The organism is Streptomyces halobius, assembly GCF_023277745.1.
GTDB classification, from domain to species: Bacteria; Actinomycetota; Actinomycetes; order Streptomycetales; family Streptomycetaceae; genus Streptomyces; species Streptomyces halobius.
Genome location: NZ_CP086322.1, coordinates 5742748 through 5857047 on the forward strand (window position 1 = coordinate 5742748; position 114300 = coordinate 5857047).

The window sequence follows — 114300 nt, forward strand, 5'->3', positions numbered from 1 at the left end:
CTGTCCCTGGAGTACGCGGTGCTGGACTTCGAGAACGACTACCGGCCGGAGAAGTGGACGCCGGTCGACTCGGTGGCCTGGCTCAAGGCGATGGCCTGGGACCTGCGCGGCAATATGCAGGAGGAGATCGACCGCTCCCTGATGACCAGCCGCTTCACCCCGGAACAGATCGCCCAGCTCTACCCGGAGTACCCGTACAAGCGGAACCGGCCGATCGTCGAGGGCGGCACGGTCGACCCCGCCACCAAGCAGTTCCGACCCAAGGGCACGGCCGCCAACGCCCCGTCCGGTATCGGTGACGCCGCCTCCGGCCTGCAGTCGCAGCTCTCCTCGCTGTCCAAGACCCTCGACGACGTCCCGGCCCTGCTCGGCCCCAACGGCAGCGGCATCGGCTCCAACTCCTGGGTCGTCGCCGGCAAGCACACCACCACCGGCAAGCCGCTGCTCGCCAACGACCCGCACCTGGCACCCCAGATGCCCTCGATCTGGTACCAGATGGGCCTGCACTGCCGTACCACCGGCCCCCAGTGCAACTACGACGTCTCCGGCTTCACCTTCTCCGGGATGCCGGGCGTCGTCATCGGCCACAACCAGCACATCGCCTGGGGCATGACCAACCTCGGCGCGGACGTCACCGACCTGTACCTGGAGAAGATCAACACCGAGGGGTACCTCTACGACGGCAAGCAGCGGCCGTTCATCACCCGCAAGGAGACCATCAAGGTCGCCGGCGGGGAGAGTCGCGACATCACCGTCCGCGCCACCAACAACGGGCCGGTCGTCTCCGACCGCGACGACGAACTGTCCCAGGTCGGCAAGGACGCACCGGTCGGCAACGCCGCCCCGGACCGCGGTGACGGCTACGCCGTGTCGCTGCGCTGGACCGCGCTGGACCCCGGCAACTCCATGGACGCCGTCTTCGAGATCAACCGCGCCTCGGACTGGAACGGCTTCCGCAGGGCCGCCCAGCACTTCGAGGTCCCGTCCCAGAACCTGATCTACGCCGACACCAAGGGCAACATCGGCTACCAGGCCCCGGGCCGGATCCCGGTCCGCGCCAAGGGCGTCGACGGCACCTACCCGGCGCCCGGCTGGGACCCGAAGTACCGGTGGACCGGCTACATCCCGCAGAAGGCCCTGCCGTACGAGTACAACCCGGAGCGCGGCTTCATCGTCACCGCCAACCAGGCCGTCGTCGACGAGGCCAAGTACCCCTACCTGCTCACCAAGGACTGGGGCTACGGCTCCCGCAGCCAGCGGATCAACGACCTCATCGAGTCGAAGATCAAGGACGGCGGCAAGGTCTCGACGGATGACATGCAGACCTTCCAGAAGGACAACAGCAGCGAGATCGCCCGGCTGCTGACGCCCTACCTGACGAAGATCGACATCAAGGACAAGTACATCCGCGAAGCCCAGCAGCTGCTGGAGGGCTGGGACTTCACCCAGGAGCCCGACTCCGCCGCGGCCGCCTACTTCAACGCGGTCTGGCGCAACACCCTCAAGCTCGCCTTCGGCAACAAGATGCCCAAGGAACTGCGGGTCGAGGGCCAGTGCCTGAACGTCCGCCCGGCCAACGAGACCGGCCCCGCCGACGATCTCCAGGAGCTGGTCCGCGAATGCGGCGAGCGGGCCGGCGACAGCGCCCAGCCCGACGGCGGCGACCGCTGGTACGAGGTCGTCCGCAACATCCTGGACGACCCCGACAACGCCTGGTGGAAGACCGAGGGCTCGCCGCGCGCCCGGACCGGCGCCAAGACCGGCGACAAGAACCGCGACGAACTGCTCGCGCACGCCATGCGGGACGCCCGCTACGAGCTGACGTCCAAGCTCGGCAAGAACATCGACACCTGGAGCTGGGGGCGGCTGCACCAGCTGTTCCTGAACAACCAGACCCTGGGCACGGACGGACCCGGCCTCCTGCAGGGCCTGTTCAACCGCGGCCCGTGGAACCTGGGCGGCGGCGAGGCCGCGGTCGACGCCACCGGCTGGAACGCCGCGGGCGGCTACAAGGTCACCTGGGTCCCGTCGATGCGGATGATCGTCAACCTCGCCGACCTCGACAGGTCCCGGTGGATCAACCTCACCGGCGCCTCCGGGCACGCCTACCACGACCACTACGACGACCAGACCGACAAGTGGGCCAAGGGCGAACTGCTGCCGTGGGCCTTCAGCGAGAAGGCGGTCAAGAAGGCGGCCAAGGACAAGCTGACGCTGTCGCCGTGACCCTGTGACGGCGTCACAGCCGCCACGCTGTAACGCCGTCACACACGCCATCGGGCGGGCCGGAAGTTCTCTCCGGCCCGCCCGATGGCGTTCCCGGCGTACACGACCTGTTGTCAGGCCCCGTGCGACCCGCTGTCAGGTACGGCCCGCTGTCATCAGGCCCCCATGAGGTCCTCGCCCGCCCGCGCGAAGCGGAGCACCCCCGACGGCGTCACGGCGGCATGCACATGCTGATCGTGCGGCTCGGCCGGCACCTCGTCCAGCACCTCGGAGTCGTACAGCAGCACCACCAGCGACGCCTGCGCGACGGACCGCTGCAGCCGGGCCAGCACCCGGTCGTACGAGCCGCCGCCGCGCCCCAGCCGCACCCCGTGCCGGTCCACGGCGAGGCCCGGCAGCAGCACCACATCCGCCTGGGTGACGGCCTCCGGGGACAGCCGCTCGCCGTCCGGCTCCAGGAGCCCCCAGCCCGCCCGTACGAGCCGCTCGGCGCCCTCGTAGAGCGCCCAGTCCAGATCGTTGTCCGGCAGCAGTACGGGCAGCAGCACCCGCACCCCGGCGGCCCGCAGCCCTTCCAGCAGGGGGTGGGTGGAGGGTTCACCCTCTATCGACACATACGCGGCAACCGTCGGAGGAGTGCCGGGCCGCGAGGTGCTGTGCGGCGGAGCGGCATACCGGGCCAACTCGTCCAGCTCCAGTGTCCGGCGGGCCAGCGCCTCCCCGGTCGCCCGGACGACATCCGGCGGCAACGCTCTCCTCACCTCCAGGAGATCCCGCCGCAACCTGCGCTTCCTATCGTGAACAACGCTCACCGTGGACCCTTGCTCCGCTCTCGTGCTCTATTCACCGGGACCTCATCATCCTTCCGATAGGGCCGGTTATGGTGGCGCGCATGACCCCATCGCACACGCGGATCAGCAAGGCTGTCATCCCAGCAGCCGGTCTCGGCACCCGCTTTCTCCCCGCCACCAAGGCGACCCCCAAGGAGATGCTCCCGGTTGTCGACAAGCCCGCCATCCAGTACGTGGTGGAGGAGGCGGCCGCCGCCGGGCTCCTGGACGTCCTGATGGTGACCGGCCGCAACAAGCGCCCCCTCGAAGACCACTTCGACCGGAACTACGAGCTCGAAGAGGCCCTGCACCGCAAGGGCGACGCCTCCCGCCTCGCCCGGGTCCAGGAGTCCAGCGACCTGGCGACCATGCACTACGTACGGCAGGGCGATCCCCGAGGTCTGGGCCACGCCGTGCTCTGCGCCGCCCCGCACGTCGGCGACCAGCCCTTCGCGGTCCTCCTGGGCGACGACCTCATCGATCCCCGCGACCCGCTGCTGCGGCGCATGATCGAGGTGCAGGAGGAGCACGGCGGCTCGGTCATCGCCCTGATGGAGGTCGACCCGGCGCAGATCCACCTCTACGGCTGCGCGGCCGCCGCCCCCACCGGGGACGACGACGTCGTCAAGGTCTCCGACCTGGTCGAGAAGCCCGCCCCCGGAGAGGCCCCCAGCAACCTCGCCATCATCGGCCGCTATGTCCTCGACCCGGCTGTCTTCGAGGTGCTGCGCAAGACCGAGCCCGGCCGCGGCGGCGAGATCCAGATCACCGACGCCCTCCAGACGCTGGCCTCCGATCCCTCCCTCGGCGGCCCGGTTCACGGCGTCGTCTTCAAGGGCCGCCGCTATGACACCGGCGATCGTGGCGACTATCTGCGTGCCATTGTCAGACTCGCATGCGAACGTGAAGACCTGGGTCCGGACTTCCGGACCTGGCTTCGCAGTTATGTGACCGAGGAGATGTAAGACGTTGAACGGCACCACCGGCCAGACCAGCCACCAGGACCGCGTCTGGTCGGTGGCCGAGCACCTCGACGACGTCCTGTCGAAGATCCGCCCGCTGGACACGATCGAGCTGCAACTCCTCGACGCCCAGGGCTGCGTCCTGGTCGAGGACATCACCGTCCCGGTCGCCCTGCCGCCCTTCGACAACAGCTCCATGGACGGCTACGCGGTCCGCGTCGCCGATGTCGCGGGCGCCACGGAGGAGTTCCCCGCCGCGCTCACCGTCATCGGCGATGTCGCAGCGGGCAGCGGCGAGCTGCCGGCGGTCGGCCCCGGGGAGGCCGCCCGCATCATGACCGGCGCCCCGGTACCGCCCGGCGCCGAGGCCGTCGTCCCCGTCGAGTGGACCGACGGCGGCACCGGACAGGGCCCCGCCGCCACGATGCGCCACCACAGCGCCGCCCCCCAGGACGCCACCGGCGAGGTCCGGGTCCACCGTCCGGTCGCCGAGCGCGCCCACATCCGCGCCCGCGGCAGCGACGTCCCGGCGGGCGAACCGGCCCTCGCGGCGGGCACGGTGCTCGGTCCGTCACAGATCGGTCTGCTCGCCGCCATCGGCCGCGGCACCGTCACCGTCCGCCCCCGCCCCCGGGTCGTCGTGCTGTCGACCGGCAGCGAACTGGTCCAGCCCGGCGAGCCATTGGGCCCCGGCGAGATCCACGACTCCAACAGCTTCCAGCTCACCGCCGCCGCCCGGGACGCCGGAGCCATCGCCTACCGCGTCGGCGCCGTCGCCGACGACGCCGAAACGCTCCGCGCCACCCTGGAGGACCAGCTCGTCCGGGCCGACATCCTCGTCACCAGCGGCGGCGTCAGCGTCGGCGCGTACGACGTCGTCAAGGAGACCCTGGCCGACCTCTCCGCAGCCGAAGGGATCGTGGAGTTCCGCAAGCTCGCCATGCAGCCCGGCAAGCCCCAGGGCTTCGGCCTGATCGGCCCCGACCGCGTCCCGCTGCTTGCGCTGCCCGGCAACCCCGTCAGCTCCTATGTCTCCTTCGAGCTCTTCGTACGCCCCGCCATCCGCACCCTGATGGGGCTCCCCGACGTGCACCGCCCCACGGTCCGCGCCGAGTGCGCCGAGGCCATCGCCTCCTCCCCCGAGGGCAAGCGGCAGTTCCTGCGGGGCTCCCACGACCCCGTGACCGGCCGGGTCACCCCCGTCGGCGGCGCCGGTTCCCACCTGATCAAGGCCATGGCGCACGCCAACGCCCTGATCATCGTCCCCGAGGACACCACCGAGGTCGCCGAGGGCAGCGCGGTGGACGTCGTCCTGCTCGGGTAGCCGTCCGTCGCTGCGGGTACGGTGTCGTCCCACAGGCGCGGCACGGTCCACAGCAGGAGAACGATGAGCAGCGGCCAGCAACACCTCACCCACCTCGACGCGACGGGCGCGGCCCGGATGGTGGACGTCTCCGGGAAGGACGTCACCGCCCGCACCGCCCGCGCCCGCGGCCGGGTCCTGGTATCGCCGCAGGTCATCGAGTTGCTGCGGGGCGAGGGCGTGCCCAAGGGGGATGCGCTGGCCACCGCCCGGATCGCCGGCATCATGGGCGCCAAGCGCACCCCCGACCTGATCCCGCTGTGCCACCCCCTGGCCGTCTCCGGCGTCAAGGTCGACCTCACCGTCACCGACGACGCGATCGAGATCATCGCCAGCGTCAAGACCACCGACCGCACCGGCGTCGAAATGGAGGCGCTGACCGCCGTCTCCGTCGCCGCCCTCACCGTCGTCGACATGATCAAGGCCGTCGACAAGGCCGCGGTGATCTCCGACATCCGCGTCGAGGAGAAGACCGGCGGCAAGTCCGGCGACTGGAGCCGCTCATGACTCCCGCCCGCGCCCTGGTCGTCACCGCCTCCAACCGCGCCGCCGCCGGTGTCTACGAGGACAAGGGCGGCCCGCTGCTCGCCGAGGGCCTGGCCGCCATGGGCTTCGAGGTCGACGGCCCCCAGGTCGTCCCCGACGGCGACCCGGTGGAGGCCGCCCTGCGCCAGGCCGTCGACGCCGGCCGCTACGCCGTCGTCCTCACCACCGGCGGTACGGGCCTGTCTCCCACCGACCGCACCCCCGAGGCCACCCGCCGGGTCCTGGACCACGAGGTCCCCGGCATCCCCGAGGCGATCCGCGCCGCGGGCCGGGCGAAGGTCCCCACCGCCGCCCTCTCCCGCGGTCTGGCCGGCGTCGCCGGCACCACCTTGATCATCAACCTGCCCGGCTCCACCGGCGGCGTCCGCGACGGCCTCGCGGTCCTCGCCGGCCTCCTCCCGCACGCCGTCGACCAGATCCGCGGTGGCGACCACCCCAGACCCTCCGGGAGCCCGAGCTGAACGCGCCCTGGCCGGTGGTCCTGACGGATGGTGATGTCACCCTCCGCCCGATAAGGCTGCGCGACCAGCGGCCGTGGCGCGAGGTCAACCGCCGCAACCGCGACTGGCTGCGCCCCTGGGAAGCGACCATCCCGCCGCCCCCACCGGGCACCGCGCCGCCGCACCGCCCCACCTTCCGCCAGATGGTCCGCCATCTGCGCGCCGAGGCGCACGCCGGCCGGATGCTGCCGTTCGTCGTCGAATACCGGGGCCGGCTCGCCGGCCAGCTCACAATCGCCGGCATCACCTGGGGCTCCATGTGTTCCGGCCATATCGGCTACTGGGTCGACCAGGAAGTGGCCGGCCGCGGCGTCATGCCGACCGCCGTGGCACTCGCCGTCGACCACTGTTTCCGCACCGTCGGACTCCACCGCATCGAGGTCTGCATTCGCCCCGAGAACACCCCCAGCCGCCGCGTCGTCGAAAAACTCGGCTTTCGCGAGGAGGGCATCCGGCCGCGGTATCTGCACATCGACGGCGCCTGGCGCGACCACGTGGTATTCGCGCTGACCGCGGAAGAGGTGCCGGAAGGACTGCTCAACCGCTGGCGGCACCAGAAGCGCAGCACGCCCCGGACTCCCGGCACTCCGTGATCCTCCCGCCCCACAAATAAAATAAATGTTCGAAAATCTTCACCGAATGCCCGGATTCGCGGCGTGCTGATCTCAACAATCACAAAAAAAGTTCGAGATATCAGCCAGATCGTGCGACACACCGGCCCAATTGGCGGATGGCCCCACGCAAACCCCTCTACCGTGTGAGTTGTGAGAAGCAGCGGCCTCATCTACGCAGTCATCGTCGGGGCCTGGGCCGCCTACTTGGTGCCGATGTGGCTCCGTAGGCAGGACGAGCTCAACGAGGCCCGTCCGACCGAGCGCTTCAGCACGGCCATCCGGCTGCTGTCCGGACGCGCGGCCATGCAACGCCGCTACGCCAAGGGGCAGCAGGAGCGCCCCGCCGACGATGCCGACGAGGAGCGGGACCCGGACGCCGCGGCCGGGCCGGCCGACGTCCGGCCCTTCGGCGACCCGGCACCGGCCGACGACACCCCCACCCGCGTGAACGCCGCCGCCCCCACCCCGCCGCGCCCTTCCGCCGCCGAGCGCACCAAGCGCGCCAAGGTCCTCGCCCGCCGCCGGCGCACCATCTCCATCCTCTTCCTCACCTTCACCCTCGGCGCCATCGCGGCAGCCGTCGGCGGCCTCCCCTTCCTCTGGGCCCCCGCCATCCCCGCCGTCCTTCTCACCGCCTACATCGTCTACCTGCGCGTCCAGGAGCGCCGCCGCTTCGTCTTCACCATGGACCAGCGCCAGGCGGAGGCGGCGGCACAGCGACTCCGGGAAGGCAGGCCCCGCCCCCAGCCGCCCGCCGACCAGCCGCCCGGCACCGACCACCAACCCGACCCCCACCGTCCCCGTCCCCATCCCCGTCCCGACACCGCGCCCGCCGAGGCCGCCCCGGAGCCGCCGCGCCCGGCGGCCCCCGCCCACACCGCCGGCCGCCGCGCCCTCGTCGAGCAGACCGACCACGCCGAGTGGGTCGACCAGCAGCGCGAACGCCCCCGCCTGGGATCGGGCAGCTGGGAACCGGTCCCCGTGCCCCTCCCGACCTACGTCACCGCCCCGGTCGCCCCCCGCGCCACCAGCCACGTCGATCTGGACGCCGACGACGCCTGGAGCTCCGCCCGCTCCAGCGCCGCCGCCGACCACCCCAAGCCCGGAACCCCCGGCCGCCGCCCCCGCGGCCGCACCCCGCTCTTCGACCAGTACGCCCACCCGTCTCCCGACGGAGACGCGCCGCGCCGCAGCGACGACGTGGACCGCCCCCGCGCGGCGAACGAGTGACAGCCCTCCGCTGACCAGCACCGAAAGCGATTTCCGAGCACCGCGAACGGGATGCTAGAGTTTCACTCGTCGCAAGGGCCTGTGGCGCAGCTGGTAGCGCACCTCGTTCGCAACGAGGGGGTCAGGGGTTCGAGTCCCCTCAGGTCCACCGCACGTCAAAGCCCCCTCCGGGATGATCCGGTGGGGGCTTTTTCGCGCCGTACAGCAGCGGAGTACAGCAACTACGTGGGATCCGCCTGGCTGCCGAGATGCTTGCCCAGCTTCCGCAGAGCCTTCCGCGTCGACTCCGACGGCACGTGCGTGTAGATCTCCATGGTTACCGCGATCTTGCTGTGTCGCAGGATCTGCATCGCGATCCGGGGGTGCACGTCGAGTGCGGCGAGGAGCGATCCACACGTGTGACGTGTGGCATGCGGCCGGTCTTACGAACCCCAGTTCGACCAACCGGGCGGTGAACTCCCGGTTGAAGTTCCTCGGCTCGATCGGAGTGCCGTAGCGCGCGGTGAACACGAACCCCGAGTCCGTCCACCGTGCACCGGCCGCGTGCTCGGCAGCCTCCTGAGCCTTCCGGCGGAGCTGAAGTGCCGTCACAGATGTCCGACAGGGGCAGCATCGCGGTTGACGCCTCTGTCTTGGTCTCTTGCCTTCGGCCCCGGGCGCGCAGGCCAACGGCTTTGACAGCCGCCGCTACGGATCCCACTCCGCCGGCCCGCCACGCGGGCCGGCGGGGGCTCGGGGGCTGGGGCGACGCTCCTGCCCCCGGCCCGCTCCGCCCCCGCCCCCGGCCCCGCGCCACCACAGTTGCCACGAGGTGCCCCGATAGGCAGGCGAGGAGCCAGCCCGATTCGCGGGGGAGCGTAAGGCCCAAGATCTCTCACCCCGAGGGGCAGACCTCAAACTCTCTCCACACCACCAGCGCGGGCATGCGTCGGTCGGCCGCGGTACGGAGAGCCGTTGCAGAGGGGCGACGGTTGTTGAACCTCACGGCGGTAGCAGCGCTACCGAACAACGCTTTGCTGTTGACGCCGGCTGCGCAAAGACAGCCACATGCTCACGTTGCCAAGAACCAAGGCCATAGCGATGAAAACCCAAAGCATCATGCCTGTGACGCTACATTGGGTGATCGTGGGTGTGGCCAGCAGTTCGCCTGCCTCGTGGGAATGCTGCCGTACAGCAGCGAAATACAGCAGCCGCCGCGAAAAACGGCCCGTCACGGCGGGGTTCCGGCAGGCGCGGCGGATGGCCTCCACCTGTGAGCGTGAGGGAGCCTTGCGGCCCAGAGCGTTCGTCACCTCGCGTGCACGCAAGGGCCGGTCGGCGCTCACGACGAGCGTGGTGATCTCCCGGCTCACGGCTCTGGGCGCTCTCTGTGCCTTGTGTGGCCCGCCGGTTTGCCTTGCCCGGCTCCAGGCGCTTGTAGCGGAGGGACTCGGCAACGTCTCCACCCACAACGACTCAGCCCTCAACACCCCACCCATACCGGGGGACATGCCCGCCGGCCTGGTGGCGATCACGGTCAGATGGGGGTTTGGGCGAAGTCGGTCGGGGCGCTGCGGGCGTAGCGGCCGGGGCTGGTGCCTAGGGTGCGTTTGAAGTGGCGGTTGAAGTGTGACTGGTCGTAGAAGCCGGTGGCGGCTGCCACCAGGCGCGGAGGCATGCCGCTGAGGAGGAGTTTGCGGGCCATGTCGACGCGGCGGCTGGTGAGGTATTGGTGAGGGCCCATGCCGAACTCGCGGCTGAAGACGCGGACGAGGTGGGCGGGGTGGACGTGCAGGGCTTCGGAGGCGTCCTGGAGGCTGATGCCCTCGACGAACTTCGCGTCGAGGAGGTCGCGCAGGCGGTACGCGATGGTGGCGTTGCGGACGGGGCTGCGGTCCGCCACGTTTCCCTGCAGGTGGTCGCGTAACCGCTCGGTCACCAGTGCCAATCTGCTTTCCGCTTCGAGTTCGTCGCCGGCGTGCTCCAGTGACCCGTGCAGTTGGTGGATGCGCTGGCGCAGCAGTGGGTCTTCCAGGACCGGGCTGTCGACTGCCAGTCCGATGAGGCTGTCTTCCAGCTGCGAGGAATCGAGATATACAACTCTCTTCCGAAAGCCGGTCGGAGTGACCGAGCGTCCATTATGTGGGACGTGCGGGGGGAGCAGGGTGACTAACTGATCCAGTGCGCCGTGTTCGTGGCGGTCCAGGTCGTATCTGACCATGCCGTCGTCGACGATCAGCAGCGTCCAGGAGTCATGCGTATGCATGGGATAGACGTGGTCAGTGATGCGCGCGTGGAAGACTTCCGCGATTCCCGCCAGAGCGGGACTCCATGCGCGGATCTGCGGATGATCAAGCATGCAAAGATCGTACAAGACTTGGCCAGGGCCGTCAGGGTTTGATTGACGCATGGAATCCGTGAACGAACCTGTTCGTTTTGAGACAAAGATCGCCGTGGTCTTGCGCGATGACCTTAAGGTGTGGCAGCGCCTCAACATGACCGCGTTTCTGGTCAGTGGAATCGGCCGAGAGGTGCCGGAGGTAATCGGCGATCCGTATTCCGATGCCGACGACACCGTGTACCTGCCCATGTTCCGGCAGCCCGTGCTGGTTTTCGAGGCCAGCAAGGAGACTCTGACCAGGTCACACGGGCGTGCCATCAGCCGGGGTGTGCCCCTGTCGGTGTTCACCACCGACCTCTTCACCACCAACAACGACCGGGACAACAGGGCCGCCGTGCGGGCCGTCCACCGGGACCAGCTGGACCTCGTCGGCATGGCCGTGTACGGGCCGCGCAATGCCGTGGACAAAATCGTCAAGGGTGCTCGGATGCACCCGTGACGTCTCGTTAGGGGCGCGACGTGGAAAAAGAAACCCAACGGCGGAGCGAATCCGCCAACGCATACCTGTACCTGCTTGCGACCATGGCATTCTTTGGCAGCGCTTTCGCCAGCTCCAAAGCAGTGGTCGGTCATATTCCCCATCAAATTGCGGCCGGTCTGCGTTTTGGTGGCGGTGCACTCATCCTGCTTCTGCTGCTCGCGTTCATCGGGCGGAAGTCTCGGAGTGCGGCACTTACCCGGCAGCAGATCGTGCGCGCGGCGGCCGTGGGTCTTATCGGGGTATTCGCGTACAACCTGTTCTTCTTCTGGGGCCTTTCCCTCGCCCCTTCGATCGACGGCAGCATTATCGTTCCGGTGCTGAGTCCGGTCATTACCACCGCCATTCTTCTGGCCCTGGGCCGGGAGAAGGCGTCGGGAGCCCGGATCGGTGGCCTCGCCCTCGGGGTCGTCGGTGCCGTGGTGTTCTTCTTCGGGGCGGGGGGTGCCGGTCTTGGTGCGGGCGGGTCCCGGCTGATCGGGGACCTCGTCTACCTGCTCGGCGCGCTCTCCTGGGCGGTCTACAGCATCGCCTCGAAGAAGGTCCTGGCCGGTGTGGATCCGCTGCGGGCGACGACCTTCGGCACGCTCGCCGGGGCGCTGGCCCTGCTGGTCTTCGCCGTTCCGTCGTTCCCGGAGGTGGAGTGGAGTGCGCTGTCCTCGGTGACGTGGGCGAACATCGCCTACCTCGCCATAGGCCCCACCGCCGTGGCCTACCTCTTCTACTACCGGGGGTTGCGCGTCGTCAGCCCGTCGACTGCGACCGTCATCATGTTCACCGTCCCGGTGTTCGGCGTGACCTGCGCCGTCATCTTCCTCGGTGAGTCGTTCAGCGGACTGCAGCTGGCCGGTGCCGCCGTCATGCTGGCCGGTGCTCTGCTGGCCGTGACGCAGGGCCGCTTCCGGCAGGGGAGCCGGCACGAATCGGAGCAGGCGGCCGGATCGGCCGCACCCGTTCGCTCTGCGGAGTCCGACGGCCTGGAATCGCTCAACAGAGGCTGATTCGGGTCACTTTCGGCAACCGGACTCAGTAGTTACACCGCCTCCGGGGGACGGCCGTGTCCATGCCTCAGCACCCGTCCAGGGCCCCACCCCGGCCCGGACGGGCGCTCGTTTCTCCACCCCCACGAGTGCGCAATGTCGCGTGCACGGCAATCATGCTCATCCGTTCGGGAATGCAAGATGGGGGTTCTCAACTTCATGGCCGAAGTCGAGTTTCGAGTGCTGGGGCCGCTTGAGTTCAAGGTGAGCGGACGCTCGGTACCACTGAGAGGAATGAAACATCAGATTGTGCTCGGCTCGCTCCTGACCGCGGAAAGCCGGCGCACCTCCATCAGACGTCTCGTCGACGCCGTATGGGGGACCGCTCCCCCGAGCACGGCGGGCAAGCAGATCCGCAATGCCGTCTCCGATCTGCGCGGCATCCTGGCTCCCAGCGGAGCCCTCATCACTCCCGCCGCAGACGGCTACCAACTCGACATCGGCGAGGCGTGGTTCGACCTTCGGGAGTTCCACCGGCACCTGGGACGGGCGCGCACCCTGCTGGGCCACCAGCGGTCGGCGGATGTCATCGCGGAGTTCCGTGCCGCGCTGTCCCTGTGGACCGGCCCGATGCTTTCCGGAATCGAAAGCGCTGCCCTGCAGGCCCAGGTCGCCGGCGTGAACGAGGTCCGGCTGTCTGCCGCCGAGGAATGCATCGACCTCGAACTCACTCGGGACCGGCACAAGAGCCTCCTCAGCGAACTCTCCGCATTAGTGGCCGAGAACCCGCTGCGCGAGCGCATGGTCGCCCAGTACGTCCGCGCCCTGTACCGCTCCGGCACCCGGGCCCGCGCCTTCGCCGTGTACGAGCAGACCAGGCGTCGGTTGGCCGAGCAGCTCGGCCTGAGCCCCGGCCCCGAACTGGTGGAGATACACCAGCTGATGCTGCGCGAGGACGCCGGCGCGGCGGGACCCACCGCGGCCGGACCCCCGGTCCCGGCCGCCACCTCCGCTCCCGTCGCGGCCGCACCGGACAGCCTGCCGTCCGAGATCGGACACTTCGTGGGGCGGGCCGCCGAGATCGAGGTGCTCCTCGCCGATGGGACTCGTCCCGGTCCGCAGCGCGTGGTGTCCGTCGACGGCATGGGAGGTGCCGGAAAGACCGCCCTCGCGGTGCACGTCGCCCACCGGCTCGCGGACCGCTACCCGGACGGCCGGCTCTTCCTCGACCTGCGGGGCCGCACCTGCGACCGGGCGCCGCTCGGCCACCGGGCGGCGCTGCGCCGGTTGCTGCTGCTCTCGGGTCTGCCCGAGGCCGAACTGCCCGTACCGGTCGAGGCGCTGGTACAGCTGTGGCGCAGCCGCACCGTGGGCCGACGCATGCTGGTCGTCCTGGACAACGCCGCCGACGCGGAGCAGATCGGGCCGCTGCTCCCGGCGGGGGACGGCTGCTTGACGCTGGTGACCAGCAGGCGCCGCCTGACCATGACCACGCTGTCCCCCACCCGGGTGCTGTCCCTGGAGCCGCTGCCCCGGAAGGAGGGGTACGAACTGTTCTGCCGGTTGCTCGGCAACCGGCACCCCAAGCCGCTGCCGGACGCCGTCAACGGCATCCTGGAGCACTGCGGCGATCTGCCGCTGGCCGTCTCGGCCGCCGCGGCACGGTTGCGGAGGCGGCCTTCGTGGCCCGTATGGCATCTGGCGGAGCGGCTTGCGGACCGTCAGATGCGGCTCGCCGAACTGCAGACGGAGCACGGCGGCCTCATCGCCTGTTTCGACGCTTCATACCGGCATCTGAGCGCCGGACAGCAGCGGCTGCTGCGCCTGCTGGGCGCGGCGGAGGGGGACCGGACGGACGTCGGGTCGGCCTCGGTGCTGGCGGGGCTGCCGCCCTTCGTCGCCGAGCAGATGCTTGAGGAACTGGTCGACGAGCACCTTCTGATGCAGCCGGAGCCCGGCCGGTACCGAATGCACCCGCTCATGAAGACCTATTGCGCGCAGTTGCCCGCCCCGGACGGCACGACCGGGCCGCGGTCCGCCCCGCGCCGCGTGCCGGCGCAGACGATGGCCGCCTGATGCGCGTACCTCCGACTTCTCCTCCTCCGTCCTCCCGGAGCTTTCCCCGATGACTGGAAACGCTGTCGCGGACTTCTTCCTCGCAGTCTCGCTCGCCCTGGGCGCCGCCCGGATCTTCGGGGGCTCGCCCGCCGGGTAGGTCAGCCCGCCGTCGTCGGCGAGATGTGTGCCGGGCTGCTCGCCAGCCAGGTGATTCTCACCCAGCCGGGTGCGGACGCCGTGCTGCCCGCCGAAGTGAAGCCCCTCCTCGGGGGGTGGCCGACGTGGGCCTGGCCGTCTTCATGTTCCTCATCGGCTACGAGATCGACGGCGCCTTCCTGGCCACCGCCGGAAGGCCACGCCGGGCGTGGTCACCGGCGCTGTCGTCGTCCCCGTTGGCCGCGGGCGCCGCAACGGCGATTCCGCCGTGTACTTCCCCAGTACCCGCCGATCCGCCGGCCGGTCGCGTCCTCCAGCCACTCCGCCTCCCTGCCGGAAAGAGCCGTGAAGGCGTGTTGAGGCCCGCCTGAGGACCGGCCGGGGACACATCGAGGACGGCCCCTCATAGCTTTACGGATATCACCGGTCGAGACGTCAGCTCACCGCCGGCTGCACCGTTCTGCAGTGATTCAAGGGAGGCATGAAATGACCGAGGCGCCACCGTCACCCCTCGTCACGTCACGGCTCAGGACCCCTGTCGGACCACGCCGTGACGACCAGCAATGGTGGAATGCGCAGCGCGGCTCGGCCATGCCCTTCCAGCGTTACGAGCGGTCGGGAAGCCGGCTTCCGCACGAGCTGACGGACCGTACCTGGCCCATGAAGTCGCTGGTCCGGGCACCGCTGTGGGCTTCGGTCGACCTGCGCGACGGGAACCAGGCGCTCAGCAGCCCGATGGACATCGAGCGCAAGAGCCGGATGTTCGACCTGCTGGTGAGTATGGGCTTCAAGGACATCGAGGTCGGATACCCGTCGGCCAGTGACGCAGATTTCTCTTTTCTGCGGATGCTGATCGAGCAGGACCGGATTCCCGACGACGTGACGATATCCGTCTTCACGCCGGCCCGGCCGGAATTGATCGACCGGACCTTCGAGGCCATCGAGGGTGCGGACCGGGCCATGGTCCACCTGTGCAATGCGACGGCCTGTCTGTGGCGTGAGGTCGTGTTCGGAATGAGCGCGGACGACGTGCAGCGGATGGCGCTCCGCTCGGCGGAGCACATCGCCCGCCGGGCGGAGTCCGCCAAGAGAACGGAGTTGCGTTTCGAGTACTCGCCGGAGACGTTCAATGTGACGGAACCCGAATTCGTGCTCCGGCTGTCGAATGCCATCACCTCGCTGTGGGACGCGAGCCCGGACCGCCCGGTGACGCTGAACCTGCCGACGACGGTGGAGACCGACTCGCCGAACGTCTTCGCCGACCAGGTCGAGTGGATGCACCGCAACCTCGAGCGGCGCGACGCGGTCATCCTCTCGGTGCACCCGCACAACGACCGGGGCACCGCGGTGGCCTCCGCGGAACTGGCCGTAATGGCAGGAGCAGACCGCGTCGAGGGCACGCTCTTCGGCAACGGCGAGCGCACCGGCAACGTCTGCCTGGCCACGCTGGCGCTCAACCTCTTCAGCCAGGGCATCGACCCGCAGCTGGACTTCTCCGACATCGACCGGATCCGCCGCACCGTCGAATTCGCCAACCAGCTGCCGGTCCACCCGCGTCATCCGTACGCCGGCGACCTGGTGTACACCGCGTTCTCCGGCACCCACCAGGACGCCATCGCCAAGGGCCTGGCCGCGATCGAGCGGCGGGCCGCCGAGGCGGGCACCGCCACCACCGAGGTGCCGTGGGACGTCCCGTACCTGCCCATCGACCCCAAGGACGTGGGCCGCACCTACGAGTCGGTGGTCCGCGTCAACAGCCAGTCGGGCAAGGGCGGTGTGGCCCACGTGCTCAAGAGCGCGTACGGGCTGGACCTGCCCCGCGGGATGCGCGTGGAACTGGCCCGGCAGGTGCAGCAGGTGGCCGACGGCGACGGGGTGGAGCTGACGTCCCGGGAACTGCGGGCCGTCTTCGCGGAGATGTACCTCGACTTCGCACGGCCGGCGCTGCTGCTGAAGGAGTTCCAGCTGACCAGCGAGGGGGATACCACGGACATCGACGCCCTGGTCGTCCACGGCGAGGGCCGGGAGAAGCGGCTGGCCGGCTCGGGTGCCGACGCGGCCGGCGCGTACGTCGATGCCCTCGCAGGCACCGGCCTCGCGGTCGAGATCGCCGAGATCACCGGACATGTCGTGAGCGACAGCCTCGGCACCCGGTACGCCGCCTACGCGCAGATCGGCCTGGACGGGGCGACGCGGTACGGAGCCGCGATCGCCGGCGACGAGGCGAGCGCCCGGCTGGGCGCGGTCACCTCCGCCGTCAACCGCGCGCACGCCTGAACATCCCCGCCCGCCCCGCACCTCTGTGAGCCGAGAGATGGATTTCACCTTCGTCGAGAGCAAGAAGGATCACGGCCGTGACTGTTTCGTGTACACGGGGCACAGCGACCTGGACCTGCTGAGCATCGAAAGCCTGCGCGGGAGGGCGGACCGGGACTGGTTCGGTCTGCCCATGGCCGGGCCGGACCAGGACACCTTCACTCCGCACACCACCCACATGCTGGTCATGGTCGAGGGGCGACCGGTCGCCGGCGCGGAGCTGGTCGCCTGCTCGCCGCTGGGGCTGCCGCTGACCGAGTGGCCCGCCTTGCAGGGGGTCCTGCGGCACAGCGGCCGGCTGCCGGCCACCCCTTCTACCGCTACCTGGTCGAGTACGACGAGAGCGTCCTGATCGGCGAGCCCAGCACCGCCGTCGCCTGGCCACCCGCGCTCGCACGAACCACCGAACCCCGGACTCTGGAGAGGAACGGACCGAATGTCCCTCAAAGGCAGGCGCCTCGCGCTGCCGGAAGACCTGCTCGTCCACCGGGTCTTCGAGGCCCAGGCTCGGCAGCACCCTGACCGGACGGCCCTGACCTGCGGTGCCGAACAACTGACCTTCGCCGAGCTGAACGCGCGGGCCAACCGGTTCGCCCACCACCTCATCACCCTCGGTGCGGGCCGCGGCTCGGTGATCGGCGTGTGCCTGGACCGTACGCCCGAGCTCCTGATCGCGATCCTCGGCACGCTGAAGGCCGGCGCCGCGTACGTGCCGCTGGATCCCACCTACCCCGCCGAGCGGCTGCGGCTCATGGTCTCCCAGCTCGATGAGATCAAGCTCAACGTCGTCTCGGCCGAGACCCGCGCCCTGATCACCGGGGCGCCGGGCGAACCGGTCCTCCTGGACGAGCTGGAGCGGTCCGGGCGGCTGGACGCCCAACCCACCACCGATCCCGTCGTCGACCTCACCAACGACGACCTGTGCTACGTCGTGTTCACCTCCGGGTCGACGGGCACGCCCAAGGCCACCGCCGTGCGCCATGAAGGCTGGTACAACCTCCTGGAGTGGCTGCGCGTCGAGTACGGGCTGGACGGCTCGGCCGGCGGGCTCACGGTCAGCTCCTTCGGCTTCGACATCAGCCAGCGCGGCCTGATGGCGCCGCTGTTCTGCGGCGCCGCCCTCCACCTGCTGCCCAGCCGGGTCTTCGACCCGGGCATGGCGTACCGGCTGATCGGGGCCCACGGCGTCCGGCAGCTGCACTGCGCCCCGAGCACCCTGTACGTGCTGATCGAGCACGAGCGGGCGCTGGGGACCGACGCGCTGACCCGGGTCGGCCACGTCTTCATCGGCGGGGAGCCGCTCACGGTCTCCCGCATCGAGGAATGGGCAACCCAGGAGGGCAACTCCTGTGTGCTGCTGCACCAGTACGGGGTGGCCGAGTGCACCGACGTGGCGACCTCCCATGTGCTCGCGGACTACGCCCGCTACCGTGGCGCGGCGACACCGGTGGGCACGCCCGTGTACAACACGGAGATCCACCTGCTCGACGACGAGCTGGGCGAGGTGCCGGACGGCGAGACCGGCGAGATCTGCGTCTCGGGCCTCAGCGTCAGCGCCGGCTACCTCAACGCCTCGCCCGCCGACAGCCGGCGGTTCACCGAACTGGCCGGCGAGAACGGTTCGGTACGGCTCTACCGGACCGGCGACCGCGGCTACCTCACCCCGGACGGGGAGCTGGTGGTGGTCGGCCGGGTCGACGCCCAGGTCAAGATCCGTGGCATGCGGATGGACCTCGGAGACGTCGAGCACGGTGTCCGCTCCCACGCGCTCGTCGACGATGCCGTGGTCCTGGCGCTGCCGGACGCCTCGGGCGAGCCGCGTCTGGTGGCCTTCGTCCTGCCCGCGGCCGGTGCGCTCGACACCCGGACCCTGTACCGCGACCTGCTGAACACCCTGCCCCGGAACATGGTCCCGCAGGAGTTCACGGTCCTCGACGCCTTCCCCCTCAACCCGAACGGGAAGACCGACCGCCGGGCCCTGGCCGCCCTGGCCGGCGGCTGACCCGTACCGCTTGCCCGGCCCCCCCCGGCCCTCGTGCCGAGGGGGCTCCGGCGAGCGTTCCCCGAACCAGCACCTCCTCTCCCATATCCCTTGAGCAAAGGAACGGCTTCCGCATGACCATCGACCAGCAGCGCCCGACCCCGGCCGCCCGGATCTCCCGCAACGCCGTCATTCCCGAGGACATCAAGGCGGACATCGAGCAGTTCAGCCTCGACGGCTTCACCGGCCCGATCAAGCTGTACGAGTCGGAGGAGGCAGCGGCGCTGATCCGCGAGATCCGGATCAACAACCAGGACTCTTCGCGCGCCCTGTACAAGAACAGCGTCAACTACGACCGGCACTTCGACATCCCGGAGCTCAGCCGGCACATCACCCACCCGACGATCGTGAAGTACCTGAGCGCGATCCTCGGTCCGGACGTGCTGAACTGGCGGACCGAGTGGTTCCCGAAGTTCCCCGGCGCCAAGGCCACCGAATGGCACCAGGTGCGCGACTACAGCTACGCCAACGGCAAGCCGCAGCTCCTGCCGACCGAGTCGGAGTGGAACGCGTACATCGACATCACCGTCTGGACCACCTTCACGCCGGCCACCAAGGACACCGCGTGCATGAAGTTCGTCCGCGGTTCGCAGCGTGACTGGATCTTCGACGAGCACAAGTCCACCCAGGCCGGCCGGAGCACGGACTACGACGTCGCGCACGCCGACACCGGCTTCTTCGGCTACGACTTCGCCGACTTCAAGATCGACCCGAACTGGGAGCCGCGTCCCGAGGACGTCGTCGAGCTGGAGATGAAGCCGGGCGAGGCCGTCATCTTCACCGCCTCCTGCGTGCACGGCTCGACCCCGAACAACACCGAACGCGAGACCCGCTTCGCGATCGCCAGCCGTTACGTCCCCACGCACGTGCGCGTCTACCCGGACCAGGACTCCTTCAGCGCCCACGGCGCGACGTTCGACCTGTCCGAGTACGGCAGCGTCGTCGTGGCGGGCGAGAACCGCTTCGAGCACAACCGGATCCGCACCGAGAACAACCACGGCACCCCGTTCGGCTGGACCGCGAGCTGACCCCCACTTCTTCTTCACCGGAAAGGACACAGCACGTGATCACATCGAAGGTCCACGCCATTTGGAGCCGTGAACTCAACCTTGAGGAGTTCTCCGACACGGACGACTTCTTCAGTCTCGGCGGGCACTCACTGATCATGACCCGGATCCAGCGCGAGATCCTCTCCGAGCTCGGCGTCGAGATCCCGATGGACCAGCTCTTCCGCAAGTCCACGGTCGCGGAGATCTCCGAGCACATCGAGTCGGCCCTTTCGGCCGCCTGATCCCGGATCCCCCACCGTCTGATCCTCGCGGTGCCGCCGGGGACAGGGCCCAGGCCCCGTCCCCGGCGTTCCGCCGACTCATCTCCCCCTACTAAAGGAAGAGCCCTCAGTGCAGCTATCGAGCCGCGGTCGGCAGATGTCTCGTCTGTCGGGCATCCGCAGCATCATGGAGGACATCGCCGCGGCCGGCCGGGACACCGGCGGGAGCGAATGGCTCAACCTCAGTCCGGGCAACCCGTCGCATATCCCCGAGGTCGTCGCAGCCTGGAACCGTCTCACCCAGGAGGCCCTGGACGACCGGTTCATCGAGTCCAGCACCCGGTATGGGCCCTCGCGTGGCACCACCGGTCTCGTCGAAGCCGTCGTGGAGTACTTCAACCTCACCTACGGGTGGTCGATCGGGGCCGAGAACGTGGTCGTGGGGCCCGGCAGCCAGATGCTGTCCTTCATCGCGACCACCCTGTTCACCGGGCCGGACGCGGACGGGGTGGTGCAGCCCCTGGTCCTGCCGCGCCTGCCCGACTACACCGGATACCAGGGGCTGAGCCTGGACCCGGGCGGCATCGTCGGCCTCGACCCGCTGATCGTCCGGGAGGACCGGCACTCCTTTCACTACGCCGTGGACACCGAGGCGCTGGTCCGGCAGAGCCGCATGGGCATGATGCTGCTCTCCAATCCCGCGAACCCGACCGGCAGTAGCGTCGACGCGGGCGAGCTCAAGGCCCTGATCGAGACGGCCGAGCAGCGCGACGTACCGTTGGTCGTCGACCACGCGTACGGGGAGCCCTTCCCCGGAGTCGTCCAGACCCGGCTCGCCCCGGTGCTGCACTCGCACGTCATCAACCTCTTCACCCTGTCGAAGGCGGGCCTGCCCGGTGAGCGGATCGCCTTCGCGATCGGCCCGGCGGAGCTGATCGACCCAATGGTGTCGTTCATCGCCAACTCGGCGCTGCACGCACCGCAGCTGCTGCAGGCCGCGGTCGAACGCTCTCTGACGACCCGGCTGATCGACACGCTCACCACACAGCACATCAAGCCCTACTACAAGTCCAAGCGGGCGATGGCCGAGGAACTGCTGACCGCGACGCTGCCGGACTCCCTGGACTGGCGGCTGCACTCCAGCGACGGCGGGATGTTCTGCTGGCTGTCCGTCGATCACGACTGGTTCGACGACCTGGAGCTGTACGAACTCCTCAAACGCAAGCGGATGTTCATCGTCCCCGGCCGCCACTTCTTCGCCGAGCCGTTGACCACGCCGTTCCTGCGCACGCACGGCAGGCGCTGCATCCGGCTGAGCCTGAGTGCCGACGAATGGGCCGTCGCCGAGGGCATCGACCGGCTCGGCGAGGCACTCGAAGAGCTGCGCGCGAGTACACGGACCGGGGAGTGACGTCCATGGGAACCTGGCTGCGCCGTCATCCGGTGGAGGGCCCCGTTGTCAGCCGTCTCGTCTGCCTGCCGCATGCGGGCGGCACCGCCGGCTCCTTCGCCGGCTGGGCCGGTCGGCTGCCGGCCGGGGTGGAGCTGATCGCCGTGCAGTATCCGGGCCGGCAGGACCGGCTGGCCGAGGAACCGATCGGAGACATGGCCGAGATGGCCGAGCAGGTGGCGCAGGCGCTGCGGCCACTGCTGGACCTTCCGATGGCCTTCTTCGGGCACAGCATGGGCACCGGCCTGTCGTACGAGGTGGCCGGTCGCCTGGAGCGTGAGGACGGGTTCGTGGTCGACCACATTTTCGTCTCCGCACGCCCCGCGCCGCATCTGATCGACGGGGAGCACCGGCACCGGTTGAGCGACGAGGACCTGGCCTCGGCGATGCGCCGGCTGGGCGGTCCGGACGCGGAGGCGTTCGACTACCCGGGGCTGCTGCCGCTGATCCTGCCGCCGTTGCGGGCGGACCTCGCTCTTCTGGACCGCTATCGGCCCGAGCAGCTGACCCCGCTGCGCGCGCCGCTGACGGCGTTCGGCGGCGAGAGCGACGACACGTGTCCGGTTTCGGAGCTGCCTGCCTGGGAGGAGGCCACCACCGCGGGCGCCCGGGTGCGGACCTTCCCCGGCGGCCACCACTATCTGCGGGAGTGCGAGGACGAGGTGATCGCAGCCGTCTCCGTGGAAATCCTTGCGGCACAACAGCGCCGGCACCACTCGGCCGCATAATCCGTTCCCACCGTCCTCCCGGGCGATTCGGCCGCACAGTCCGGCAGGAAAAAGGTGCCGGGCCCTCGGCTTTCCCGAGGGCCCGGCACCACGCATGCGGATTTCGCGCCACTCAGTCGAGGTGGTGTCCTGTGGTCACGTCGACGTCATCGGGAATCTCCTCGTGGGTGTCCCCGACCGTCAGTGTCCCTGTGGGTTCGACCATAAGGATGTGGGACTCCGCGTCGGACACGGGCTTGTGCTCGGTGCCACGCGGCACCACGTACACGTCCCCCTGTCGGAGCGTCACGAGGCGTTCCACGCCGCCCTCGCGCAGGTGGATGGTCAGCCGGCCGGCCACGACGATGAAGAGCTCGTCGGTGTCCAGGTGGGAATGCCACACGTATTCGCCACGGAACTTGGCCACCCGGACGTCATAGTCATTGAGCTGGGCGACAATTCGCGGACTCCACGGTTCGCTGAAGGATTGGAGAGTCTTCTGCAGATTCACCGGTTCGGTCATCATGTCGATGTGCCGCCTTTCGGACAGGCGCGTGCCGCCCCATGGCCGGACCGGCCGGGGCGGCACGCGAGATGGTGGGGATGAGTGGCCCCGGCCGGGCGGCCGGGGATCGTGCGGAGCGATGCTAGTCGGCGGCCCGAACGGCCGGCGCGTCACCGATCTCGTCCGTGCGGTTGTCGGTGAGGATCACGTCGAACCGCTCGGGCTGGGTGACGAAGAAGGTCGCGGCGTCGGCATGCGGACAGTCGGTGGTGACCTCGGGGTACTCCTGGCCGACCCGGTCGAAGACGTTCTTCCACATGTGGTCGGCGTGGACCGGGACGTTGTTCTCGTGGTCCGGCGTCAGCTTCCAGACCTTCTCCGCGAGTGTCCTACCCATCGCATTCCCTCCACGTGCTGATCACCCCTGTCACCTCGGCGACGCTAGATGTGGCCCTCCCCGCACCGTCCTTGATCGGTCCTCACCGTGCCGCGACCGCGACCGCCGCCGGGGAGCCGCACGGCTTGTGGCGCCCCGGCGGGCGCCCACGAGCTGACGCCGGGTCGGGGAATCGTGGCGAAGGAGCGGGACTTCAATCAGCGGGCATTGGCCAAGTGGCTGGGGCTCGAACCGCGGCATGTGCGCCGTGCCGAGACCCGGGGGCCTGACGTGGGGTGAGGGTCAAGCGGGGTGGTGGGGCCAGGGCGAAGGGGCGGCCCGCCGGTGATGACGGCCTCCCCTGCCCGTTTCACCCCTGCGGATACCGGTCCTGCAGTACCGAGTTGACCAGGGCCTGGACATCCTCGCGATCCAGGCCCTCGGCCTGGGCCCGTGCCATCCAGGAACGCAGTTCCTCGCGCAGCAGGGCGTCCGCCGCCGACTTGGGGCGGGCGAGCGTACGGCTGACGAAGGTGCCGAGGCCGGGCCGTGGTTCGACCAGGCCCTCGCGTTCCAGTTCGCGGTACGCCTTCAGCGTCGTATTCGGGTTGACCTTGGTCGTGGCGGCGACCTGCGCGGCCGTCGGCAGACGGTCGCCCTCCACCAGGATGCCCAGCCGCAGGGCCTGCTGGACCTGTTGGACTATCTGGAGGTAGGTGGCAACGCCGCTGCGGCGGTCGATGCGGAATTCGACGATGCTCACCGCCTCTCTGCTGTTCGTGTGTTGAGGGCTGTCAGGGTTGCCAGTGCTGTCAGGGTTGATAGCGCGGTTATTGCCGCTGTTACGGCTCTTGCTGCCAGCAGCGCTGTCGGCACGGGCGCCACGGCCTGTGCGTTCCCCGACGTACTGGGTCATCCGGTTGACGATGCCCAGTTTCTCCCGGCAGGCGTCGATGTCGCGGCTGTTGCCGGTGGCGCAGGCGCCGTAGCCGAAGAGCCTGCCGTCCGCGGTCGCCACCCAGTCGTCGACCCGGACGGCGCCGGGCGGCAGACGGGGCCCCTCCCCGTCGTAGGGGTATGTCGTGGAGCGCGGCCCTCGATCGCCCATGGGCTCGGGGCGCGCACCGAATCCCTCCTTTAACTAGTTGGTTAGTGGAATGAGTATGGGAAGCGGCCCGGAGGGCTGTCAAACCAGCGGGGGAGGGGCGCGGAAGGCGGTGCGCGAGAGCCCGGTCGGCTAACCGTTCACCAGGGACTTCGCCATACACCGGCTCGACTCATACGTCCGGTAGAGCCCGAACTTCTCCGCCTTCTGCAGCATCCGGTAGCCACTGGAGGCATACAGCTCGATCGCCTCCGGCTGCATGGTGCCGGTCTCCAGCACCATGCGGGTACGGCCCGCGGCCCGCGCGTCCGCTTCGAGGGCGGCCAGGATCCGGCGGGCCAGCCCCCGCCCCCGGGCCTCCGGGAGTACGAACATCCGCTTGATCTCGGCGTCGCCGACCGCGTACCCCTCGGCGGCGTCCTCGATCCGCCGCCAGCCGCCGGTGGCCAGCGGACGCCCGTGCTCGTACGCCATCAGGTACGCGCCGTTGGGCGGCACGAACATCTCCGGGTCCAGCGGCGTCATATCGCCGTCGCCGTAGCGCCGGGCGTACTCCTGCTGCACGAGTTCATCGAGCTTGACCGCGTCGGGGTGGTCATAGCGGACGGGGCGTATGCGGACGGCGCGTGTGCGGGCAGGGCGTATCTCCATTCCGGGAATCGTACGGGTGTCCGGGTGGGTGGCGTGGCGGGTTCGCGGGGTCGGTATCGTGCCCCGGATGCTCACCGTGACCTCTGTCGATGTGTGGGACAGCCTCGTGCCGCTTGTGAATCCGATGTGAATCTGAGGAGCATGTTTTGCTCACCGTGACCTCTGTGAATGTCAACGGGCTACGTGCTGCCGCCAAGAAGGGCTATGTGCCGTGGCTGGCGGCGACCGCTGCCGACGTGCTGTGTCTGCAGGAGGTGCGGGCCGAGGCCGCGCAGCTGCCGGCGGAGGTGCGGGAGCCCGCCGGCTGGCACACCGTGCACGTCCCGGCGGCCGCCAAGGGGCGGGCCGGTGTCTCGCTCTGCACACGGCGCGAGCCGGAGCGGGTCCGGGTGGGCTTCGGCTCGGCGGAATTCGACGGGAGCGGGCGGTATGTCGAGGCCGACCTGCCGGGCGTGACCGTCGCCAGCCTCTACCTCCCGTCCGGCGAGGTCGGCACCCAACGGCAGGACGAGAAGGAACGGTTCCTGGCGGAGTTTCTGCCGTACCTCGTCGACCTGCGGAAACGGGCGGAGGCGGACGGGCGTGAGGTGCTGGTGTGCGGCGACTGGAACATCGCGCACCAGGAGGCCGACCTGAGGAACTGGAAGGCCAACCAGAAGAAGTCCGGCTTCCTCCCGGAGGAGCGCGCCTGGCTGACCGATGTCCTCGACGAGAACCGGGGCGGCTACGTCGATGTCGTCCGAGCGCTGCACCCGGACGTCGAGGGGCCGTACTCGTGGTGGTCGTATCGGGGGCGGGCCTTCGACAATGACGCTGGGTGGCCGGTAGAAACAGATTACAGTACGGGTTGATTCAGAGAGGTAAGACCCGTGCTTGACGTGCAAGACCCCCAGACCATGGTCTACCCGAGCCATCAACTTCGGGCCCTGTCGGGCATCCGACTGTCCGTGAAGACGGACGAGACCACCAGCCCCATGCGCCAGCGAGCGGCCAACACCGGGGAAGCAGCCAGGCGGGGCGCCGTCATCATCGGGGAAGCGGAAGACCTAGACGTTTCCGCAACCAAGACGAACCCGTTCGAGCGGCCGGAGCTGGGCGCGTGGCTCAAGCGCCCGGACGCGTTCGACATGATCATTTGGTGGCGCATGGACCGGGCCGTCCGGTCCATGGCCGACATGGCTGCCTTGGGACAGTGGGCCAAGGAACACGGCAAGCTCCTGGTGTTCGCGGAAGGGCCCGGCGGTGCCCCGCTGGAACTGGACATGCGGCACTCGTCGCCGGTGTCTGAGCTGATCATGATGCTTCTTGCGTTCGCGGCGCAGATGGAAGCGGCAGCCATCCGGGAGCGCGTCACCGGCGCGATGGCGGCACTGAGGGCCCAGGGTCGGTACTCCGGCGGCCTGATCCCGTTCGGATACAAGAAGATCCCGAACCCGGATGGGGAAGGCTGGAAGCTGGGCCCTGACATGGACGCGGTGGCCATCCTGGAGCGCATCATCCGGGACGTGCTGGACGGTAAGAGCCTCCAGTCCATAGCCATGGAGCTGAACGGGGATGAGGTTCTGGCCCCGCGCGACTACCAAGCAAAGCTCCTGGGTCGGCCCACGGGCGGGAAGCGCCACGGGCGAATAATCGAGCGGTTCAAGTGGACGGCCGGCACACTTTCCAAGGTACTCCGCACCAAGACCCTCATGGGGCACAAGACGCACAAGGGGAAGACCGTCCGGGACAAGGACGGTAAGCCCATCTTGATCGGGGAACCGGTTCTGGAGCGCGACGAATTCGAAGGTCTCCAGGTCACGTTGGACTCCCGTACGCCGCACAGGGAGCGGCGGCGCAAGGACACGCGTTCGCTGCTGCTGGCCGTGGCGCATTGCGAGGGGTGCGGGACGCGTATGTACAAGGCTCCCCGTGCTGGATCGCCGGACGGGGATTACAACTGCCGGGCCATGGCCGCTGGCGTCAAGTGCCCGTCCTCGGCAGGTGTCCGTGCGGACTGGCTGGAGGCGTATGCGGAACGGGAGTTCCTGGACTTGGGGGGGTCGGCTCGGATGACGCGGACCATTGAGCACAAGGGGTACGACCCCGGCCCGGAGCTGCGTGAAGTCGAACAGGAACTCCGGGCCTTGTACGCGGACAAGGACGCGCGGAAATCCAAGATGGGCCGGATGATCTGGCAAGAGGAAGTAGACGCCTTGGAGCGCCGGGCGAGCGCCTTGGAGGCCACGCCGAAGGTGGAGGCCCGTACAGAGATCATCGAGACCGGGGAGACGTTCGCCCAGCACTGGCGGGCCCTGGAGCCGGTCAAGCCCATGTCCAAGGTGTACCCGGACAAGGAGCTGGAGGCTCCGCCGGTCGTGCCGGAGGACATGGACGAGACCGACGTGACGACCTGGGAGAACTTCCAGGCGGATTGCCGGGGCTGGGAGACATACCAGCAGGCGCTTACGGAGGCCATCGCGGAGCGTCGCCGGATGCTCGTGGAGGCGGGGGCGCGTGTGTACGTCTCCAAGGGCATCTCCGGTGGGCGTGCCGATCGAGTCTTGGACGAGAGCCGGGTGCGGTTCGTGATCGAGCGCAGCGAACCGGAGGCGGACACGCTTCTGTACGACGTGCAAGACTGAGAGGCACGTCACGTTGAGGGAGTCGGGCCCCGCCGGGGGTTCGGCTCCCTCTCACGTTGAGCTAGGGCCGGCTGAGCGCAGCGTGACAGTTCGGGGGTGATGGGGGTAAGAAATGTGCCCATTGGTAGTTCTTTTTAAATGTGTCTATAGAGAAGTAGGGGCAACGGGCAGGTTTCTTGCCTCCGTTGTCTTGGGTGCCCCGTCGTGCGGAGCGGGCGGTCCTGGTGGCCTGTCACGCTCACCAGTTAATGGATATGTAGGCGGGCCCATGGCCTCACTCTCCAGCGTCTGACGTGGAGGTGAGTGCAGGTTCCTCGCCGTGGCTCCTCTTGTGCGCCCCGTTCTCTCCTCCGGGATGACGCGCGGGAGTTGAGCCCTGGTCCCGTAGCTCAGTGGTAGAGCGCCCGATCGTCGATCGGATGGGCGCCGGTTCGATTCCGGCCGGGACCGCTTACGTCACTCGCCGATGGTCTCCACCTGGACGCCAAGATCCGCCAGGGACGCCCGGATGAACTGGGCCGTCTCGGCACTGCGGGTGAGCCGGGCCCAGCCGACGACGCGCACCGTGTCACCAGCCTTGACCGTCTCCACCAGCTCTTGCCACCCGATCCCCGGGGCGTCGGTGCTGATCCTGAAGTCAGAGAAGACGATGGCGCAGCCGGAGGCGTAGAGCGTGGCGGCCTGGTCATCGATCTGGGCGGAGTCGGTCCGCGCGTAGCCGTAGACGGTCATACAGGGAGCTTACGAGCCCCTTCTATCGAGGGGGTTGTGTGGCCTGGCATGGCAGTGAGCGGCGTTCGCGCCTACCGGCGGACTGGCCGGTCCGGCGGCTATCCGTGTTGAAGCGGGACGGTTTCCAGTGCGTGGCCATCCTGCGGGACACGGGGGCCCGGTGCGCGGCACCAGCCACGGACGTGGACCACATCGTCCCGGGTGACGATCACGACCCGGCGAACCTTCAGTCTCTGTGCCGGTGGCATCACGCGCGGAAGTCGAGCGCGGAGGGCGCGGCGGCACGGAGGAGGCGGGTGTCCAGGCAGAGGCCGGCAGATCGGCATCCTGGGGAACTGTGATGGCGGCGAAATGACATGGGATGCCGGGCTTTCCCCCACCTCCGAGGGGCCAAGGTTCACGGAGGCGAGGGAAACCATGTCCACCTGCTCACATGCACATCCGTCATCTCCGTCGTCCTTTACGCAGTTTACGGGCTTGGCAAATCGGAAGCTGCCATTGTCACCCAAGTGGAGCAATGTACTGGTGCACTCGCTGGCGTTCCGGCGCGCCAACCGTTTTGCTAGCGCCGCAATTGAGGGCTTTTGCGCGGGTGCGCTGGTTGATGGTTTTGCGTACGAAGTAGGGCCTCGCCGAGCTTAGGAGGGCTGTGGGCGAGGCCCCGAGGGGGCCGAGGGAATGAACCCTGGCTGCTCAACGACCGACGCGCACGCGGGTTACTTGTCTGGCTCAGCAGGCTTCGGCGGGGTCGCCCTGCTGGGGTTCCCCTCACCTCGTCGCGGGGAGTGGCACCACCTGCAACGGCCGACCCGAACTGGGGGCAAGAAAGTCACCCTCTCTATAACCCCATCATATGCGTGTAGCAAGAAGTAAAGGGAGGGTGACTTTTTGCCCCTCGCTGTGGCGGAGGCTGGCAGATGGGCATCCTGGGGGACTGTGATGGCGGCGAAATGACTTTCCCCCACCTCCGAAAGGCCTGAGGTTCACGGAGGCGAGGGAAGCCATGCACACCTGCAATGCGCATTGATCATCCTTGACACGGTACGCGCTTGGCAAACCGGAAGCTGCCGCTGTCGTCCAAGTGGAGCAAGGTGCTGGTGCACTCGCTGGCGTTCCGTCCGCGCCAACCGTTTTGGCCCGGGGGTGCCCCCCTCTTGATCGGCTGAAAGACCGATACGTGTTAGCAGCCGTGTCTGCGTACGGGTTTTCAGGTCGTTGAGGGCCGGCGGCGAGCTGCACGGTATGACGCTGCTGCGCGGCTCCGCCGGATCATCCGGAAGTCAGGGCGTTGAAAGTGTGCCCGCTGTGGTTGGCACGTCCTCGCGTCGGGTATCGACGTGGATCACGTGCGGCCCCTCTCGTTGGGAGGGACCGACACGGACCGGAATGTTCAGGTGCTGTGCCGTGACTGCCACCAGCTCAAGACAGCCACGGAATCCGGGTGAGCAGTCCCCGTTCTAGATGTGGGGCGGAGGAGCGGTTAGTGAGCGCTGCCTGCGATGCCCGAGATGAGGGTTTGAGGGTTAATGACGTTACCTCGACCTGAATTCACGCTAGCCCCGTAGGTCACCCCGTAGTGGTTCTTTGAACGGTCGATCTCGATGGCCGCATTCATGTTGTTCAAGATCTCGTCCGCGTGAGCGACTCCAGAGAACGGCAAAGCAGCCCCGGCGAGGGTGAGGACGGCAAGTGCACGCCTGGTGGTGTTCATGCGCTGCCAACGAGCGGCCACGGGGATGGTTACGACCATCGCACAAACGCTGCCCCAGTACGGGCGTTGGGCGGCTCGTACCGGGGCGGTAGGTCGTGACGTCCCCCCAACTGCGTTGGCCTATCCGCCTAGAGTCCCACCGGCCCCGCCGGGTTCTTCGGAAAATGCATCCGCGTTGAGATGAATGACGCCATAATCGTATGCGTGGCGCTTAGCGGCGGCTCCAGGGCTCAATGGTGGTGCAGTGGTCGCCATGTACGCCGCAACAGCGTTCCCGGCCCCGTCAACGACCGTCAGCCCTGCCGGAACGGCCGTTCCGCCGCTGGCCACGAGCTGGGGCACACCGTCCACGTATCGCAGGCTGAGCGTGCCCACGTCTTCGGGCTTGACCTCTTCTGCGGGGATCGTGACCGAGTCGGTTGCTTCGGGTGTTGCTGGCTCGTCAGGCATGGCGCTATGCACTCCCTTGGATCGGTTCTCACTGATGCTGCCTCCGCCCCGGCACGGGCGTTGGACGGCTCGCACCGGGGGCGGTGCACGCCAAGCGGCTATCGGGGTCGTGCCTCGTGGGCGTAGTGAACTGCCGCTTCCCTTGCTTGAACTGCTGCATGCGATACCGAGGGTGGCGGCCCCGCTGCGTAGGTCGCAACAGCGCTTCCCGACGCGTCAACAACCGTAAGGTCTGCCGGAATGCCAGTCCCGCCGCTGACGACGAGCTGGGGCACTCCGTCCACGTAGCGCAGGCTGAGTGAGCCGATGTCTTCGGGCTTGACCTCGGTTGCCGGAATCTGCTGGATCTCTTCCTCGGCGGCAGCCGTGGAGGTCTCCGTTTCGCTGGTCGCGTTGACCTGCGCGGATTTGCCGACGCCGACCGGGCCGCCGATTCCCACCCATAGGCCACGCCCCTGGGGTGCCTCGTGTGCTTGCTCGTCAGGCATGGCCCTGCCTCCTCCTGGTCGGCTCCTTGCCGACCGTGGCGAACCTCCCCATTGTGCTCCGCCCCCACACGCACGACCACCCGGAAGAAGGTGATCATGCCCGGCCCCGTGCCTAAACGGTCGGACCAGCGCCGGAGGCGCAACGAGTCGGACGGCCCGGCCTTGGTGAAGGCGGAGGCCGGTAAGGCCCCGACGATCCCTCGGGCGTCCGGTGACTGGCACCCGATCGCGAAGCGCTGGTTTCAGAGTCTGAAGGACTCCGGCCAGGCGCAGTTCTACGAACAGTCGGATTGGCTCACGGCGGTGTACGTGGCAGAGGCCATGAGTCGGAACCTGGGCCAGTCCAAGTTCAGTGCTCAGCTCTTCCAGTCGGTCATGTCCGCGATGACGGACCTACTGACCACGGAGGGCGCCCGGCGGCGGGCCCGGGTGGAGTTGGAGCGGGAGGCCGGCGGGGAGGACCCGGCGGAGGCGGCCCGCGTGACGCTCATGGAGACGTACCGGAGAGCCGCAGCAGACAGATAGCTGGAGTGGCGTCACTCCTGAACTTGAGGGGAGGTGATGCCATGCCAGCCCAAACGCTTGAACCGGTCCGCACGTGGCCGGACACCGTGCCGGAACCAACGCGGACCCTGGGGTGGGACGTGCTGTCGTGGACTTCCCGCTGGCTTCTTCAGCCGGACGGCCCCGACGCGGGTACTCCGTGGCGGTTCACGGATGAACAGGTCCGAATAGTCCTCCGCTGGTTCGAGATCGACGACGCGGGCAACTTCACCCGTCGCCAGGGCACCATCCGGCGCCTGAAGGGCTGGGGGAAGGACCCGTTCCTGGCGGCTCTGTGCGCCGTGGAGTTCGTCGGCCCGTGCCGTTTCGGCGGATGGCGGGAAGACGGGACGCCGATAGCGGTTCCGCACCCGGCTCCGTGGGTTCAGGTCTGTGCCGTTTCGAAGGACCAGACCCGCAACACGATGCGCCTGTTCCCGGGCATGTTCTCCCCGAAGCTGATCGCCGAGTACGGCATCGACCTGGGTAAGGAGATCATCTACTCCAGCGGGGGCGGGGTGATTGAGGCCGTCACCAGCTCGCCCCGCGCGCTGGAGGGCGGCCGATTACCGCTCCACCTTCGTGGTGATGAACGAGACCCATCACTGGATCTCTTCTAATGGCGGCCACGAAATGGCCATGACGATTGCCGGTAACGTCGGCAAAAGCCGTGGTGGCGGCGCCCGCACCATGGAGATCACTAACGCTCCCCTCCCTGGGGAGGACTCCGTGGCGGAACAGACCTGGCACGCCTGGTCGAAGTTCGCGGAGGGCAAGAGCCGGGATTCCGGCATGTACTACGACTCCGTGGAGTCCCCGCCCGTGGACTTGGCGGACCCGGACGAGCTCCTGGCCGGCATCCTCGCGGCGCGTGGTGACGCGGACTGGCTGGATGTGGAGTGGATCGTCTCCACGATCTACTCCGGTCACATGCCGCGTTCGCGGTCGCAGCGGATGTTTCTGAATCAGTTGGTCACGGCAGAGGACCAGTTGATTAGCCCGGAGAACTGGGACGCATGCGCCACGGATGACCGTCTGGTGGACGGTGACGCCGTGACTTTGGGTTTCGATGGCGGTCGAACCGATGATGCAACTTGCCTTGTAGCGATGCGCGTGCGGGATCGCCTGATCGTTCCCCTGGGCGTGTGGGAGCGGCCCGACGGCCCTGCGGGTGATGGCTGGGTGGTTGACCGTCGGGCCGTGGACGGGGCGGTCCGTAACGCCATGGAGCGGTACGACGTGCAGGCGTTCCACGCGGACGTAGCGCTCTGGGAGAGCTACGTGGATGCGTGGTCGGAGGACTACCGGGACCGCTTGGTTATCAAGGCCAGTCCCCAATCTGCAGTAGGCCGGGACATGCGCGGCGGCCTCCAGGAGCTGACCTTGGCCAATGAGCGGCTGGTGTCGGCCGTGGAGAACGGCCAGGTGCGACACCTTGGAGAAACGATTTCCCTGGGGCGCGCGCTGCGGCGGCACGTGCTGAACACCAGGCGTCGACCGAACCGTTATGGCCTGTCCTTCGGCAAGGCGAACCGCGAGTCCGCGCACAAGGTGGACGCGTACGCGGCCACGCTGTTGGCCGACTTGGCACGGCATCGACTCATTGAATCCGGCAAGACCCGGCCCGCCGAACGCTCGGGGGCCGTCTTCTTTTTCTAGGAGTGGCGCGGCGTTTTGGCAGTAACGAATTCCTCCCCTGTGGAGTTGGCGGAGCTGGGGTTCTCCCGGCTCCGCGCAGACCGTGAGCGGCTGGACCGAATAGACCGGTACATGCGCGGTGAGCACGACGGGCCGTACATCCCCCGGAGCGCCACGGAGGAGTACAAGCTGCTGGCCAAGCGGGCCATTTCCAATTGGCTGCCGCTCCTGGTCAAGACCCCGTCCCAGGCGATGGCCGTGGACGGCTACCGCCGGAGCGCCGGCCCGGACGGGGACACGCCGGAGGAGACTCCGGCGGAGTGGCGGGCCTGGCAGGACAACCGCATGGACGCCCGCCAGACCCCGGTCCACCGGGCCGCGCTCACCTATGGCCAGGCGTTCGCCACGGTCCTACGCGACTCGGCGGACCCGGCCCGGCCGGTCATCCGGGGCGTGTCCCCGCGTCTGCTGTATGCGTCGTACGAGGACCCGGCGGCCGACGCGCTCCCGCTGTGGGCACTTCAGGTGGAAACCGTCCCCGACGCGGAGGGCGTGGAGGCGCGGGCGTGGCTGTACGACGCAACCCACGTCTATGACGTCCTGGTGGGCGGGAAGGGCGGCCCCCAACTCCTGGCGTTTCGTCCCCATGGCATGGGCGTGTGCCCGGTGGTGCGGTTCGCGCCGGACATCGATCTGGAGGGCCGGGTCACGGGCGTTGTAGAGCCCATGATCCCGATCCAGGACCGGGTCAATCAAACGGTGTTTGACCTCTTGGTGTCCCAGACGTTCGGGTCGTTCAAGGTCCGGACGATCTCCGGTCTGGCGCCGGAGTTTCGGCGTGATCCGGAGACCGGGGAGATCCTGCACGACGCCGCCGGGCGCCCCCAGGTGATCCCAATTCAGGCGGACGCGAGCCGGTTCTTGGTGGCGCCCGACGCGGACACCAAGTTCTCTCAGCTAGACGAAACTCCGCTCTCGGGGTTCCTGGACGCTATCGAGCTAGCGACAAAGCACCTGGCCGCGCTCTCCCAGACCCCGCCCCATTACCTGTTGGGCTCCATGGTCAACCTGAGCGCGGAGGCCCTGGCGGCTGCTGAATCGGCCCTGTCCCGCGCGGTGGACGAGTACAAGCACTCCATGGGGGAGTCCTGGGAACTGGTGCTGTCCCTGTGCGCCACGGTCGGGGGCGCGGAACCGGACCCCCGGGCCGAAGTCCTCTGGAAGGACGCGGAGTCGCGATCCCTTGCCCAGACGGTGGACGCCCTGGGCAAGGCAGTGCAGATGCTCAACGTTCCGGCCCGCGCGATGTGGTCGCGCATCCCCGGCGTCACGGCCCGGGACGTGGAGGAGTGGGCGCAGATCCAGGAAGCCGACGACCCGGGCCTACGCATGGCGGACGCGATGGCGTCGGCCGTCACCCCGCCACCGGGTACGGGACGCGGGTCTGGTGGCGGCAGTGAGTAGAGCAACGGCGGCCCTCCTGGATGAGCACTGGCGGGCCCAAGCCCGGATCGGTGCGGGCGTCTCCGCCCAGTCCCTGGCTCAGTGGTCGCGCGTGAATCCTCACTCCCTGGAGGAGTCGGGGGCCGCGTGGCTGGCCTGGATGCTGGCACTAATCCGCGGTGAGCGGCGACGCTCCCGCGATCAAGCGGCGGCGTTCTACCGCCTCTACCGGGCCCTGGAGACCGGTCACACCGTCCCGCCTCTGTCCGGGGAGCACGTGGGCGAGACCACGACCCTGGGAGAGCTACGGGAGGACTGGGCGGCGCAGACGGACACGATCCGCACGCCGGAGCCGGACGACGGCGAGGAAATCCGGCTGGACGGGTTCGACTGGCCCCAGGAGCCGGAGGACGCCCACGACCGCGCGGCCGTGGCGTCCCTGGTCTCCCAAGGACCGGCCAAGCTGCGGCAGGACGTGGCCCAGGCGGCCACCGAGCAGACGCGCGGCAGGCTGGACGAGGCCGGGTTTCTCCAAGAGCTGGAGGAGGCGTCACAGACAGCGGGGCGTACTTCGGCTGGTGCGGCTGACCGGGAGGCCCTGCGGGCAGGGCGGGATCTGATCGACCGGGCGTCGAACCAGGACCGACGGGCCGTCGGCTGGGCCCGCGTGACCGACGGCAACCCTTGTGCGTTCTGCGCCATGTTGGCCAGTCGGGGCGCGATCTATTCGTCCCAGGCCACGGCGGCCGGCGGAGGGCGGAGGAAGCCCCGCGGATCGGCTGACGGGCGGGTCCGCGCGAACCGGCGGCCTCTGGTTTCCCGGGAAGACCTGGCCCGGTACCACTACGGCTGTCATTGCCAGACGGTCCCGGTGTTCAGCAGGAACGACTTCATGACCCCCGATGCCCGGCGGTTCGACCGGGAATGGCGGGAGGTCACGCGCGGCAAGGCGGGCGCGGAGGCGCGTGCGGCCTGGCGGCGCCACATCGAATCATCACGTTGACCGGAGGCCATCACATGGCGGAGAACCCCACCCCGACCCCGACTGACTCCCAGACGGAACATGTTCCGTCTGACGACGGCCAGGAGGCCCAGGTCCCGACGGAGACGCCGGAGGCGGAGGGCCAGGACGACGGCCAGGAGCTGGACGCCGACGCCCTCCGAGCGGAGCTGAAGACCGCCCGCGAGCAGGCGGCCCGTTACCGGGTAAAGGCGCGGGAGACGGCGGAGGCCCTGAAGGCGGCCAAGACGCCGGAGGAGTACCAGACGGTGGCCGACCGGGCGGCGGAGCTGGAAACGGAACTCCAGCGGGAGCGCCTGGCCCGCAAGTACAGCCTTCCGGACGCTCTGGCAGCCCGGATCTCCGGCGCGGATGACGATGCACGCGAAGCGGACGCCAAGGCGCTGGCGGAGCTGTTCCGCAGCCATGGCGGGGGCGTGGGTCGGGGCGGTTTGGACCCGTCGGCCACGCCGGTCTCCAGCGATCCGGGAGAACTGGCGGCCAGCATTCCCCGTGCACGCCGGTAAGGCGACTTAAGCAGAACCAAAACCAAGGGCTTTCACTATCCAAGGGCCCTTGGTTATGCCGTTGTGCGCTGGCCCGGGGCCCCTGCCCTGAGCGGAGCACATGGCAAACGCATTTCTGAAGTCGGAGACGATCGCGGCCACGGCCCTGGGCCTCCTGGAACGAGAGATGGTTCTTTCCAATCTCGTCTGGGCAAACGCGGGTTTCGACTTCACTGGCGCTAAGGCCGACACGGTTACCGTGCGAATACCGGCGACCACCACGGCCCGCGAGTACGAGTGGCGCAACGACCGGTCCTCGGACATTGTCCTGGACGAGCTGGCGGAGGACTCCATCACGGTCCAGCTCAACAAGGACATTTACAGCGCAGTTGCGGTCACGGACGAGGAACTGACGCTGGATATCAAGGACTTCGGTTCTCAGGTCCTTCAGCCCCAGGTCAACGCCGTGGCCAAGGCGATTGACACGGGCGTGGCGTCGATGATCGAGGGCGCCAACTACGCCAACACCGGGACGCTGTATACCAATGATCCGTGGGCTGGCATCATCGATGCCCGCGCGGCCCTGAACAAGGCCAATGTTCCCCAGGAGGGCCGTACCCTCCTGATGGGTGCGGACGTGGAAACCGCGTTCCTGAAGTCCAACCGGATCTCCGACGTGTCCAAGTCGGGTTCGGACTCAGCACTCCGCAGCGCGACGGTTGGCCGTCTGGCCGGGTTCGATCTGGTGGTTTCGAACGCCATCGACCCCGGCAAGGCGTATGCGTTCGTCCCGTCGGCGTTCGTCCTGGCGACCCGGGCCCCGGCCATCCCGGCGGGTGTCACCAGTGGTTCGTCCCAGAGCTACAACGGCCTGTCCATGCGCTGGATTCGGGACTATGACGCGGCCAAGCTGCGGGACCGTTCCATCCTGAATGTGTACGCGGGGTACAACGTCATGACGGACAAGGTGGGTCCGTCCAAAAAGCTGGTTCGGGCGGTCAAGCTGAATCTGGCCGACCCTCCGGCGGATGAGCCCTCCCGCGACTCCAGCGCGTAAGGGGGCCGCATGACTCCCCTGGCAGACATAGCGGCCCTGGAACAGCGACTGGGGCGGGAGCTGGTCGGGGAGGAGCGGGCGCAGGCGGAGGCGGCGTTGGCGGACGCCTCCGCCACCGTGCGGGCTTACGGTGACGCCTGGCCTGACCCGGCCAAGGCCCCGGCCGTTGTCGTGGCCGTCGCCCTGGCGGCTGCTGAGCGGCGCGTGAGGAACCCGGAGGGGTACCGGTCGGAGCTGCAAGGCTCGTACCAGTACCAGCTCCCGGCGTCACTGCCCGTGGGTGCCGGCCTGACCGACGGTGAAGCCCGGTTGATCCGCGCTGCCGTCGGAGCCTCCGGTGTGTTCGCGGTGCCGGTGGAATCTCTGGGGGGTTCGCTGTGAGCCTCCTGGACTCCGGCCCGGACCTGGTCACGGTCTACCCCACAGTGGAGGTGGACGACGGGTACGGCGGCACCAAGCCGGGCCCCGGCGAGCCGGTGACGCTCCGGGCCCGCGTACTCCCGGCCACGTCCGACGAGAGCGGGGAGCCGGGATACCTGACCGGTACCGAGTACCGCGTGTACGCCCGCTCCCTCCCGGCTGGGCCCTGGTCCCGCGTGGAGTGGGCCGGGCACGTCTGGGCCGTGGTCGGGGAGCCCCAGCACTTCGGCGGCTCCCGGCGCCTGGCCCATGACGTGGCAACGATCCGAAAGCGCGGGTGACATGACGTGGCAGAGGTGAAGCGCAACCTGGACAGCATCGTGGCGCACATGCCCGGAGTCCGAGACGCCGTCGCCGATGAGCTGGAGAGCCGGGCGGACAGGGTGCGGGCCGTGGTCGAAGCGCACCGCCATACCGGGGCCCTGGCCTCTGGCATGACCGTACGCACCAACCGCACAGACTCCACGGTCACCCTGGAGGACCCGGCGGTGGTGGCCATCAACTACGGCCACCTGGCCCCCAACGGGTGCTGGGTGGCGGGCATCCATGCCATAGAGGCCGGCCTATGAGGCCGGTACTCCCCGACGTGGACGCCCTGGTGGGGGACGCCCTCCGCCACGGCCTGAGTGCCGCCACGGTCCGCGTGGCCTGGCCCGATGACTGGGCCGACCGGCTCCCGCTGGTCGTGGCCCGCCGGGTGCCCGGAGGCTCCTCCAACCCGCTCGGCATCGACGTGGCGCTGATCGACGTACAGGCAGCGGCCATGGACCGGCGGGAAGCGTCCCGCCTGGCCCGCGTTGCGCGCGTGGTCCTGGCCGACGCGTGCCGGGGACAGTACCGGGGCACCGACGGCTACTTGAGCCGCTTTGAAGACGTGAGCGGTCCGGCGGAGATCCGGACCGGCGAACCGACGGCCGGACCGGACCTCTTCCGGTTCCAGGCCACGTACCGCGTGACCGCGCGGCCCATCTGACTTACCCCTGGAGGGCGGCCCCTTTGGCCCTGATTGACGATGCCGCGTTCGTCGCGGCAGGCGGTTACATCTACATCGCAGACCCGGACACGGCCAAGCCGACCGATATCAAGGACCCGCTGGCACCGGGGAACGGCTGGGAGTCCATCGGCCACACCAGCCTTGACGACCTGCCCGAGTTCGGCCGTGACGGCGATGACCCGGAGGTCAAGGGCAGTTGGCAGAATGCCAAGCTCCGCGCCACCACGCCGGACGTGACGTACTCCGTCACCATCAAGTCCATCCAGGCCACGGCCCTGACGTATCAGCTCTATTTCGGTGCGGGCCCCGCGGCCGTCCAGGCGGACAAGTCATTCCGTATCCCCGCCCAGCCCCGGCCACAGACCAAGGCCCTGTTGGTCGTCCTGGTGGACGGCACCAACTACCTGCCCCTGTGGCACCCGCGCGTCTCCCTCCTGGGATCGGACGCCGTGGGCCTGGCGGCGGACAACTTCGTGACGTTCCCGATCAAGGGCACGTTCCTGGGCTCCAGCCTGATCGGCAACGCCATCGGCGAGTGGGCCCAGATCGAGGCCCCGGCCCCGCCCGACCCGGGCGGCGAGGGCGAGTAACGCCCTCACGTTATGTAGAGCGCGGCCTGAGCGCTCCGTGACCACCCTCCCCGTCCGGACGGTCCCCCGGACGGGAGGCCTGCATTCCCAAGGGACCGCACCACCAACGACTTTGGGGACACACCTTGGCACTTTCTTGCGCGGAGATGATGGCGGAGGCTGCGGCGGAGTACGCGGGCCTGGACCTGGAGACACGGGCCGGTAAGACGGTCCAGCTCCGCAATATCCTCATGCTTCCCGACGAGGGCCTGAAGGCCGCCCGGGTCATCCTCGGCAAGTTCGGCGAGACCGGCGCGGAGGAGCTGGAGGAGCTGGTCCCGCAGATCCGGGACCTTCTCCTCCTAGTCGCCGACGACCCCGCCGCGCTGAAGACGGAGATGGAGGACTGGCCCCTGGCCGTGTTCGTCCGCACGGTCGGTGACTGGCAGGAGGAGACCCAGGTGGGGGAAGCTCCGCGCTCGGACAGCTAATCGACCAAGGCCACGGCGGGGCGCTGCGGGCGGACCTCCAACGGTTCTACGGCCTGGATCTGGCCGACGTGTGGAGAGGCACGCTCACGCCCCGCCGGGCCTGGCAACTGTCTGAGCACCTACCACCGGACTCCGCCCTGGCCGCATCGTTGGCCGGCGGGCCCGAACACCGGGGGTGGACGGTCCAAACCCACCTCCTGGCCCAGCTCCTGAACGCCGTGCGGTTCGCCGACGCCAACAACGTCCGCGTCTCCGGCGGACGACTCAAACGGGAGCCGACTCCCGTCAACGTTCCACAGGTCAAGGCGGACAAGCCCAAGCGTGCGCGCCTTGACCTGTCCACACACCCCTTGGCCAAGCCCATTGCACCCAGGGGGTAGTTCATGGCCGGGCCCGGAGGCCGCGAGGCCGGGCGGCTGGCAATCCGCGTTCTGCCGAACACGGCGAATTTCGCCACCAGTCTCCAGCGGTACCTAGACCGCATCGAGCGCCGGGCCCGCGTCCAGGTCCAGGCCGTCCCAGACCTGACCGGATTCCGGGAGCGGCTCAATACCCAGCTCGCACGAATACGGGCACGGGTCCGCGTCACCGTGGACCCGGACCTGTCCGCCTTCCGCGACCGGCTCCGCGAACGCCTCCAGGGCGCGAACGCCGCCCTCGGCGTCCGCCTGGAGGTCAACGAACGGGAAGTGCTCCGGCTCCGTCGCCAGCTGGCGCACATCACGCCCCCGCTGACCCTCCCGGCCCGCGTGGACGCGGACCGCAACGCCCTTACGGCGCTGAGTAGAGACGTCTCGTCTCTCGGGGGTGGGTCGGGTGGGGCGGCCCGGGGTGTGCTGTCCCTGGTGGGGTCCGTCGGCAAGTTGGCCACTATGGCCTCCTCCGTCCCGGCGGTGGCGGGCCTGAACTCGTCCATTGCGTCCATGGCCCCGGCGGCCGGTGTGGCGGCCCCGGCCGTCTTGGCCCTGGCATCGGCCGGGGTCGCGCTCAAGGTCGGCATGTCCGGCGTCTCCGATGCACTGTCGGGCGACGCGGAGGCCATGGCCAAACTGGCCCCCGCTGCACAGGATTTCGTGACCCAGGCCAAGGCGCTGGCGCCTGCCTGGGACGAGGTGAAACGTTCCGTCCAGGGGACGCTTTTCCAGGGCCTGGGCGACACGCTCACCAAGACGGCGAACTCCGTCCTGCCGGTCCTGAAGACCCAGCTCACCGGCACCGCGTCCGCGCTCAACTCCATGGCCAAGGATGCGGCCGGCACGGCGCGGACCCTGGCCGAGGACGGCACGCTGGGCAAGGCGCTGAGCGGCGCAACCCGGGGCCTTAAGAACATGCGGGGCCTGCCGGGAACGGTCCTCCAGGGCCTGGTCCAGCTCGGCGCGGCGGCGGCCCCGACGTTCGAGCGGATGACGGCCTCCATGGGCCGGGGCCTGGACCGGCTCCGGGCCAAGATGACCGGGGCGTTCGAGTCGGGCGCCATGCAGTCGTCCATAGAGGCGGCGGTGGGAGTCGCCAAGCAGTTCGGCGGCGTCCTGGCCAATGTCGGCAAGACCCTCGGCAACGTCCTGGGCGCGGCAGCTGACGCGGGCGGCGGCGCGCTTCAAGTCCTCTCGGAGCTGGCGGCTACGGCTGCCAAGGTCACGGCGACGCCGGAGGCCCAGGAGACGTTCCGGGCCCTGTTCGAGACCGTCTCGGCGGTCGGAAAGGCCGTCTCCCAGGTCTTGGGGGCTGCCCTGAAGGCTGCCCTGCCGCTGGTCCACGCGTTGGTGACAACGTTGTCAGGGCCGATTCAGGACGCGGTCCAGACCCTGACTCCCGCGTTCGTCCAGCTCGCCCAGAGTTTGGGTGCCGGACTGGCGCCCGTCGTCAAGGTCGCCTCCCAGGCCCTGGCCGCCATCCTGCCGATTGCGGCCCAGCTCGCGGCGCAACTGGCCGGCGCGCTCGGTCCTGTCCTGGAGATCGTCGGCGGGCTGGTCGCTCAGATCGCGTCTGCGCTGCTCACGGCCCTGAAGCCGGTCCTGGCGCAGCTCCCGGCGATCGTCGGGCCCATCCTGTCCGTTGTCGCCCAACTTGCCCCAATTTTGGGGGATTTGGTCGGTCAACTGGTCAGCGCCTTGGCTCCCGCCCTGGCCACCATCGGGTCCGCGCTCGGTCAACTCCTGGCAGCCTGCGGCCCGTTGATCGAGGGCGTAGGCTCGCTCCTCGCCGGTGCCTTCCGGGCGCTCATGCCGGTGATCACGGCCGTGATCGGCATCGTCGGCAAGATCGCGGGCGTCCTCGCGTCGCTGGCCGCGAAGTACATCACGAGCATCGTCGTGCCAGCGATCAAGATGATCGTGGCCCTGTTCCGGGGCGACTTCTCCGGAGCGCTGAACGCAGCCAAGTCGCTGCTGTCCGGGCTGGCTTCGTTCTTCGGGTCGATTTTCTCCAAGATCGGTTCCATCGCGTCCGCTGGCGTCTCGGCCGTGGTCGGGTTCTTCCGTGACATGGGTTCTCGGGCGTGGGCGCACGTGAAGTCGATGGGCTCTCGCGTGGCGAGCGCGGCCCGGTCGGCCATGTCGTCCATGGGGTCGAAGATCTCTAGCGGGATCGATTCGGCCGTCGGGTTCGTCCGCAGCCTCCCCGGCCGTGCGCGTGACGCCCTGGGCAACCTCGGCTCCACGCTCTGGAACGCGGGCGCGAGCCTGATCCGGGGCTTCATCCACGGCATCACATCCATGATCGGCAGCCTGCGGGACAAGCTGGGCAGCATCACGTCCATGCTCCCGGACTGGAAGGGCCCGGCGGAGCTGGACGCCCGCATCCTCACTCCGAACGGCCGCCTCCTCCTGAAGGGCTTCATGCGGGGCATTCAGGACCAGGTGCCCCAGCTCAAGCGGCAGTTGGGCGGCATCACCGCAGACATCCCGGCCATGGTCGGAGAGCCGGTGCGCGTCCAGTCAGAACATGTTCCGTCTGCCACCCGAAGCGGCCCCGGACCGACGGCCGCACTCACCATCGAGAACTTCAACGCGGGCACCCTCACCCCTGGTCAGGTGGCCCGCGAACTGGAGTGGCGCATGAAGGCAAGGGGGTAACTTGGCGCCGCATCTGCTGATGGCCGACGGCCTGATAGCGCAGGACTGCCAAATCCAGTTCGGCAACCTCCTGTTGGGGGAACACACGCCGTTCGTCGGCGAGAGGCTGACCGGTTGGGATGACCTCCCGGACGTGGACGTGGCCAACGTGGCCATGCCGGGACAACACGGCGCGTGGCCCGGCCAGATACTGGCCGGCACTCGGGTCCTCCAGTGGGATTTCTCCATCCTCCCGGAAGACCCGGAGGCGTTCCCTGCCATCTTGAACCATCTACGGGCGGCCACCGCCTTGGGCCAGGAGGAACGGGAGCTGGTGGTCCAACTTGCCGGGGCCCGGCGGATGATGCGCGGACGTGTCACCCGCCGGTCCCTCCCGGCGGACCGCCAGTACACCAAGGGGGAGCCGTCCGGCTCCATCGTGTGGGAGTGCTCCGACCCGCGCCGGTACTCCGTCACGGAGATACGGGCCCGCGTCGGCCTCCCGGAGTCGGAACCGGGCCTGGACTGGGGTGGCGGCCTGGAATGGGCCCTGGACTGGGGCCCGGCCGGGTCCACCGGCTCCGTGAACGCCACGAACGCCGGGGACGCCCCGGCTCACCCCATCGTGGAGTTCCGGGGCCCGGTCGTCCGCCCGTCCCTGGTGCAGACCGGGAGCGGCCTGGTGCTGGAGTACGACATCACCTTGGCGGAGCGCGACACGCTCACCGTGGACTGCGCGGCCGGGACGGTCGTCCTCAACGGCTCGGCTTCCCGCCTTCACACGGCCACCCGGGTCTCCAAGCCGGAGCAGGCGTTCACCGTGGAGCCCGGCTCCACGCCCATGGCATTTCGCGCGGACATGGCCGCGTACGACCCGCGCGCATCGGTGACGGTCCGGTGGCGCCACGCATATTGGTAAGAGAGGTGGACCGGCTGTGACGGTTCGTAGTGGATGGCTGGTGACGCGGGGACCGGACGGCGGGGGCCAGACCCGACAGGACACCCGCGTGGTCCCGATCGGAACGTTCGCACCCGCCGGAGAACTCACGGCACGCTCCGGCGTCATCCCCGGCGGAAACCCGTTTGCCCTGTACGCCGCCGGAGAGATGGACCTCACCGTGGGAGTGGGCCGCGCGATCATCCAGGGCACCACGGATCAGGGCGCCTATCCCGTTGCTGTGACGGCTCCAGAATCTGTGACCATCGCTCCTGGCGACGCGCAATTTCCGCGCGTGGACGTGGTGGCGCTGCGGGTCTACGACGACCCGTATGACTCCTCCGGGGAGGTGAAAGCCACCGTAGAGGTGGTGGAAGGTGATCCGGCCGCCGCGCCCACCGCCCCGACGCTCACCGGAGCCGCCCTGGCCCTGTGGGAGGTGACGGTCCCGGCCGGAGCGTCCTCCGGAACGGGCGGCATCCACTGGGCCACCGCAGTAGCGGACCGCCGGGAGGTCACCGTGGCTGTCGGCGGTATCGCCCTGGGCAACGCGCCAGCGGCCTACCCCGGGCAGTGGCGGGACTATGGCGGCATCCTGGAGCGCTCGAATGGGACCGATTGGGAGCCGGTGGTCCGCCTTGGCTACTCCGGCCGGCTGGAGCTGGGGGACGTGAGCCTGTACCGGAAGGGCGCCGAGACGCTGGTGACGGACGAGCGGTTCACGGCCCGGGTGGAGAAATCCAGTAGCTACTTCAAGCTGCAACCCGGGTGGAAGGTCCGAGTCTTCGAGGGCAAGAAGACGTGCGGCCTGACCCATTTCGTCCTTGAAGTGGAGCGGACAGGCGCGCCTATCACCGCGAACGGCTCCGGCAACATCCCGGACGAAACGATCCTCACGATTCCCCGCCAGTTCCGTCCGGCTCATGACGTGGAGACCATCGCGTGTGACGGATTCGCTGACGGCGGATGCCGCATCAGCCCGAGCGGCACGGTCGTGCTCCGCACCTGGGCGCCGAATGGAACGCTCACCAAGGGCAACATCGTCCGCATCACCCCCACGTACATCCTCTGAGGAGCTGAATCCTGTCGCAGTACCGGTTTCTGTTCGCTGACCTGCGCACAGACCAGACGTTGGACCAGCTCCCCGTCCAGGGCGTTACCTTCGACGACTACATAGGCAAGACAGGTGCCCTGTCCGGCACCATCCCGGTACCGGATGCGGAGATGGCGGCCCGGGTCAAGCGGGCTGTGGTTCCCGGTCGTACTGCCCTGTGGGTGGAGCGCGGATCGGATCTGTGGTGGGGCGGGATCGTGTGGACCATGACCCCGGCCGTGGACGATCGTGGCGCCGTGACGGTGGCCATACAGGCGGCCACCTTTGACTCCTACTGGGACCACTGCATCCTCCGGGACACCCTGGAGGCCAGGCAGATGGACCAGTTCGACATCGCCCGGGACCTGGCGACGTACGCCACGGACCAGGAGGGCGGAGACATCGGGATCCGCATCGACTACAGCAAGACGGCGGGCGTCCGGCGGGACCGCACGTATTCCCGGTTCGACTCCACCCGGGTTCGGGAGGCCCTGGACCGCCTGGCGGCCGTCGAGAACGGCTTTGAGTGGCGCGTCCAGGTCTACCGCGACGCCTCGACCGGAGAGCGCGTGAAGCGCCTCCAGCTCGGATACCCCACCATCACGGCGGGGGCCGCGCCGGTCATGCTGACCTACCCGGGCAACGTCCTGAACTACTCCTGGCCCCAGGACGCCACCCGGATGGCCAACACCTGGCAGAGCCGTGGCGCCACCGACAACCAGAACCAGGCGGACGCGTCCAACCCAATCATGTCCACCGTGTGGTCCTACCCGGACAAGCTGAAAGCCGGATGGCCCCGGCTGGACGGATCCAGCGACTACAACACCGTGGAGAAGCTGGGCACCCTCAACGAGCACGCGAAGGCAGATCTGGCGCGCGCCAAGGACCCGGTGGTGATTCCGTCCATCCGGACCCGTCTGGACGGACAGGTGACGCCCGCGCTCATCGGCTCCGCTGTGCGGCTGCGCATCCTGGACACCTGGTTCTCCGATGGCCTGGACGCTGATTTTCGCGTGGTCGGACTGAACGTGACCCCGGCGCAGCGCGGACAGCAGGAATCCGCGGAGCTGTACTTGGAGGCTGCATAGTGGCGACGATCCCGCAGGACATTAACGACCGACTCCGGCGCCTGGAGGCGGAGTTGCGGGCCCTGACGACGGCCGCCAACCGTCGGCCGGCACTGAACCAGATCATGCACGGAGACGTGAAGATCGGCGAGGGCGGCGGCCTGTCCGTCCGCCAGCCCGGCGGCGCGGAAACCTTCCGCGTGGGCGAGGCCGGACCCATCGCCGGAGAACACGCCCTCATCGTGCGGCGCAGAGACGGCAGCGTCGCACTGTCGGTGTGGAACGGCACCACCGCCGACGAACAAGCCCAGGCGGTCCGCATCAAGGATGCCCAAGGCCACGAACTCCTGTCGGAGGACGTAGTGGCCGGTGGCCTGGCCCGCCCCCACCTGCCCATCCCCATGAGCCCAGCCCAGGCGACCGACTGGCCGTCCACCAGCGACACGTCCTGGACGGACCTCCAAGTGGCATGGCCGGAGATCCAACACCCGCGCCTGGAGGTGTTCGCCCAGGCCGTAGGCAACGGGAACGGCGGGGACATCCGCATCACCGTGGACGGCCAGGTGATGGCCTCCGGCGCCACCGGCAAGCCCATCCAGACCACGTTCAAGATCCCCGGCTATGAGTTCGGGGCGCACCCGAAAATCACGCTCCAGGCACGGGCCAAGGCGTCGTCCACCGTGTGGGCGTACGTCCAGCGGTTGTACGGCGTCGCGTCCTGAACCACCCAGATCAATCAGTCACACGGCCCCGCCGGGCAGCTCCGGCGGGGCCTTTGCATGCCAACAGGAGGACGGCTTGGGTAAGGCCGCAGACGTGATCCGCATAGCGCGCGGAGAGATCGGCTACCACGAGGGATTCAGCGGTGGCCACTGGAACAACCACCAGCGCTACAGCCCGGCCGTCCCAGGCCTGGAGTGGTCCCAGAACCAGGCATGGTGCGCCACCTTCGTCTCCTGGTGTGCCCGGCAGGCCGGCGTAACCTCCCTGTTCCCAGTAACGGCGTCCGTGTGGACGGCGTACGACTGGTTCAAGTCCCGTGAGCGCTACTCGGCGTACCCGGCCATCGGCGCCCAGGTGATCTACGGCAAGTCGGCGAACTCCCACACGGGCGTGGTCGTTGCCTACGACGCGACCACGATCACCACGGTGGAGGGCAACACCTCCGCCGGCTCGGCAGAGGGGGACGGCGTCTACCTCAAGCGTCGCAACCGCCGGGATGCCTACGTCCACGGGTACGGCCTGCCCCGGTACCCGGAGGGCGTGACCACGGCGGACCCGGCCCTGAAGGGACGGAGCGGCTTCAAGTACAAGGCGGCAGCCTCCGGCCCGGCCACCGGCGGCTCCCACTCCGGCGGGTCCAAGGCCAAGACCGTGACCGTGAAGGCGGGCCAGACCCTGGGGAAGATCGCGGCCTCCGCCGGGGTGTCGATGGCGGCCCTCCTGGCCGTCAATCCCCAGGTGAAGAACCCGGACTTGATCCACCCGGGAGACAAGATCACCGTTCCGGACAAGGGCACCAAGGCCCCGTCGAAAGCCAAACCGGTGGTGTCGCTGGCCCGCATCCGCGCTGCGGCCGTACGTGACCCCGGCCTGCGGCAGGGCGGCACCACCTACCCGGCCGACGTACGGCACGTCGAAGCGGCGCTCCGGGCGGAGGGGCTGTTGGATGCCCGGTGGTGCGATGGCTCCTTTGGGTCCATGACCCGCATCGCGTACGCGAACTGGCAGAAGCGGGCCCGCGTCGGCGGCCCGCCGGACGGCATCCCCGGTATCGCCTCGCTCCGCCTCCTGGGCACGAAGCACGGGTTCACCGTGAAGGGGTGAGATGAGCGAGCGTGACGAGCTGGGCGGCGTCACCATCGGGGCCCGTGAGATCTATGACGAGCTGGTGGCGCTCCGGGGCGATGTGCGGAGCCTGTCACAGACCCACGAAGCGGTGAGGCAGACCCTGACCGATCACGAAACCCGGCTCCGGGGCCTGGAGCGGTGGCGCTACGCCCTGCCCGTGGCGGCCGTCACCTCCGCCGGGACTCTGATCGCGGCGGCATTGAAGGCTACGGGCGTCGTGTAACGGGCCCAGTGCAAAGACAACGAACCAATCCGCGCCCGTGGGGCGCGCTGTACCTGGAGGACGCACCCTGTCCCATCCCCACATCGCGCTCATCGGCAAGGCCCGGTCCGGCAAGGACACCGCAGCCGCCGAATTCAGCCGGCACGCCGCCTACACCCACCTGGCGTTCGCCGACGAACTCAAAGCAGCACTCACCCGCCTTAACCCGCTGGTGAACTCGTGCTGTTGTTACGAGGACTACCACCTGGTGGACGCTCTGGAGGACCACGGCGGATGGGAGGGGGCCAAGTCCCTCCCCGAGGTCCGACGACTCCTCCAGGAGTACGGCCAGGCCATACGTGAGCGTGACCCGGATTTCTGGGTCCGGCCCGTCCAGGCCCAGGCCCGCCAGGGGACGGAATGGAACCTGCCCTGCATCGTCACGGACGTTCGGTACGCCAACGAGCTGGCCGCCCTGCGCCAGGAGGGGGCCGTGGTCGTCCGCGTGGACCGGCCGGGGGCGGGCCTGGCCGGACAGGCCGGTGAACACGACTCGGAAACGGAGCTGGACGGCGTCGAGCCGGACCACGTGCTCAACAACGGCGGGACGTTGGACGAATTCCAGGCCAACGTCCGTGCTCTGCTTACACAGTTGGGAGACTGAATGATCGACCTTATTCGCCAGGCCCTCCGGGACAACCCGGTAAGGGTCCGGACCGCCCTTGGCGCGCTCCTGGTCCTGGTGGGCCACTACATCCCCGCCGTGGCGGACGTGGCCGTGAACGACCAGGCCATGGACGCGATCACGTTCCTGGTCCTCCTGTTCCTGGGCGAGGGGGCGTCCCGGAAGGTGGCGGCCAAGTACAACCCGGCAACTCTGCCGGAGGAGTCGGTGGGCGACGGCACCGGCCGATAAGCAGGAGGCCCGGACAGACGAGGGAGCTGGAGGGCCTGGACGAGTAACGCCACGAGCCGCACGCGCTCACCCTGGGGCCCCGTTCCATCACGGAGCGGGGCCCCTTTGGCTTGTACCGGGGCAGAAAAGCGTCCCTAGGGTTCTTCTTTCCCTAATTGGTTTTAGAGAAAGAAGGAGCTAGGGGCGCTTTTCTTTCCCCGGGTCTGGGCGTCACGGGCACCAGTGCATGACTCCGTAATCGACAGAACGCGGCCCCTTGGGGCCCGTGGCGAGCGGAGTAAGCCGTGGCGACACTCAATACCATTCAACGTTCAGGATCGCGTTTTTACGTGGACCCGAAAAGCGGCGAAAAGGCGCCGGGCGTGACCTCGATTCTGTCCATGCTCCCAAAGGGGTTCCTTCAGTTCTGGGCAGCCAAGGAGGTGGCCACGGCGGCCGTGGACAACATCGGGCCCCTGGTGGGCCTGGCGATGACCGACCGCTCCGGCGCCATCGACTATCTGAAGGGGGCGCCCCGGCGGGTCACCCGGCATGCGGCTGACATTGGGTCGGACGCTCACGATGTGTTCGAACGCCTCGCCCGTGGTGAGTCCGTGACCCGTGTCCACCCGGATCTCCGCTCCTACGCCGATCACTTCCGGGAGTTCCTTGACACCGTCCAGCCGGAGTTCCTGTTCCTGGAAGATGCGGTGTGGAGCGATGAGCACAACTATGCCGGGTCGTTCGACGCAATCGCCAAGATCGGTGGGGAGGTTGTGGTTCTGGACTGGAAGACCACCCGCTCCGGCGTCCATGAGGAAGTCGCCCTACAGCTCTCTGCGTACGCGAACGCGGATCGCATAGTCCGGGCTGACACGGGGGAGTCCGTGCCCGTGCCGGCCATCGACGCGGCGGCGGTCGTCCATGTGCGCCCGGAGGGCTGGAAGCTGGTCCCCGTCCGGCACACGCCGGAGCTGTTCGACGTGTTCGTCCACTTGCGGGCCGTATTCGAGTGGGAACGCACGTTGAAGCGGGGAATAATTGGCCGCGCCGTTGCCTCCGGTGGGGAAATGGAGACCGGCACGCAGCGGCGAGCGTAACGCGCGGGAGGGCCCGTCACGGCCCCCAGTGCATGGAATTAGCGAGAGGTCCGGCGGCCATACGCCGGGCCTTTTTGCTCCCTGATTCCAAGCGATTCCCCAAGGAGCGCCCACAGCATGGCTCGCACCCTCCGCGTGTTCGACAACGACCCCTCCGCCCGACCCAAGGTCTACAGCTCCGATTTCGTCGGACGGTTCCGAGCCGGGCAGAAACTCAACGGGCGCCCGGTGGGTCTGTCTGCCTGGCGGATCACGACCGGAGACCCCGAGGTGGGCAAGGCCGTGGCGAATCTGTACGGAGGCATACCCCAGTCGTGGGAGACCACCAAGGAGGACTCCTTGGAGGTGCTGACCGACGCGGACACCGTGAAGGTCATCGTGGACGGCCCCGACGCCGTGTCGTTCCGCATGGCTCTCTACGGCATGACCGGCAAGCCCATCCACGCGTGTGACGGCGTGGAGTTCATCGACACTGAGGACCCGCGCGTGGGCCAGCCGTGCGGCTGCCCCCAGACGCTCCAGGAGCGCAAGGCGGGCGCCAAGGCGGGCCACGGCCCGAAGCCGGACCAGCGGATTGAATTCCGCCTGGCGGATGACCCGGAGCTGGGCCGCTTCAGGCTCATGACCGGCTCGTGGGACTTCATGAAGTCGATCGAGACGGTGTGGCGGGAGCTGGAGGCCGTCGGCGGCCCCGCCCTGTGCACGCTCAAGCTCGAACTGGTCGAGTTCCAGACCAAGAGCGGCGTGGACGTGACGTACCGGAAGCCGGTCCTTCAGGTCCACGGTCGTGTCCCCCAGGACGTAGGCGCGGCGCTCCCCTCCCTGGCCAAGCACGTGGAGGAGCCGCCGTTTTGATCACTCACCGCTAGGCCGGCGGTGAACACCGCGTGACCAGCGGGGCCAGGCCCACTACGGGCCTGGCCCCGCCCCATTCCAAGACAAGACAGAGGAGAGACGCGTGGCGAAGCGTGGCCACATTCACGATTTCACGGGTCAGGAGATCCGCGAGGGGGACACCCTGGTCTACGCGGCCCGGCGCGGGAACTCCGTCCGGATGGTGGAGGCCACAGTCCTGCGGACCTATACCGAGAACTACAAGGGCCGCGTTCTGCCCATGCTGAAGGTCCGGCCCACCGGCAACGAGAGCGGCTGGGTCAAGCGCTCCACGTTCCGTGTGGAGACGGTGGCGGCCGAACACGTCGCCGTGACGATCCCGGTGGAGGTCCCGGCCGGTGTCTGACGTGATCCTGGTCCTGGCGGTTGTCTCCATGGTGGCCGTTGTCTTCCTGGCGCTGGTCCTTAGTCTCCTGATCGCTCGCGTGACCCGCCGGAGCCGCCGGTGAACAACCCCAACAAGCAGAAGGGGACCACCTGGGAGCGGGCGGTCCGGCACTACCTGAACACTGCCCTTGGCCAGTACGTCGATCACTGGCAGGACGCGGCGTACCCATGGAAGGACCCCCACGACCCGGATAACGTCACCCGCCCCGCCCAGACTGGCATCAAGGACGTGGGAGACCTCCACGCCAGGCCGTTCGTCCTGGAGTGCAAGGCGGAGAAGTCCATCCGCCTGGCCGACTACGTACGCCAAGCCAACCGGGAGGCCGTGAACGCCGGGTTCCCGTACGGCGTGGCCGTCGTGAAGGCCCCGCGTCGGCGCGTGGAGGACGCGTACGCGGTCATGGACCTGGTGACGTTCGGGCGTGTCCTCCAGGCCCTCCGCAATCTCGACTGACCCCCCATCCGCGGGCGTGTCACGGACCCCAGTGCATGGGGCCGGACACGCCCGTTTTGCATTGGAGGAGAGACGACGTTGCGTAAGGACCTTGCCCAGTTCCTGGCCCGCTTCCCGGAAGTGGTGGAGGAGCGTGGGGAGTACGGCGTCCCCTGCCCCGTGCACGATGACCAGCGCCCCTCCCTGTTCTTCCGCCTCAAGGAGGACGGCCGGCTCCTGATGCGGTGCTGGGCGGGGTGTTCCCGTGACGCCATCCTGGCGGCTCTGGGCATGCGGGCGTCGGACCTGTTCGACTGGACCCCTGGGGCAGGGGTGAAGGCGTCGGCCAAGCCGGTGCCCGGCGCTCTGGATACCGGCGCCCTCGCGGCCCTAGCCCAGTACGTGGACACCACGAACGTGGCGTTCCTGGACCCGGAGCACCCAGAGGCCCGGGACTACGTACTCCAGCGCTTTGGCCTGGACGCGGAGCGCGCGGTGGACCTCGGCCTGGGCCTGGACTACCCGGGCCTGGACGACCGGTTCACCTACCGCTCTACCGGCTACCTGCGCCACCCTCGCTTGACGGTCCCGCTGTGCGACTTCAACGGCAGGCCCCGGGGCCTCCAGGGCCGGGACCTGACCGGCCACTGTCCGGCCCGGTGGCTTTCCATCGTTTCACCGGAAGGAAGTGCGTGGGCCAAATACGGCGCCCTGCGGGCCCGTTCCGGCTATGACACGGTGCTGGTCACTGAGGGTCCCGCCGACGGTCTCACGGCCCTGGCCGTCGGGTACGACGTGGTGATGGTGCGTGGCGCGGGCCTCGCCCGTAACGCGGCCTTGGTGGAGGAGCTGGCGGCGGGCCTGGGGGACCGGGACGTGGTGCTGGCCGGGGACCGGGACAACGCGGGGGCCGCGTTCACTGACGCCCTGGCGGACGCGTTGGTCCGGGCCGGGGTCATGGTCCGGAAACTGGAGATCTCGACGGCCGGGGACGATCTGGCCGACTGGCGGGCCCGTGCCCCGGAGGCGTTCCCCGGCCAGCTCCACGCGGCCGTCCGCCGGGCGGTCCTCCACACCGTGGACATGGAGCCGGAGGTGGAATCCGCGGTGGCCCCGCAGGAGCCGGAGCCGGACGTGACGTTCCCGCTCACCGACCTGGGCAATGCGGAGAGGCTGTTTCGCCAACTCGGCGGGCATGTCCGGATGGTGCCGGGCGTGGGCGTGTTCAAGTGGCACGGTCGGCACTGGGCCCAGGTCCCACAGGAAGCGCTGTATGCGGACGTTCGGCGGGTGGTGAAGGCCATGGCCAGCGAACCGGGCCACGATCCGGAGAAGCTGTCCAAACACCTGGTGAACTCGCAGAATGCAAGCAAGGTCAAGGGGATGGTGGAGATGCTGTCTTCCATCCCCGGTGTGTACGCCACCGTGGAGCAGTTCGACGCGGCCCCTCACCTCCTGGCGTTCGCGAACGGAGTGGTGGACCTGCGCACGGGCCAGCTCCGGGAGGCGGACCCGGCCGACATGAACACATTTTTCGTGGACGTGGCGTACCGGCCGGAGGCCCAAGCCCCGCGCTGGGAACGGTTTTTGCAGGAGTGCCACCCGTCGTGTGAGGCCATGCCGGCCTTTCTGCAGCGACTCACCGGCTACGGCATCAGCGGGTACGGCGTGGAGCGGATATTCGTGATGCACGTGGGCCCGACAACCAACGGGAAGACGACGTTCACCACGGCTCTGGAGAACGTGTTCCGGGAGGCCGTGAAGCGGGCGGACGCGAGCCTGTTCCAAAAGCGCCGCGAGTCCGGCGGGCCGCGCGCGGACGTGGTGGGCCTGCGGGGCCGACGGCTGGTGATCTCCTCCGAGTGGCCTGCGAACATGCCTTTGGACCAAGCCCTGATGAAGGCGGTCACGGGGGATCAGACCATCACGGCCCGAGGCGTTTACGCACGGAGTGAAATCACATTCAAGCCGGTGTGTCTGGTCCAGGTGGACACCAACTATGTGCCCGACGTTGACGCCACGGACGCCGCCCTGTGGCAACGCGTTCGTGTCGTCCCGTGGGGCGAGGATTTCCGGGGGCGGGAGGACCGCCACCTCCAGGCCACGCTTCGCCAGGAGCGGGAGGGCATCGCGGCATGGGCCGTGAGAGGCGCAGTGGCCTGGTTCAAGGCGTATGAAAGCGGCCGGGGCCTGGAGTTCCCGGCGGCCGTGGAGTCGCGCACGGCGCACTACCGGGACAGCTCCCACCCGTTGAGCGGTTTCATCGGGGAGGAGTTCGAGGTCCAGGCGGGTTCGCAGGTCTCCCGGTCGGAGACCTGGGACCGCTACCGCTCGTGGGTGGAGGAGTGCGGCATCCGCCACCCGATGACCCGCAACAAGTTCTACGACGCTTTGAGGACCTTCCCGGGTGTGCGGGAGAAGAAGTCTTACGGGGTGTTCGTCATGGAGAACCTGGCCGACTGCCGCGCGGTGTCACGCGGCCCAGTGCATGGGGGTGAGACGGACATATTCGGCCAGGCCAAGGCGGTCTAGGCACACGTTAGTTGGGGGCTGGCCCGGTTGGGTCGGCCCCCTTTTGTGTGTCACGGAGCGTTGGGCCGGCGGCCGACAGAGCGTGACGGAGCGCCGCGTGAAGACTTACCGCCACACCCTCGCCGGGGACGTGACGACCATCCATGCGTTGGAGACGGACGACGACGCCCGGGAGGCCCGGGAATGGCTCACGGCTCATCAGCCACGGTCCCTCGCGCTGGACACGGAGACCACGGGCTTGGACACCTTCAGCCCAGGGCACCGACTCCGGACGGTGCAGTATGGCGACCGGGACACGGCGTTCGTCGTTCCCTTCGAGCGGGGCGGACCGTTCGCGGACGTGGCGCGGACCGTGGTCACGCGGTGCCCGGAGCTGGTGATCCATAACGCCGCCTATGACCTGTTGGTCTTGGACCGCCACGGCGTGGCCCCTCTGGAGGCCGTCGCGCCCCGAGTCCGGGACACCAAGATCCTGGCCCACCTGTCCGACAGTCGCCAGGACTTTGAGGGCGGCGTGGGGGTCAGCCTCAAACCGTTGTCCGCCTGGTACGTGGACCCGGCGGCCCCCGACACCCAAAAGGGCCTGACCCGCGTTTTCCACGCTCACGGCCTGACAAAGGAAACCGGCTGGGCCGGGGTCCCGTACGAGGACGAGACGTACCAGCGCTACGCCGGTTTGGACGTGCTCCTGGCCGCCCGCCTCCGCCCCCACCTGGAACAGGAGCTGGAACGCCATGGCATCCCGGACGTGCTGGTGGAGTTCGAGCACCGGCTCATGGCCATATGCGCGGCCCTGGAACGCCGGGGGATGCTCCTGGACGTGCCGTACACGGAGGGCCTGGTGGGCCGGCTCCAGGAGGCGGCGGAGCGCCACGCGGCCAAGGCCGCGAGGTACGGCGTGGAGAACGTCAACTCTGACCGCCAGGTGGCCGCTGCGCTCCAAGGCATGGGGGAGCAGTGGGAGGAGCGCACCGACTCCGGCGCCCTCTCCGTCGCCAAGGAAGTGCTGTTGCCCCTGGCGGACCTGAACGACAAGTGGGAGCGGCTGAACGTCCGCACCCCCAACCCGTTGGCGGACGCCGTGCTCCACGCAAAGCGCGCGGGCCGGTGGCGCAAGTCATACGCCCTGGCCATGCTGGAGCGCCGGGACGCCGGAGACCGCGTACACCCGAAGATCAACACACTGGGCGCCAAGACGGCCCGCGCGTCGGTGTCGGACCCGCCGTTCCAGCAGCTTCCTTCCAAAGGCTGGGAGATCCGCCGCTCCGTGATTGCGGAGCCGGGAAACGTGTACTTCAGCGTGGACCAATCGTCGGTGGAGCTGGTCGTCCTGGCCGCCCTCTCACAAGAACCGCGCATGTGTGACGCGATCCGAGGCGGCAGGAACTTGCACGATCACACGGCCACGTTGATGTTCGGAGCCGAGTTCACGAAGCACCAGCGCGGCCTTGCCAAAGTCGCGGGCCTGGGGACCTCCTACCAGGGTGGGGCCAAGACCCTCGCGAAGCAGACCGGGCTATCGGTGGAGGTTATGCGGGACACCCTGGCCCGCTACGCCAAGGCGTACCCGGGAATCAAGCGATGGGCCCGCGGCCTCCAGCGCCACGCCTTGGCGAACAACTGCGAGATCCGCACGCCCTCCGGCCGGCGCCTGGTCCTCGACCGGGACAAGCTCTATAAGGGCGTGGCTTACATGTGCCAGTCAACGGCGCGGGACACGATGGGTCAGGCGCTCATCGACCTTCAGGACAAGGGCCTGACCCAGTATCTAAACCTGTGGGTGCATGACGAAGCGCTGGGCACGGCCCCGGAAACGGAGGCGGCCGACATTGCCCGGGAGGTAGCGGAGACGGTCCGCATGGACCTGTTCGGTGTTCCTATCGGCACGGATGCGGAGGTTTACGGTCGTACGTGGGCTGGCGGCTACGGCCTTCCGCCAGAGTGGGCCCCAGCCGCCTAAGTGCGGTCACAGGAGTAAATTGCCTTGTCTATAAGCGCATTGCTTATGCGCTTATCCGGCTGGGAGGGATTCCGGAGCCTTGTTTGCCTGCGAGACCGGACTTGCCCGCATACGGCGATTGCATCGCGGACCGTGCAGGGCGAAACGCCATCCGGCATGCGTCGGCCAGCGGCCTTCCCGTGACAATCCTGTACGCCATGCGTGCGTGAAGTTCCATATGTGCAGCGCCAGTTGAGGCTGTTGGTGCCCGCGAGTAGTGATTTCGAGGCTGTGTTTGCCTGAATCGGAGACGGTTTACTGACAGAGGGGCCCCGCCTGTGCGGGGCCTCTCGCTTTTTCGGCCTAGGTGCAGGTATGGCGAGTGATCTACATCTCTTAATGCCTCTTGCGTCACTCGCGCTCATTGATCACGAACTGTCTGGATCCGCCTAGGTGGGGCTGTGACCTGCGGAAATGTCCAATATCTAGATCATTTCGAGCTCCTTGTTCGATATGCGCCAAAAAACCTACACGTTGGTGATCTCAACGACTCGTTATCTACCTTCGTTGGCAGTTCGAACGCACCGCGTAACTCGACGAAGACGAAATGGAGACGTGTAGTGACTCATGATGGCCGGGCGGAACGGACCCCCCAGCAGGAGCGCTCCATCCGCACCCGTAGCCGCATCCTCGAATGCGCAGCGACCCTTTTCGATAGGCACGGCTATCCCATGACCACGGTGGGCGACATCGCAAAAGAGGCTGAGGTCACGCGCGGTGCCCTGTACTACCACTTCCGCGATAAGCAGGCCGTCGCCGCTGCCATCTTCGAGGAGCAGTTCGAGGGAATGTCTGTTCCTCCGCAACATCTGCGGGTGCAGGAACTTGTAGACGCAACCTACCTGCTCGTATATGGGCTGCGAATCAACCCGATCCAGCGGGGTGCCGCACGCCTGACGATGGAACAGGGCACCGACCGCGTCGACCGGACACGGGTCATGCAAATGTGGATCGATTTCGTGGTATCGATCCTGTCAGAGGCCCAAAAGCAGGGGGAAGTTCGGCCCGAGGTGGACGTTAACAGGGCTTCCAGGTATTTCGTGGCAGCTTTTGCAGGAGTGCAAAACATGTCACAGGCGTTCACCAAGCGGCATGACCTCGACGAGTACCTGACGGACATGTGGCAGTACACCCTGCCTGCCATCGTCAGCGATGGCGTAATGGCCAAAATCATGCTCGACCCAGAGCGAGGTGCGCAACTCGCGCGCCACGGAATAGCACTGGCAAGCTAAGCAGAAGGGAAGGGGGGCTGAAACGTGATCGCACTGTGCGCGCTCGTTGCCGTATGGGAAGCGCTGTCGAAGCTGGTACTGCTCTTCACCGTAGCGGCTTTGATGATCCTGGCGATCGCCACGTCGCTCGCGTGCCTCGCCCTCGGTTCAGAGCCCAGAGACAGGTGCGAGTAGATAACTGACCCCGCTTCAGTTCCCCGGATCCTACGGCCTATATGCCGGCTACATCACCGGTGCCGTTCTGCCGGTAGACGGCGGAGTCGGCATGGGTCACTGACACCCGCGATTCCGTCCGGTACCGCACGTCACTGCGGCCGGTAAAGGAAACCGGCGCCCAGGGGTTGCAGCCCCCGGGCGCCGGCCGATGCGCTCCCTTGCAGGGGAGCCATGTTCAGCTATCGAGGCCCGCTCAACCTTTGGTGAGAGAGTGCGGGACTCGGCTTACCACGAAGAGGATTGTGGCACTTCACCCGACGCCCCGCGAAATCGACCGGCCTTCCCTGAGCACACATGCCCTGGAGTGCATCCGGCGGCGCGTGGCTGGCGTCCGCCAGGCCGGCCAGCCTCCACAGGTGGCGGCGCTCTACCTGTGGCATCTGCGCAGCGCCCTGTACGCCTATGCGCTCCGCCTGGCCCTGGTCGCCTTCCCGCCGAAGGGCAGCCGGCTGCCGTACCTGCCCCGCGCCACCAGGCGCCGCCTCTACGCCCGCGCCACCCGCGTACCGCGTGACCGCGCCTGCGCCCTGACCGGCCTTGCCCGTCTGTCCAAGGCTGTTGGCATCACTGATCCGTCGGCGCTCTGAGCCGGGCGGACCCCCTTTCAGGCCCCGCTCCGGCATCCAACGCCAGGGCGGGCCTTTTAGTTCGCTCGCTCTGAGCTAACCCATACCTGATCACGCGCGCCCCGTCGGGCCGCGCGGCGATGCCCCCTGCCAGCACGCCATCTCCCGGGGCACACCCCTACCCACTCGTTCGAACATGCGTACGGACTTCAGGGCCCAGCTCTAACTCCCGATTCGAACAGGCGTGCGGATCTCCGCCTGTCACGGCCCCCAGTGCATGACCACGAGCCGGTCATCCGGGCCCCCTTTCCAAGGAGCACCACCCCATGCTTTGCCCCGCCCTGATTCGTGCTGCCCAGAACGGCGACACGGAGGCAACCGCCCAGGTACTGGACAGCCTGGAAGGAATGATCTACCGCCTGGCAGAGAAGTGCATGGCGCACACTCCGGGCCTGTCTGCCGGGTACGGGGACAAGTTGGAAGACCTCCGCCAGGACGGCAGGGTGGCGGCCCTGGAAGCGCTCGCCCGCTACAACCCGGAGGGCGGCGCCAAGTTCTCCACGTACGCCCACTCCCGCATCAAGGGCGCCGTCCTGGACAGCGCCTCCGGCCGCTCCGGGCCGACGATTTCGGCCGACGCGGTGGCGACCTTCAAGGGCTGCATGGGCATCGTCGGCGGGGACTTGGAGGCCGCGGAATACCTGGCCACTGTCCTGCCCAGCTCAAGCCACCGCCTCAGTGCAGAAACGTCACTTCGGGTCCGCCAGGTCCTGGAAGGAACGGTATTCCTGGACGCCATGGACCCCACCAGTCGGGAAGGCGAACCCCTGGCGGAGGGTCTGGCAGACCCTTACCGGTACGGCGTGCCGGAGGACTTGGTGGAGCCGCGGGACGTGGCCATCCAGGACCGGGCCCGGAAGGCGGCCCTGGCGCATGCCCTCCTGGAGAAGCTTCACGGCAACGCGGACCGTGTGGTCCGGATGACCTACGGTTTCGACCCCGAACCCCACCTGTTCAACGGGTACGACGCCGACGGCCTCCCGATACCCGACCACTCCGCCATAGCGGAGGCTCTGGGCATCACCGTGGCCACCTCCCGCCAGACGCTGAAGCGGGCCCTGGACCGGCTCCGCACGGCCGTCCAGACGCTGGCCCTGGAGGACGTGGACCTGGACGTGGAGCTGGCCGCGTGAACTGGCCTCCGAGCGCAGATGACCAACTAACCAAGGTGTGCACGAAGTGCGGAGTGGACAAGGCGCTGGATGAGTTCCATCGGGACAAGAGCCGACGGGACGGCCATCGTTCGGACTGTAAACGGTGTGCTCGGTTGAGGGACGCTCAGCGTCGTGCCGCCGATCCCGTGAGAGTGCGGGAGCAGAGCCGGGTGAGCGTTGCTAGGTGGCGCGCGAGGAACCCCGAGGCTGCTAAGGCCAAGGAAGCGGCCTACCGCGAACGTAACGCCGACGCCATCCGGGAGCGGAAGCGCCGGTACAGCCAGCGTGAAGCCGAGCGGCTGCGTGAGAAGAACTCCCGGTACTACGCCGCGAACCGAGAACGCCTGCTGGCCCAAATGGCGAGCTACAGAGCGAGGAACGCGGAGAGCCTAGCCCGTAGCCAGGTGCGATACCGGAAGGAGCGCCCCGAGGTAATCCGTGCATGCAACCAGCGGCGCCGGGCGCGCGCACGCGAGGCCCGCGTGGAGCCATTCGCGTTGGCCGACCTCTTCGCGGACTGGGAGGAACGCGGCCTGTACGCCTGTACGGCCTGCGGCGCCCCATGGGAGCACATCGACCACGTAATCCCTTTGTCCAAGGGCGGGGCCCACTCCATAGCCAACCTGCAACCACTTTGCGCGGCTTGCAACTTGTCGAAGTCCGACCGTGACCCCTGGGTGTGGGTCGCTGAACTACTGGGAGACGCCCCGTGCGTATGCGATTCATGACCCTGGAGGACGCCACGCTGGCCGGGGCCTCCATGACCGACCTGGGCCAGGACCTGGAGCTGGAGACCGATCCGGACGACCGGGCCCCCTGGCGCCTGGACGACACCGACGAATGATCACGCCCGGTAGAGGGCCGGCGGAACCGCTAGTAACGACCCCTGGAGGCACCCCCAGATGGCTGAAGAGTTCGAATGTGACTACGACGGCGGGACGCGCGCCACGGTGCAAGCGGACCCGGACGGATACGTGGAGGTGGAAGTCCAGCGTCTTGACGACGGGCCTGAACCGCCGGCGTACCTGTACCTGACCCCGGAGGCCGCCCGCAGGTTCGCCCGAACGGTCACGCTGGCATCCATCACGGCGGAGGGAGAACAGGCCCCGGAAGTGCCGACCGCTGCCGCCTCGGAGCTGGCCCCCGCGCCATGCCCCGAGGACAACGGGGCTTGTTCCGCGGATTGCTCGGAGCGGCCCGAGTGCCACCGGGCGGCCGTGGCGGATCTGTTCCGTCCTGTCGAACCCGTCACAGAAAGCGGAGAGGCCACCCGCGAGGAACTGTTCCTCGCTGCCCGAGAGCTGGCTGGCCCGGCGGCCGGCCTGGACGACGTGCTGAAGGTGGCCGCATACCTGGCAGCCTGACAGAACGGCCCCCTTCGCCTAGCGATGGCGAAGGGGGCCGTTCTCGTGCTCATAGCGGACAAGGCAGCTAGGGGGCCCGCTGGTCAGCGGGAAAATGAGCCGGCCTTGATGTCCGCAATGAAGGCGGAGAAGGAGGTGGAGGGGAAGGAGAGGACAGGCCCCTCCGGGTCCTTACTGTCCCGAACGGGCACGACGCCGCGCGAGGCGACGAGGTTAGCGGCGACCTCGATGCAAGAACCGCCGCTGCCGCTGTAGGAGGACTTGAACCAGGTGAGGGGGAGGGAGTCGGTCGTCACGGGGTGCCCTTTCGTACCTGCTCTATCATGGCCACTGATTCAGCCTGGGAAAGCGCTTCGGCCTGTAGTTGATGGTAGGCCCTCACCAGTGGCAGTACGGATGTGATCTCCCTGTCCAAGTGTCCGTTGGTCTCGGACTCAACGTAGGACATGACGGAGCGATCGGGCAGGGTCAGCAGATTCACTAGCCGATTGAACGGGCGGCGCTCGCCCATGGAGTAGGGGGCCAACTGGAGCGTGGTGTCCGGCTGGCCGGCGAACTCGATCAGACGAGCCAACTGGCGCTCCATGACCTGGGCCCCTCCGATCGGCCGCCGGATACAGCTTTCATCCAAGACCACGATCACCATGGGCGGGGTGCGCCGCACCAGAGCCGCTTGCCGTTCCGCCAGGAACGCAACCCGCTCAGATGCTTGTTCGGGGCTGAGCGTGCCCCGCTTCACGTGGCCTTCTTCGATGGCTCTCGCGTACTCCGGTGTCTGAAGCAATCCGGGAATCACCCCTAAATCAAACAGCCGGATCTCTGCCGCGCGAGCCTCCTGCCCCAAGTACTCCGGGAACCCTTCCATAAGACTGCCGTTCCGGAGCTCCCCCCAAGCGCGTTCGAACGACTCTGCGGTCCCAGTGAGCCCGAGTGCAACGTCTACAGCCCGCGAAAAACGGCGAGTTGGCGGTTTGCGGCCGGTTTCGACCGCCGAAATATGCCGCCCCGAGTATCCCACCTGTTCAGCCAGCTCGTCCTGCTTCCAGCCGCGCGCCTCCCTCGCGCTGCGCAGACGAGCGCCGTAGGCCGCTTGGGGCGAGGCGTCCGGGTTCAACTCCTTCACGTTTACCAACGTGCCCTCCGTCCCTAGAACGTTGAAGAGGAGCCCGACTGTAGGCCACGCTGAGTCGCCCTGGTAGTGGAAGCGCTACGGAGAGGAGTGCGTGACCATGTCTGCCCCCATGATCAGAACGCCGCATCAGGCCGTGAGGGATGTACGCCAGCGCCTGGACGATGCGCTGGACCTCGTGGGGCTCGATGCCGGACCCTCCGTGATCACACAGAACATGGTCGAGGGGATCGTCACCAACCGAATCCGCCTCGCCACGCTGTCAATCCCTCGGGCCGTCAGCCTTGTTCAGGCTATCGGTGGACGGGTACCCGGGACCCTGGCGCGTGAGGTAGCCAAGGCGCTGGACGCCGCACTGCACACGGCCGGAATCGACACGGATACGTCCTCGGCGGTCCTGTGGAATACCTGGACGGCTACCCGGATCATCCCTCCGTCGATGGATCACGCCCAGTCTGAGCTACTTGTAAAGACCATCAGGGAAGTAGCGATGAGCGGCACCGCCGACGACCTTTCCAAGAAGAACCGCGACAAGAACAAAGAGTCGTCGGGCGGCTCCGATTCGGGCAAGAACGCCGGCCGGAAGTGGTAGCCATGCGCTGCCCTGTGGAGTCGGCTCACGACATGCAGCGGCTGAGTCGATGGACCTACCGCTGCGAGGCGCATGGCGTGACGCTCGTGTTCCACGCTCCTGGCCCGGCCAGTGAACCCCCATCCCGTTCCCGGACCGTTGAGCGAGGCTCCCCCCTTCGCGGGGTGGGCCCAGATGACCCGGTATACGTCGCCAAGAGCAGCGGAGCCCGATACCACGCCGTACCGAGCTGCTACACCGTCGACAAGTGCCCCGTGCCGGTCATAGCTGTCACATCCCGCAGCAAAGCTGAGCGCGACGGCCGGAAACCGTGCGGCCACTGCGTCAAGGAGGAGGCCCGCAGATGACTGGGCGACGGCGACGCCGCCGGATCAACGTGGACGGCGTGTTCGTCGGCGGAATTCTCCTTCTGTGCGTTTGGGGCACGGTGGTGCTCGTTGTGATCGCTGCCCTGGCAACCTCATGAACTCCCGCTCCCTGGTGCCCGAGACACTCAATCGTCAGGGAGCGGGGCACGACCCCCGGCTTGGTCATGGCCGGGCGCGCTCCCCGTGGAGGGCCCAACCATCCCCCGGCCCCCGTCTTGCCTGCGAAGGGGTCAAGACGAAATGAGGAGCGCCGGCGGTCGTCCGGTTTTTAGCAGGGGCCGGGCGACCGCACAGGTCCGCCATCCGGGGCGAGTTTCCTCCCCCTGATACATGAACGCTGAGAGGATGCCGCGCAACGGGCGCCAACGGGGTGCCTGTTGGGAACGCCAAAGGAGCACAGGACATGTCAGCAACCCTCGTGACACAGGCTCTGATCCTGGCGGGTGGCCAGGCGACCCGTATGCGGCCGTACACCGACGACGCACCCAAAGCCATGGTCCCGGTAGCCGGGGCTCCCATCGTCGGATACCAACTGGCCTGGCTCGCGGAACACGGCGTGAAATCCGTAGTGATCAGTGGCGGCTACAAGCACGAGATGATTTCGGAGTACGCGGGCGACGGCGCCCGGTTCGGTATCGAAGTCCGGTACGCCATCGAGGAGGAGCCACTGGGACGCGGTGGCGGCCTCAAATTCGCGGCGGGCCGCTTGGCCGATCCGGCCGCGCCGTTCTTCGTCCTCAACGGTGATGTTCTCGCGACGTTCTCTCTGGCGGACTTTGCCGAGTACCACGGCCACCATGACGGCTCCGTGACCGTAGCTCTGTCTCCGTATCGGTCGAACTGGGGAGTAGCGGACTTGGGTGAAGGTGACCGCATCCACGGTTTCGTTCAGTCGCCGGAACTTCCCTACTGGATCAACGCCGGCATCTACGTATTCAATCCCGAAGTCGTCGCCATGCTCCCCGACAAGGGCGACCACGAAGACAGCACGTTTCCTCAACTCGCTAAGGACGGGCAGCTTATCGGCTATCGCCTGTCCGGCTACTGGCGCGGCATCGACACCGTGAAGGACGTACTGGAAGCGTCCAAGGAAGTCCGCAACTCCGGAGGGGTGCTGGCCCCAGAGTTCCAGACGACAGACCCCAACACCTGAGCCACGGGCCACCGCCGGCCCGTGACGTCGAAGGGACACGGATCGTGATCAACGCGAACGAGGTAATCGGAAGCCACAACGTTCTGTTCGTCACGTTCGACTCATTGCGCTACGACGTAGCGCGGGCAACCACGCACGGTGGCCGAACTCCAAATCTGGAAAACCTGCTCCCTGACGGACTCTGGGAAGAGCGCCGTACGCAAGGGTCCTTCACACTCCCCGCGCATGCGGCGTTCTTCTCCGGATTCCTGCCCGTTCCTTCCGGCCCGGAACGCCCCGGTAGGCTGCTCGCCTGCCACGCGATACGCGGCACCACGATCAAGAAGCAAACGTTCGTGTTCGACGCGCCCAACATCGTGGATGGACTTTCCGGGCTGGGATACCGCACCGTGTGCATCGGCGGGGTCGGCTTCTTTTCCAACCAGACGAAGCTAGGTCGCGTTCTGCCGGGGCTCTTTCAAGAGAGCTACTGGAATCCGAAAACAGGAACGGACTGCCCGGACTCCACACGCCACCAAGTGGACATTGCCCTCAACGTGCTTCGGGAACAGGAAACAGGGAGTCTGCTATTCCTGTTCCTCAACATCCCTGCCACGCACACCCCGCACCATGTGTACCTACAGGGAGAAACGGTGGACACATGGGAAAGCCAATGCGCGGCACTCGCCTACGTGGACACTCAACTAGGCCGGCTATTCGACGCCATGCCAGACGCAGGACCATGGCTTGTCCTGCTGTGCGCCGACCACGGCGAAGCCTTCGGCGAAGACGGCTACCACGGGCACGGCATTGCCCACCCCACGGTGTGGACCGTCCCCTACGCGGAAAGCCTCATGCCTCTACCGGCCGCACCGCACCACTGACAGACTTCCGTCACGATCGGAAGGCCATGGGACAGGTCGAGCGATCGGGGCGGGTGCAAGTGCACCACCTGACTGAAGAAGGAGGGAACGCCACATGAGAGACATGCGGTTCATTACCGCCGCCGATGGCGGAGGGGACGAAGACGACGGCCACCCCGGCCAGCCCTGGGAGCCGCCCCCGCCGCCGCCCCCGGACGGCGAGATGCCGCCCGGCGATGGGACTCACCGCAAGTGACGCTCACCTCTGAGCAGGAAGGCCGCGCCGGTGACGAGCTGGCGCGGTCCCTCCTCGAAACAGGAGCCCTGACGCCCGAGTGGGCGCAGACGTTCAGGGCCGTACCACGCAAGCTGTTCTTGCCGGATCTCATCTGGGCGCACGACATGGCCACCGGGCGCAGCGTCCCCCTCTCCCGGAACGACGACCCCGAAGGGTGGGCGCGGGCCGCTTACGCGAACGTCCCCCTCGTCATCCAGTGGGACGACGGAAAGCACACGGGCACCGCGCCGGGAACCGTGCCCACCAGTTCGGCGAGCATGCCGTCAGTCGTGGCCGCGATGCTTCGCGACCTGGACGTAAGCGACGGTATGCGGGTGCTCGAAGTTGGCACCGGTACGGGTTGGAACTCCGGACTCCTCGCCCATCGGTTGGGCAGCGCGAACGTGGTCAGCGTCGAGATTGACGGTGCGGTGACCGAACAGGCCCGGGGAGCGTTGAAGCGGGCCGGGCTCAGCCCCGAGGTAATCCACGGGGACGGGGCGGACGGCTGGGCGCACGGAGCACCGTATGACCGTGTGATCGTCACGGCAGGGGTGCGAGCCGTCCCGCCGCACTGGTTGGAACAGACACGGCCAGGCGGGATCATCCTTGCCCCCTGGGGCACCCACTACAGCGACCAAGACGCACTCATCCGGCTGACCATGGGGAAGGACGGCAGCGCGACAGGGCCGTTCCTGCGCATGGTCGAGTTCATGAAGCTACGGGATCAGCGATTGGACTGGAACAGGTTCCGGGATCACGTGCCAGAGTTCCCCGGCAACGCGGACGTGTCCAGTACGCCGGTCACCTTGGCAGATCTGGGGGACCGCTACGAGTCCGTACGGTTTGCGATGGGGCTGCGTGTGCCCGACTGTGCCCATGTGGTCAACCGGTCAGATGCGGGGACAGGGAAGGCGTGGTTCTTCGACCTGACGAGCCGGTCATGGGCAGCCGCCGTTTTCCGGAGTGGTGAGCCGGAGGCCACGGTCTACCAGTCGGGGCCACGTCGCTTGTGGGACGAGGTAGAGGCGGCCTATCGGTGGTGGGTCAGCCGGGGCAAGCCAGAGCACACCCGGTTTGGCCTCACCATCACCCCAGAGGGACAGCGGGCATGGCTGGACGAGCCGGCCGACTCCTGGCCTCTGTGAGAGCACCCCGCCCGTCTGTCCGCTCCCCCGTGGCAGACGGGCGGGGCTCTCTGCCTCACTGTCAGACCCCGCCTCTACCCTGCGCAGCATGAACGACGCACCCGGCGCCAAGATCAACCAACGCATGTACGAACTACGCGCCGAAGGGCTCACGGTCCCGGAGACCACCGCGCGCCTGGAGGCCGAGGGCTACCGCGTACCGGGCAACGCTCTGCCGGACAATTCCCAGGAACGCCCATCCGGTGACCGGACAACCGCATAGGATCAACACGGCCCCGTCTATCCGCTCCCCCCGTGGCGGATGGGCGGGGTTTTGCCGTTGCCCGGCGGCCGTGTCCGGAACCAAAAGACCGCCGGGCCGGTCTGTCACAGGTCACGCGGCCAGTTCTTCCAGGTACCGGCGGCCCGTCCGGTCGGAGACGTTCAGCTTGGAGGCCAGGGTGGAGCCGTTGACCGGCTGGCCGTCCGCCTCCAAGGCGGCCACGGCCTCCCGGATCTCCTCCACCGCCCGGCCACGCGGCCCGGACCTCCGCGTCCGGACAACCTCCAGGCCCGGGATCGTGTCCGCCTGTCCGGCTCCACCATCGATCACGGACAGCTCCGCTGGCGGTGACGGAGCGGCCACCACCTCCGCCTCAGTGTCCGCGTCGGTGTCCGCCAACTCCCGACCGTCGATCGCCTCCGCGTTCCTCGGCTCCTGGCCGGACACGCCCGTGACCGTCTCGGCGGAATCCGCGGCGGCCACCACCGGCTCCTCCACGGCCACCCGGTGGGCCCTGGCCACCATGTGCATGATGTGCGCGACCACGACCGGCGGCACGGCGGACACAGCAGCCACCAGCCACGCGGACGAAGCGGCGAACCCGGCCGAAATCAGGTGCGCGGTCACCTGCGCGGCCAGGGCCAGAGCGAGAGCCCCAGCGGCCCCCACAACGGCCGTTCCCCGGCCGGGCGCCCCCTTGGGTCGGGAGTCCACGAACATGGCCGCCACGGCCGCGTACACGGACACGCAGACCGGCATGAGCCACGCGACCCACGGCGACCACCCGGCCAGGACGGCCAGGGAGTATTCCCCGGGCGCGGACATGACGAGCGCGGCGGCCAACACGATGAAAGCGGCCGGGCGGGCGTACCAGGGAAGAGCAACGGCAGACACAAGGAACCTCAGAGCGTCGTACGGGGAAGAAGCGGTGGGGGCGGTCACGCGGCCACGGCGGACCGGTGGGCCCGCATCGCGGCGCGGATCTCGGAAGCGCGGACGACCACGGCCGGGTCCGGCTCAGAGTCGGCGGCCAGGGCCTGGAGGTCCGGGTGGACCTGGACCCCGGAGCACACGGCGCAGATGCCGGAAGGCTGGCCGACGGGGAGCGGATTACGGCACTGGCCGCAATCGACGTACCGAGCCCAGGAGCGGCGCGGCTCTGGCAATTTCCGGGTGAGTCGGTCGGCCACCAACTTGGCAGCGGAGTGGACCTTGGCCGGGAGATCGTGAACCAGAGCATCCGCGATCTCCACGGCGGAGGCGCCGTTCTGGAGCCACTGAGCGGCCAGCGGGACCAGCCCCTGGACCTGACGCTGGGACAGACGGAGACGCACGTCCATGGTCGCCAGGCGAGCCAGCACGCGGGCCGCTTCCTGCCCCTGGTGGCCGTTCCCCTGGAAGCCCTCCCGTGCCGGAGCGGCCGGAGTCTGCACCTTGGCGACGGAGGGGGAGGGGAGGGGCTTTTCTGGAGTCTTAGAGGAGAGTTCCTTTACTCCCGTAGGGAGCGTTCCCGCGCTCCGAGCGGCCGGGTCACCGGTTCCCGGAGAGGCGGGAACCGGCGATTCCTGGGGGGTGTCGTAGACGAACGTCTCCGTCCAGACTCGCCCCGTCTCCGGGTCGCGGATGGTCCGGCGGAAGTAGTACCCGGCGTCCTCCAGCTCCTGGACGGCCTTAGAGACACCTCGGCGGCCGACGCCTGGGTTGCGGTCCGCAAGGGTGCGCACGTCTTCCTTGGCGCCGTCGGGAAGTGACAGAAGGTGAATGAGGATGCCGCGCGCCGTGAAGGACAGGCCCCGGTGTCGGGCGGCGGAGTTCGGGACGATCACGAAATCCCGGGGGTGGGACGTACGATGAACGCGCACTGGGAGGCTTCAGCTCCTGGTGTCGGACCCCGGGGTGTTAGCGCACCGCCGGGGTCGTCTGTATTCCGGACGAGTAGCGATCCGGGTTGTCCATGGTGATCACCAAGAACCTGCCCGAATCTCCGGAAACCCGCTGGTCAGAGCGCTAGAGTGCTGGCAGGCGGAAGGTCCGCTACCGATCTGTACTCTGTTTCAACCGGGTGGCGCATCGACTACCACATGGCCACGCCGGGTCTGGCGCGGCGGGCGGCGAAGGCATACGTGGAGCGGGCCGAGAGCTATGACACGCGGTGGAGTGATCACGCGCCGGTGACGGTGGCCTACGAGCTCTGAGGGGGTTACGGCCTCGACCTCTGCGGGGCTTACGGCCTTCGCGGCGCCGCTTCGGGCGGCCGGGGCCGGCCACTCGGACGGGCGGCTGTAGGGGCGGGGCGGGGTGGCTACTCGCCCGAGTCGTGCTCACCCTCGCGTTCCCGCAGCCACTCGTCGATTTCGGTGCGGACGCGGCGGTCCATGGCCATGGAGAGTTCCGCTTCGACGACGCCCTTGGAGAGAGGGCGGAGCTTTTCGATGGTCCGGGCGATGCGGCTGACCTCTTCCGGGGTGGGGGGATCCTCGGCGGAGGCGCGCTCCAGGACGTCGGAGAGGACGTGGGTGCGGATGAGGGTGGTGAAGAGGTCGGCGAGGGCGTCGGCGTGGGCGCGTACCTGGCGGCCCGCTTCCAGGACGGCGGCGAGGGGGATGCCGTTGGCGACGAGGTCGGTGGAGGCGTCCAGGAGGCGCTGGCTGATGTGGACGAACTCGTCGCCGTCGACGGTGAGATAGCCGAGGTCGAGGGAGGTGGAGAGGTTTTCGGGGGTGACGTCCCGGCTGAAGTGGTCGGCGAGCTGCTCGGGGGTGAGGCGGACCGGGGTCTCCTCGGACCAGGGCGTCACGATGGTGTCTTCGAGGCCCAGAAGTTCGCCGACGTCCCGTCCGCTCTCGAAGGCGGCGAGCAGTTCGGCTATGCCGCCGAGGGTGTGGCCGCGCTCCAGGAGGGCGCCGATGGTGCGCAGCCGGGCGAGATGGTGCTCGTTGTACCAGGCGATCCGGCCCTCGCGGCGCGGTGCGGGGATCAGCTTGCGTTCGCGGTAGAAGCGCAGCGTACGGACCGTGATGCCGGCAGCCTTGGCCAGCTCGGGCATGCGGAATTCGCGCTTCTCGCGCTGCTCGCCGACGCCTTCGCGGGCGTCTTCCCCGGCGATCGCCTTTTCGTTCTCGTTCGCTGCCACTTGCTCACCCTATGCCGGGAACGTGTCGTGGGTCCGGGGTGCAACCGGCGGTAACTTCCTGGCGTCCGACCCCTACCGCTCGGTACGGAGGTGCCCTAGTCTCCATCGTGCCAGTGATTGCTGGCGTGGTTGAAGTGGCGATCGATGGTGACGAGTGACGTCCGATGGCGTTCGATGGCGTCCGGGAAACGGCGTCCGATTCGGGAGGCGGGTGGCATGGCCGAACGCGAGCAGAGGCATGTGCGGGTGGCGGTGATCGGATCGGGGTTCGGTGGCCTGGGGGCGGCGGTACGGCTGCGCCGCCAGGGGATCACCGACTTCGTGGTCCTGGAGCGGGCCGACTCGGTGGGCGGCACCTGGCGGGACAACAGCTATCCGGGCTGCGCGTGCGATGTGCCCTCGCATCTGTACTCGTTCTCCTTCGCGCCCAACCCGGAGTGGCCGCGGAACTTCTCCGGGCAGCCGCACATCCGGGCGTATCTGGAGCGGGTGACGGACACGTTCGGGCTGCGTCCGCACATCCGCTTCAACTCCGAGGTGCGGAGCCTGCGGTGGAACGGCGATGAGCTGCACTGGGAGGTCGAGACGGCGGGTGGGGCGCTGACCGCGGATGTGGTGGTCTCGGCCACTGGGCCACTGTCCGATCCGAAGATCCCGGACATTCCCGGGCTTGATGAATTCCCGGGCAGGGTCTTTCACTCGTCCCGTTGGGATCATGATTACTCGCTGCGCGGGAAGCGCGTGGCGGTGATCGGGACCGGCGCCTCGGCGATCCAGATCGTGCCGGCCATCCAGCCCGAGGTCGACCGGCTCACCCTCTTCCAGCGCACCCCCGCCTGGGTCCTGCCGCGCGCCGACCGGAAGATCACCGCCGCCGAGCGCTGGCTGCACACCGCGTTCCCGGCCACTCGCGCCGCCCGCCGCGGGCTGCTGTGGGGGATCAGGGAACTGCAGGTCAGCGCGTTCACCAAGCGTCCCAACGAGCTGGGACTGATCGAGGCTCTGGCCAAGAACCATATGAAGCGGGCGGTCAAGGATCCGGCCCTGCGCGCCACGCTCACCCCCGATTACCGGATCGGCTGCAAGCGCATCCTGCTCTCCAACAGCTATTACCCGGCGCTTGCGCAGCCCAATGTGGACGTGGTCGCGGAGGGGCTGACGGAGGTGCGGGGGAATGTGCTGGTGGGATCCGACGGAAGCGAGGTCGAGGCCGATGCGGTGGTCTTCGGCACCGGATTCCATGTGACGGACATGCCGATAGCGCATCGCGTCACCGGCGCCAACGGGACGACGCTGGCCGAGGAGTGGAAGGACGGGATGGAGTCGCTGCGTGGTGCGAGCGCGGCCGGGTTCCCCAACTTCCTGACCATCATCGGTCCCAACACCGGCCTGGGGAACAGCTCGATGATCCTGATGATCGAGGCCCAGCTGAACTACATGGCGGATTTCCTGCGCCAGTTGGACACCCTCGGCGGGAAGATCGCGCTGAGTGCCCGGCCGGAGGCGGTGCGGGAATGGACCCGCAAGATCCAGAAGCGGATGGAGCGCACGGTGTGGAACACCGGAGGCTGTGACAGCTGGTATCTGGACGCCAACGGGCGTAACACCACGGTCTGGCCGGGGACGACCTCGGAGTTCAAGAAGGTGACGCGGCAGGTAGATCTGGCGGAGTACGAGGTGTTGCGGGTGCCGGGGGCGGGGGCGCGGCCCGGCGCCGGTGCGTCCGCCGGTATACCCGCCGGCACGTCCGCAGGGGTGGTCGCATGAGCCGGTCGCCGCATGTCACCAGCGGGCCGTACGCGCCGCCCGCCCCGCGTGGGACGCGCACCGTCACCTCCGCCGACGGTGCCCGGCTGTACGCCGAGATCCACGGGCCCGAGGGCGCCCCGGCCGTCGTCCTGGCCCACGGCTGGACCTGTTCCACCGCGTTCTGGGCCCCGGTCGTCCGCGAGCTGGCCACCGACCACAAGGTCATCGTCTACGACCAGCGCGGACACGGGCGCAGCCCGGCCGCCACCCGCGCGGGCCACAGCACCCAGGCCCTCGCCGACGACCTGGTCGCCGTGCTGCAGACGATGCTGGAGCCGGGCGAGCGGGCCGTCGTGGGCGGTCACTCCATGGGCGGCATGGCGATCATGGCCGCCGCCGACCGGCCGCAGCTGCGCACGCGGGCCGCCGCCGCGCTTCTGTGCAGCACCGGCGGCGCCGATCTCGCGGCGGAATCACGGGTGTTCCCGCTGCGCACGCCGAGCGGCCGCCGCCGGGCGCATCGTCTGCTGCTGCGCTCGCGTGCCCCGCTCGGCCCGGTGTCGCCGGTCGCCAAGTGGGCCCTGAAGTACGCCACGATGGGGGCCGGCGCCACCGCCGAGCAGATCGAGGCATGCGCACGGATCGTGCACGCCTGCCCGTCCGGCGTACGGTCCCGCTGGGGCAAGGTGCTGTACGGGATCGAACTGACCGGCGGCGTGGCTCGGTTGGAGATACCGACCGCAGTCCTCGCGGGCACCGCCGACCGGCTCACGCCGATCGCGCACGCCCGCCGGCTGGCCTCCGTACTCCCCGACTGCCGTGGTCTGACCGAGCTGCCGGGCCTGGGGCATATGACACCCATCGAGGATCCGGTCGCGGTCTCCGGCCTCCTCCGTGACCTGGTCAGGGATCACCTGGTGGGCAGTCAACTTCCCTCGGGACGGGCGGCCACCGAAGGCCGGAAGGCGGCCACGGAGGCGATGGCCGCCGGAGACGGGCAGGTCATCCCGGAGGCCGAGGTCGCCGATGACCAGCAGGCCGCCACTGGGGAAACGGCCACCGAAGATCCGCAGGCCGCTGCCGCCCCGGCTCCCAGGACCACCCGGCAGAAGAAGGAGAGGACGGCGTGAGCGAGCGTAGCGAGCGAGCCATGGAAAGGTGCGTGCCTTGCGAATGCGGGGCCGAGCGAAGCGAGGTTTCAGCATGAGCAAGCGCAGCGGCCTGGAGGGCCAGGTCATCGTCGTCACCGGCGCGGCACGCGGGGTCGGTGCGCTGCTCGCCCGCAAGCTGTCGGCGCGTGGCGCGACGCTGGCGCTGGTCGGACTGGAGCCGGACGAGCTGCGTGGCGTCGCGGCCTCGCTGCACGGCCCGGCGCACCACTGGCACGCCGACGTCACCGACCACGAGGCGATGGCCGAGGTCGCCGTCGAGGTGAAGGACCGCTTCGGGAAGGTCGACGCCGTCGTCGCCAACGCCGGTGTGGCCACCGGCGGTCCGTTCGCCGACTCCGACCCGGTCGCCTGGAGGCGGGTCATAGAGGTCAATCTGATAGGCGGCGCGGTCACCGGCCGGGCCTTTCTGCCCGTACTGGCGGAGTCCCGGGGTTACTTCCTGCAGATCGCCTCGCTCGCCGCGATCACCCCGGCCCCGATGATGACCGCGTACTGTGCCTCCAAGTCGGGCGTCGAGGCGTTCGCGCACAGCCTGCGCGCCGAGGTCGGCCACAAGGGCGTACGGGTCGGTGTCGGCTATCTGAGCTGGACCGACACCGATATGGTGCGCGGCGCAGACCAGGACGACGTCATGCGCGAGCTGCGTGCGCGGCTGCCCTGGCCGTCCAACAAGACCTATCCGCTGGGGCCCGCCGTCGACCGCATCGTGGCGGGTATCGAGCGCCGCTCCGCGCATGTCTACGGGCAGTGGTGGCTGCGCGGGATGCAATCGATCCGTGGCTATCTGCCGTCGGCCATCGGGATGGTGGGCCAGCGTGAGATGCGGCGGTTCGGGGAGCGGCTCGACGGGATGCGGGTCGGCCTGGTCGGCGCGGGCGGCGAGGCGGACGAGAAGGCGCGGCTGAATCGGTAGGGGGCGAATCGGTGGGCCGACCGGTGGGGAATCGGTAGGGCACCGGTGAGGGAGAGGGGCGGGACGGCCGCCCCGGGAGAAGCCGTCGAGCCCACTCGGCCGCGACACATATGCCGCAAATGTATATGCCACATATATTAAAGTGCGGCATTTGTTCCTTTATGTCAGGCTGGTCGGGCCCGATCCCCAACCCCCCACAGGAGTGATCCGCATGGGTACCTCCGACCAGCCCAAGGGCAAGGCCGAGCAGCTCTCGGACGAGGCCAAGAAGCGGATGCGCGAGATCAAAGAGCGCGGCAAGCAGCAGGAGCGGCAGCGTGGCCGGCAGGCCCCCGAGCGTGGCCGGCCGATCCGTGACGAGGGCGAAGAGGGCCTGGAGGACTACCAGGACTACCGGGATCCTTACCAGTGACCCGAGCCGGCCTGAGGGGTGCACCCGACGATCCGGGTGCACCCCTCAGCGCGCGTCGCCCCCAGTAGCCCCCTACCCATCCCCTGATCCCCGGTCTACTTGTCCCTGCGCGGTCAATCACCCACTTCTCGGCGGCAGTTGAGGCCGCCGACGATCCGGTACGTCCGACAGGTCCGGCGGGGTCGCGGCCGGATGCCGTTCCAGCAGCTCCAGCGCCGTACGGACCGCTACACCGAGCTGTGGATAGCGTCCCTCCGCCCAGTGCAGCGGCGAGCGCAGCGCCTCGATGTCGACCTCGACCCCGTGGTTCTCCACATCCCAGCCGTACCCCTCGAACCAGGCCGCGTTCATCGGGACGGTGATCACGGTGCCGTCGCCGAGCCGGTGTCGGCCGGTCATCCCGACCACCCCGCCCCAGGTGCGCATGCCCACCACCGGGCCGATGCCCAGCAGTTTGAACGCCGCGGTGATCATGTCGCCGTCGGACGAGGTCATCTCGTCGGCCACCGCGACGACCGGGCCGCGCGGTGCGTTGCTGGTGTACGACACCGGCTGGGCGCCGCGGGTCAGATCCCAGCCCATGATGGTGCGGGTCAGCTTCTCGATCACCAGCTCGGAGATATTGCCGCCCGCGTTGCCCCGTACGTCCACGATCAGCGAGGGCAGCGAGAACTCCCGCCGCAGATCCCGGTTGAACTGGGCCCAGCCGGAACCGCCCATGTCGGGGATGTGCAGATAGCCGCACTTGCCGTCGCTCAACTCCCGTACCACAGCCCGCCGTTTGGCCACCCAGTCCTGGTAGCGCAGCGGCCGCTCGTCGATCAGCGGGACGATCGCGACCCGGCGGGGATGGCCGGCCGCATCAACGGGGCCCGAAGGGCCTTTCCCTGAAGGATGGCGGGGGGTGACGGGTGGGAGGCAGAAGGTCAGCTCCACGGTGGTGCCGCCGGCCGCGGCCAGCAGCGGATACGGGCCGGACACCGGGTCGACCGGGCGGCCGTCGACATGGGTGAGCGCGGCGCCCTCGCGGATGCCCGTACCGGCGAGCGGGGAGCGTGCCTTGGAGTCCGAGGAGTCGCCGGGCAGAATTCGTTTGACGACCCAACTGTCACCCCGTCGGACGAAGTTGGTGCCGAGCAGGCCCATCGCCCGCTGGTAGTGCGGCGGCCCCTCGTTGCGGCGGGCGCCGGCGACATAGGCGTGTGAGGTGCCCAGTTCGCCGAGCACCTCGCGGAGCAGATCGGCGAACTCGTCGGGGGATGCCACCCGTTCGAGCAGCGGCCGGTACTGCGCCAGCACCTCCTCCCAGTCGATGCCGCACAGCTGCGGCTCCCAGAAGTACGCCCGGACGATCCGGCCCGCCTCGTCGTACGCCTGGCGCCACTCCGCCTCGGGATCGACGTCGTGCAGGATGCGGCGCAGATCGAGGAAGACCGCGGTATCGGGGTCCGGCGGCTCGGTCGCCGGTACCGCGCGCAGATCGCCCTCGTCGATGACGACCAGCCGGGTGCCGTCCCCGCTGAGCGCGAACCCGTCGAGGGAACTGGTCAGTTCGGTGCGCCGAGCCTTGGTCAGGTCGAAGTGTTCGAGGGTGGGCCGCCCCGACACGTCGGCGGGATTGGCGAACGTCTCGCCCAGCGCACCGGAGATCGGCCAGCGCAGCCAGACCAGTCCGCCACCGCTGACCGGATAGAGGGAGGAGTACTTGGACGCGGCGACCGGGAACGGGGTGACCCGGTTGGCCAGCCCCTCCACCTCCACCAGGACCGGCCCCTCGCCCACCGGCGGACGCTCCGCCGGGTCCAGACCGCCCGCCGCCGGCCGCCCTTCCGGCGACAGCGCGAAGGGGGACGGAGTGGCGGAGGACAGCGGCACCAGGTAAGGACGGCAGCCCAGCGGAAAGGACAGATCCCCGGTGTGCACGTCGTAGACCGGGTCGAAGCCACGCCATGACAGGAAGGCCAGGTAGCGACCGTCCCGTGTGAAGACCGGCTGCTCGTCCTCGAAGCGGCCGTTGGTGACGTCGATGAGGGTGTGGTTGTCGAGCCGGGCCATCTTGATCTTCCGCAGCGACCGGCCGATACCGGGGTGCGACCAGGTCAGCCAGCCCGAGTCGGGGGAGAACGACAGATCACGGACCGGCCCGTTGTCGGAGCGGATCAGCTGCCGGACCTCACCGGGCTGCCTGATGCCACCGGATTGCGTGACGTCACCGGGTTGTGTGACGTCATCGGGGGAGGGCACCGGATCGGCATCGGGCGCGGGTCCCGCGCCACCGGCCACCCCCGCCACCCGAGCCTCCCGCTCACCTTCCCCCACCCCGGCTCCCGTCTCCTCCTCCCGCTCCTCAGGCCGGGCCACATTCACCAGCAGCAGCCGGCCGTCATGGGACGCCACCGCCAGCCGTTCGCCGTCGGGGGAGGAGACCATCTCGTGGACCCGGCCGAGCTTCCCGTGCGCCAGCCGGCGCGGTGTGCCGGCATCGCTGGCCCGGGGCAGATTGATGATCTCGATGGCGTCGTCGCCCTCGGCGTCCGTGACATACGCGATCCGGCCGGTGGAGCCCAGCATCGCGGGCAGCCGTACCCGGACACCCGGGGAGTCGTGGATCGCGCGGGCCGGGCCGTCGCGGTGGGTGAGCCAGTACAGGCTGCCGCGCACGCCGACTGCGCTGGCCCGCCCGGTGGCGTCCACGGCGAGCGAGGTGATGTGCGACGCCGCCGGGACCTGGTAGGGGCGGCGTCCGGCCCGTGGACCGCCGAGCCGCACCGCCAGCTTGCGCGGGACGGCGTCCGGGCCGAGGTCGTCGATCAGCCAGATGTCGCCCGCGCACTGGTAGACGATGCGGGAGCCGTCGGTCGAGGCGTGCCGGACGTAGAACTCGTCGTGATCGCTGTGCCGACGCAGATCGGTGCTGTCATGCAGGCACGAATAGACATTCGCGATGCCTTCGTGGTCCGAGAGAAACGCGATCCGGTCGCCCACGAACATCACCGAGTCGAGGTGCCCCTGCAGATGCGGCAGCAGACGGGTGCCGTGCAGCCACATCCGGCCCATCGCCCCGCCCCGGTAGCGCTTCCAGGAGGCTGGCTCGTGCGGTGGCTTGCCGGTGAGCAGGAGCGTCTTGTGCTCCCCGTCGATATCGGCCACCGCGATATCGGAGACCGGCCCCCAGGGCAGTTGCGCACCCGGACTCCCATCGGTCGCCAGCTTGTACGCCCAGGAGTAGTACGAGAAGGGCTGGCCGTGCGAGGAAACCGCCAGAATGTGGCCGTCCGGCGTCCACCCGCAGACCCGCGCGTCCGTGCTCCCCCAGTACGTCAGGCGCCGGGCGGGCCCGCCGTCGACCGAGGCCAGATGCACCTCCGGGTCGAGGCTGCGCCATGTGGTGAAGGCGATCTGCCGGCCGTCGGGGGAGAAGCGGGGGTGGCTGACGCGGGTACGGTCGACGGTCAGCCGCCAGGCCCGGCCGGGCTCCGCTCCGGCCGGGGCGATCGGGGCCATCCAGAGGTCGTCCTCGACGGCGAAGCAGAGCGAGTCGCCGTGCAGATGCGGAAACCGCAGATAGGAGCCGGGCGGCGGGCTCGGCTCGGCCGGCATCCTGCGGAGCCGCCCGCGAGACGTGGCGGCATGCGTCTCCGAGTGCGGGCCGACGGCCTCGCGTGCGTCGCTCACGGCTCCATGGTTTCGGGAGGGGGAGGGGGCGGCAACTCGGCTGGGTCCATACGAGCCGGGGCGGGGGACGGGGTGGAGCCTGGGGGACCCGCCACTTCGCGGCCGGCGGCGTGCCCGTACTTCCTGTTCCCCAGAGGGCCCAGGCATTCTTCGCAGCCCACGGCCTCACCGTCGAGCGGGTCCTGACCGACGACGGCCCCTGCTACAAGTCCAGCCTGTTCACCCAGACCCTCACCGCGGCGGACATCGCCCACTGCGGGTCAATACACCTAGTCGGTGGGAGTCATGGTCTTCTTCGCCCGTTCGTACGCCGGGAGCATCTCCTTGTGCTCATCGGTGTCGAGCCCGCCGAGGTGCACGATGACCGCGTCCTTCGGCGTGGTAACGGCGAGTGCCCGTTCCTGCTTCGGCTCGTCCAGAAGAGGGCTCTTCGTGGTGTAGACGACCTCCGCGGCGGGCAGGTCACCGGCCTTGGTGTTGTTGAATTTCCGCTCGGTGACGTTTTTCTCCTCGGACATGAACGTCTTGAGAACCTGGCGCGGTGAGTCGTCGGTCCGGTCCGTGATCCACACGCGCATAAAGCCGATCATGCCGGCCGGTTTCGCATCGATCTCACAAGCGCCTCTGGCCGACTTACGACCCAGGAAGCTTCCGAAAAGCTCTGCGTCCTCGGCCGAAATCCCCGTGGGCTTCCACCCCTTCTCCACATCGAACGAGACCGGGAGTTCACAGGCCGTTCCGGTGCTTCCGATCCGGGTGACCTTCTTCTACCAGTCGCCCTTACTGGCCGGTGCCTGCCCCTTCCCCGTCTCCTTCTTCTCTTGTTTCGTTTCCTTCGACGTGCTGGCCGAAGCCGCGGTCTCCTTGGTGGAGTCGCTGTCCTCGTCGGCAGCGGATGAGCAGCCGGTGAGTATGCCGATGGCGAGCGCGGCAGCCGCCGCGCCCCACGTGCGTTTGTGCATGGAGTTGTTTTCCTCGCTGATCGAACCAACCGCGCACGAAGTTAACTCCAGAGGTGTCGTGTGTACAAACCGTTCAGTCTGAAGTTTCCGGCATGGTGGTGGCGAGGCAGGTCCCGGCCTTACCCGTGGTGCGGACGGCGCATGAGGTGGAGTCGGACGCGTCGGATTCCGGCCTTCGCCGTCCGGCCTCTCCGCGACCTCGCTCATCGGCTCGGCTGGTCCGACCGGCGCCGCCGCCACCAGGCAACGGTCACAGGCCGGCCAGTACCGGCGGCAAGCCGCAACCCGGACATGAACATCACGATCTGCAGCTGGAGTACCAGTTCGGGGCAACGCCTACCACCCTTTCCCCTTTTCCTGCTGGGTAATGGGAAAGAGTGGGCAGGTTGACGCGATTTCCTCCCTCCCGAGTTCAGGAGTTCGGCTTCCCTCTTCAGGGTGAAGCTGCCGCAGGGCCGAAAACTACCTGGTGATGGACGGCCGACGACCGGAAGCTGGTCTCCGCACCAAAGATCGGTGAGCCCCCGTTCGTGGGAAAGGAATCCATTTCGTGGGAAGGAAGTTCATGAAGAACGCGTCCCGCTCCCGTCGCCCGGTCCGCAAGACATTCCTTGCGGCCGCCACCAGCGCCGCTCTGATGGCCGTCTCCGCCCCGACCGCGACCGCGCAGCCCGCAGCAGTGGAGCACGTCGCGCATACCGCCGGCACGAAGGCGACGGACCCCGTCGTCACCGGGGTTCCCTACCACCTCATCAACCAGGAGAACAGGGGAGTCACTTTCGAGCCCTACCTCAACTGGGACTACGCGCTCCTGACCAACTCTCCGGGGAGCCGGGGCACCGCCGTCGTTTTCGAGAAGAAGGACGACGGCTACGTCATCAAGTCGACGAGCTCCCACTGGAGCGGATACAACACCTGGTGCGCTGCCGGCAACGGCATCAAGCTGGACCAGGAAGGCAACTGCGCGTCCCGCTGGGAGTTTGTGCCCAGCTACACCGGCTACCTGCTCCGGCTCGCGGGAACGCAGAATTACGTGAGCCAGCCCGTGGGCGGTAAGGGCTGGCTGGTGGCATACGCTTCCGCGCTCCCCCATTTCAGGGAATTCACCGCCTTCAAGCCCGTACAGGCCTAGCAATACGGCCCGATGCCGTGCCGCCGGAACAAAGGCGGTACGGCGCCCCGTGGCCACTGACCGCGATCATCATGATCAGCGTCTTCGCCACCCTCACCGGATCAACGAGACCGGAGTCGAAGAGCCAGAAGTCGTTGCCTGGCAGGGCAATGCCGGTGGCCTTGCGCCGTGAGAGCCACCGCACCCGCTCCCCGGCCCGGGTCCCTGCCGAGCTTACGCAAGGCCATGATGTCCACCTCCGTTGAAGCCGACGATCTCCGTGCAAGGCAACGATCTCCGTGCCGAGGTTGCCGCCAACTTGCGTGGGATACGAGGAACTTGCCGGAACTTGCCGGGATGAGTAGCGGCGGCTCATGCCGCGGCTGCCAGGTCGCACCAGACGTACTTGCCGATGTCTCCCGTGTTCATCAGCGGGTACCAGCCCCAGTCGTCGGCGCAGATGCTGACGAGGTCGCGCCCGCGGCCGTACTCGGTGTGGTCGGTGAGGCGCAGCGCGGGCGCCGGTGGGGTGGGATCGGTGTCGGCCCGTGTCGGTGTGAGCGCGGAACGCGTCCGGTTTCTGGCCAGCTACTACAGGGCTGGGGATGCCCCGCTTGTCGATGCGCTGGCCCATATGGCGACTGAGCGGGTGCGCGGATGGTGGGAGGAATGCCGCGGTCTGCTCCCACGTGGGTTCATCAAGCGGCGCTGCGGATCAGAAAGGCCGATCGCGGGATCGCCCGACGGCAGCTGCTGTACATCCTGGAGTGAGGCGCAGAAGGCCGCGCTCGGAGTCGTAGAGTCGAGGGACTTCCTCTACGGCCTGACTCAACAGATCTGAAAGGCCCGACATGTCAGAGGTCCTTGCGTGGCAGAAGTCCTCGTTCTCCGAAGGTGAGGAGGGGCCCGACTGCGTGGAGCTCGCCACCCTCGACCGCACCCTCCTCCTCCGCGAGAGCGAAATCCCCGCGCGAGCACTTTCTGCCACCCCCACCGGGCTCGCGGCGCTCATACGTCACATACGGGGCGAGGCGGAGTAAGCGCCTATCCCGGGACAAGCGTGCATCCCGGCCCTCCGGGCCGCCGCCGGCCTCCCGTCCCGCATCACCGGCGCTCTTGCAACTTATTCGCAGTAGGCCGCAACATTGGTGGGTTGCATGGCCTGAAGCCGACCCCGGAGAGCCCCTGAGATGCACGTACCCGATGGATTCATCAACGCGCCGGTCTCGGTCGCTACTGGCGCGGTCGCTGCGGCCGCCGTCGCGGTCAGCCTGCGGGGCGCCCGGCGGGAACTGGTGGGTGCGTCCCAGGGCGGCGGCTACGGCGCGGAGCGGACCGCGCCGCTGGCCGGGCTGGTCGCCGCGTTCATCTTCGCCGTGCAGATGCTGAACTTTCCGGTCGCGGCGGGGACGAGCGGGCATCTGCTGGGCGGGGCGCTCGCGGCGATCCTGGTCGGCCCGTATACGGGTGTGCTCTGTGTGTCCGTGGTGCTGCTGATGCAGGGGGTGCTGTTCGCCGATGGCGGGCTGACGGCGCTCGGCGTCAACATCACGGATATGGCGATCGTGACGACGGTCGTCGCCTATGCGATCTTCCGTGGCCTGGTGAAGGTGCTGCCGCGCCGACGCCCGTCGGTCACCGTCGCCGCCTTCGCCGCGGCCCTGGTGTCGGTGCCCGCCGCGGCCGCCGCCTTCACCGGCCTCTACGCGCTGGGCGGGACGGCGGATGTGTCGATCGGCAAGGTCTTCACCGCGATGGTGGGGGTGCATGTGCTGATCGGGATCGGCGAGGCGGTCATCACCGCCCTGACGGTCGGTGCCGTGATCGCCGTACGGCCTGATCTCGTCTACGGGGCTCGCGGGCTGACCAAGCCGCTGGAGCTGCGTACGGTGCAGGTCGCGGCGCCCGGCGCGGGAGAAGTCACGACAGCGGCGCGGGAGAAGGCGGCGGGTACCGCCGGAACCGGGACCGAGGCCGGAACCGGGATCGAACCTGCCGCCCCCGCCCCCCGCCGCTCCACCCGCCGCGTCTGGCTGGCCGGTGTGGCGGCCGCCCTGGTCTGTGCCGGTGGCGTCAGCTACTACGCCTCCGCCAGCCCCGACGGTCTGGAGAAGGTCGCCCATGATCAGGGGATCGACGCGAAGGCCGAGGAGCACGCCGCGAAGGACTCGCCGCTCGCCGACTACGGGGTGAAGGACATCGCCGACCCCTGGCTGTCGGGCGGGCTGGCCGGTGTGATCGGGGTCGGGGCGACGCTGGCCGTCGGGACGGGTGTGTTCGTGGTGCTCAGGCGTCGGAAGAGCGCCGACACCGCCGAGCCCGTGACCGGCACCGCCGAGCCCACGACAGGCACCGCCGGGCCCACGACCGGAAGCGGCTGAGATGGGGGCGGGACACGCGCACAAGCTCTTCCGGCATGGGCAGTCCCCAGTGCACGCCCTGCCGCCCCACTGCAAGATCGCGGCCGTCTTCTGCTTCGTCCTGATCGTTGTCGCCACGCCCCGGGAGGCGCTCTGGGCCTTCGGGCTCTACGCGCTGCTGCTCGCGGCCGTGGCCGGGGCCGCCCGGGTGCCGGCCGGATTCCTGCTCAAGCGGCTGCTGATCGAGGTGCCGTTCGTGGCGTTTGCGGTACTGATGCCGTTTGTCGCCGAAGGGCCGCGTGTCCATGTTGCCGGGCTGAGCCTGAGCGCTTCCGGCCTCTGGGGCGCCTGGAACATCCTCGCCAAGGGGACGCTGGGCGTCGCCGCGTCCGTGCTGCTCGCCGCCACCACGGAGCTGCGGGAGCTGCTGCTCGGGCTGCAGCGGCTGCGGATGCCCCCGCTGCTCGTCCAGATCGCGTCCTTCATGATCCGCTACGGCGATGTGATCACCGACGAGATGCGGCGGATGCGCATCGCCCGGCTCTCCCGCGGCTTCGAAGCGCGCGGCGTACGCCACTGGGGCGTGCTCGCCAAGTCCGCCGGTGCCCTGTTCATCCGCTCCTACGAACGCGGCGAGCGGGTCCATCTCGCCATGGTCAGCCGCGGTTACACCGGCACCATGCCGGTCATCGCCGACACCACCGCCACCCGCGCGCAGTGGACCCGCGCGGCCGCCCTGCCCGCCGGCGCCCTCGCCGTCTGCCTCCTGGGATGGACCCTTTGAGTACGACCACGCCGATGACCACGCCCGAGACCACACCCACCGCCCCCTCCCTCGACGTCTCCGGGCTCGCCTACGCCTACCCCGACGGGCATCAGGCGCTCTTCGGCGTCAACCTCACCGTCGGCCGCGGCGAACGGGTCGCGCTGCTCGGGCCCAACGGCGCCGGCAAGACCACCCTCGTGCTGCATCTCAACGGGATTCTGGAGGCGGGGGCCGGCACCGTCAGCGTCGCCGGGCTGCCGGTCGGGAGGAAGAACCTGGCCGAAATTCGCCGCCGGGTCGGGATCGTCTTCCAGGACCCGGACGACCAGCTGTTCATGCCCACTGTGCGGGAGGACGTCGCGTTCGGACCGGCCGCCGCCGGGCTGCGCGGCGCGGAGCTGGAGGCGCGGGTCACCGAGGCGCTGGAGCGGGTCGGCATGGCCGGGTTCGCCGACCGGCCGCCGCACCATCTCTCCTTCGGGCAGCGGCGACGGGTCGCTGTCGCGACCGTGCTCGCCATGCGCCCGGAGATCCTCGTTCTCGACGAGCCGTCCTCCAACCTCGACCCGGCCTCGCGCCGTGAACTCGCCGACATCCTACGGTCGTTGGACGTCACCGTCCTGATGGTCACGCACGACCTGCCGTACGCGCTGGAGCTCTGCCCGCGCTCCGTCGTGCTCTCCGGGGGCGTCATCGTCGCCGACGGCACCACCCAGGAGCTGCTCTGCGACGAGGAACTGATGCGCACCCACCGGCTTGAGCTGCCCTTCGGGTTCGATCCGCGTTCGGTGACGCTTCCGGCGTGATGTCCGTGGCGTGATGTCCGTGGTGGGGATCGCCGGCACGCCTGGGTAACCTCCGCCAAGCGTCCGTAACCTCCGTCCCCTGTTCCGTCGCCTGTTGTGCCTCCTGCTGCTGCCGTATGTGCGACGCGTACGGCCTCTGTGACGAATGCCACCCCCTGAGGCCCTGGTTACCAGCACTGATCCGGACGTTGCACCATTGATGGGTCACCCAAGCGACGGATGAGTGGGAAGCGGGAAACAGTGGTGGACGTCCAGGGCACGGTCGAGGACGGCTTCGAGCCGGTCCGGGACGCCTTTGTGGCGAACTTCGTTCGCCGTGGTGAGCGGGGAGCGGCGGTCGCCGTGTACCGGCACGGCCGGAAGGTCGTCGACCTGTGGGGCGGCGCCAAGGACGGTGACGGCGACGCCACGGCCGCCCCTTGGGAGGCCGGCACCGCGCAGATAGTCCGCTCCACGACCAAGGGCATCGCCGCCATCGTGCCGCTGCTGCTGCACCAGCGCGGGCTGCTCGATCTGGACGCGCCCGTCGGCACGTACTGGCCCGAGTTCAAGGCCGCCGGCAAGGAACGGGTCCTGGTCCGCCATCTCCTGACGCATCGGGCCGGGCTGCCCGTGCTGGACACCCCGCTGACCCCTGCCCAGGCGATCGACGGGGTCAGCGGCCCCGCCGCGCTCGCCGCCCAGGCCCCGGCCTGGACGCCCGGCACCGATCACGGCTATCACGCGCAGACGTACAGCTGGCTGATCGGTGAGCTGGTGCTGCGGGTCACCGGGCGCAGCATCGGCAGGTGGATCGCGGACGAGATATCCGGGCCGCTGGGGCTGGATCTGTGGATCGGGGTTCCGGAGGCGGTGCAGTCGCGGGTGGGGCGGCTCGCGGAGATCGGGACGCCGGCCGCGCCGGGCTCGGCCGGGCTCCGGGTACGGCCCAAGCGGGCGGTGGCCGAGGCGTACGGCGACCCCACGTCTCTCACGCGGCGCGCGTTCGGGGCGATAACGCCGGCCCCCGACGAGAACGCCCCGGCCTATCGCGCGGCCGAGCTGCCCGCCTCCGCCGGCGTCGCCACGGCGCGGGCGCTGGCGCGGTGTTACGCGGCGCTGATGGGGCCCGTCGACGGGCGCGCCCGCCTCTTCGCCCCGGCGACGCTGACGCTCGCGCGTACGGAGGAGTCGGCGGGGCCCGACCGGACACTCGTCGTCAACACGCGCTTCGGGCTCGGGTTCATGCTGCATGGCGGGGCTTCGCCGCTGCTGGCGCCGGGGTCGTTCGGGCACCCGGGGCGCGGGGGCGCGCTCGCCTTCGCCGATCCGGAGAGCGGGTTCGCCTTCGGGTACGTCACGAATGGGATGCGTCGGGGGGTGACGGCGGATCCGCGTGCGCAGGCGCTGGTTGCGGTGCTGGCCGCCGCTTCCCACGTTGCGGGCTGACCCGCCGTAGCGCGTCTGTTGTGCTGTGCCCGCCGTCGGCGGGAGCGGGGTCGGCTGAGGGGCGGCCGCGTCGCGTGTGTGGTGGGTTGCGGTGCCGGGCCTCCGGACTTCGTCCTGCGGCCCGGCCCCTCCCTCCGGTGACGCGGCCGACCCTCGGGGGAGAAAGGGAAGCAGTGGGTCACCCGGGGCAGGATCAGGGCCCGTCCGGTGGGCAGGGGCGGATGGCTCTAGCCTCCGTGCAGCATCAGGCCGATTCCCACCACCATCAAGCCTGCCGCGGCGATCCTCGGTCCTCCGAAGCGTTCCTTGAAGAACAGGGCGCCTATCGCCGCGCCGACGATGATGGACGATTCGCGGAGGGCGGCGATGGGGGCCAGGGGGGCCTGCGTCTGGGCCCAGAGGACGAGGCCGTAGGCGAAGACGGAGAGCAGGCCGCCGGTGAGGCCGCGGACGGCGAACGAGCGTAGTTCGGCGATCAGTCGGCCGCGGCGGGTGGTCAGCGCGTAGGCCGGAATGGCCAGACCCACCAGGGTCATCAGCCAGGCGGTATAGCCGAGGGAGCTGCCGGAGGCGCGTACGCCGAGGCCGTCGACGGTGGTGTACGCGGCGATGGACAGGCCGGTGGCCAGGGCGGCGACGAGGGCCGGCCAGTGGGGGACGGCGCCCGAGCCCCGGATGCCCCAGAGGGCGATGCCGACCAGGCCGGCCGAGGCCAGGGCGACGCCGGCCAAAGCCCAGCCGTCGGGGATCTCGTGCACGAAGACGGCGGCGAGAACGGTGACGACCAGCGGCGCGGTGCCGCGTGCGATCGGATACATCTGGCCGAATTCGCCCAGCCGGAACGACCGCATCAGCAGGGACTGGTAGACGACGTGGAGGACGGCGGAGGCGATGAGGAAGGGCCAGGCGGCGGGGGCCGGGAGGGGCGTGAAGAAGGCCATCGTGGCGCCGCAGACGGCGCCGCCGGTGCCGACGAGGGTGAAGGCGAGGAGCTGGTCGCGTATGCCGTGGGCTATCGCGTTCCAACTGGCGTGCGTGATCGCGGCGGTGAGGACCGCCGCGACGACGAGCGGGGTCACGCGGTGTGCCCGTGGGAGAAGAGGCCGTGGTGGGTGGGGACTTGGGTGCGGGGGGCGGCGTGCGGAGGGGCGCTCATGGCCCGCACGCTAACGAAAGCTGTACGGGCCATGCGAACGAAATCCGGTCGGGCGTCCCGGCCGGACGCCGAAACAGTCAGCCTGCGCTGAGGTTGGATCAGCCTGCGTTGAGGATGGTACGGACCACCGGGCCCGCGTTGGTGCCGCCGTGGCCGCTCGCCGGGACGACGGCCGCCGCGGCGAGGTCACCGCGGTAGGCGGTGAACCAGGCGTTGGGCTTCTTCTGGCCGTCGACCTCGGCGGAGCCGGTCTTGGCGCCGATGTCGCCGCTGAGGCCGGACATCGCCTGGGCGGCCGTACCGGAGGTAGCGGTCAGCTTCATCAGCGACTTCAGGGCGGACGCGGTGCCGGGCTTCATATTGCGGGCGGCCTTGGCCAGCGTCCGGTTGTCCAGCGACGGCGAGACGATGTAGGGCTGGTGGAAGGAACCGGCCTGGACCGTCGCGGCGAGCGTGGCGACATTGAGCGGGTTCATCCGTACGCCGCCCTGGCCGATCAGCGAGGCCGCCATCTGCGCGTCGCTCTGGACGGGCACCGCGCCGTCGAAGGTGGGGATGCCGGTCTGCCAGTTCAGGCCGATGCCGAAGACGTCCCGGGCCTGCTTGGTCAGGTCGTCGTCCTTGAGCTTCTTGGCCTGTGAGATGAAGGCGTTGTTGCAGGACGCGGCGAAGCTCTGCGCGAAGGTGCCGTTCTTGATCTCGGTCTTGTTGAGATTCTGGAACTTCCAGCCGCCCACCGTCACATACTTCTCGCAGGGGTGCGGCTTGTTGGGCGCCGTCATACCCTTGTCGATCAGCATGGCCGCGGTCACGATCTTCATCGTGGAGCCGGGGGCCAGCGACCCCCGGGTGGCCAGGTCGAAGCCCTTCGCCGGGGAGTTGGCCAGCGCCAGGATCTCGCCGGTGCTGGGCTTGATCGCCGCGACGCCGGCCGACTTCTTGCCCTTGACGGCCTTCTCGGCCGCCGACTGCAGCTTGGCGTCCAGGGTGGTCTTGAGCGTGCCGGGAGTGCCCTTGGAGAGCACCTTCAGGGTCTTGTCGGGCTTGGCGCTCTTGGCGCGGTGGATGGACAGCTCCACGCCGGGCTTGCCGCCGGCCTTGTCGCCGTACTTGTCCCGCAGGCTGGCCAGCACTCCGGCCAGCGTCGGATGCTCCTCGGGCGTCAGCTCGGCGCCGTTGCGGTCCACGGCCTTGATGGGCGGCGCGTCGGCCTCGCCGGTGCGCAGTTCGTCGCCCTTGGCGAGATCGGGGTGCAGCAGCGTCGGCTTCCAGGTGATCTTGGGTTCGCCGGTGGTGGCGTCGCGCTGGACGGTCGCCGAGGTGCCGTACGAGAACGGTGCCTTGGTGCCCTTGTGGTCGATCTCGGCGGCGACGGTGTAGGGCACCTTCTCGCCGGCCGGCTTGCCCGGCGTCAGGGTGACCTTCGAGAACCGGGCCCGCTTGCCGAAGTTCTCCAGCGCGCTCTGCGCGGCCTCGGGGCTGTCCGTCAGACCGGCGGCCTCGGCGGTGTCGCCGGACTGCCAGGCCGTCAGAAACTCCTGTGCCGTCGTCCGTACTTCCGTGGCGGTCAGCGGGCCGCTCGCCACCTTCGGGGCGTTGTCGCCCGATGCGGCCTCCGCGGCCACAGCCTCCTGCGGCGACGAATCCGCCGAGCCGCCGAACAGCGTGAAGCCGCCCACGACTCCTGCCACCAGGGCCACCGATCCGCCGATCAGCCCGTACTTCACCTCTCGGCGCATGCCACCGTTCCCCTCCCAGAGCCTCGTCCTTGAATACGCACACAAGAACGTCCGTCGCACTCTAAGGGACACGGGGTAGCCGTGTGAGTCTCGATCGGGGCACGGTCCGGTGACACGCTGTCGCCCGAGCGTTGCACGGTCTTCACCGGGTCCCGGACGACGTCGGGCCGCTCACACCCAGGTGTCGAACCACATCCGGTTGTGCCATGCCGACTTCGGGATCGGTGTGCCCGTATAGAGCGGATAGAAGTAGATGAAATTCCAGATGATGAGGAGGACGAGGACGCCGGCGCCCACCGCGCCGACGGTGTGGCGGCGTTCGGACGCGCCCGGAGGGCCGATGATCGCGCCGAGCATCATGGCCAGCGCCAGGCACAGGAACGGGACGAACACCACCGCGTAGAAGAGGAAGATGGTCCGTTCCTGGTAGAGGAACCAGGGCAGATAACCGGCCGCGATACCGCAGGCGATGGCCCCGGCCCGCCAGTCCCGCTTGAACAGCCAGCGGTAGAGGACGTAGAGCAGGGCGAAGCAGCCCGCCCACCACAGCAGCGGGGTGCCCAGCGCCAGGACCTCGCGGGCGCAGCCCTCGGCCGCCGTGCAGCCGTCCTGACCGGCCTTGGGGTCCTCGTAGAAGTACGAGACGGGGCGGCCCAGGACCAGCCAGCTCCACGGATTGGACTGGTAGGTGTGCGGTGTGGTCAGTCCGGTGTGGAAGGAGTAGACCTCGGTCTGGTAGTGCCACAGGCTGCGCAGCCAGTCCGGCAGCCAGGTCCAGGAGCCGGTGCTGCCCTCGGGGGTGGTCGCCCAGTCGCGGTAGTAGCCGCCCTTGGTGGCGAGCCAGCCGGACCAGGACGCCAGGTAGGCGACGAGGGCGACGACGACGGTGGACCCGAACGCGGGCAGCACATCGCGGCGCAGGGTCGAGCGGAACGGGCGGTGGGCGCCGGCCGTACGCCGCGCCGCCACGTCCCACACCACCGCCATCAGGGCGAACGCCGCGAGGTAGTACAGGCCGTTCCACTTGGTGGCGGCGGACAGACCCAGGCACAGCCCGGCCGCGATCCGCCACGGCCGCCAGCCCAGCAACAGTCGGTCCCCCACCTCCGCGTCCGGGCGCGCCACACCGTCCGGACCGATCGGCAGGGCCGCCGCCAGCCGGGCCCTGGTGCGGTCCCGGTCCACCAGGAGACAGCCGAACGCGGCCACCACCCAGAACATGACGATCAGGTCGAGCAGGGCGGTGCGGCTCATCACGAAGTGCAGCCCGTCGACCGCCAGCAGGGCGCCGGCCAGACACCCCAGGGCGGTGGAGCGCAGCAGCCGCCGGCCGATGCGGCAGACCAGGAACACCGACAGGGTGCCCAGCAGCGCCACTGTGAACCGCCAGCCGAAGGGGTTCATCCCGAACACCCACTCACCGGCCGCGATCAGCCACTTGCCCATCGGCGGATGCACGACATACGACGGCTCGGACGTCAGCAGGATCTTCGGCGGGTGGGAGAACAGCGCGTCGTTGGCGTTCTTGGCCCAGGTGCCCTCGTAGCCGTACTGCAGCAGCGACCAGGCGTCCTTGGGGTAGTACGTCTCGTCGAATATCACCTTGCGCGGGCTGCCCAGGTTCCAGAACCGCAGCGCCCCCGCGCACAGCGCCACCAGCAGCGGCCCCAGCCAGGCCGACCAGCGCACCGCCCGTGCCGCCGTGGCCGGGCCCGCGCCGAAGACCGCCCACATCCGGGTCCCCGGCTGCGGGAAGGGGGGCACCAGCCGCGCCCGGACATCGGCCTGCGGACGGCCGACGTACCCGAAGCGGCGTAGCCGCCGCTGCCACATCGGGGGCCGGGGAGCCGGCGCCGGGGCGCGGCGGGCGGCGTCGGCCGCGGTGGTGTCACTCGTCACCCGGCCCATCGTAGGGAAGCCCCTTGTGGAACAGGCGCGCCGCGGTACCGGGCGGTCCGACGCGTCGGGCGGTCGCCGCTCCCTGGGAGGATGGGATGGTGACTGGAACGCTGGTACTTGCAGGGACGCCCATCGGCGACATCGCGGACGCCCCGCCGCGGCTCGCCACCGAGCTGGCCGCCGCCGATGTGGTCGCCGCCGAGGACACCCGGCGGCTGCGCCGGCTGACCCAGGCGCTGGACGTCGCCCCTGGCGGGCGGATCGTGTCGTACTTCGAGGGCAACGAGGCGGCCCGGACGCCCGAGCTGGCCGACGCGCTGGCCGGCGGCGCGCGGGTGCTGCTGGTCACCGACGCCGGGATGCCCTCGGTCTCCGACCCCGGCTACCGCCTGGTCGCGGCCGCCGTCGAACGCGGCGTCAAGGTCACCGCCGTACCGGGCCCCAGCGCGGTGCTCACCGCGCTCGCCCTGTCCGGCCTGCCGGTGGACCGTTTCTGCTTCGAGGGCTTCCCGCCCCGCAAGACCGGCGAACGGCTCGCCCGGCTGCGCGAGGTCGCCGACGAGCGGCGCACCCTCGTCTACTTCGAGGCGCCGCACCGGCTGGACGCCACCCTCGCCGCGATGGCCGAGGTCTTCGGCGCGGACCGGCGGGCCGCCGTATGCCGCGAGCTGACCAAGACGTACGAGGAGGTCAAGCGCGGGCCGCTCGGCGAGCTCGCGTCCTGGGCGGAGGAGGGTGTACGCGGCGAGATCACCATCGTCGTCGAGGGCGCTCCGGAGGCCGGGCCGCAGGAGCTGGGGCCCGAGGAACTGGTGCGCCGGGTGCGGGTGCGTGAGGAGGCGGGGGAGCGGCGTAAAGAAGCCATCGCCGCGGTCGCCGCTGACGCCGGGCTACCCAAACGCGAGGTTTTTGATGCCGTGGTCGCGGCAAAGAATGCGGAAAAACAAGCGGGGACGCACGTTACGAAAAGCCACTCGTAGAGAGCAACCTAACAGCCGCACCTTCTCGGCCGGCTAACTGAAAGGTCAATGGCTGACCTAGAAGGTAAAGCGCAATCCGCCCAGTGGGATGATTTTCCTACTGATTACCAAATCTGGACCAATTGGCGGCAGCTTTGCTGCGCAGTGGCCGGGAAAGGCGTCCACTAGGGGAGGGACGTTCGGTCCCCGGAGACCTTGTCCAAAGGACAAGAGGAGCGGCTATGAGCAAATTTGGTCAACCAACTGGTACGGCAGCCACCACTAACCGCGCCCACCCCACCAGCCCCAGGTCCGAGCCCGCGGCACGCGAGGCGTATGCCTTCGCGTGCATGAGGTGCGGTCACGGCTGGGAGCAGTCGTACGAGATCGAGCACCAGGTGGACGCGACCGGATCCATGCACGTCGTCTACTTCGCGGAGGGAGAGCGAGTTCCGTCCCCGTTGACCCGGCCCATCTGTCTGAACTGCGGTGCCACCGTCGTACGCATCATGCGCTCCGGCCAGGTCTCGATGGTCTCCAAAGCAATCGCGAGCATGCACCAGCGGCAGGGCAATGGGCATTCCAAGAACCACGGAGAGAAGCGCGGGGAGAAGGGCGGGGAGAAGTACGAAGAGAATCTCGGGGGGAGCGGAGAGAAGCGCCGCGAGAAGAGCGGGGAGAAACCCGGCGAGCTGAAGCCGGAGGCAAGCGCCGGGGAAAGTACCGGCAGCGCCGAGGAGGGCACCGAGTGCCACCGCTGGCACCTCTCCGATTTGCTGCACCCCTTCCAGCACTGCCGCAGGTGAGCCCATGGCCGCGCTCCTCGTAGGATCGCGGCCATGGCACAGAAGGACAGGGACACCCCGCCGCCGCTGCCCGAACCGCTTCGGGTGCCGGTCGCGGACTCGCACACCCACCTGGACATGCTCCCCCACAGCCCCAAAGGCGTGGGTACGGGTGCCCCCATGAGCACCGTCGACGACACGCTCGCCAAGGCCGCCTCGGTCGGGGTGACCACCGTGGTCCAGGTCGGTTGCGATCTGGCCGGCTCCCGGTGGGCCGCGGAGACCGCCGCCGCGTACGACAGCGTCCACGCCACCGTCGCGCTGCACCCCAACGAGGCGCCCCGGATCGTGCTCGGCGATCCCATCGAGGGGGCGTCGCGAAGCGACTCGGACAAGGGCGGTGGTGGGCGAGGGGCCGGTCGGCCGCGGCAGGGGGCCCGGGAGGCGGGTGGCGAGGCGGCCCTGGACGCCGCGCTCGAAGGGATCGACGCGCTGGCCGCCCTCCCGCACGTCCGCGGCGTCGGCGAGACCGGCCTGGACCACTTCCGCACCGGCCCCGACGGCACGGCCGCCCAGCAGCGGTCCTTCCGCGCCCACATCGAGATCGCCAAACGGCACGACAAAGCCCTGGTCATCCACGACCGGGAGGCCCACGACGACATCCTGCGGATCCTGCGCGAAGAGGGCGCGCCCGAGCGGGTCGTCTTCCACTGCTACTCCGGCGACGCCGCGATGGCCAAGATCTGTGCGGAGGCCGGCTACTTCATGTCCTTCGCCGGCAACGTCACCTTCAAGAATGCCCAGCCGCTGCGCGACGCCCTCGCCGTGGCGCCGCCCGAACTGGTGCTCGTCGAGACCGACGCCCCCTTCCTCACCCCCGCGCCGTACCGTGGACGGCCGAACGCGCCGTATCTCATCCCCTACACCCTGCGGGCGATGGCCGAGGTCAAGGGCTTGACGGAGGACGCGCTGGCCTCCGCCGTCGCGGCCAACACCGCGCGCGCCTTCGGCTACTGACACCGAAGTGTGGCGTGCCGCGGCGGGCGGCACGCCCACTATGGGTAGCGGGTCGACTTTGGAGAGTTACCATCGCTCCGCTACATTCCGGCGCGTCAAGGCCATCTGTGCATGTGGAGCGTCGTGAGTCATTCGCAGAGCAGCCACCGCGCGGAGCGCAGCCGTCGCGGGCGGAGCCCGAGCAGCACCACCCCGCCGAAGAACCCCTACGAGCTCAAGCCCCTGTCCGTCCCGCGCGGCCTGCTGCCCCGTCAGGCGTCGGCCCCCGAGGTGGGCGCGCCCCCGGCCCCGAGCGGCCCGGCCCCCGGCGGCCGGGCCACCGCTCGCCACGCCGCCGCGGCCGGCCGCCGCCGACGCCACGCCGAACGCCCCGAAACGCTGCGCAGGCTGGTCCCCCGGGCCCTCGTCGTCGCCTTCCTCGCCGGCGGCACCACCGCCTTCATCGCCCACGACAAGGCGATCCGGCTCAACGTCGACGGCAGCCCGCGCACCCTCCACACCTTCGCCGACGACGTCGACGACCTCCTGGCGGACGAACACCTCGACATCGGCCGCCACGACGCCGTCACCCCCGCCCCCAGTACCGCGCTGACCCACGGCGACGAGGTCGTCCTCCGACGCGGCCGCCCGGTCGTCCTCACCCTCGACGGAGACCGCCGTCTGGCGTGGACCACGGCCGAGACCGTCGACGGTGCCCTGCGGCAGCTCGGCGTCCGCGCCGAGGGCGCCCATCTCTCCACCTCCCGCCACCGGCGCATCGGCCCGCGCGGCCTGGAGCTGTCCGTACGCACCGAACGCTCACTGGTCTTCATCGCGGACGGCCGCGCACACCGTGTCCGCACCAACGCCGCGACCATCCGCGACGCCCTCGCACAGGCCGGTCTCGCGCTCCGCGACGAGGACACCACCTCCGTGCCGCCGGACAGCTTCCCGCGCGAGGGCCAGACCGTCTCCGTCCTGCGGATCACCGGCGCCAACGAGGTGCGCGACGAACCCATCCCCTTCCGCACCGTCCGGCGGGCCGCCCCCGACCTGATCCGCGGCACGGAGTCGGTGGTGCAGGAAGGGCGGCCCGGCGTGCGGCGCGTCACCTACCGGCTGCGCACCGTCAACGGCGTCAAGCAGAAGCCGCAGCGGGTGGGCGCACGAGTGGTGCGCCGGCCGCGCCCGCAGATCGTGCACATCGGCACCAAGGAGCTGCCGAGCTCCGTCCAGGGCGCCGACCATCTCTCCTGGGACGCCCTCGCGCAGTGCGAGGCGGGCGGCCGGCCGGACGCCGTCGACTCGACCGGCACTTACGGCGGCCTCTACCAGTTCGACGTCGCCACCTGGCACGACCTCGGCGGCCACGGCCGCCCGCAGGACGCCTCCGCCGCGGAGCAGACCTACCGCGCCAAGAAGCTCTACGTCACCCGGGGGGCGAGCCCGTGGCCGGTTTGCGGCCGTAAGCTGCATCAGTGACCAACAGCAGCAGCCCCGATGACTCCGGCCCGCTCCTCGGGCCCGCCGATGTGCGTGAGCTGGCCGCCGCGCTGGGCGTACGGCCCACCAAGCAGCGCGGCCAGAACTTCGTCATCGACGCCAACACCGTCCGCCGGATCGTCCGGACCGCCGATGTCCGGCCCGACGACGTCGTCGTCGAGATCGGCCCCGGCCTCGGCTCGCTGACGCTGGGCCTGCTGGAGACCGCCGAGCGGGTCACCGCCATCGAGATCGACGACGTGCTCGCGGCCGCCCTGCCGTCCACCGTCGCGGCCCGGATGCCCGACCGCGCCGACCGCTTCGAGCTGGTGCACAGCGATGCCCTGCGCGTCACCGAGCTGCCCGGCCCCGCGCCCACCGCGCTGGTCGCCAACCTCCCCTACAACGTCGCGGTCCCGGTGCTGCTGCACATGCTCGCGACCTTCCCGACCATCGACCGCGTCCTGGTCATGGTCCAGTCCGAGGTCGCCGACCGGCTGGCCGCCCGTCCCGGCAACAAGGTCTACGGCGTGCCGTCCGTCAAGGCGAACTGGTATGCCGAGGTCAAGCGGGCCGGGGCGATCGGCCGCAATGTCTTCTGGCCCGCGCCGAACGTCGACTCCGGGCTGGTCTCGCTGGTCCGCCGCGACAAGCCGCCGACGACGACGGCCTCCCGCGCCGAGGTCTTCGCGGTCGTCGACGCCGCGTTCGCCCAGCGCCGCAAGACGCTGCGGGCCGCGCTGTCGGGATGGGCCGGATCGGCCACCGCGGCGGAGTCCGCGCTGGTCGCGGCCGGTATCGCGCCGCAGGCCCGCGGCGAGGCGCTGACCGTCGAGGAGTTCGCGCGGATCGCGGAGAACAAGGGAGCCGCCCAGTGACTGCGCCCACCACGCCCGATGCCGTTACCGTCCGCGTCCCGGCGAAGGTCAACGTCCAGCTGGCCGTCGGCGCCGCCCGCCCCGACGGCTTCCACGGCCTGGCGAACGTCTTCCTCGCCGTCGGCCTCCACGACGAGGTCACCGCCACCCCCTCGGACACCCTGCGGATCACCGCCGAGGGCCATGACGTCGACCAGATCCCGCTCGACCGTACGAACCTGGCCGCCCGCGCCGCCGAGCTCCTCGCCGCCCGGTACGGCATCGAGCCGCACGTCCACCTCCACATCACCAAGGACATTCCCGTCGCGGGCGGTATGGCCGGCGGCAGCGCGGACGCCGCCGGCGCCCTGGTCGCCTGCGACGCCCTCTGGTCGACGGGCGCCTCCCGCGCCGAACTCCTCGCCCTCTGCGCCGAGTTGGGCAGTGACGTACCCTTCGGCCTGGTCGGCGGCGCGGCGCTGGGCCGCGGCCGCGGCGAGCTGCTGAATCCGCTCACCGTCGGCGGCACCTTCCACTGGGTCTTCGCGGTCGCCGACGGCGGCCTGTCGACCCCGGCCGTCTACCGGGAGTTCGACCGGCTGACGGAGGGCACGGAGGTGCCCGAGCCGGAGGCGGCGCCGGAACTGCTGGCCGCACTGGAATCCGGCGACGCCACCGCACTCGCCGCGGCCCTCGCCAACGACCTGCAGCCCGCGGCCCTCTCGCTGCGCCCGTCCTTGGCCGCCACCCTGGACGCCGGCACCGCGGCGGGCGCGCTGGCCGCGCTGGTGTCCGGCTCGGGCCCGACGACGGCGTTCCTGGCCAAGAACGCAGAGGCGGCGCGGCAGGTGGCGGCGGCGCTGTCGGCCTCGGGAACATGCCGGCAGGTGCGGGTGGCGGATTCACCGGCCCCGGGGGCGACGCTCCTGTAGGACGCGCCCTGGGGTCGGCGCCCGTTCAACGGGTCAGGGCCGCTTCCACGCCGCGGAAAAGTGGCCCTGACCCGTCAGGCAGCCTGAATCAACCGCCCAGGAGACGGCCGAGCATCCCGCCCATGGAATTGCCGTCGCCGCCGGCGGCGCCCATCGAGCCCATCGCGCCGTCGCCACTCCCCTCACGCGATCCCTCGCCTACGCCGGACAGACCATCGGAGGTAACCCCTCCGAAGCCCGAACTGGCGCTGAAGGAGCCCGCGGGCTCCTCGGCGGCGGCAGCGCTCGCGCCGCCGAGCACGGCGGCGGTGGCCAGGGTGACTGCGAAGAGCGCGGCACGGATACGCATGAATCCTCCTGAGGTCCGAGACGTTGATCAGCCTCTCAGCCCTTCCCGCCACCGCCCCTTCGATATGGCGCGCGCTCAAAGAGCACCCCAGTGGCCCCTTGCGGCAGCCGGCTTCAGAGCTCGTCGATGGCGGCCAGGTCGATGTCGATGTCGTAGGGGGCGGGGAGTTTGACCTGGTCGTGGTACGTACCGGCGGGCATGTAGATGCGGGCCTCCTTGTCGAGCTCGAAGGCGTGGACCACTGGATGCTGGTCCGCACCGACCATCTCAACCCGCCAGAAGTACGGGATCCCGGCGTTGGCGTACTTGTGGGGCTTGGTGTCACGGTCGCGGGCCTCGGAGTCAGGAGAGACCACTTCTACGGCAAGCATCACGTCTCTGGCCTGGAAATGGGTCTGCGTCCGACTGCGCACCGCAGCAGCGCGCAGCACCGTGACGTCCGGCTCCGGCCCGTTGCGCTTGTCAATGACCACGGTCATCTCCCGCCGCACCCTCAGCTCGGGCGGCGCGGTGCGGCGCAGGCCCGCCACCAGCAAGTCGATCACGATGCTGTGAAAATCTCGCTGCGGACTCACAAAAACCAGGCTCCCGTCGATCAACTCCGTGTGCGGCGGGAGGTCGGGCAGCGTCAGCAGGTCGTCCACGGTGTAACCGTCCTGCGGCGGCACCGGCCAGTGGTGCGCGGTCTCAGCGGTCATAAGTCCTCCCATGGGCGGGATCCTGCTGCCTGCCCTCCACGGTAGCGGCCGCTTCCCTCTCACGTCATCACAAAGAGTGACCGCCCCCGCGCGCGCCGCCCCCGATGCCCGAGGCTCTACGCTTGAAGGCTGATCACCCCTGCGCACAGGAGAGAAATGGCCACCAACCTCGTCAATCTGGAAGCCGTCGGCAAGGTCTACGGAACCCGTGCCCTGCTCGACGGTGTCTCGCTCGGCGTCAACGAGGGGGACCGGATCGGCGTCGTCGGGCGTAACGGGGACGGCAAGACCACCCTGATCCGGATCCTCGCCAAGCTGGAGGACGCGGACGACGGCCGCGTCACCCACTCCGGCGGTCTGCGGCTGGGCGTGCTCACCCAGCACGACTCCCTCGACCCGGCCGCCACCATCCGGCACGAGGTCATCGGTGACCTCGCCGATCACGAGTGGGCCGGCAACGCCAAGATCCGTGATGTGCTGACGGGTCTCTTCGGGGATCTGCATCTGCCGGGGTTCACCCAGGGCCTGGACACCGTCATCGGGCCTCTTTCGGGTGGTGAGCGCCGCCGTATCGCCCTCGCCAAGCTGCTGATCGCCGAGCAGGACCTGATCGTGCTCGACGAGCCCACCAACCACCTCGACGTGGAGGGCATCTCCTGGCTGGCGCGGCATCTGCGGGCCCGCCGCTCGGCCCTGGTGGTCGTCACCCACGACCGGTGGTTCCTGGACCAGGTGTGTACGCGGATGTGGGACGTCCAGCGTGGTGCGGTGCATGAGTACGAGGGCGGCTACAGCGACTACGTCTTCGCGCGGGCCGAGCGGGAGCGGATCGCGGCCAGTGAGGAGGCCAAGCGGCAGAACCTGATGCGCAAGGAGCTGGCGTGGCTGCGGCGCGGCGCCCCGGCCCGTACCAGCAAGCCGCGGTTCCGTATCGAGGCCGCCAACGAACTGATCGCGGACGTCCCGCCGCCCCGGGACAGCGCGGAGCTGATGAAGTTCGCCGGTTCGCGGCTGGGGAAGACGGTCTTCGATCTGGAGGACGTCAGCGTCCAGGCCGGGCCGAAGGTGCTGCTCAAGCATCTGACCTGGCAGCTCGGGCCCGGCGACCGGGTCGGCCTGGTGGGGGTGAACGGCGCGGGCAAGACCTCGCTGCTGCGGGCACTGGCCGAGGCGGCCCGTACGGCCGGTGAGGCGCAGCCCGCGGGCGGCCGGATCGTCGTCGGCAGGACCGTCAAGCTGGCCTGTCTGTCGCAGGAGGTCGGCGAGCTCGACCCCGAGCTGCGGGTGCTGGAGGCCGTGCAGCGGGTGCGGGAGCGCGTCGACCTCGGCAAGGGGCGGGAGATGACCGCCGGGCAGCTCTGCGAGAAGTTCGGGTTCACGAAGGAGAAGCAGTGGACGCCGGTCGGTGATCTGTCGGGTGGTGAGCGCCGCCGTCTGCAGATCCTGCGGCTGCTGATGGACGAGCCGAATGTGCTGTTCCTGGACGAGCCGACCAACGATCTCGATATCGAGACGCTGACGCAGCTGGAGGATCTGCTCGACGGCTGGCCGGGCTCGCTGATCGTCATCAGCCACGACCGGTACTTCATCGAGCGGACGACGGACCGGGTGTTCGCGTTGCTGGGTGACGCGAGGCTGCGGATGCTGCCGCGCGGCCTGGACGAGTATCTGGAGCGCCGCCAGAAGGTCATCGAGGCCGCGACGCCGGCGCCGGCGCCGGCTGCGGCGCCCAAGAAGCCGGCGGCCGTCAACCGCGCGGCACAGAAGGAACTCCAGAAGATCGAGCGGCAGTTGGACAAGATCGGGGACAAGGAGAGCAAGCTCCACATCCAGATCGCCGAGCACGCCACGGACTTCGAGAAGGTCGCCGGGCTCGACGCCCAGCTGCGCGAACTGGCCGGTGAGCGGGACGCGCTGGAGATGCGGTGGCTGGAGCTGGCGGAGGACGCGTAGCAGGCGGACCCGCGGGCCCCTGCTGCCCGGTGGCGCCGACCGGTCCCGATCGGCAGCGTCAACCGGCCTCGAACGGCGGGCGTCATCCGACACCGAGCAGCAGCGTCAACCGGCCCCGAGCGGCGGGCGCTCACCGGCCCCGAACGGCGCCGCCGCCCGGCCCCAATGGGCGGCGCCAACCGGCCTCGAATGGCCGGGATTCCAGCATTCCGGGGGGCTTCTCCCCGGTAGGGGGCGCGCGCGACCGGCCGAGCGTGTAGCTTCCCGGGGACAAGGGGGCCCGGCGGGGGCCGGGGGCGGGGCCCGCCGGGGAACGAAGGGGTGGCTCGATGGGCGTGCGGCTCATGGTGGTCGACGATCACCGTCTGCTCGCCGAGGCGCTCGCCTCGGCCCTGAAGCTGCGGGGGCACCGGGTCCTGGCCGCCGCCGCGCCGAGTGCCGGGGCCGCGGATCTGGTGGTGAGCCGGGCGCCGGAGGTGTGCCTGATGGGGACGGCGGCGCCCGCGGAGCCGGGTGCGTTCGATCCGGTCGTACGGATCAAGAAGGAGCGGCCGCAGATCGCGGTGGTGGTGCTGGGACCGGTACCCAGCCCGCGCGGTATCGCCGCCGCCTTCGCGGCCGGGGCCTCCGGCTATGTCCGTAACGACGAGCGGATCGAGGGCGTGGAGCGGGCCATGCTGAAGGCGCGTGCGGGGGAGGCGGCCATCTCGCCGCAACTGCTGCGCGGGGCCTTCGAGGAGCTGCTGCATCCCGCGGCCAAGCCGGACGACGAGGGGGCGCGGCTGCTGGAGCTGCTGACCCCGCGCGAGGTCGAGGTGCTGATGCGGGTCGCGGAGGGCGAGGACACCCGGCTGATCGCGGCCGGTATGGCCATCGCGCCGAGCACCGCGCGGACGCATGTGCAGCGGGTACTGATGAAGCTGGAGGTGGGCTCCCGGCTGGAGGCCGCCGCGCTGGCGGCGCGTACCGGGCTGCTGGACCGGGCGGCCGACGGCGGCTGCGGGGGCGCGCGCGGCAGGGCGGCGATGGGGGCACCTCCCGGGCATGGGGGTCCCCCCGCGCGAGCGAAGCCGAGGGTGGGGGAGGAGTCGAGACTGGGGGAGGACGATACGGCCCCGCCGCACTCGTAAGCGCCCGTATGCCGCGCCCCCGTATGCCGCGCGGGTCGGCTCTCCGGCGGAACGGCCGTCACCTCGCCGCTCCCGACGGGCCGGTCCCGCCCCGGAGTTCGTCCACCGTCGGCGGTGCGGCCGGCCGCAGCTTCATCCACACCAGGAAGAACAGCCCGAGGGCGAGCATGCCCACGCCCGTCCACAGGTTGATGTTGATGTCCTGTGCCTTCTTGAGGTCCGCGTCGGTGGCCGTGATGCCGGCGATGGTGACGATCAGGCCGTAGACGACGAAGAGGCCGCCGATGATGCGCCGTACGTCGAAGAGCCGCGCGGCGCTCGCGGAGTCGCGTTCCAGTTCCTCGGCTTCGTGCTGGGAGTCGTAGTCGCTCATGGTGCGTTCCTCGGCGGTCTCAGAAGGAGAAGGGGACGTAGCAGACGGCGGCGAGCACGAGTGCGCCCCAGCCCAGCAGGGCCGGCTTGCGGTACCACGCGTCGTCGCCCTCGGCGGGCAGCTCCTCCATGCCGGGGACGGGGGTCCCCCCGGTCGAGCGGAGTCGAGACTGGGGGAGGGTGCCGTAGACCAGGCCCGCCAGCGATTCGACCGGCTTGGGCCTGGTGAACAGGGTGACGATCAGCATCACCAGCGCGCCGACGACGAACGCCACGATCGAGGAGACGAAGTTGGCGCCCTGCTCGGAGGGGATGGAGATGACGCCCTGCTGGTAGAGCCAGAAGTAGTTGATCAGCGCGGCGACGGTGCCGGACAGCAGGCCCCAGAATCCGGCCGCCGCGCTGGTCCGCTTCCAGAACATGCCGATGATGAAGACGACGAACAGGGGCACGTTGAAGAAGGAGAACAGCGTCTGGAGGTAGTTCATGATGTTGCTGAAGGACGAGGCGATGAAGGCCGTGCCCATGCCGATCAGCACGCCGACGGCGGTGACCACCCGACCGGTCATCAGGTAGTGGCTGTCCGGCCGGTCCTTCTTGAGGTACCCGGCCCAGATGTCGTTGGTGAACACCGTGTTGAACGCCGACACATTGGCGGCCATACCGGCCATGAACGCGGCGAGCAGACCCGTCACCGCGAGGCCCAGCACACCGTTGGGCAGCAGATCCCGCATCAGCACCGGAATCGCGTCGTTGTACTGCAGCCCGTCCGCGCCGGCCTTGCCCAGCGACGGCTCCATGACCAGCGCGATCAGGCCCGGCACCAGCACGACCATGGGAATGAGGATCTTGGGGAAGGCGGCGATCAGCGGGGTGCGCTTGGCCGCGCTGAGGTTCTTCGCGGACAGCGCGCGCTGCACCTCGGCGAAGTTCGTCGTCCAGTATCCGAAGCTCATCACGAAGCCCAGGCCGAGGACGATGGTCAGCCAGTTCGCGCCGAGCGGGTTGCCCTCGCCGATGCCGGTGCCCTTCCAGGCGGTCAGGAACGCGTCGCCGTGGGAGGAGGTCAGTGAGTCGGTCAGTCCGTCCCAGCCGCCGACCCGCTTGAGGCCGACGACGGTCAGCGGGATCAGTGCGGCCAGGATGACGAAGAACTGCAGCACCTCGTTGTAGATCGCCGAGGAGAGGCCGCCGATGGTGATGTACGCCAGGACGAAGAAGCCGGCGACGACGATCGCCACCCCCTGCGGCCAGCCCAGCAGCGCCTGCAGCACGATCGCCATCGCGTACAGGTTCACGCCGGCTATCAGCACCGACGAGACGGCGAAGATGATCGAGGACAGCAGGTGCGAGGCGGGCCCGAAGCGGTGCAGCAGGAACTCGGGTACGGAGCGGACCTTGGAGCCGTAGTAGAACGGCATCATCACCAGGCCGAGGAAGACCATCGCCGGGATGGCGCCGATCCAGTACCAGTGGACGGTGTACGCCCCGTACTGCGCGCCGTTGGCGGCCATCCCGAGGATTTCGGTGGCGCCGAGGTTGGCGGCGACGAAGGCGAGACCGGTGACCCAGGCGGGCAGTGACCGGCCGGAGAGAAAGAAGTCCAGGCTCGTCCGCACGCTCCGCCTGGCCGCGAACCCGATGCCGAGGACGACGATGAAGTAGATGGCCAGGATGGTGTAGTCGAGTCCGTTGGTGGGGAGCCGGAGGCCGTCAGCCACGGTGATCATGATCAACCCGCTTCTTTGCGCGATCTGAACGCACAGAAAGCTACGCGCGGATGTTCAGAAACTGAACACTTTTGTTGTTTCGAATTGTTGGATCGCGGTCGACCGGGGTGTCGTGTCAGGACATATCCCACGCGGGGCGGCGCAGCTTCCGGGCGGGACGGGCCGTCGGGCCCCGCGTTGACGCGACTGTTCGATTGTGCTTCATTGTGTTTGCTTATGTTCGGTCGGGGTGGGTGAGGAGCTCCAGTGAAGAAGACCACGACGCGGCTCGCCGACGGCCGGGAGCTGATCTACTACGACGCGCGGGGCGACGTCGTACGCGATGCCGTCGACCGGCGCCCCCTCGATCGCGTCGCCACCGCCTCCGAGATCCGCCACGACCGTCTCCTCGGCGACTGCGTCGCCATCGCCTCGCACCGCCAGGGCCGTACGTACCACCCGCCGGCCGACGCCTGCCCGCTGTGCCCCTCCCGCGACGGCCGGCTCTCCGAGATCCCCGCCGCCGACTACGACGTCGCCGTGTTCGAGAACCGCTTCCCCTCCCTCGCCGGCGACCGCGGCCGTTGCGAGGTCGTCTGCTTCACCCCCGACCATGACGCGTCGTTCGCCGACCTGACCGACCAACATGCCGCCCTGGTCCTGGAAGCCTGGACCGACCGCACCGCCGAACTGTCCCAACTCCCCGGCGTGGAACAGGTCTTCTGCTTCGAGAACCGCGGCGCCGAGATCGGTGTCACGCTCGGCCATCCGCACGGCCAGATCTACGCGTACCCCTTCACCACCCCGCGCACCCAGCGGATGCTCGCCTCACTCGCCGCACACCGGGAGACGACCGGCGGCAACCTCTTCGACGAGCTCCTCGCCGAGGAGCACGCCGACGGCCGCCGTATCGTCCTCGAAGGCGAGCACTGGGTGGTCTTCGTCCCGTACGCCGCCCACTGGCCCTACGAGGTGCACCTCTACCCCAAGCGCAGGGTCCCCGACCTGCTCGCCCTCGACGACGACGCGCGCACGGAATTCCCACAGATCTACCTGGAGGTCCTGCGCCGGTTCGACCGGATCTTCGGGAAGCAGGCGGCTCCGACGCCGTACATCGCCGCCTGGCACCAGGCGCCGGTACACGCCGCCGACCGCGGCGACTTCGCGCTCCACCTTGAGCTTTTCACCATTCGACGGACTTCCGGCAAGCTGAAGTTTCTCGCGGGTTCCGAATCCGGCATGAACGTGTTCATCAACGATGTGCCGCCGGAGGCCGCGGCCCAGCGACTGCGAGAGGTAGCGAGCGAGTCATGAGCAAGCCTGTGTCGTGCAAGTACCTGGTGACGGGCGGGGCCGGTTACGTCGGCAGCGTGGTGGCCCGGCATCTGCTGGAGGCCGGTCACACGGTCACCGTCCTCGACAACCTCTCCACCGGCTTCCGGGCCGGGGTCCCCGCGGGCGCCGAGTTCATCGAGGGCGACATCCGTACCGTGTTCGATGAAGAGCGTGGCTCGAAATGGCTGGACCCCTCGTACGACGCGGTGCTGCACTTCGCCGCGTTCTCGCAGGTCGGCGAGTCCGTCGTCAAGCCCGAGAAGTACTGGGACAACAACGTCGGCGGCACCATGGCGCTGCTCGCCGCGATGCGCGCGGCGGGCGTCCGCAAACTCGTCTTCTCCTCCACCGCCGCGACCTACGGAGAACCGGTCAACACCCCGATCACCGAGACCGACCCGACCGCCCCCACCTCGCCCTACGGCGCCAGCAAGCTCGCCGTCGACCACATGATCGGCGGCGAGGCCGCCGCCCACGGCCTGGCCGCCGTCTCGCTCCGCTACTTCAACGTCGCCGGCGCCTACGGCAGCCACGGTGAGCGCCACGACCCCGAGTCGCACCTGATCCCGCTCGTCCTCCAGGTCGCCCAGGGCAAGCGCGACGCGATCTCCGTCTTCGGCGACGACTACCCGACGCCCGACGGCACCTGCGTCCGCGACTACATCCACGTCGCCGACCTCGCCGAGGCCCACCTCCTCGCCCTCGACGCGGCGGTCCCCGGCGAGCACCTGATCTGCAACCTCGGCAACGGCAACGGCTTCTCCGTCCGCGAGGTCATCGAGACGGTCCGCAAGGTCACCGGACACCCCGTCCCCGAGGTCGCCGCCCCGCGCCGTGGCGGCGACCCCGCCGTCCTGGTGGCCTCCGCCCGGACCGCCATCGACCGCCTCGGCTGGCGGCCCAGCCGCGCCGACCTCGCCGGAATCGTCGCCGACGCCTGGGCCTTCGCCCAGACGGGCCGGACCACGCAGTAGCGCCCCCGGCACGGGTCCGACCCGAAGTAACGCCCCCGCGCGGGCCGCGCAGCACGACGAGCGGGACGAAGGAGTCCACGTGACGGACACGGAGCACGGCGCACCCCGGACGGCCGCGGCCTTCCGCGAGGTGTACGGGGCGGAACCCACCGGGATCTGGGCGGCGCCGGGCCGGGTCAACCTGATCGGGGAACACACCGATTACAACGACGGCTTCGTGATGCCGCTGGCCCTCCCGCACACCACCCTCGCCGCCGCCTCGGCCCGCACCGACGGCGTGCTGCGCCTGCACTCGGGCGGCGCCGCGGGCGGCATCGTGGAGCTCCGCGTCGACGACCTGCGTCCCGTCGCCCCCGCCCGCTGGGCGGCCTACCCGGCAGGCGTCGTCTGGGCGATGCGGGAGGTCGGCCTGCCGGTGGGCGGCGCGGATCTGCACTACGACAGCACGGTGCCCACCGGCGCCGGACTCTCCTCCTCCGCCGCCCTGGAAGTCGTCACCGCGCTCGCCCTCGACGCCCTCTACGCACTCGGCCGCACCCCCCAGGAACTCGCCCGGCTCACCCAGCGCGCCGAGAACGCGTTCGTCGGCGTGCCCGTCGGCATCATGGACCAGACCGCGGCCGCCTGCTGCACCGAGGGCCATGCCCTGTTCCTGGACACCCGGGACCTCTCGCACCGTCAAGTTCCGTTCGATTTGCCGGGGGAGGGGCTGCGGCTCCTCGTCGTCGACACCCGGGTGAAGCATGAACTCGGGGACGGCGCATACGCGGAGCGGCGCGCCGGATGCGAGCGTGGCGCGCGGGCGCTCGGAGTGCGCGCCCTGCGCGACATTTCCCTCGCGCATCTGCCCGAAGCTTTGAACAAGTTGGCCGGCGACGCGGTCGTCCAGAGCCTCGTACGCCACATCGTCACCGAGAACCACCGCGTCGAAGAGGTCATCGCCCACCTCGACGCCGGCCGGACCCGTGCCATCGGCCCGCTGCTGACCGCCGGACACGCCTCGCTCCGCGACGACTTCGCCGTCTCCTGCGCCGAACTGGATCTCGCCGTCGACACGGCGAACGCGGCGGGCGCCGTCGGAGCCCGGATGACCGGCGGCGGCTTCGGCGGCTCCGCGATCGTACTCGTCGAGGAGGCCGACGCACAGACCGTCAGCACAGCGATCACCGAAGACTTCGCGGCCGCCGGACACCTCACCCCACGGGTCTTCACCGCCGTACCCAGCGCCGGAGCACGCCGCGTGCGGTAGGGCGTGCCGGACGGCGCGCGGCCACCAGGGCGTCGCGAAACGGCCCGGCCGTACAGGCCAGTTTCGCCAATCGCCCGCCCGCGCCGTACCCCGTCCGTACCCTGAGATCAGCACCGGTGGGGGCCGGTGCTGATCAGGGGGCGAGACCGCCGGGTGCGGCGCCCGGGGTGGGGGCGCCACGCGGTACGGCGGCGGCCGTGCGGCAGAGGCGATCTTCAATCCGGGCGTCGCGCCCGCTATGGTCCGTTCACCGAGACAGGGGGTCTCTGTGCAACGCATCCGGGTTCTGGTGGTCGACGACCACCGCATCTTCGCCGAATCCCTGGCAGCCGCGCTCGCCGCGGAGCAGGACGTGGACGTGGCGGCGGCGGGCAGTGCCGCCGCGGCGCTGCGCAATCTGGAGCGGGCGGCCGCCGACGGCCGCCGCTTCGACGTGCTGCTGGCCGACGCCGATCTCGCCGCCCCGCTGACCGCGGTGCCCGCGCAGCCGTCCGCCCGCGACGCCGGGCCACGCGACGCCGCGCCACGCGGCGGCCCGCTCGACGGCATCGCGCTGGTCTCCACGCTGCGTTCCGGCCATCCGTATCTGCGCACGGTCGTCCTCGCCGAGCGCGACGACCCGCGCCGCGCCGCCGCCGCGCTCCAGGCCGGCGCCTCCGGCTGGGTCGCCAAGGACTGCTCCCTCTCCCGGCTGCTCGCCGTCATCCGGGGGGTGCTGCGCGACGAGACGCATCTGCCGCCGGCGCTGCTGACCGGTGTCCTGCGGGAGCTGACGGCGGCCCGCAAGCACCGTACGGAGAGCGAGCGGCTGGTGGAGTCGCTGACGCCGCGTGAGCGCGAGGTGCTGCGCTGCATGGTGGCGGGGCTGGGCCGCAAGGCGGTCGCCGAGCGGCTGTTCCTCTCCCCGCACACCGTCCGTACGCATATGCAGAATGTGCTCGGCAAGCTGGGCGTGCACTCCACACTCGCGGCGGTGGCACTGGCCCGGCGGGCAGGGGTGGGCCCGGTCGAGATCGAGCCGGCGGCAGCGGCGTCGGTGCCGGGATGATCGCGGCGTGGGCCGCCGGACTCCCGTGGACGGTGAACGCTGCCCGACGGGAATACCGCCCGGGGCGCGCCGCGTTGGGTCCTGCAAGGGGTGCTCGCAACCCTTAAGGGTCACCCCTTGGGGGGCTTTCCTTGCACCGCCCCGCCGCCCGCTCATGCCTCCGTCAGTACGGCCACGCCCCGCGCGGCCAACGTGACCCGCTCGACGACCTCCCCGGTACCGACCCGGGGCGTCTCCCCGTCCGCGCCCACCCCGTCCTCCGCCCCCAGCACATCCCGCATCCGCCCCGGCAGCTCCACCTGCACAGCTGTCGCCCCGTGGTTGAGCAGGAAGAGATACCGCCCCCCGGGCCCCTCCCGTACAGCGGCCTGGACGCCCGCCGGCAGGCCCGGCAGGACCGGTGTCACGCCCGCCGCCGCCCGTACGTCGTCCAACAGGGCCCGCATCAGGGCCGGTTCGAGCCGGGTGCCGAGGTACCAGGCGGTGCCCTTCCCGTAAGTGTGCCGGGTCACGGCGGGCCGGCCGACGAGGTCCCCGTCGGTGAAGTGCGCCGGCGCCTCGGCCCCTTCGAGGTCGATCTCCTCCGACCACAGGTCCGCCCGCCCGGTATAGCGGCCGCCGCCCACCGTCACCGACCGGCCCGCGTCCAGCGGCCAGAACTCCGCCACCCGCAGCCCCAGCAGCTCGCGCAGCGGGGCCGGATAGCCGCCGGGGTGCACCCGGTCGTGCTCGTCGACGATCCCGGAGAAGAACGACACCACCAGCTGCCCGCCGCCCCACACATAGGCCGCGAGCCGCTCCGCGTCGCGCGCGGTGAGCAGATAGAGGTTGGGGGCGATGACGAGGCGGTGGCCGGACAGTTCGCGCTGTGGGGGCAGTACGGCACAGGGGACGCCCGCCTCGAAGAGCGGCCGGTAGTGGTCGAGCGCGATCCGCGAGTGGTCCAGCGCGGTCGACGGTTTGGAGTCCAGTTCCAGCGCCCACCAGCTGTGCCAGTCCGCCAGCAGCGCCACATCGGCCCGCGACCGCGTTCCGGCGATTTCCGGAAGGGAGGAGAACTCCCGTCCCAGGGCGGCGACTTCGCGGAAGATGCGGGTCTGTGTCCCGCCGTGCGGCAGCATCGCCGAGTGGAATTTCTCCGCGCCGCCCAGCGACTGCCGCCACTGGAAGAACAGCACCGCGTCCGCGCCCTGGGCGACCGCCTGCCAACTCCACAGCCGCATCGCTCCCGGCGGTTTGGGGCCGTTGCGGGGCCGCCAGTTGACGGCGCTCGGCGCCTGTTCCAGCAGCAGCCAGGGCTGCCCGGAGCGCGCCGAACGCATCAGGTCGAAGACGTATCCGGCCCGGATGTGGTCGTCGGGCGTGTAGGGGTCCTGGTAGAAGTCCAGCGCCATGGCGTCCATGTGCGCGGACCAGGCGAACGCGTCAACGGGCTTGTGCTGCGGCATCAGATTGGTGGTGATGGGCACACCGGGTGTGAGGCGCTCCAGCACTGCCTTCTCGGCGAGATAGCAGGCGCGTAGCGCGTCGTCGCCGAAACGCAGATAGTCCAGCTGCTGCGCGGGGTTGGGGAAGGTGGGCGCGGCGCGTGGCGGCAGCACCTCGTCAAAGTCGCCGTACGTCTGCGACCAGAAGGCCGTCGACCAGGCGTCGTTGAGCGCGCCGACGGTCTCGTAGCGCTCGCGCAGCCAGCGCCGGAAGTCCTGGGCGGAGACGTCGCAGAAGCACTGCCGGGTGTGGCAGCCGTACTCGTTTCCCACGTGCCACATCGCCAGCGCGGGATGGCCCGCGTAACGGGTGGCGAGCTGTTCGACGAGACGGACGGCGTGGGCGCGGTAGACGGGGCTGGAGGGGCAGTAGTGCTGCCGGCCTCCGGGCCAGCGGCGCTGTCCGTCGGGGCCCTCGGGCAGGATCTCGGGGTGCGCGCGGGAGAGCCAGGGCGGCGGTGAGGCGGTCATCGTCGCCAGACAGACCGCGATGCCGGCGCCGGCCAGTCCGTCCAGCACCCGGTCGAACCAGCCGAAGTCCCACTCCCCGGGCCCAGGCTCGACCTTCGCCCAGGAGAAGATCCCGGCGGTGACCATGGTGACATGCGCCGCCTTCATCAGCTTCAGGTCCTCGGCCCACACCTCCTCGGGCCACTGCTCGGGGTTGTAGTCGCCGCCGAATCGGATGCCCATCGGACCCCCTGGGTCGAGATCGGGGCGAGGCGAGCGGCCCCGCCGCCAACGGTCACGAAGAGTTCTTGTAGACGCTCCAGCCGCCGTCCACTGCCAGGCTCGCGCCGGTGACGAACGACGCCTCGGGGGAGAGCAGGAAGGCGGTGGCGGCGGCGACCTCCTCGGGCCGGCCCAGCCGCCGCGCCGCGGTCTCCTCGGCGCTGGCCCGCCGCTCCTCCTCACCGATCCCGTCCCAGGCGGCGGTGCGCACCGGTCCCGGCAGAACGCAGTTCACCCGCACCTCGGGCCCGTATTCGACGGCCAGTTGACGCCCGAGCCCGGTCAGCCCGGCCTTGGACGCGGCGTACGCGGGCCGCCCCGGCAGGCCGATCAGCGCATGTACGGACGAGGTCAGCACCACCGCGCCGCGCCGCTCCCGCAGATCGTCCAGGGCGGCGCGTACGCCGAGGAAGGAGCCGGTGAGGTTGACCGCGAGCTGTCGTTCCCAGTCCGCGAGGGGGGTGCGGTCGGCGGGCGCGACATAGGGCAGGTAGGCGTTGCTGACCAGCCCGTCGACCGGCCCGTAGCGCTGCCGGGCGGCGTCGACCGCCCGCCGCCAGTCGTCCTCGCGGGCCACATCGCAGTGTTCGTACGAGGCCCGGCCGCCGGCCGCCCGGAGGCGTCGCGCGGTGTGTTCCCCGCGCGCGTCGTCGATGTCCAGCAGCAGCACACCGGCGCCCTCGGCCGCCAGCCGGTCGGCGGTCGCCGCTCCGATCCCGGCGGCGGCACCGGTCACCAGGACCGTCCGCCCCCGGAAGCGCTTGCCGAACGGACCACCGCGCGTCGGCCGCGTCTCGTGCTGGCTCATGGCGCGATCAAAGCCCACCACGGGGCGCCGGGCAAGAGGACGTCAAGCGTCGGCGTGCCTCCCCCAGAGCCTTGAAGGCATGGGCGGTGCCCCATCCGGAAGGGGTGATGTGCCCGCGGGGGTGCCGGCCCGTCAGCCCGGAACGTTGTCGAACGGACCCGTCAACCGCCGCAGCAGACCGGCCAGTTCGGCGCGCTGCTGACGGGTCAGCTCGGAGAGGATCGCGCGCTCCTGCGCCAGCAGGCCGGCCAGCGACTGGTCGGCCTTGTCGCGTCCCTCGGAGGTCAGCCTGACCAGCACACCGCGCCGGTCGCTGGGGTCGGGAAGCCGCTCGACGAGGTTCTTCTTGGCCAGCCGGTCGATGCGGTTGGTCATCGTCCCGGACGTGACCAGCGTCTGTGTCAGCAGTTGGCCGGGGGAGAGCTGATACGGGGCCCCGGCGCGCCGCAGCGCCGTCAGTACGTCGAACTCCCAGGGCTCCAGACCCACCTCGGCGAAGGCGATACGACGGGCACGGTCGAGGTGTCTGGCAAGCCTGGAGACGCGGCTGAGGACCTCAAGCGGTTCCACGTCGAGGTCCGGGCGCTCCCGGCGCCATGCTGCGACCAATCGGTCGACCTCGTCCTCCATGACGATCAGTGTAGAGGGTCTGTCGACATGAAGTCTCTTGGCATGAAGTATCTCGACGAGAAGCTTCTTGGTGTGAAGATATATTTGGCTGGACTATTGGGCATCGCATGCGGGGAGCTCTCGTTTCACCGGATTGGCCTGAAGCGGGCCTCAGCACGCCCAGAGTCAGCCCTGTACCAACAGAGGGGTTTTCGAACATGCACGACGCACCAACCTGGGATCCGCAGCAGTATCTGCGCCATGCCGGACATCGGACGCGTCCCTTCCATGACCTGCTCACCCGCATAAACGAACTCCCGCCGCAGCAGGGCCCCGCCCGCATCGCCGACCTCGGCTGCGGCCCCGGAAATGTCACCGCCCTGCTCGCCGAACGCTGGCCCGACGCGCATATCACCGGCTACGACAACTCGTTGGAGATGCTCAAGGAAGCCGAGCTCTACGCCGGCCCCACCAAAGGCGGCGGCCACCTCGACTTCAGTGTCGCGGACGCCGCCGACTGGGCGCCCGACGAACCGCACGACCTGATCGTCTCCAACGCCGCACTGCAATGGGTCCCCGGCCATGCCGACTCCTTCGCCCGCTGGATCGAGTCCCTCAAACCCGGCGGCACCTTCGCCTTCCAGGTCCCGGGCAACTTCACCTCGCCCAGCCACGCCCTCCTCGGCGAGCTGTGCGACGCCCCGCCCTGGCGCGACCGCCTCAAAACCCACGGCCGCCGCTTCGTCCATATCCTCGGACCCGCCGACTATCTGGAACGCCTCGCCGACCTCGGCTGCGAGACGGACGTGTGGGAGACCACCTACGTCCAGCTCCTCCATGGCGACGACCCCGTCCTGGACTGGGTCAAGGGCACCGCCCTGCGCCCCGTCCTGACCGCCCTGGAGGACGACCCGGCCGCCCGCGACGCCTTCCTCACCGAATTCCGCGATCTGCTGCGCAAGGCATATCCCACCGGGCGGCACGGCACGGTCTTCCCGTTCCGCCGCATCTTCGCCGTGGCCCGCAAACCGGAAACGGCTGATTCCTGACGCATGTCCGTTCGTTTTCCACCGCCGCGCGCCGCGCGCGCCGGCGGTGGGTGACGGCCGGGCCCCGTCAGCCGTACCAGGTGACGTCGCAGATATAGACGCATTCATGGCGCGGCGCGGCGAGAAAGCTGATGAAGCCCCGACCGCCAAGAAGATCGAACTCTTGTAGTCCGCATTCCCTGTCGACAGGCCGGCCTACCTTCGCGGTGTCGTGTCCGAGCGCGGCGAGTCGGTTCACGGTGACCTCCGGTACGGGTAGGGCACGGGCTTCGTAGGGTATCGGCGGAGGCCCGCGCGTCTCAGCTCTTCCGGTGCCCTATCAGCCTCGGCTTGGCCTCCAGCCCGTCCAGGCCGTGCCAGGCCAGGTTCACCAGGTGGGCCGCGACCTCGGCCTTCTTCGGTTTGCGGACGTCCAGCCACCACTGGCCGGTCAGCGCGACCATCCCCACCAGCGCCTGCGCATACAGCGGGGCCAGTTTCGGGTCGAAGCCGCGGGCCTTGAACTCCAGGCCCAGGATGTCCTCCACCTGCGTGGCGATATCGCTGATCAGCGAGGCGAAGGTGCCGGTGGACTGGGCGACGGGGGAGTCGCGGACGAGGATACGGAAGCCGTCGGTGAAGGTCTCGATGTAGTCGAGGAGCGCGAACGCCGCCTGTTCGAGGAGTTCGCGGGGGTGGCCGGCGGTCAGTGCGCCGGTCACCATGTCCAGCAGCTGCCGCATCTCGCGGTCCACGACCACCGCGTACAGGCCCTCCTTGCCGCCGAAGTGCTCGTAGACGACGGGCTTGGACACCCCGGCCTTGGCCGCGATCTCTTCCACCGACGTGCCTTCGAAGCCCCGCTCGGCGAAGAGGGTGCGACCGATGTCCAGCAACTGCTCCCGGCGCTCCGCGCCGGTCATCCGGACCCGGCGGGTCCGCCGGGTGCTCGCGCCGGATGTGGTCTTGCCGTTTTGCTCGTTCACGTTGCTGCCGTCGATCGCCACCCGTTAATCATGCCGCCTGGGAGGTCCTCTCCTCGCGCCGGGCGACTCCGTCCTTGCGCCGCGCGTCGAGGCGCGAGGCGTTCGGCCAGCGCACGTCGTACACCCAGCCCGCCTTCTCGAACCAGCGGATCAGCCGGGCGCTGGAGTCCAGCTGCCCGCGCAGCACACCGTGCCGGGCGCACGTCGGGTCCGCGTGATGCAGGTTGTGCCACGACTCGCCGCAGGACAGTACGGCCAGCCACCACACGTTCCCGGAGCGGTCGCGGGACTTGAACGGGCGCTTGCCCACGGCGTGGCAGATGGAGTTGATCGACCAGGTGACGTGGTGCAGCAGCGCCACACGCACCAGCGAGCCCCAGAAGAACGCGGTCAGGGCGCCCTGCCAGGACCAGGTCGCCAGACCGCCCACCAGTGGCGGAATCAGCAGCGAGACGGTGGTCCACAGGACGAACTGGCGGGAGACCCGACGGACGGCCGCGTCCTTGATCAGATCCGGTGCGTACTTGTGCTGCGGCGTCTGCTCCGCGTCGAACATCCAGCCCACATGCGCCCACCACAGGCCCTTGAGCAGGGCCGGGACCGTCTCGCCGTACCGCCAGGGTGAGTGCGGGTCACCCTCGGCGTCGGAGAACTTGTGGTGCTTGCGGTGGTCGGCGACCCAGCGCACCAGCGGGCCCTCCACCGCCATCGACCCCATCACGGCCAGAGCGATACGCAACGGACGTTTCGCCTTGAACGCCCCATGGGTGAAATACCGGTGGAATCCGATCGTGATGCCATGGCAGCCGATGTAATACATCACCACCAACAGCCCCAGATCCAGCCAGCTCACCCCCCACCCCCAGGCCAGCGGCACCGACGCCAGCAGCGCCACGAACGGCACGGTGATGAACAGCAGCAGTGTGATCTGCTCCAGCGAACGCTTCTTGTCGGCGCCCAGTGTCGCGGAGGGCAGGGGCGAGGCAGACGAATCGGCGGGAATCGGTGACTCTTCGGCTTCTGGACCAGCGGTCATGTGACGTCCCTCGCAGGGGGTTCGAGAGCTCAGGGGTCAATTACAGCCTACGGGACCGTAACCTACGGTCACGTAAGTATGGCAGTGACACCGGCACGAGCAAGGCCATGACAGGCCCCGCACACCCACCTGCGACCCGGCTGCCCACACAGTGGACGGTGTGATCTGCTGATGAGGGGGCGACCTATCCTGGGGTCGTCGGACAGCGCGGTCCGCAACCCGCCATCCAGCCCAGAGTGCCGAAACACTGCAAGGAGCAGCACCTGTGAGCAGTGCCGACAACACCCCCGCCGAGCTCGCGTCCACCGAGAAGACCGAAAGCGCCGCGACCAACGTCGCGCTGCGCGCCGACATCCGCCGCCTCGGCGACCTCCTCGGCGAAACTCTCGTCCGGCAGGAGGGACCGGACCTCCTCGACCTCGTCGAGCGGGTCCGCGCCCTGACCCGGACCGACGGCGAAGCCGCCGCCCGCCTCGTCGGCGACACGGACCTGGCCACCGCCGCCAAGCTGGTACGCGCCTTCTCCACGTACTTCCACCTCGCCAACGTCACCGAGCAGGTCCACCGCGGCCGCGAACTGCGCACCAAGCGCTCCGCCGAAGGCGGCATCCTCGCCCGCACCGCCGACATGCTCAAGGACGCCGATCCCAAGCACCTCCACGAAACCGCCCGCCACCTGGGTGTACGGCCCGTCTTCACGGCCCACCCCACCGAAGCCGCCCGCCGCTCCGTCCTCACCAAGCTCCGCAAGATCGCCGAACTGCTGGAGCGCACCGACGCCGGCGAGCGCCGCCGCGCCGACCTGCGCCTCGCCGAGAACATCGACCTCATCTGGCAGACCGACGAACTGCGCGTGGTCCGCCCCGAGCCCACCGACGAGGCCCGCAACGCCATCTACTACCTCGACGAACTGGGCCGCGGCGCCGTCGGCGACGTCCTCGAAGACCTCGCCGCCGAACTGGAACGGGCCGGCACTCCACTGCCCCCCGGCACCCGCCCGCTCACCTTCGGCACCTGGATCGGCGGCGACCGCGACGGCAACCCCAACGTCACCCCCCAGGTCACCTGGGACGTCCTGATCCTCCAGCACGAACACGGCATCACCGACGCCCTCGAACACATCGACGAACTCCGCGGCGCCCTGTCCAACTCGATCCGCAACTGCGGCGCGACGGACGAGCTGCTCGCCTCCCTCCAGCACGACCTGGAGCTCCTCCCCGAGATCAGCCCCCGCTACAAGCGCCTGAACTCCGAGGAGCCCTACCGCCTCAAGGCCACCTGCATCCGCC

Annotated in this window: 114 protein-coding genes, 2 tRNA genes and 5 pseudogenes (2 of these 121 cut by a window edge); 88 read left to right on the forward strand and 33 right to left on the reverse strand. The window is 69.2% G+C overall.

The features are described from left to right. A protein-coding gene (locus K9S39_RS26135) for a penicillin acylase family protein (RefSeq protein ID WP_248865744.1) crosses the window boundary here: on the forward strand, window positions 1-2226 show its 3' portion. 510 nt of this gene lie to the left of the window's left edge; only the last 2226 of its 2736 coding nucleotides appear in the window; its start codon lies off the left edge, out of view; it ends in the stop codon at window positions 2224-2226. A 155-nt stretch (window positions 2227-2381) separates the two neighbouring features. Here the strand turns inward: K9S39_RS26135 and K9S39_RS26140 are convergent, their stop codons facing one another. Next, a complete protein-coding gene (locus K9S39_RS26140; RefSeq protein ID WP_283112833.1) occupies window positions 2382-3008 on the reverse strand; it encodes a 5-formyltetrahydrofolate cyclo-ligase in 627 nt (208 codons plus the stop codon). Between the two features lie 110 nt (window positions 3009-3118). Between K9S39_RS26140 and galU the strand changes: the two genes are divergently transcribed. The 7 genes from galU to K9S39_RS26175 all read left to right on the forward strand — a co-directional run bounded on the left by galU (window position 3119) and on the right by K9S39_RS26175 (window position 8419). Beyond that, window positions 3119-4021, forward strand: coding sequence for a UTP--glucose-1-phosphate uridylyltransferase GalU (galU, locus tag K9S39_RS26145; protein WP_248865746.1), 903 nt, complete (start codon window positions 3119-3121; stop codon window positions 4019-4021). Window positions 4022-4025: 4 nt separating this feature from the next. After that, the gene (gene glp, locus K9S39_RS26150) at window positions 4026-5342 is read left to right on the forward strand and encodes a molybdotransferase-like divisome protein Glp (protein ID WP_248865747.1); all 1317 of its coding nucleotides are present in this window, start codon (window positions 4026-4028) and stop codon (window positions 5340-5342) included. Between the two features lie 63 nt (window positions 5343-5405). Continuing rightward, a complete protein-coding gene (moaC, locus tag K9S39_RS26155) occupies window positions 5406-5888 on the forward strand; it encodes a cyclic pyranopterin monophosphate synthase MoaC (protein ID WP_248865748.1) in 483 nt (160 codons plus the stop codon). Continuing rightward, the gene (locus K9S39_RS26160; protein WP_248865749.1) at window positions 5885-6388 is read left to right on the forward strand and encodes a MogA/MoaB family molybdenum cofactor biosynthesis protein; all 504 of its coding nucleotides are present in this window, start codon (window positions 5885-5887) and stop codon (window positions 6386-6388) included. Before moaC ends, K9S39_RS26160 begins: the two co-directional genes overlap by 4 nt. Before the next feature lie 14 nt (window positions 6389-6402). Next, a complete protein-coding gene (locus K9S39_RS26165) occupies window positions 6403-7020 on the forward strand; it encodes a GNAT family N-acetyltransferase (protein ID WP_248865750.1) in 618 nt (205 codons plus the stop codon). A gap of 171 nt (window positions 7021-7191) precedes the next feature. Then, on the forward strand, window positions 7192-8271 hold the full coding sequence (sepX, locus tag K9S39_RS26170; RefSeq protein ID WP_248865751.1) for a divisome protein SepX/GlpR: 1080 nt from the start codon (window positions 7192-7194) through the stop codon (window positions 8269-8271). Between the two features lie 75 nt (window positions 8272-8346). After that, window positions 8347-8419, forward strand: a tRNA-Ala gene (locus K9S39_RS26175). A 73-nt stretch (window positions 8420-8492) separates the two neighbouring features. Here the strand turns inward: K9S39_RS26175 and K9S39_RS26180 are convergent. The 3 genes from K9S39_RS26180 to K9S39_RS26190 all read right to left on the reverse strand — a co-directional run bounded on the left by K9S39_RS26180 (window position 8493) and on the right by K9S39_RS26190 (window position 10609). Then, on the reverse strand, window positions 8493-8621 hold the full coding sequence (locus K9S39_RS26180; RefSeq protein ID WP_248865752.1) for an integrase: 129 nt from the start codon (window positions 8619-8621) through the stop codon (window positions 8493-8495). A 648-nt stretch (window positions 8622-9269) separates the two neighbouring features. Continuing rightward, window positions 9270-9623, reverse strand: a complete 354-nt coding sequence (locus tag K9S39_RS26185; protein ID WP_248865753.1) for a hypothetical protein — start codon at window positions 9621-9623, stop codon at window positions 9270-9272. Between the two features lie 164 nt (window positions 9624-9787). Next, the gene (locus tag K9S39_RS26190; protein WP_248865754.1) at window positions 9788-10609 is read right to left on the reverse strand and encodes a helix-turn-helix transcriptional regulator; all 822 of its coding nucleotides are present in this window, start codon (window positions 10607-10609) and stop codon (window positions 9788-9790) included. Window positions 10610-10658: 49 nt separating this feature from the next. Between K9S39_RS26190 and K9S39_RS26195 the strand changes: the two genes are divergently transcribed. The 10 genes from K9S39_RS26195 to K9S39_RS26240 all read left to right on the forward strand — a co-directional run bounded on the left by K9S39_RS26195 (window position 10659) and on the right by K9S39_RS26240 (window position 22128). Further along, a complete protein-coding gene (locus tag K9S39_RS26195; RefSeq protein ID WP_248865755.1) occupies window positions 10659-11090 on the forward strand; it encodes a DUF2000 domain-containing protein in 432 nt (143 codons plus the stop codon). 20 nt (window positions 11091-11110) lie between these two features. Continuing rightward, window positions 11111-12130: a DMT family transporter gene (locus K9S39_RS26200; protein WP_283112837.1), complete on the forward strand. Its 1020-nt coding sequence runs from the start codon at window positions 11111-11113 to the stop codon at window positions 12128-12130. A 273-nt stretch (window positions 12131-12403) separates the two neighbouring features. Next, window positions 12404-14185: an AfsR/SARP family transcriptional regulator gene (locus tag K9S39_RS26205; protein WP_248865757.1), complete on the forward strand. Its 1782-nt coding sequence runs from the start codon at window positions 12404-12406 to the stop codon at window positions 14183-14185. Between the two features lie 624 nt (window positions 14186-14809). Continuing rightward, complete coding sequence (locus K9S39_RS26210) at window positions 14810-16600, forward strand: 2-isopropylmalate synthase (protein ID WP_248865758.1); 1791 nt, start codon at window positions 14810-14812, stop codon at window positions 16598-16600. A 37-nt stretch (window positions 16601-16637) separates the two neighbouring features. Continuing rightward, window positions 16638-16991 carry a hypothetical protein gene (locus K9S39_RS26215; protein ID WP_248865759.1) on the forward strand — a complete coding sequence of 118 codons (354 nt, stop codon included), beginning with the start codon at window positions 16638-16640 and terminating at the stop codon, window positions 16989-16991. A gap of 84 nt (window positions 16992-17075) precedes the next feature. After that, window positions 17076-18641 (forward strand): amino acid adenylation domain-containing protein, encoded by a 1566-nt coding sequence (locus tag K9S39_RS26220; protein ID WP_248865760.1) that lies wholly within the window; start codon window positions 17076-17078, stop codon window positions 18639-18641. 113 nt (window positions 18642-18754) lie between these two features. Beyond that, window positions 18755-19708 carry a chlorinating enzyme gene (locus K9S39_RS26225; protein ID WP_248865761.1) on the forward strand — a complete coding sequence of 318 codons (954 nt, stop codon included), beginning with the start codon at window positions 18755-18757 and terminating at the stop codon, window positions 19706-19708. Window positions 19709-19743: 35 nt separating this feature from the next. Beyond that, on the forward strand, window positions 19744-19971 hold the full coding sequence (locus K9S39_RS26230; RefSeq protein WP_248865762.1) for a phosphopantetheine-binding protein: 228 nt from the start codon (window positions 19744-19746) through the stop codon (window positions 19969-19971). 136 nt (window positions 19972-20107) lie between these two features. Continuing rightward, window positions 20108-21361: an aminotransferase class I/II-fold pyridoxal phosphate-dependent enzyme gene (locus K9S39_RS26235; protein WP_248865763.1), complete on the forward strand. Its 1254-nt coding sequence runs from the start codon at window positions 20108-20110 to the stop codon at window positions 21359-21361. Between the two features lie 5 nt (window positions 21362-21366). Then, window positions 21367-22128 carry a thioesterase II family protein gene (locus tag K9S39_RS26240; protein WP_248865764.1) on the forward strand — a complete coding sequence of 254 codons (762 nt, stop codon included), beginning with the start codon at window positions 21367-21369 and terminating at the stop codon, window positions 22126-22128. 112 nt (window positions 22129-22240) lie between these two features. On the opposite strand, the gene K9S39_RS26245 is transcribed toward K9S39_RS26240, so the two are convergent. From K9S39_RS26245 to K9S39_RS26260, 4 genes and pseudogenes are all read right to left on the reverse strand, one after another. Next, on the reverse strand, window positions 22241-22633 hold the full coding sequence (locus K9S39_RS26245) for a cupin domain-containing protein (RefSeq protein ID WP_248865765.1): 393 nt from the start codon (window positions 22631-22633) through the stop codon (window positions 22241-22243). A 154-nt stretch (window positions 22634-22787) separates the two neighbouring features. Then, window positions 22788-22985: pseudogene (locus tag K9S39_RS26250) on the reverse strand (3-isopropylmalate dehydrogenase); the annotation flags it as partial. A 373-nt stretch (window positions 22986-23358) separates the two neighbouring features. After that, window positions 23359-23751, reverse strand: coding sequence for a GntR family transcriptional regulator (locus tag K9S39_RS26255; RefSeq protein WP_248868972.1), 393 nt, complete (start codon window positions 23749-23751; stop codon window positions 23359-23361). 474 nt (window positions 23752-24225) lie between these two features. Continuing rightward, window positions 24226-24744: a GNAT family N-acetyltransferase gene (locus K9S39_RS26260; RefSeq protein WP_248865766.1), complete on the reverse strand. Its 519-nt coding sequence runs from the start codon at window positions 24742-24744 to the stop codon at window positions 24226-24228. A gap of 146 nt (window positions 24745-24890) precedes the next feature. On the opposite strand from K9S39_RS26260, the gene K9S39_RS26265 reads away from it, so the two are divergent. The 3 genes from K9S39_RS26265 to K9S39_RS26275 all read left to right on the forward strand — a co-directional run bounded on the left by K9S39_RS26265 (window position 24891) and on the right by K9S39_RS26275 (window position 27818). Next, on the forward strand, window positions 24891-25595 hold the full coding sequence (locus tag K9S39_RS26265) for an exodeoxyribonuclease III (RefSeq protein WP_248865767.1): 705 nt from the start codon (window positions 24891-24893) through the stop codon (window positions 25593-25595). Window positions 25596-25613: 18 nt separating this feature from the next. Continuing rightward, entirely contained in the window at window positions 25614-27368 is a 1755-nt protein-coding gene (locus K9S39_RS26270) for a recombinase family protein (RefSeq protein ID WP_248865768.1), read from the forward strand. Window positions 27369-27746: 378 nt separating this feature from the next. Beyond that, window positions 27747-27818 (forward strand) — tRNA-Asp (locus K9S39_RS26275). Between the two features lie 6 nt (window positions 27819-27824). On the opposite strand, the gene K9S39_RS26280 is transcribed toward K9S39_RS26275, so the two are convergent. Next, on the reverse strand, window positions 27825-28100 hold the full coding sequence (locus K9S39_RS26280) for a recombinase family protein (protein ID WP_248865769.1): 276 nt from the start codon (window positions 28098-28100) through the stop codon (window positions 27825-27827). Between the two features lie 1307 nt (window positions 28101-29407). Between K9S39_RS26280 and K9S39_RS26290 the strand changes: the two are divergent. Further along, a pseudogene (locus K9S39_RS26290) lies at window positions 29408-29545 on the forward strand (HNH endonuclease); the annotation flags it as partial. Window positions 29546-29580: 35 nt separating this feature from the next. Here K9S39_RS26290 and K9S39_RS26295 read toward each other — a convergent pair. Both K9S39_RS26295 and K9S39_RS26305 read right to left on the reverse strand, forming a co-directional pair. Next, complete coding sequence (locus tag K9S39_RS26295) at window positions 29581-29850, reverse strand: hypothetical protein (protein ID WP_248865771.1); 270 nt, start codon at window positions 29848-29850, stop codon at window positions 29581-29583. A gap of 509 nt (window positions 29851-30359) precedes the next feature. Beyond that, complete coding sequence (locus K9S39_RS26305; protein ID WP_248865772.1) at window positions 30360-30749, reverse strand: hypothetical protein; 390 nt, start codon at window positions 30747-30749, stop codon at window positions 30360-30362. A gap of 96 nt (window positions 30750-30845) precedes the next feature. Between K9S39_RS26305 and K9S39_RS26310 the strand changes: the two genes are divergently transcribed. The 34 genes from K9S39_RS26310 (at window position 30846) to K9S39_RS26470 (ending at window position 60445) form a co-directional block, all read left to right on the forward strand. Beyond that, on the forward strand, window positions 30846-31274 hold the full coding sequence (locus tag K9S39_RS26310; protein ID WP_248865773.1) for a phage terminase small subunit: 429 nt from the start codon (window positions 30846-30848) through the stop codon (window positions 31272-31274). A 41-nt stretch (window positions 31275-31315) separates the two neighbouring features. Further along, window positions 31316-31912, forward strand: a complete 597-nt coding sequence (locus tag K9S39_RS26315) for a hypothetical protein (protein WP_248865774.1) — start codon at window positions 31316-31318, stop codon at window positions 31910-31912. Further along, window positions 31881-32951, forward strand: a complete 1071-nt coding sequence (locus tag K9S39_RS26320) for a terminase (protein WP_248865775.1) — start codon at window positions 31881-31883, stop codon at window positions 32949-32951. Before K9S39_RS26315 ends, K9S39_RS26320 begins: the two co-directional genes overlap by 32 nt. Before the next feature lie 15 nt (window positions 32952-32966). Beyond that, window positions 32967-34394, forward strand: a complete 1428-nt coding sequence (locus K9S39_RS26325) for a phage portal protein (protein WP_248865776.1) — start codon at window positions 32967-32969, stop codon at window positions 34392-34394. Beyond that, window positions 34387-35376 carry a VG15 protein gene (locus tag K9S39_RS26330; protein ID WP_248865777.1) on the forward strand — a complete coding sequence of 330 codons (990 nt, stop codon included), beginning with the start codon at window positions 34387-34389 and terminating at the stop codon, window positions 35374-35376. Before K9S39_RS26325 ends, K9S39_RS26330 begins: the two co-directional genes overlap by 8 nt. A gap of 14 nt (window positions 35377-35390) precedes the next feature. Beyond that, entirely contained in the window at window positions 35391-35900 is a 510-nt protein-coding gene (locus tag K9S39_RS26335) for a hypothetical protein (protein WP_248865778.1), read from the forward strand. A 100-nt stretch (window positions 35901-36000) separates the two neighbouring features. Further along, a complete protein-coding gene (locus K9S39_RS26340; RefSeq protein WP_248865779.1) occupies window positions 36001-36936 on the forward strand; it encodes a P22 phage major capsid protein family protein in 936 nt (311 codons plus the stop codon). A gap of 9 nt (window positions 36937-36945) precedes the next feature. Further along, on the forward strand, window positions 36946-37317 hold the full coding sequence (locus tag K9S39_RS26345; protein ID WP_248865780.1) for a hypothetical protein: 372 nt from the start codon (window positions 36946-36948) through the stop codon (window positions 37315-37317). Further along, a complete protein-coding gene (locus K9S39_RS26350; protein WP_248865781.1) occupies window positions 37314-37637 on the forward strand; it encodes a hypothetical protein in 324 nt (107 codons plus the stop codon). The genes K9S39_RS26345 and K9S39_RS26350 overlap by 4 nt, the downstream gene beginning before the upstream one ends. A gap of 6 nt (window positions 37638-37643) precedes the next feature. Beyond that, window positions 37644-37925 carry a DUF5403 family protein gene (locus K9S39_RS26355; protein ID WP_248865782.1) on the forward strand — a complete coding sequence of 94 codons (282 nt, stop codon included), beginning with the start codon at window positions 37644-37646 and terminating at the stop codon, window positions 37923-37925. Then, a complete protein-coding gene (locus tag K9S39_RS26360) occupies window positions 37922-38329 on the forward strand; it encodes a phage tail termination protein (protein ID WP_248865783.1) in 408 nt (135 codons plus the stop codon). The genes K9S39_RS26355 and K9S39_RS26360 overlap by 4 nt, the downstream gene beginning before the upstream one ends. Window positions 38330-38352: 23 nt before the next feature. Further along, window positions 38353-38940, forward strand: a complete 588-nt coding sequence (locus K9S39_RS26365; protein ID WP_248865784.1) for a phage tail tube protein — start codon at window positions 38353-38355, stop codon at window positions 38938-38940. 125 nt (window positions 38941-39065) lie between these two features. After that, the gene (locus tag K9S39_RS26370; protein ID WP_248863724.1) at window positions 39066-39410 is read left to right on the forward strand and encodes a phage tail assembly protein; all 345 of its coding nucleotides are present in this window, start codon (window positions 39066-39068) and stop codon (window positions 39408-39410) included. Between the two features lie 383 nt (window positions 39411-39793). After that, entirely contained in the window at window positions 39794-42484 is a 2691-nt protein-coding gene (locus K9S39_RS26375; protein ID WP_248865785.1) for a hypothetical protein, read from the forward strand. Window position 42485: 1 nt separating this feature from the next. After that, the gene (locus tag K9S39_RS26380) at window positions 42486-43382 is read left to right on the forward strand and encodes a phage distal tail protein (RefSeq protein WP_248865786.1); all 897 of its coding nucleotides are present in this window, start codon (window positions 42486-42488) and stop codon (window positions 43380-43382) included. Window positions 43383-43470: 88 nt separating this feature from the next. Continuing rightward, window positions 43471-44472 (forward strand): hypothetical protein, encoded by a 1002-nt coding sequence (locus tag K9S39_RS26385; RefSeq protein WP_248865787.1) that lies wholly within the window; start codon window positions 43471-43473, stop codon window positions 44470-44472. A gap of 59 nt (window positions 44473-44531) precedes the next feature. Then, entirely contained in the window at window positions 44532-45581 is a 1050-nt protein-coding gene (locus tag K9S39_RS26390; RefSeq protein ID WP_248865788.1) for a hypothetical protein, read from the forward strand. Beyond that, complete coding sequence (locus tag K9S39_RS26395; RefSeq protein WP_248865789.1) at window positions 45581-46282, forward strand: hypothetical protein; 702 nt, start codon at window positions 45581-45583, stop codon at window positions 46280-46282. Before K9S39_RS26390 ends, K9S39_RS26395 begins: the two co-directional genes overlap by 1 nt. Before the next feature lie 76 nt (window positions 46283-46358). Beyond that, window positions 46359-47387: a LysM peptidoglycan-binding domain-containing protein gene (locus K9S39_RS26400; protein ID WP_248865790.1), complete on the forward strand. Its 1029-nt coding sequence runs from the start codon at window positions 46359-46361 to the stop codon at window positions 47385-47387. Between the two features lies 1 nt (window position 47388). Next, on the forward strand, window positions 47389-47634 hold the full coding sequence (locus tag K9S39_RS26405; protein ID WP_248865791.1) for a hypothetical protein: 246 nt from the start codon (window positions 47389-47391) through the stop codon (window positions 47632-47634). A 37-nt stretch (window positions 47635-47671) separates the two neighbouring features. Further along, window positions 47672-48277 carry a deoxynucleotide monophosphate kinase family protein gene (locus K9S39_RS26410; RefSeq protein ID WP_248865792.1) on the forward strand — a complete coding sequence of 202 codons (606 nt, stop codon included), beginning with the start codon at window positions 47672-47674 and terminating at the stop codon, window positions 48275-48277. Further along, entirely contained in the window at window positions 48278-48529 is a 252-nt protein-coding gene (locus tag K9S39_RS26415; RefSeq protein WP_248865793.1) for a hypothetical protein, read from the forward strand. A gap of 284 nt (window positions 48530-48813) precedes the next feature. Then, the gene (locus tag K9S39_RS26420; protein ID WP_248865794.1) at window positions 48814-49608 is read left to right on the forward strand and encodes a PD-(D/E)XK nuclease family protein; all 795 of its coding nucleotides are present in this window, start codon (window positions 48814-48816) and stop codon (window positions 49606-49608) included. A gap of 117 nt (window positions 49609-49725) precedes the next feature. Next, entirely contained in the window at window positions 49726-50463 is a 738-nt protein-coding gene (locus K9S39_RS26425) for a recombination directionality factor (protein WP_248865795.1), read from the forward strand. Window positions 50464-50566: 103 nt separating this feature from the next. Next, on the forward strand, window positions 50567-50848 hold the full coding sequence (locus tag K9S39_RS26430) for a hypothetical protein (protein ID WP_248865796.1): 282 nt from the start codon (window positions 50567-50569) through the stop codon (window positions 50846-50848). Window positions 50849-50947: 99 nt separating this feature from the next. Next, complete coding sequence (locus K9S39_RS26435; protein ID WP_248865797.1) at window positions 50948-51343, forward strand: hypothetical protein; 396 nt, start codon at window positions 50948-50950, stop codon at window positions 51341-51343. A gap of 78 nt (window positions 51344-51421) precedes the next feature. Then, entirely contained in the window at window positions 51422-53854 is a 2433-nt protein-coding gene (locus tag K9S39_RS26440; RefSeq protein WP_248865798.1) for a phage/plasmid primase, P4 family, read from the forward strand. Window positions 53855-53951: 97 nt separating this feature from the next. Continuing rightward, entirely contained in the window at window positions 53952-55814 is a 1863-nt protein-coding gene (locus K9S39_RS26445; protein ID WP_248865799.1) for a DNA polymerase, read from the forward strand. A 599-nt stretch (window positions 55815-56413) separates the two neighbouring features. Then, entirely contained in the window at window positions 56414-57085 is a 672-nt protein-coding gene (locus K9S39_RS26450) for a ScbR family autoregulator-binding transcription factor (RefSeq protein WP_248865800.1), read from the forward strand. Window positions 57086-57621: 536 nt separating this feature from the next. After that, complete coding sequence (locus K9S39_RS26455; protein ID WP_248865801.1) at window positions 57622-57888, forward strand: hypothetical protein; 267 nt, start codon at window positions 57622-57624, stop codon at window positions 57886-57888. Between the two features lie 305 nt (window positions 57889-58193). Beyond that, window positions 58194-59060, forward strand: a complete 867-nt coding sequence (locus K9S39_RS26460) for a sigma-70 family RNA polymerase sigma factor (RefSeq protein ID WP_248865802.1) — start codon at window positions 58194-58196, stop codon at window positions 59058-59060. 173 nt (window positions 59061-59233) lie between these two features. Continuing rightward, window positions 59234-59809, forward strand: a complete 576-nt coding sequence (locus tag K9S39_RS26465) for an HNH endonuclease signature motif containing protein (protein ID WP_248865803.1) — start codon at window positions 59234-59236, stop codon at window positions 59807-59809. After that, entirely contained in the window at window positions 59791-59925 is a 135-nt protein-coding gene (locus tag K9S39_RS42165; RefSeq protein WP_283112849.1) for a hypothetical protein, read from the forward strand. The genes K9S39_RS26465 and K9S39_RS42165 overlap by 19 nt, the downstream gene beginning before the upstream one ends. A gap of 58 nt (window positions 59926-59983) precedes the next feature. Then, complete coding sequence (locus K9S39_RS26470; RefSeq protein WP_248865804.1) at window positions 59984-60445, forward strand: hypothetical protein; 462 nt, start codon at window positions 59984-59986, stop codon at window positions 60443-60445. 83 nt (window positions 60446-60528) lie between these two features. Here the strand turns inward: K9S39_RS26470 and K9S39_RS26475 are convergent, their stop codons facing one another. Next, window positions 60529-60741, reverse strand: coding sequence for a DUF397 domain-containing protein (locus tag K9S39_RS26475; RefSeq protein ID WP_248865805.1), 213 nt, complete (start codon window positions 60739-60741; stop codon window positions 60529-60531). Further along, on the reverse strand, window positions 60738-61577 hold the full coding sequence (locus K9S39_RS26480; RefSeq protein ID WP_248865806.1) for a helix-turn-helix domain-containing protein: 840 nt from the start codon (window positions 61575-61577) through the stop codon (window positions 60738-60740). The genes K9S39_RS26475 and K9S39_RS26480 overlap by 4 nt, the downstream gene beginning before the upstream one ends. A 97-nt stretch (window positions 61578-61674) precedes the next feature. Here K9S39_RS26480 and K9S39_RS26485 point away from each other — a divergent pair, with 97 nt between their 5' ends. The 6 genes from K9S39_RS26485 to K9S39_RS26510 all read left to right on the forward strand — a co-directional run bounded on the left by K9S39_RS26485 (window position 61675) and on the right by K9S39_RS26510 (window position 66216). Then, entirely contained in the window at window positions 61675-62166 is a 492-nt protein-coding gene (locus K9S39_RS26485) for a hypothetical protein (RefSeq protein WP_248865807.1), read from the forward strand. 771 nt (window positions 62167-62937) lie between these two features. Then, complete coding sequence (locus tag K9S39_RS26490; protein WP_248865808.1) at window positions 62938-63687, forward strand: nucleotidyltransferase family protein; 750 nt, start codon at window positions 62938-62940, stop codon at window positions 63685-63687. 44 nt (window positions 63688-63731) lie between these two features. Continuing rightward, on the forward strand, window positions 63732-64550 hold the full coding sequence (locus K9S39_RS26495; protein ID WP_248865809.1) for an STM4013/SEN3800 family hydrolase: 819 nt from the start codon (window positions 63732-63734) through the stop codon (window positions 64548-64550). Window positions 64551-64644: 94 nt separating this feature from the next. Then, window positions 64645-64785 carry a hypothetical protein gene (locus tag K9S39_RS26500; RefSeq protein WP_248865810.1) on the forward strand — a complete coding sequence of 47 codons (141 nt, stop codon included), beginning with the start codon at window positions 64645-64647 and terminating at the stop codon, window positions 64783-64785. Further along, entirely contained in the window at window positions 64782-65954 is a 1173-nt protein-coding gene (locus K9S39_RS26505; RefSeq protein ID WP_248865811.1) for a methyltransferase domain-containing protein, read from the forward strand. The genes K9S39_RS26500 and K9S39_RS26505 overlap by 4 nt, the downstream gene beginning before the upstream one ends. Before the next feature lie 88 nt (window positions 65955-66042). Further along, window positions 66043-66216: a recombinase family protein gene (locus tag K9S39_RS26510; protein WP_248865812.1), complete on the forward strand. Its 174-nt coding sequence runs from the start codon at window positions 66043-66045 to the stop codon at window positions 66214-66216. 111 nt (window positions 66217-66327) lie between these two features. On the opposite strand, the gene K9S39_RS26515 is transcribed toward K9S39_RS26510, so the two are convergent. Both K9S39_RS26515 and K9S39_RS26520 read right to left on the reverse strand, forming a co-directional pair. After that, entirely contained in the window at window positions 66328-67110 is a 783-nt protein-coding gene (locus K9S39_RS26515; RefSeq protein ID WP_248865813.1) for a helix-turn-helix domain-containing protein, read from the reverse strand. A 44-nt stretch (window positions 67111-67154) separates the two neighbouring features. Further along, a complete protein-coding gene (locus K9S39_RS26520; protein WP_248865814.1) occupies window positions 67155-68078 on the reverse strand; it encodes a helix-turn-helix domain-containing protein in 924 nt (307 codons plus the stop codon). A 198-nt stretch (window positions 68079-68276) separates the two neighbouring features. On the opposite strand from K9S39_RS26520, the pseudogene K9S39_RS26525 reads away from it, so the two are divergent. Beyond that, window positions 68277-68411 (forward strand): annotated as a pseudogene (locus K9S39_RS26525) (exodeoxyribonuclease III); the annotation flags it as partial. Between the two features lie 107 nt (window positions 68412-68518). Here the strand turns inward: K9S39_RS26525 and K9S39_RS26530 are convergent. Continuing rightward, window positions 68519-69262 (reverse strand): MerR family transcriptional regulator, encoded by a 744-nt coding sequence (locus K9S39_RS26530; protein WP_248868974.1) that lies wholly within the window; start codon window positions 69260-69262, stop codon window positions 68519-68521. Window positions 69263-69565: 303 nt separating this feature from the next. Here K9S39_RS26530 and K9S39_RS26535 point away from each other — a divergent pair, with 303 nt between their 5' ends. The 4 genes from K9S39_RS26535 (at window position 69566) to K9S39_RS26550 (ending at window position 73595) form a co-directional block, all read left to right on the forward strand. Continuing rightward, window positions 69566-71116, forward strand: coding sequence for a flavin-containing monooxygenase (locus tag K9S39_RS26535; protein ID WP_248865815.1), 1551 nt, complete (start codon window positions 69566-69568; stop codon window positions 71114-71116). Then, window positions 71113-72228: an alpha/beta fold hydrolase gene (locus tag K9S39_RS26540; protein WP_248865816.1), complete on the forward strand. Its 1116-nt coding sequence runs from the start codon at window positions 71113-71115 to the stop codon at window positions 72226-72228. The genes K9S39_RS26535 and K9S39_RS26540 overlap by 4 nt, the downstream gene beginning before the upstream one ends. Window positions 72229-72301: 73 nt before the next feature. Next, window positions 72302-73183, forward strand: coding sequence for an SDR family oxidoreductase (locus K9S39_RS26545; RefSeq protein ID WP_248865817.1), 882 nt, complete (start codon window positions 72302-72304; stop codon window positions 73181-73183). Window positions 73184-73394: 211 nt separating this feature from the next. Beyond that, window positions 73395-73595 carry a hypothetical protein gene (locus K9S39_RS26550; protein WP_248865818.1) on the forward strand — a complete coding sequence of 67 codons (201 nt, stop codon included), beginning with the start codon at window positions 73395-73397 and terminating at the stop codon, window positions 73593-73595. Window positions 73596-73712: 117 nt separating this feature from the next. On the opposite strand, the gene K9S39_RS26555 is transcribed toward K9S39_RS26550, so the two are convergent. Continuing rightward, complete coding sequence (locus K9S39_RS26555; RefSeq protein ID WP_248868975.1) at window positions 73713-77195, reverse strand: S41 family peptidase; 3483 nt, start codon at window positions 77193-77195, stop codon at window positions 73713-73715. A 206-nt stretch (window positions 77196-77401) separates the two neighbouring features. Between K9S39_RS26555 and K9S39_RS26560 the strand changes: the two are divergent. Continuing rightward, window positions 77402-77524, forward strand: a pseudogene (locus K9S39_RS26560) (IS481 family transposase); the annotation flags it as partial. Window positions 77525-77539: 15 nt separating this feature from the next. On the opposite strand, the gene K9S39_RS26565 reads toward K9S39_RS26560, so the two are convergent. Together K9S39_RS26565 and K9S39_RS26570 are read right to left on the reverse strand one after the other, a co-directional pair. After that, window positions 77540-78022: a lipoprotein gene (locus K9S39_RS26565; protein WP_283113553.1), complete on the reverse strand. Its 483-nt coding sequence runs from the start codon at window positions 78020-78022 to the stop codon at window positions 77540-77542. 15 nt (window positions 78023-78037) lie between these two features. Further along, window positions 78038-78232, reverse strand: coding sequence for a hypothetical protein (locus K9S39_RS26570; RefSeq protein WP_248865820.1), 195 nt, complete (start codon window positions 78230-78232; stop codon window positions 78038-78040). Window positions 78233-78797: 565 nt separating this feature from the next. On the opposite strand from K9S39_RS26570, the gene K9S39_RS26575 reads away from it, so the two are divergent. Beyond that, window positions 78798-79364, forward strand: a complete 567-nt coding sequence (locus K9S39_RS26575) for a hypothetical protein (RefSeq protein WP_248865821.1) — start codon at window positions 78798-78800, stop codon at window positions 79362-79364. Between the two features lie 103 nt (window positions 79365-79467). On the opposite strand, the pseudogene K9S39_RS43105 reads toward K9S39_RS26575, so the two are convergent. Further along, window positions 79468-79563 (reverse strand): annotated as a pseudogene (locus tag K9S39_RS43105) (DUF6879 family protein); the annotation flags it as partial. Between the two features lie 631 nt (window positions 79564-80194). Here K9S39_RS43105 and K9S39_RS26585 point away from each other — a divergent pair. From K9S39_RS26585 to K9S39_RS26605, 5 genes are all read left to right on the forward strand, one after another. Continuing rightward, complete coding sequence (locus K9S39_RS26585) at window positions 80195-80383, forward strand: DUF397 domain-containing protein (protein ID WP_248865822.1); 189 nt, start codon at window positions 80195-80197, stop codon at window positions 80381-80383. Window positions 80384-80533: 150 nt separating this feature from the next. After that, a complete protein-coding gene (locus K9S39_RS26590; RefSeq protein ID WP_248865823.1) occupies window positions 80534-81724 on the forward strand; it encodes an energy-coupling factor ABC transporter permease in 1191 nt (396 codons plus the stop codon). Between the two features lies 1 nt (window position 81725). Next, window positions 81726-82487, forward strand: a complete 762-nt coding sequence (gene cbiQ / locus K9S39_RS26595) for a cobalt ECF transporter T component CbiQ (protein WP_248865824.1) — start codon at window positions 81726-81728, stop codon at window positions 82485-82487. A gap of 14 nt (window positions 82488-82501) precedes the next feature. Continuing rightward, on the forward strand, window positions 82502-83275 hold the full coding sequence (locus K9S39_RS26600) for an energy-coupling factor ABC transporter ATP-binding protein (protein WP_248865825.1): 774 nt from the start codon (window positions 82502-82504) through the stop codon (window positions 83273-83275). Window positions 83276-83494: 219 nt separating this feature from the next. Next, the gene (locus K9S39_RS26605) at window positions 83495-84703 is read left to right on the forward strand and encodes a serine hydrolase domain-containing protein (RefSeq protein ID WP_248865826.1); all 1209 of its coding nucleotides are present in this window, start codon (window positions 83495-83497) and stop codon (window positions 84701-84703) included. A gap of 227 nt (window positions 84704-84930) precedes the next feature. Here the strand turns inward: K9S39_RS26605 and K9S39_RS26610 are convergent, their stop codons facing one another. The 3 genes from K9S39_RS26610 to K9S39_RS26620 all read right to left on the reverse strand — a co-directional run bounded on the left by K9S39_RS26610 (window position 84931) and on the right by K9S39_RS26620 (window position 89506). Beyond that, entirely contained in the window at window positions 84931-85782 is an 852-nt protein-coding gene (locus K9S39_RS26610; RefSeq protein WP_248865827.1) for an EamA family transporter, read from the reverse strand. A 175-nt stretch (window positions 85783-85957) separates the two neighbouring features. Then, window positions 85958-87598, reverse strand: a complete 1641-nt coding sequence (locus tag K9S39_RS26615) for a penicillin-binding transpeptidase domain-containing protein (protein WP_248865828.1) — start codon at window positions 87596-87598, stop codon at window positions 85958-85960. A 171-nt stretch (window positions 87599-87769) separates the two neighbouring features. Next, window positions 87770-89506, reverse strand: a complete 1737-nt coding sequence (locus K9S39_RS26620) for a dolichyl-phosphate-mannose--protein mannosyltransferase (RefSeq protein ID WP_248865829.1) — start codon at window positions 89504-89506, stop codon at window positions 87770-87772. A gap of 89 nt (window positions 89507-89595) precedes the next feature. Between K9S39_RS26620 and rsmI the strand changes: the two genes are divergently transcribed. From rsmI to K9S39_RS26650, 6 genes are all read left to right on the forward strand, one after another. Next, window positions 89596-90477 carry a 16S rRNA (cytidine(1402)-2'-O)-methyltransferase gene (gene rsmI / locus K9S39_RS26625; RefSeq protein WP_248868976.1) on the forward strand — a complete coding sequence of 294 codons (882 nt, stop codon included), beginning with the start codon at window positions 89596-89598 and terminating at the stop codon, window positions 90475-90477. A 221-nt stretch (window positions 90478-90698) separates the two neighbouring features. Next, complete coding sequence (locus K9S39_RS26630) at window positions 90699-91262, forward strand: hypothetical protein (RefSeq protein ID WP_248865830.1); 564 nt, start codon at window positions 90699-90701, stop codon at window positions 91260-91262. Window positions 91263-91295: 33 nt separating this feature from the next. Beyond that, window positions 91296-92258 (forward strand): TatD family hydrolase, encoded by a 963-nt coding sequence (locus tag K9S39_RS26635; RefSeq protein WP_248865831.1) that lies wholly within the window; start codon window positions 91296-91298, stop codon window positions 92256-92258. 123 nt (window positions 92259-92381) lie between these two features. Then, window positions 92382-93719: a resuscitation-promoting factor gene (locus tag K9S39_RS26640; protein WP_248865832.1), complete on the forward strand. Its 1338-nt coding sequence runs from the start codon at window positions 92382-92384 to the stop codon at window positions 93717-93719. Continuing rightward, window positions 93716-94597 (forward strand): 16S rRNA (adenine(1518)-N(6)/adenine(1519)-N(6))-dimethyltransferase RsmA, encoded by an 882-nt coding sequence (gene rsmA / locus K9S39_RS26645; RefSeq protein ID WP_248865833.1) that lies wholly within the window; start codon window positions 93716-93718, stop codon window positions 94595-94597. The genes K9S39_RS26640 and rsmA overlap by 4 nt, the downstream gene beginning before the upstream one ends. Further along, window positions 94594-95508, forward strand: coding sequence for a 4-(cytidine 5'-diphospho)-2-C-methyl-D-erythritol kinase (locus K9S39_RS26650; RefSeq protein ID WP_248865834.1), 915 nt, complete (start codon window positions 94594-94596; stop codon window positions 95506-95508). Before rsmA ends, K9S39_RS26650 begins: the two co-directional genes overlap by 4 nt. 88 nt (window positions 95509-95596) lie before the next feature. Here the strand turns inward: K9S39_RS26650 and K9S39_RS26655 are convergent, their stop codons facing one another. Continuing rightward, on the reverse strand, window positions 95597-95857 hold the full coding sequence (locus tag K9S39_RS26655; protein ID WP_248865835.1) for a hypothetical protein: 261 nt from the start codon (window positions 95855-95857) through the stop codon (window positions 95597-95599). Between the two features lie 113 nt (window positions 95858-95970). Next, window positions 95971-96555: a Uma2 family endonuclease gene (locus K9S39_RS26660; RefSeq protein WP_248865836.1), complete on the reverse strand. Its 585-nt coding sequence runs from the start codon at window positions 96553-96555 to the stop codon at window positions 95971-95973. A 156-nt stretch (window positions 96556-96711) separates the two neighbouring features. Between K9S39_RS26660 and K9S39_RS26665 the strand changes: the two genes are divergently transcribed. Together K9S39_RS26665 and K9S39_RS26670 are read left to right on the forward strand one after the other, a co-directional pair. Further along, complete coding sequence (locus tag K9S39_RS26665; protein ID WP_248865837.1) at window positions 96712-98508, forward strand: ABC-F family ATP-binding cassette domain-containing protein; 1797 nt, start codon at window positions 96712-96714, stop codon at window positions 98506-98508. Window positions 98509-98837: 329 nt separating this feature from the next. Continuing rightward, window positions 98838-99638, forward strand: coding sequence for a response regulator transcription factor (locus tag K9S39_RS26670; protein WP_248865838.1), 801 nt, complete (start codon window positions 98838-98840; stop codon window positions 99636-99638). Window positions 99639-99696: 58 nt separating this feature from the next. Here the strand turns inward: K9S39_RS26670 and K9S39_RS26675 are convergent, their stop codons facing one another. Together K9S39_RS26675 and K9S39_RS26680 are read right to left on the reverse strand one after the other, a co-directional pair. Continuing rightward, a complete protein-coding gene (locus K9S39_RS26675) occupies window positions 99697-100011 on the reverse strand; it encodes a hypothetical protein (protein WP_248865839.1) in 315 nt (104 codons plus the stop codon). Window positions 100012-100030: 19 nt separating this feature from the next. Then, entirely contained in the window at window positions 100031-101740 is a 1710-nt protein-coding gene (locus tag K9S39_RS26680; RefSeq protein WP_248865840.1) for a sodium:solute symporter family protein, read from the reverse strand. Window positions 101741-101986: 246 nt separating this feature from the next. On the opposite strand from K9S39_RS26680, the gene galT reads away from it, so the two are divergent. The 4 genes from galT to K9S39_RS26700 all read left to right on the forward strand — a co-directional run bounded on the left by galT (window position 101987) and on the right by K9S39_RS26700 (window position 106325). After that, window positions 101987-103033 carry a galactose-1-phosphate uridylyltransferase gene (gene galT, locus K9S39_RS26685; protein WP_248865841.1) on the forward strand — a complete coding sequence of 349 codons (1047 nt, stop codon included), beginning with the start codon at window positions 101987-101989 and terminating at the stop codon, window positions 103031-103033. Between the two features lie 8 nt (window positions 103034-103041). Beyond that, a complete protein-coding gene (gene galE / locus K9S39_RS26690; protein WP_248868977.1) occupies window positions 103042-104028 on the forward strand; it encodes a UDP-glucose 4-epimerase GalE in 987 nt (328 codons plus the stop codon). Between the two features lie 79 nt (window positions 104029-104107). Further along, window positions 104108-105277, forward strand: a complete 1170-nt coding sequence (gene galK / locus K9S39_RS26695) for a galactokinase (protein WP_248865842.1) — start codon at window positions 104108-104110, stop codon at window positions 105275-105277. 268 nt (window positions 105278-105545) lie between these two features. Continuing rightward, entirely contained in the window at window positions 105546-106325 is a 780-nt protein-coding gene (locus K9S39_RS26700; RefSeq protein WP_248865843.1) for a response regulator transcription factor, read from the forward strand. A 152-nt stretch (window positions 106326-106477) separates the two neighbouring features. On the opposite strand, the gene K9S39_RS26705 is transcribed toward K9S39_RS26700, so the two are convergent. The 3 genes from K9S39_RS26705 to K9S39_RS26715 all read right to left on the reverse strand — a co-directional run bounded on the left by K9S39_RS26705 (window position 106478) and on the right by K9S39_RS26715 (window position 109982). Next, window positions 106478-108505 (reverse strand): beta-galactosidase, encoded by a 2028-nt coding sequence (locus K9S39_RS26705; RefSeq protein ID WP_248865844.1) that lies wholly within the window; start codon window positions 108503-108505, stop codon window positions 106478-106480. 52 nt (window positions 108506-108557) lie between these two features. Next, window positions 108558-109352 carry an SDR family NAD(P)-dependent oxidoreductase gene (locus tag K9S39_RS26710; RefSeq protein ID WP_248865845.1) on the reverse strand — a complete coding sequence of 265 codons (795 nt, stop codon included), beginning with the start codon at window positions 109350-109352 and terminating at the stop codon, window positions 108558-108560. Window positions 109353-109484: 132 nt separating this feature from the next. Then, the gene (locus K9S39_RS26715) at window positions 109485-109982 is read right to left on the reverse strand and encodes a MarR family winged helix-turn-helix transcriptional regulator (RefSeq protein WP_248865846.1); all 498 of its coding nucleotides are present in this window, start codon (window positions 109980-109982) and stop codon (window positions 109485-109487) included. Window positions 109983-110179: 197 nt separating this feature from the next. Between K9S39_RS26715 and K9S39_RS26720 the strand changes: the two genes are divergently transcribed. Beyond that, window positions 110180-111010 carry a trans-aconitate 2-methyltransferase gene (locus K9S39_RS26720; protein WP_248865847.1) on the forward strand — a complete coding sequence of 277 codons (831 nt, stop codon included), beginning with the start codon at window positions 110180-110182 and terminating at the stop codon, window positions 111008-111010. A gap of 67 nt (window positions 111011-111077) precedes the next feature. Here the strand turns inward: K9S39_RS26720 and K9S39_RS26725 are convergent, their stop codons facing one another. The 3 genes from K9S39_RS26725 to K9S39_RS26735 form a co-directional block, all read right to left on the reverse strand. Continuing rightward, window positions 111078-111248: a hypothetical protein gene (locus K9S39_RS26725; protein ID WP_248865848.1), complete on the reverse strand. Its 171-nt coding sequence runs from the start codon at window positions 111246-111248 to the stop codon at window positions 111078-111080. A gap of 61 nt (window positions 111249-111309) precedes the next feature. Next, entirely contained in the window at window positions 111310-111996 is a 687-nt protein-coding gene (locus tag K9S39_RS26730) for a TetR family transcriptional regulator (RefSeq protein WP_406708020.1), read from the reverse strand. A 7-nt stretch (window positions 111997-112003) separates the two neighbouring features. Continuing rightward, entirely contained in the window at window positions 112004-113011 is a 1008-nt protein-coding gene (locus K9S39_RS26735; RefSeq protein ID WP_248865849.1) for an acyl-CoA desaturase, read from the reverse strand. A 265-nt stretch (window positions 113012-113276) separates the two neighbouring features. Here K9S39_RS26735 and ppc point away from each other — a divergent pair, with 265 nt between their 5' ends. After that, window positions 113277-114300, forward strand: partial view of a phosphoenolpyruvate carboxylase gene (ppc, locus tag K9S39_RS26740; protein ID WP_248865850.1) — the beginning only. Its footprint extends 1739 nt past the window's final position; only the first 1024 of its 2763 coding nucleotides appear in the window; its start codon is at window positions 113277-113279; the stop codon falls past the right edge of the window.

Coding starts and splice junctions, on each gene's coding strand:
- galU (WP_248865746.1), top strand. CDS start 3,119: ATGACCCCATCGCACACGCGGATCAGCAAGGCTGTCATCCCAGCAGCC.
- moaC (WP_248865748.1), top strand. CDS start 5,406: ATGAGCAGCGGCCAGCAACACCTCACCCACCTCGACGCGACGGGCGCG.
- K9S39_RS26160 (WP_248865749.1), top strand. CDS start 5,885: ATGACTCCCGCCCGCGCCCTGGTCGTCACCGCCTCCAACCGCGCCGCC.
- K9S39_RS26180 (WP_248865752.1), bottom strand. CDS start 8,621: ATGCAGATCCTGCGACACAGCAAGATCGCGGTAACCATGGAGATCTAC.
- K9S39_RS26190 (WP_248865754.1), bottom strand. CDS start 10,609: ATGCTTGATCATCCGCAGATCCGCGCATGGAGTCCCGCTCTGGCGGGA.
- K9S39_RS26195 (WP_248865755.1), top strand. CDS start 10,659: ATGGAATCCGTGAACGAACCTGTTCGTTTTGAGACAAAGATCGCCGTG.
- K9S39_RS26205 (WP_248865757.1), top strand. CDS start 12,404: ATGAAACATCAGATTGTGCTCGGCTCGCTCCTGACCGCGGAAAGCCGG.
- K9S39_RS26210 (WP_248865758.1), top strand. CDS start 14,810: ATGACCGAGGCGCCACCGTCACCCCTCGTCACGTCACGGCTCAGGACC.
- K9S39_RS26215 (WP_248865759.1), top strand. CDS start 16,638: ATGGATTTCACCTTCGTCGAGAGCAAGAAGGATCACGGCCGTGACTGT.
- K9S39_RS26220 (WP_248865760.1), top strand. CDS start 17,076: ATGTCCCTCAAAGGCAGGCGCCTCGCGCTGCCGGAAGACCTGCTCGTC.
- K9S39_RS26225 (WP_248865761.1), top strand. CDS start 18,755: ATGACCATCGACCAGCAGCGCCCGACCCCGGCCGCCCGGATCTCCCGC.
- K9S39_RS26235 (WP_248865763.1), top strand. CDS start 20,108: ATGTCTCGTCTGTCGGGCATCCGCAGCATCATGGAGGACATCGCCGCG.
- K9S39_RS26240 (WP_248865764.1), top strand. CDS start 21,367: ATGGGAACCTGGCTGCGCCGTCATCCGGTGGAGGGCCCCGTTGTCAGC.
- K9S39_RS26245 (WP_248865765.1), bottom strand. CDS start 22,633: ATGATGACCGAACCGGTGAATCTGCAGAAGACTCTCCAATCCTTCAGC.
- K9S39_RS26260 (WP_248865766.1), bottom strand. CDS start 24,744: ATGGAGATACGCCCTGCCCGCACACGCGCCGTCCGCATACGCCCCGTC.
- K9S39_RS26280 (WP_248865769.1), bottom strand. CDS start 28,100: ATGACCGTCTACGGCTACGCGCGGACCGACTCCGCCCAGATCGATGAC.
- K9S39_RS26295 (WP_248865771.1), bottom strand. CDS start 29,850: ATGGTCGTAACCATCCCCGTGGCCGCTCGTTGGCAGCGCATGAACACC.
- K9S39_RS26305 (WP_248865772.1), bottom strand. CDS start 30,749: ATGCCTGACGAGCAAGCACACGAGGCACCCCAGGGGCGTGGCCTATGG.
- K9S39_RS26310 (WP_248865773.1), top strand. CDS start 30,846: ATGCCCGGCCCCGTGCCTAAACGGTCGGACCAGCGCCGGAGGCGCAAC.
- K9S39_RS26315 (WP_248865774.1), top strand. CDS start 31,316: ATGCCAGCCCAAACGCTTGAACCGGTCCGCACGTGGCCGGACACCGTG.
- K9S39_RS26320 (WP_248865775.1), top strand. CDS start 31,881: ATGAACGAGACCCATCACTGGATCTCTTCTAATGGCGGCCACGAAATG.
- K9S39_RS26335 (WP_248865778.1), top strand. CDS start 35,391: ATGGCGGAGAACCCCACCCCGACCCCGACTGACTCCCAGACGGAACAT.
- K9S39_RS26340 (WP_248865779.1), top strand. CDS start 36,001: ATGGCAAACGCATTTCTGAAGTCGGAGACGATCGCGGCCACGGCCCTG.
- K9S39_RS26345 (WP_248865780.1), top strand. CDS start 36,946: ATGACTCCCCTGGCAGACATAGCGGCCCTGGAACAGCGACTGGGGCGG.
- K9S39_RS26360 (WP_248865783.1), top strand. CDS start 37,922: ATGAGGCCGGTACTCCCCGACGTGGACGCCCTGGTGGGGGACGCCCTC.
- K9S39_RS26375 (WP_248865785.1), top strand. CDS start 39,794: ATGGCCGGGCCCGGAGGCCGCGAGGCCGGGCGGCTGGCAATCCGCGTT.
- K9S39_RS26405 (WP_248865791.1), top strand. CDS start 47,389: ATGAGCGAGCGTGACGAGCTGGGCGGCGTCACCATCGGGGCCCGTGAG.
- K9S39_RS26415 (WP_248865793.1), top strand. CDS start 48,278: ATGATCGACCTTATTCGCCAGGCCCTCCGGGACAACCCGGTAAGGGTC.
- K9S39_RS26425 (WP_248865795.1), top strand. CDS start 49,726: ATGGCTCGCACCCTCCGCGTGTTCGACAACGACCCCTCCGCCCGACCC.
- K9S39_RS26460 (WP_248865802.1), top strand. CDS start 58,194: ATGCTTTGCCCCGCCCTGATTCGTGCTGCCCAGAACGGCGACACGGAG.
- K9S39_RS26470 (WP_248865804.1), top strand. CDS start 59,984: ATGGCTGAAGAGTTCGAATGTGACTACGACGGCGGGACGCGCGCCACG.
- K9S39_RS26485 (WP_248865807.1), top strand. CDS start 61,675: ATGTCTGCCCCCATGATCAGAACGCCGCATCAGGCCGTGAGGGATGTA.
- K9S39_RS26490 (WP_248865808.1), top strand. CDS start 62,938: ATGTCAGCAACCCTCGTGACACAGGCTCTGATCCTGGCGGGTGGCCAG.
- K9S39_RS26500 (WP_248865810.1), top strand. CDS start 64,645: ATGAGAGACATGCGGTTCATTACCGCCGCCGATGGCGGAGGGGACGAA.
- K9S39_RS26510 (WP_248865812.1), top strand. CDS start 66,043: ATGAACGACGCACCCGGCGCCAAGATCAACCAACGCATGTACGAACTA.
- K9S39_RS26530 (WP_248868974.1), bottom strand. CDS start 69,262: ATGCCCGAGCTGGCCAAGGCTGCCGGCATCACGGTCCGTACGCTGCGC.
- K9S39_RS26535 (WP_248865815.1), top strand. CDS start 69,566: ATGGCCGAACGCGAGCAGAGGCATGTGCGGGTGGCGGTGATCGGATCG.
- K9S39_RS26540 (WP_248865816.1), top strand. CDS start 71,113: ATGAGCCGGTCGCCGCATGTCACCAGCGGGCCGTACGCGCCGCCCGCC.
- K9S39_RS26545 (WP_248865817.1), top strand. CDS start 72,302: ATGAGCAAGCGCAGCGGCCTGGAGGGCCAGGTCATCGTCGTCACCGGC.
- K9S39_RS26550 (WP_248865818.1), top strand. CDS start 73,395: ATGGGTACCTCCGACCAGCCCAAGGGCAAGGCCGAGCAGCTCTCGGAC.
- K9S39_RS26555 (WP_248868975.1), bottom strand. CDS start 77,195: ATGCCGGCCGAGCCGAGCCCGCCGCCCGGCTCCTATCTGCGGTTTCCG.
- K9S39_RS26570 (WP_248865820.1), bottom strand. CDS start 78,232: ATGCACAAACGCACGTGGGGCGCGGCGGCTGCCGCGCTCGCCATCGGC.
- K9S39_RS26575 (WP_248865821.1), top strand. CDS start 78,798: ATGAAGAACGCGTCCCGCTCCCGTCGCCCGGTCCGCAAGACATTCCTT.
- K9S39_RS26585 (WP_248865822.1), top strand. CDS start 80,195: ATGTCAGAGGTCCTTGCGTGGCAGAAGTCCTCGTTCTCCGAAGGTGAG.
- K9S39_RS26590 (WP_248865823.1), top strand. CDS start 80,534: ATGCACGTACCCGATGGATTCATCAACGCGCCGGTCTCGGTCGCTACT.
- cbiQ (WP_248865824.1), top strand. CDS start 81,726: ATGGGGGCGGGACACGCGCACAAGCTCTTCCGGCATGGGCAGTCCCCA.
- K9S39_RS26600 (WP_248865825.1), top strand. CDS start 82,502: ATGACCACGCCCGAGACCACACCCACCGCCCCCTCCCTCGACGTCTCC.
- K9S39_RS26605 (WP_248865826.1), top strand. CDS start 83,495: ATGAGTGGGAAGCGGGAAACAGTGGTGGACGTCCAGGGCACGGTCGAG.
- K9S39_RS26615 (WP_248865828.1), bottom strand. CDS start 87,598: ATGCGCCGAGAGGTGAAGTACGGGCTGATCGGCGGATCGGTGGCCCTG.
- K9S39_RS26620 (WP_248865829.1), bottom strand. CDS start 89,506: ATGGGCCGGGTGACGAGTGACACCACCGCGGCCGACGCCGCCCGCCGC.
- K9S39_RS26630 (WP_248865830.1), top strand. CDS start 90,699: ATGAGCAAATTTGGTCAACCAACTGGTACGGCAGCCACCACTAACCGC.
- K9S39_RS26635 (WP_248865831.1), top strand. CDS start 91,296: ATGGCACAGAAGGACAGGGACACCCCGCCGCCGCTGCCCGAACCGCTT.
- K9S39_RS26655 (WP_248865835.1), bottom strand. CDS start 95,857: ATGCGTATCCGTGCCGCGCTCTTCGCAGTCACCCTGGCCACCGCCGCC.
- K9S39_RS26660 (WP_248865836.1), bottom strand. CDS start 96,555: ATGACCGCTGAGACCGCGCACCACTGGCCGGTGCCGCCGCAGGACGGT.
- K9S39_RS26665 (WP_248865837.1), top strand. CDS start 96,712: ATGGCCACCAACCTCGTCAATCTGGAAGCCGTCGGCAAGGTCTACGGA.
- K9S39_RS26670 (WP_248865838.1), top strand. CDS start 98,838: ATGGGCGTGCGGCTCATGGTGGTCGACGATCACCGTCTGCTCGCCGAG.
- K9S39_RS26675 (WP_248865839.1), bottom strand. CDS start 100,011: ATGAGCGACTACGACTCCCAGCACGAAGCCGAGGAACTGGAACGCGAC.
- K9S39_RS26680 (WP_248865840.1), bottom strand. CDS start 101,740: ATGATCACCGTGGCTGACGGCCTCCGGCTCCCCACCAACGGACTCGAC.
- K9S39_RS26705 (WP_248865844.1), bottom strand. CDS start 108,505: ATGGGCATCCGATTCGGCGGCGACTACAACCCCGAGCAGTGGCCCGAG.
- K9S39_RS26710 (WP_248865845.1), bottom strand. CDS start 109,352: ATGAGCCAGCACGAGACGCGGCCGACGCGCGGTGGTCCGTTCGGCAAG.
- K9S39_RS26715 (WP_248865846.1), bottom strand. CDS start 109,982: ATGGAGGACGAGGTCGACCGATTGGTCGCAGCATGGCGCCGGGAGCGC.
- K9S39_RS26720 (WP_248865847.1), top strand. CDS start 110,180: ATGCACGACGCACCAACCTGGGATCCGCAGCAGTATCTGCGCCATGCC.
- K9S39_RS26735 (WP_248865849.1), bottom strand. CDS start 113,011: ATGACCGCTGGTCCAGAAGCCGAAGAGTCACCGATTCCCGCCGATTCG.